At 67.5% G+C, this 115,343-nt stretch carries 92 protein-coding genes, 1 pseudogene and 1 riboswitch (1 of these 94 running past the window's edge); of the genes and pseudogenes, 47 read left to right on the top strand and 46 right to left on the bottom strand.

The window, feature by feature from the left end:
• From ATO4_RS13170 to ATO4_RS13145, 6 genes are all read left to right on the top strand, one after another.
• Positions 1-3,192 carry the 3' portion of a helicase-related protein gene (locus ATO4_RS13170; protein WP_083592006.1) on the top strand. The gene continues 429 nt to the left of window position 1, outside the view, so only the last 3,192 of its 3,621 coding nucleotides appear in the window; its start codon lies off the left edge, out of view; the stop codon is at positions 3,190-3,192.
• Positions 3,193-3,268: 76 nt separating this feature from the next.
• Positions 3,269-3,643, top strand: coding sequence for an RNA-binding S4 domain-containing protein (locus ATO4_RS13165; protein ID WP_245308736.1), 375 nt, complete (start codon positions 3,269-3,271; stop codon positions 3,641-3,643).
• Between the two features lie 220 nt (positions 3,644-3,863).
• Positions 3,864-4,202 carry a ferredoxin FdxA gene (gene fdxA, locus ATO4_RS13160; RefSeq protein WP_083591980.1) on the top strand — a complete coding sequence of 113 codons (339 nt, stop codon included), beginning with the start codon at positions 3,864-3,866 and terminating at the stop codon, positions 4,200-4,202.
• Positions 4,203-4,696: 494 nt separating this feature from the next.
• Positions 4,697-5,314 carry a CarD family transcriptional regulator gene (locus tag ATO4_RS13155; RefSeq protein WP_083591979.1) on the top strand — a complete coding sequence of 206 codons (618 nt, stop codon included), beginning with the start codon at positions 4,697-4,699 and terminating at the stop codon, positions 5,312-5,314.
• A gap of 300 nt (positions 5,315-5,614) precedes the next feature.
• Positions 5,615-6,481, top strand: a complete 867-nt coding sequence (locus ATO4_RS13150; RefSeq protein WP_083591978.1) for an RNA polymerase factor sigma-32 — start codon at positions 5,615-5,617, stop codon at positions 6,479-6,481.
• Between the two features lie 436 nt (positions 6,482-6,917).
• Entirely contained in the window at positions 6,918-7,184 is a 267-nt protein-coding gene (locus tag ATO4_RS13145; RefSeq protein ID WP_083592005.1) for an SH3 domain-containing protein, read from the top strand.
• A gap of 145 nt (positions 7,185-7,329) precedes the next feature.
• On the opposite strand, the gene ATO4_RS13140 is transcribed toward ATO4_RS13145, so the two are convergent.
• From ATO4_RS13140 to ATO4_RS13075, 15 genes are all read right to left on the bottom strand, one after another.
• Positions 7,330-8,823 (bottom strand): hypothetical protein, encoded by a 1,494-nt coding sequence (locus tag ATO4_RS13140; RefSeq protein ID WP_083591977.1) that lies wholly within the window; start codon positions 8,821-8,823, stop codon positions 7,330-7,332.
• Positions 8,820-10,124, bottom strand: a complete 1,305-nt coding sequence (locus tag ATO4_RS13135) for an AAA family ATPase (RefSeq protein ID WP_176222974.1) — start codon at positions 10,122-10,124, stop codon at positions 8,820-8,822. The genes ATO4_RS13140 and ATO4_RS13135 overlap by 4 nt, the downstream gene beginning before the upstream one ends.
• A complete protein-coding gene (locus ATO4_RS27115; RefSeq protein WP_139802421.1) occupies positions 10,121-10,513 on the bottom strand; it encodes a hypothetical protein in 393 nt (130 codons plus the stop codon). The genes ATO4_RS13135 and ATO4_RS27115 overlap by 4 nt, the downstream gene beginning before the upstream one ends.
• Positions 10,514-11,571: 1,058 nt before the next feature.
• Positions 11,572-13,068, bottom strand: coding sequence for a M48 family metalloprotease (locus ATO4_RS13130; protein WP_245308732.1), 1,497 nt, complete (start codon positions 13,066-13,068; stop codon positions 11,572-11,574).
• A gap of 223 nt (positions 13,069-13,291) precedes the next feature.
• Positions 13,292-14,071: a thiamine ABC transporter ATP-binding protein gene (thiQ, locus tag ATO4_RS13125; RefSeq protein ID WP_245308731.1), complete on the bottom strand. Its 780-nt coding sequence runs from the start codon at positions 14,069-14,071 to the stop codon at positions 13,292-13,294.
• Positions 14,068-15,690 (bottom strand): thiamine/thiamine pyrophosphate ABC transporter permease ThiP, encoded by a 1,623-nt coding sequence (locus ATO4_RS13120; RefSeq protein ID WP_083591973.1) that lies wholly within the window; start codon positions 15,688-15,690, stop codon positions 14,068-14,070. The genes thiQ and ATO4_RS13120 overlap by 4 nt, the downstream gene beginning before the upstream one ends.
• A 256-nt stretch (positions 15,691-15,946) precedes the next feature.
• Positions 15,947-17,008, bottom strand: coding sequence for a thiamine ABC transporter substrate binding subunit (gene thiB, locus ATO4_RS13115; protein WP_083591972.1), 1,062 nt, complete (start codon positions 17,006-17,008; stop codon positions 15,947-15,949).
• 52 nt (positions 17,009-17,060) lie between these two features.
• Positions 17,061-17,159: riboswitch (TPP riboswitch) on the bottom strand.
• Between the two features lie 625 nt (positions 17,160-17,784).
• Positions 17,785-19,602, bottom strand: coding sequence for a phosphogluconate dehydratase (gene edd / locus ATO4_RS13110; RefSeq protein WP_083591971.1), 1,818 nt, complete (start codon positions 19,600-19,602; stop codon positions 17,785-17,787).
• A gap of 118 nt (positions 19,603-19,720) precedes the next feature.
• A complete protein-coding gene (pgl, locus tag ATO4_RS13105; protein WP_083591970.1) occupies positions 19,721-20,425 on the bottom strand; it encodes a 6-phosphogluconolactonase in 705 nt (234 codons plus the stop codon).
• Between the two features lie 87 nt (positions 20,426-20,512).
• Positions 20,513-21,991: a glucose-6-phosphate dehydrogenase gene (gene zwf, locus ATO4_RS13100; RefSeq protein WP_083591969.1), complete on the bottom strand. Its 1,479-nt coding sequence runs from the start codon at positions 21,989-21,991 to the stop codon at positions 20,513-20,515.
• 251 nt (positions 21,992-22,242) lie between these two features.
• Complete coding sequence (locus tag ATO4_RS13095) at positions 22,243-24,852, bottom strand: HWE histidine kinase domain-containing protein (RefSeq protein WP_083591968.1); 2,610 nt, start codon at positions 24,850-24,852, stop codon at positions 22,243-22,245.
• Positions 24,849-25,499, bottom strand: a complete 651-nt coding sequence (locus ATO4_RS13090; RefSeq protein WP_083591967.1) for a biliverdin-producing heme oxygenase — start codon at positions 25,497-25,499, stop codon at positions 24,849-24,851. The genes ATO4_RS13095 and ATO4_RS13090 overlap by 4 nt, the downstream gene beginning before the upstream one ends.
• A gap of 358 nt (positions 25,500-25,857) precedes the next feature.
• Complete coding sequence (locus tag ATO4_RS13085; RefSeq protein WP_083591966.1) at positions 25,858-27,141, bottom strand: FAD-binding oxidoreductase; 1,284 nt, start codon at positions 27,139-27,141, stop codon at positions 25,858-25,860.
• A gap of 5 nt (positions 27,142-27,146) precedes the next feature.
• Positions 27,147-28,577: a glutamine synthetase family protein gene (locus tag ATO4_RS13080; protein WP_083591965.1), complete on the bottom strand. Its 1,431-nt coding sequence runs from the start codon at positions 28,575-28,577 to the stop codon at positions 27,147-27,149.
• A 261-nt stretch (positions 28,578-28,838) separates the two neighbouring features.
• Positions 28,839-29,060 carry an Rmf/CrpP family protein gene (locus tag ATO4_RS13075; RefSeq protein ID WP_083591964.1) on the bottom strand — a complete coding sequence of 74 codons (222 nt, stop codon included), beginning with the start codon at positions 29,058-29,060 and terminating at the stop codon, positions 28,839-28,841.
• A gap of 292 nt (positions 29,061-29,352) precedes the next feature.
• On the opposite strand from ATO4_RS13075, the gene ATO4_RS13070 reads away from it, so the two are divergent.
• Positions 29,353-29,619, top strand: a complete 267-nt coding sequence (locus ATO4_RS13070) for a BrnT family toxin (RefSeq protein WP_083591963.1) — start codon at positions 29,353-29,355, stop codon at positions 29,617-29,619.
• Positions 29,594-29,872, top strand: a complete 279-nt coding sequence (locus ATO4_RS13065) for a helix-turn-helix domain-containing protein (RefSeq protein WP_083591962.1) — start codon at positions 29,594-29,596, stop codon at positions 29,870-29,872. The genes ATO4_RS13070 and ATO4_RS13065 overlap by 26 nt, the downstream gene beginning before the upstream one ends.
• A gap of 21 nt (positions 29,873-29,893) precedes the next feature.
• Here ATO4_RS13065 and ATO4_RS13060 read toward each other — a convergent pair whose 3' ends face one another.
• Positions 29,894-30,943, bottom strand: a complete 1,050-nt coding sequence (locus ATO4_RS13060; protein ID WP_083591961.1) for a low specificity L-threonine aldolase — start codon at positions 30,941-30,943, stop codon at positions 29,894-29,896.
• Positions 30,944-31,119: 176 nt separating this feature from the next.
• On the bottom strand, positions 31,120-33,090 hold the full coding sequence (locus tag ATO4_RS13055) for a PhoX family phosphatase (protein WP_083591960.1): 1,971 nt from the start codon (positions 33,088-33,090) through the stop codon (positions 31,120-31,122).
• Between the two features lie 587 nt (positions 33,091-33,677).
• Here ATO4_RS13055 and gltB point away from each other — a divergent pair.
• On the top strand, positions 33,678-38,390 hold the full coding sequence (gene gltB, locus ATO4_RS13050) for a glutamate synthase large subunit (RefSeq protein WP_083591959.1): 4,713 nt from the start codon (positions 33,678-33,680) through the stop codon (positions 38,388-38,390).
• A 107-nt stretch (positions 38,391-38,497) separates the two neighbouring features.
• Here the strand turns inward: gltB and ATO4_RS13045 are convergent, their stop codons facing one another.
• Entirely contained in the window at positions 38,498-39,127 is a 630-nt protein-coding gene (locus ATO4_RS13045) for a TetR family transcriptional regulator C-terminal domain-containing protein (RefSeq protein ID WP_245308730.1), read from the bottom strand.
• Positions 39,128-39,313: 186 nt separating this feature from the next.
• Here ATO4_RS13045 and ATO4_RS13040 point away from each other — a divergent pair, with 186 nt between their 5' ends.
• The 7 genes from ATO4_RS13040 to ATO4_RS28795 all read left to right on the top strand — a co-directional run bounded on the left by ATO4_RS13040 (position 39,314) and on the right by ATO4_RS28795 (position 45,984).
• On the top strand, positions 39,314-40,642 hold the full coding sequence (locus tag ATO4_RS13040) for an aspartate aminotransferase family protein (protein WP_083591957.1): 1,329 nt from the start codon (positions 39,314-39,316) through the stop codon (positions 40,640-40,642).
• A gap of 326 nt (positions 40,643-40,968) precedes the next feature.
• The gene (locus ATO4_RS13035) at positions 40,969-42,216 is read left to right on the top strand and encodes a Zn-dependent hydrolase (RefSeq protein WP_083591956.1); all 1,248 of its coding nucleotides are present in this window, start codon (positions 40,969-40,971) and stop codon (positions 42,214-42,216) included.
• A gap of 4 nt (positions 42,217-42,220) precedes the next feature.
• Positions 42,221-42,871 (top strand): hypothetical protein, encoded by a 651-nt coding sequence (locus tag ATO4_RS13030; protein WP_139802420.1) that lies wholly within the window; start codon positions 42,221-42,223, stop codon positions 42,869-42,871.
• Positions 42,872-43,006: 135 nt separating this feature from the next.
• On the top strand, positions 43,007-43,243 hold the full coding sequence (locus tag ATO4_RS13025; protein WP_083591954.1) for an antitoxin MazE-like protein: 237 nt from the start codon (positions 43,007-43,009) through the stop codon (positions 43,241-43,243).
• Positions 43,240-43,614, top strand: coding sequence for a type II toxin-antitoxin system PemK/MazF family toxin (locus ATO4_RS13020; RefSeq protein ID WP_083591953.1), 375 nt, complete (start codon positions 43,240-43,242; stop codon positions 43,612-43,614). The genes ATO4_RS13025 and ATO4_RS13020 overlap by 4 nt, the downstream gene beginning before the upstream one ends.
• Positions 43,611-45,062 (top strand): dihydropyrimidinase, encoded by a 1,452-nt coding sequence (hydA, locus tag ATO4_RS13015; RefSeq protein ID WP_083591952.1) that lies wholly within the window; start codon positions 43,611-43,613, stop codon positions 45,060-45,062. The genes ATO4_RS13020 and hydA overlap by 4 nt, the downstream gene beginning before the upstream one ends.
• A 70-nt stretch (positions 45,063-45,132) precedes the next feature.
• On the top strand, positions 45,133-45,984 hold the full coding sequence (locus ATO4_RS28795) for a DUF559 domain-containing protein (protein WP_348626465.1): 852 nt from the start codon (positions 45,133-45,135) through the stop codon (positions 45,982-45,984).
• Positions 45,985-46,499: 515 nt separating this feature from the next.
• Here ATO4_RS28795 and ATO4_RS13000 read toward each other — a convergent pair.
• The 3 genes and pseudogenes from ATO4_RS13000 to ATO4_RS12990 form a co-directional block, all read right to left on the bottom strand.
• Positions 46,500-47,759: pseudogene (locus tag ATO4_RS13000) on the bottom strand (HlyC/CorC family transporter); the annotation flags it as partial.
• Positions 47,756-48,934: a 3-dehydroquinate synthase gene (gene aroB / locus ATO4_RS12995; RefSeq protein ID WP_083591950.1), complete on the bottom strand. Its 1,179-nt coding sequence runs from the start codon at positions 48,932-48,934 to the stop codon at positions 47,756-47,758. The gene aroB and the pseudogene ATO4_RS13000, both read right to left, overlap by 4 nt.
• The gene (locus ATO4_RS12990) at positions 48,931-49,512 is read right to left on the bottom strand and encodes a shikimate kinase (protein ID WP_083591949.1); all 582 of its coding nucleotides are present in this window, start codon (positions 49,510-49,512) and stop codon (positions 48,931-48,933) included. Before ATO4_RS12990 ends, aroB begins: the two co-directional genes overlap by 4 nt.
• A 247-nt stretch (positions 49,513-49,759) precedes the next feature.
• On the opposite strand from ATO4_RS12990, the gene ATO4_RS12985 reads away from it, so the two are divergent.
• The 4 genes from ATO4_RS12985 to ATO4_RS12970 all read left to right on the top strand — a co-directional run bounded on the left by ATO4_RS12985 (position 49,760) and on the right by ATO4_RS12970 (position 53,670).
• Positions 49,760-49,951 carry a hypothetical protein gene (locus ATO4_RS12985; RefSeq protein WP_083591948.1) on the top strand — a complete coding sequence of 64 codons (192 nt, stop codon included), beginning with the start codon at positions 49,760-49,762 and terminating at the stop codon, positions 49,949-49,951.
• A 74-nt stretch (positions 49,952-50,025) separates the two neighbouring features.
• A complete protein-coding gene (locus ATO4_RS12980; protein ID WP_280940494.1) occupies positions 50,026-50,934 on the top strand; it encodes a site-specific tyrosine recombinase XerD in 909 nt (302 codons plus the stop codon).
• A gap of 246 nt (positions 50,935-51,180) precedes the next feature.
• On the top strand, positions 51,181-52,134 hold the full coding sequence (locus tag ATO4_RS12975; protein WP_083591947.1) for an acetyl-CoA carboxylase carboxyltransferase subunit alpha: 954 nt from the start codon (positions 51,181-51,183) through the stop codon (positions 52,132-52,134).
• 543 nt (positions 52,135-52,677) lie between these two features.
• On the top strand, positions 52,678-53,670 hold the full coding sequence (locus ATO4_RS12970; protein WP_083591946.1) for a murein L,D-transpeptidase family protein: 993 nt from the start codon (positions 52,678-52,680) through the stop codon (positions 53,668-53,670).
• 102 nt (positions 53,671-53,772) lie between these two features.
• On the opposite strand, the gene ATO4_RS12965 is transcribed toward ATO4_RS12970, so the two are convergent.
• The 4 genes from ATO4_RS12965 to tkt all read right to left on the bottom strand — a co-directional run bounded on the left by ATO4_RS12965 (position 53,773) and on the right by tkt (position 59,023).
• A complete protein-coding gene (locus ATO4_RS12965; RefSeq protein ID WP_083591945.1) occupies positions 53,773-54,654 on the bottom strand; it encodes an NAD(P)/FAD-dependent oxidoreductase in 882 nt (293 codons plus the stop codon).
• Positions 54,647-55,102: an Rrf2 family transcriptional regulator gene (locus ATO4_RS12960; protein ID WP_083591944.1), complete on the bottom strand. Its 456-nt coding sequence runs from the start codon at positions 55,100-55,102 to the stop codon at positions 54,647-54,649. The genes ATO4_RS12965 and ATO4_RS12960 overlap by 8 nt, the downstream gene beginning before the upstream one ends.
• 609 nt (positions 55,103-55,711) lie before the next feature.
• Entirely contained in the window at positions 55,712-56,728 is a 1,017-nt protein-coding gene (gene gap, locus ATO4_RS12955) for a type I glyceraldehyde-3-phosphate dehydrogenase (RefSeq protein ID WP_083591943.1), read from the bottom strand.
• A 288-nt stretch (positions 56,729-57,016) separates the two neighbouring features.
• The gene (gene tkt, locus ATO4_RS12950) at positions 57,017-59,023 is read right to left on the bottom strand and encodes a transketolase (RefSeq protein ID WP_083591942.1); all 2,007 of its coding nucleotides are present in this window, start codon (positions 59,021-59,023) and stop codon (positions 57,017-57,019) included.
• A 250-nt stretch (positions 59,024-59,273) separates the two neighbouring features.
• Between tkt and ATO4_RS12945 the strand changes: the two genes are divergently transcribed.
• The 3 genes from ATO4_RS12945 to ATO4_RS12935 all read left to right on the top strand — a co-directional run bounded on the left by ATO4_RS12945 (position 59,274) and on the right by ATO4_RS12935 (position 61,035).
• Positions 59,274-59,552: a DUF4164 domain-containing protein gene (locus ATO4_RS12945; protein ID WP_083591941.1), complete on the top strand. Its 279-nt coding sequence runs from the start codon at positions 59,274-59,276 to the stop codon at positions 59,550-59,552.
• A 134-nt stretch (positions 59,553-59,686) separates the two neighbouring features.
• Positions 59,687-60,049 (top strand): cell division protein ZapA, encoded by a 363-nt coding sequence (gene zapA / locus ATO4_RS12940; RefSeq protein ID WP_083591940.1) that lies wholly within the window; start codon positions 59,687-59,689, stop codon positions 60,047-60,049.
• Positions 60,050-60,147: 98 nt separating this feature from the next.
• Entirely contained in the window at positions 60,148-61,035 is an 888-nt protein-coding gene (locus ATO4_RS12935) for an alpha/beta hydrolase (protein ID WP_245308729.1), read from the top strand.
• A gap of 162 nt (positions 61,036-61,197) precedes the next feature.
• Here the strand turns inward: ATO4_RS12935 and ATO4_RS12930 are convergent, their stop codons facing one another.
• On the bottom strand, positions 61,198-62,244 hold the full coding sequence (locus ATO4_RS12930; protein WP_083591938.1) for an alcohol dehydrogenase catalytic domain-containing protein: 1,047 nt from the start codon (positions 62,242-62,244) through the stop codon (positions 61,198-61,200).
• A gap of 582 nt (positions 62,245-62,826) precedes the next feature.
• On the bottom strand, positions 62,827-63,795 hold the full coding sequence (locus ATO4_RS12925) for an NADPH:quinone oxidoreductase family protein (protein ID WP_083591937.1): 969 nt from the start codon (positions 63,793-63,795) through the stop codon (positions 62,827-62,829).
• 120 nt (positions 63,796-63,915) lie between these two features.
• On the opposite strand from ATO4_RS12925, the gene ATO4_RS12920 reads away from it, so the two are divergent.
• On the top strand, positions 63,916-64,266 hold the full coding sequence (locus ATO4_RS12920) for a hypothetical protein (RefSeq protein WP_083591936.1): 351 nt from the start codon (positions 63,916-63,918) through the stop codon (positions 64,264-64,266).
• Positions 64,267-64,519: 253 nt separating this feature from the next.
• On the opposite strand, the gene ATO4_RS12915 is transcribed toward ATO4_RS12920, so the two are convergent.
• Together ATO4_RS12915 and ATO4_RS12910 are read right to left on the bottom strand one after the other, a co-directional pair.
• Complete coding sequence (locus tag ATO4_RS12915) at positions 64,520-65,740, bottom strand: acyl-CoA dehydrogenase family protein (RefSeq protein ID WP_083592002.1); 1,221 nt, start codon at positions 65,738-65,740, stop codon at positions 64,520-64,522.
• A gap of 8 nt (positions 65,741-65,748) precedes the next feature.
• Positions 65,749-66,474 carry a TetR/AcrR family transcriptional regulator gene (locus tag ATO4_RS12910; RefSeq protein ID WP_083591935.1) on the bottom strand — a complete coding sequence of 242 codons (726 nt, stop codon included), beginning with the start codon at positions 66,472-66,474 and terminating at the stop codon, positions 65,749-65,751.
• Between the two features lie 135 nt (positions 66,475-66,609).
• Between ATO4_RS12910 and ATO4_RS12905 the strand changes: the two genes are divergently transcribed.
• The 8 genes from ATO4_RS12905 to urtE all read left to right on the top strand — a co-directional run bounded on the left by ATO4_RS12905 (position 66,610) and on the right by urtE (position 76,130).
• Positions 66,610-67,434: an SDR family oxidoreductase gene (locus ATO4_RS12905; protein WP_083591934.1), complete on the top strand. Its 825-nt coding sequence runs from the start codon at positions 66,610-66,612 to the stop codon at positions 67,432-67,434.
• A gap of 47 nt (positions 67,435-67,481) precedes the next feature.
• Positions 67,482-67,946, top strand: a complete 465-nt coding sequence (locus ATO4_RS12900; protein ID WP_245308734.1) for a MaoC family dehydratase — start codon at positions 67,482-67,484, stop codon at positions 67,944-67,946.
• A gap of 54 nt (positions 67,947-68,000) precedes the next feature.
• The gene (locus ATO4_RS12895) at positions 68,001-69,041 is read left to right on the top strand and encodes a phosphotransferase family protein (protein ID WP_083591933.1); all 1,041 of its coding nucleotides are present in this window, start codon (positions 68,001-68,003) and stop codon (positions 69,039-69,041) included.
• A 384-nt stretch (positions 69,042-69,425) separates the two neighbouring features.
• A complete protein-coding gene (gene urtA, locus ATO4_RS12890) occupies positions 69,426-70,646 on the top strand; it encodes an urea ABC transporter substrate-binding protein (protein ID WP_245308733.1) in 1,221 nt (406 codons plus the stop codon).
• 359 nt (positions 70,647-71,005) lie between these two features.
• A complete protein-coding gene (urtB, locus tag ATO4_RS12885) occupies positions 71,006-72,670 on the top strand; it encodes an urea ABC transporter permease subunit UrtB (RefSeq protein WP_083591931.1) in 1,665 nt (554 codons plus the stop codon).
• A 247-nt stretch (positions 72,671-72,917) separates the two neighbouring features.
• Positions 72,918-74,093, top strand: coding sequence for an urea ABC transporter permease subunit UrtC (urtC, locus tag ATO4_RS12880; protein WP_083591930.1), 1,176 nt, complete (start codon positions 72,918-72,920; stop codon positions 74,091-74,093).
• 278 nt (positions 74,094-74,371) lie between these two features.
• A complete protein-coding gene (gene urtD / locus ATO4_RS12875) occupies positions 74,372-75,154 on the top strand; it encodes an urea ABC transporter ATP-binding protein UrtD (protein ID WP_139802424.1) in 783 nt (260 codons plus the stop codon).
• A gap of 280 nt (positions 75,155-75,434) precedes the next feature.
• Positions 75,435-76,130 (top strand): urea ABC transporter ATP-binding subunit UrtE, encoded by a 696-nt coding sequence (urtE, locus tag ATO4_RS12870; protein ID WP_083591928.1) that lies wholly within the window; start codon positions 75,435-75,437, stop codon positions 76,128-76,130.
• Positions 76,131-76,190: 60 nt separating this feature from the next.
• Here the strand turns inward: urtE and ATO4_RS12865 are convergent, their stop codons facing one another.
• The 11 genes from ATO4_RS12865 to ATO4_RS12815 all read right to left on the bottom strand — a co-directional run bounded on the left by ATO4_RS12865 (position 76,191) and on the right by ATO4_RS12815 (position 89,747).
• Positions 76,191-77,471, bottom strand: coding sequence for an FGGY-family carbohydrate kinase (locus tag ATO4_RS12865; protein WP_083591927.1), 1,281 nt, complete (start codon positions 77,469-77,471; stop codon positions 76,191-76,193).
• Positions 77,468-78,625 (bottom strand): class II aldolase/adducin family protein, encoded by a 1,158-nt coding sequence (locus tag ATO4_RS12860; RefSeq protein ID WP_083592000.1) that lies wholly within the window; start codon positions 78,623-78,625, stop codon positions 77,468-77,470. The genes ATO4_RS12865 and ATO4_RS12860 overlap by 4 nt, the downstream gene beginning before the upstream one ends.
• A 59-nt stretch (positions 78,626-78,684) precedes the next feature.
• Entirely contained in the window at positions 78,685-80,199 is a 1,515-nt protein-coding gene (locus ATO4_RS12855; protein WP_083591999.1) for a glycerol-3-phosphate dehydrogenase, read from the bottom strand.
• 67 nt (positions 80,200-80,266) lie between these two features.
• Entirely contained in the window at positions 80,267-81,304 is a 1,038-nt protein-coding gene (locus ATO4_RS12850; RefSeq protein ID WP_083591926.1) for a 2-hydroxyacid dehydrogenase, read from the bottom strand.
• Complete coding sequence (locus tag ATO4_RS12845) at positions 81,301-82,869, bottom strand: FGGY-family carbohydrate kinase (RefSeq protein WP_083591925.1); 1,569 nt, start codon at positions 82,867-82,869, stop codon at positions 81,301-81,303. The genes ATO4_RS12850 and ATO4_RS12845 overlap by 4 nt, the downstream gene beginning before the upstream one ends.
• Positions 82,869-84,011 (bottom strand): ABC transporter ATP-binding protein, encoded by a 1,143-nt coding sequence (locus ATO4_RS12840; RefSeq protein WP_083591924.1) that lies wholly within the window; start codon positions 84,009-84,011, stop codon positions 82,869-82,871. Before ATO4_RS12840 ends, ATO4_RS12845 begins: the two co-directional genes overlap by 1 nt.
• A 94-nt stretch (positions 84,012-84,105) precedes the next feature.
• Positions 84,106-85,260: an ABC transporter ATP-binding protein gene (locus tag ATO4_RS12835; RefSeq protein ID WP_083591923.1), complete on the bottom strand. Its 1,155-nt coding sequence runs from the start codon at positions 85,258-85,260 to the stop codon at positions 84,106-84,108.
• Between the two features lie 4 nt (positions 85,261-85,264).
• Positions 85,265-86,122 carry a carbohydrate ABC transporter permease gene (locus ATO4_RS12830; RefSeq protein ID WP_083591922.1) on the bottom strand — a complete coding sequence of 286 codons (858 nt, stop codon included), beginning with the start codon at positions 86,120-86,122 and terminating at the stop codon, positions 85,265-85,267.
• A gap of 14 nt (positions 86,123-86,136) precedes the next feature.
• Positions 86,137-87,090 carry a sugar ABC transporter permease gene (locus tag ATO4_RS12825; RefSeq protein WP_083591921.1) on the bottom strand — a complete coding sequence of 318 codons (954 nt, stop codon included), beginning with the start codon at positions 87,088-87,090 and terminating at the stop codon, positions 86,137-86,139.
• Positions 87,091-87,357: 267 nt separating this feature from the next.
• Positions 87,358-88,800, bottom strand: a complete 1,443-nt coding sequence (locus tag ATO4_RS12820) for an extracellular solute-binding protein (RefSeq protein ID WP_083591920.1) — start codon at positions 88,798-88,800, stop codon at positions 87,358-87,360.
• Positions 88,801-88,856: 56 nt separating this feature from the next.
• Positions 88,857-89,747, bottom strand: coding sequence for a sugar-binding domain-containing protein (locus tag ATO4_RS12815; protein WP_083591998.1), 891 nt, complete (start codon positions 89,745-89,747; stop codon positions 88,857-88,859).
• Between the two features lie 99 nt (positions 89,748-89,846).
• On the opposite strand from ATO4_RS12815, the gene ATO4_RS27730 reads away from it, so the two are divergent.
• From ATO4_RS27730 to ATO4_RS12765, 11 genes are all read left to right on the top strand, one after another.
• Positions 89,847-90,077: a hypothetical protein gene (locus ATO4_RS27730; RefSeq protein ID WP_176222973.1), complete on the top strand. Its 231-nt coding sequence runs from the start codon at positions 89,847-89,849 to the stop codon at positions 90,075-90,077.
• A 151-nt stretch (positions 90,078-90,228) separates the two neighbouring features.
• Positions 90,229-91,494: an ABC transporter substrate-binding protein gene (locus ATO4_RS12810; protein WP_083591919.1), complete on the top strand. Its 1,266-nt coding sequence runs from the start codon at positions 90,229-90,231 to the stop codon at positions 91,492-91,494.
• A gap of 186 nt (positions 91,495-91,680) precedes the next feature.
• The gene (locus ATO4_RS12805; protein WP_083591918.1) at positions 91,681-92,682 is read left to right on the top strand and encodes a sugar ABC transporter permease; all 1,002 of its coding nucleotides are present in this window, start codon (positions 91,681-91,683) and stop codon (positions 92,680-92,682) included.
• A 1-nt stretch (position 92,683) separates the two neighbouring features.
• Positions 92,684-93,511 carry a carbohydrate ABC transporter permease gene (locus ATO4_RS12800; RefSeq protein WP_083591917.1) on the top strand — a complete coding sequence of 276 codons (828 nt, stop codon included), beginning with the start codon at positions 92,684-92,686 and terminating at the stop codon, positions 93,509-93,511.
• Between the two features lie 14 nt (positions 93,512-93,525).
• Complete coding sequence (locus ATO4_RS12795) at positions 93,526-94,029, top strand: N-acetyltransferase (protein WP_083591997.1); 504 nt, start codon at positions 93,526-93,528, stop codon at positions 94,027-94,029.
• A 53-nt stretch (positions 94,030-94,082) separates the two neighbouring features.
• Positions 94,083-95,708, top strand: a complete 1,626-nt coding sequence (locus ATO4_RS12790; RefSeq protein ID WP_139802423.1) for an alpha-glucosidase family protein — start codon at positions 94,083-94,085, stop codon at positions 95,706-95,708.
• A 29-nt stretch (positions 95,709-95,737) separates the two neighbouring features.
• Positions 95,738-96,844, top strand: a complete 1,107-nt coding sequence (ugpC, locus tag ATO4_RS12785; RefSeq protein WP_083591915.1) for a sn-glycerol-3-phosphate ABC transporter ATP-binding protein UgpC — start codon at positions 95,738-95,740, stop codon at positions 96,842-96,844.
• A gap of 215 nt (positions 96,845-97,059) precedes the next feature.
• A complete protein-coding gene (locus ATO4_RS12780) occupies positions 97,060-97,890 on the top strand; it encodes a TVP38/TMEM64 family protein (protein ID WP_245308728.1) in 831 nt (276 codons plus the stop codon).
• Between the two features lie 44 nt (positions 97,891-97,934).
• Positions 97,935-99,359, top strand: coding sequence for an FAD-dependent oxidoreductase (locus ATO4_RS12775; protein ID WP_083591913.1), 1,425 nt, complete (start codon positions 97,935-97,937; stop codon positions 99,357-99,359).
• Positions 99,360-99,545: 186 nt separating this feature from the next.
• Complete coding sequence (locus tag ATO4_RS12770; protein WP_245308727.1) at positions 99,546-101,003, top strand: HAMP domain-containing sensor histidine kinase; 1,458 nt, start codon at positions 99,546-99,548, stop codon at positions 101,001-101,003.
• A 315-nt stretch (positions 101,004-101,318) separates the two neighbouring features.
• Entirely contained in the window at positions 101,319-102,143 is an 825-nt protein-coding gene (locus ATO4_RS12765) for a sulfite exporter TauE/SafE family protein (protein ID WP_083591995.1), read from the top strand.
• Between the two features lie 22 nt (positions 102,144-102,165).
• On the opposite strand, the gene ATO4_RS12760 is transcribed toward ATO4_RS12765, so the two are convergent.
• From ATO4_RS12760 to ATO4_RS12750, 3 genes are all read right to left on the bottom strand, one after another.
• A complete protein-coding gene (locus ATO4_RS12760; RefSeq protein ID WP_083591912.1) occupies positions 102,166-102,876 on the bottom strand; it encodes a TIGR02281 family clan AA aspartic protease in 711 nt (236 codons plus the stop codon).
• On the bottom strand, positions 102,866-103,114 hold the full coding sequence (locus tag ATO4_RS12755; RefSeq protein WP_083591911.1) for a DUF1289 domain-containing protein: 249 nt from the start codon (positions 103,112-103,114) through the stop codon (positions 102,866-102,868). Before ATO4_RS12755 ends, ATO4_RS12760 begins: the two co-directional genes overlap by 11 nt.
• A gap of 92 nt (positions 103,115-103,206) precedes the next feature.
• Positions 103,207-104,715, bottom strand: coding sequence for an ATP-binding protein (locus tag ATO4_RS12750; RefSeq protein WP_083591910.1), 1,509 nt, complete (start codon positions 104,713-104,715; stop codon positions 103,207-103,209).
• A gap of 182 nt (positions 104,716-104,897) precedes the next feature.
• On the opposite strand from ATO4_RS12750, the gene ATO4_RS12745 reads away from it, so the two are divergent.
• The 3 genes from ATO4_RS12745 (at position 104,898) to ATO4_RS12735 (ending at position 106,516) form a co-directional block, all read left to right on the top strand.
• Positions 104,898-105,509: a glutathione S-transferase gene (locus ATO4_RS12745; RefSeq protein ID WP_083591909.1), complete on the top strand. Its 612-nt coding sequence runs from the start codon at positions 104,898-104,900 to the stop codon at positions 105,507-105,509.
• Between the two features lie 8 nt (positions 105,510-105,517).
• Entirely contained in the window at positions 105,518-106,159 is a 642-nt protein-coding gene (locus tag ATO4_RS12740; RefSeq protein ID WP_245308726.1) for a uracil-DNA glycosylase family protein, read from the top strand.
• 114 nt (positions 106,160-106,273) lie between these two features.
• Complete coding sequence (locus ATO4_RS12735) at positions 106,274-106,516, top strand: Lrp/AsnC ligand binding domain-containing protein (protein WP_083591908.1); 243 nt, start codon at positions 106,274-106,276, stop codon at positions 106,514-106,516.
• Positions 106,517-106,672: 156 nt separating this feature from the next.
• Here the strand turns inward: ATO4_RS12735 and ATO4_RS12730 are convergent, their stop codons facing one another.
• The 3 genes from ATO4_RS12730 to ATO4_RS12720 form a co-directional block, all read right to left on the bottom strand.
• Positions 106,673-107,860, bottom strand: a complete 1,188-nt coding sequence (locus ATO4_RS12730; protein ID WP_176222972.1) for a GGDEF domain-containing protein — start codon at positions 107,858-107,860, stop codon at positions 106,673-106,675.
• Between the two features lie 382 nt (positions 107,861-108,242).
• Positions 108,243-109,040 (bottom strand): outer membrane protein, encoded by a 798-nt coding sequence (locus ATO4_RS12725; RefSeq protein WP_083591906.1) that lies wholly within the window; start codon positions 109,038-109,040, stop codon positions 108,243-108,245.
• A 133-nt stretch (positions 109,041-109,173) separates the two neighbouring features.
• Positions 109,174-110,826: an AMP-binding protein gene (locus ATO4_RS12720; protein WP_083591905.1), complete on the bottom strand. Its 1,653-nt coding sequence runs from the start codon at positions 110,824-110,826 to the stop codon at positions 109,174-109,176.
• Positions 110,827-111,932: 1,106 nt separating this feature from the next.
• On the opposite strand from ATO4_RS12720, the gene ATO4_RS12715 reads away from it, so the two are divergent.
• Positions 111,933-115,343: VCBS domain-containing protein (locus ATO4_RS12715; protein ID WP_176222971.1), on the top strand; the 3,411-nt coding region annotated here is incomplete at its 3' end.

The following is a 115,343-nucleotide window of genomic DNA, read 5'->3' as shown; positions in this document are numbered from 1 at the left end:
ATGACCGGCGTCCTGAAGCAGCTGATTCCCGGCCTCGGGACGCAGACGCGGCCGCGGCTCTCCAACCTCGTCTATGCCGGCTCCAAGAAGATCACCCGGCTGCCGCGGCGCTCCGCCATCGTCGCCTTCTCCGCCGAGGAGGTCTATGCCATCGCCGAGCTGATCCGCCGCCAGCGCGGCGGCGCGGCGGTGGTCCTCGGGGCGCTCTCGCCGCGCACCCGCAACGCCCAGGTCGAGCTCTACCAGAACGGCGAGGTCGACTATCTCGTCGCCACCGACGCCATCGGCATGGGCCTCAATCTCGACGTCGATCACGTGGCCTTTGCCCAGGACTGGAAATATGATGGCTTCCAGTATCGCCAGCTGACCGCCGCCGAATACGGCCAGATCGCCGGGCGCGCGGGCCGGCACGTGCGCGACGGCACCTTCGGCGTCACCGGCCAGGTCGATCCCCTGCCGGAGGAGCTCGTCGAGGCGCTGGAGGGCCATTCCTTCGCGCCGGTGAAGGTGCTGCAATGGCGCAGCGGCGAACACGACTTCACCTCCCTCGATTCGCTCAAGCACAGCCTCGAGCGCCCGCCGCAAGTGGAAGCCCTGACCAAGGCGCTGCCCTCGGTCGACCAGCGGGCGCTGGAATTTCTCTCCCGCGTCCCCGACGTCGCCGAGCGGGCGAGGGGGGCGAGGCGCGTCGAATTGCTGTGGGAGACCTGCAAGCTGCCGGACTACCGGCGCATCGCTCCCGCCCAGCATGCCGAGATCATCGCCTCGATCTATGCCGACGTCGCCGACAACGGCCACGTGTCGGAAGACTACATGGCGGCCCAGGTCCGCCGGGCCGACCGCACCGAGGGCGATCTCGACACGCTGTCCCAAAGAATCGCCGAAATCCGCACCTGGACCTATATTTCCCACCGGCCCGACTGGCTGGCCGATCCGACACACTGGCAGGAAAAGACGCGCGACATCGAGGATCGTCTGTCCGACGCTCTTCACGACAGGTTGACGAAACGGTTCGTAGACCGCAGGACAAGCGTCTTGATGAAGCGGCTGAGAGAGAACGCATTCATGGAAGCAGAGATCGCCAACGACGGAACGGTGACGGTCGAGGGCCACGCCGTAGGCGAACTGCAGGCGTTTCGTTTCTCCGCCGATACCAAGGCGGAGGGCGCGGACGGTCGCGCCGTGCGCACTGCGGCCCAGAAGGCGCTCGCCGGCGAGTTCGAAAAGCGTGCGGAACGTTTCGCCAATTCTCCCAACGGCGATCTCGCCCTCGGCTCCGACGGGCTGGTGCGCTGGCTCGGCGCACCCGTGGCGATGCTGACCGGCGGCGAGGATCCCTTGAAGCCGCGCGTCGTGCTGCTCGCCGACGAACAGCTGACCGGCCCGATGCGCGACATGGTGGCGAACCGGGTCGAGCGTTACGTGACCTATCAGGTCTCGACCGTCCTGAAGCCGCTCGCCGACCTCAAGCAGGCCGAGGGGCTGGACGGCGTCGCCCGCGGCCTCGCCTACAGGCTGGTCGAGGAATACGGCATTCTCCAGCGCCGCGACGTCGCCGAGGAAGTGCGCGCCCTCGATCAGGGTGCCCGCGCCGCCCTCAGGCGCTTCGGCGTGCGCTTCGGCGCCTACCACATCTTCGTGCCGACGCTGATCAAGCCGGCGCCGGCCGGCCTCCTGACGCTGCTCTGGGCGATCCGCAACGACGGCCGCGAGCGCGCCGGCTTCGGCGACGTGACCCATCTTCTGGCCACCGGCCGCACCTCGGCCGTCGCCGACACCGACTTCGACCCGATCTTCTACAAGCTCGCCGGATACCGGCTGCTCGGCCGTCGCGCCGTGCGCGTCGACATCCTCGAGCGGCTCGCCGATCTCATTCGCCCGGCGCTGTCCTGGAAGCCCGGCTCCGGCAAGCGGCCGGAAGGCGGCTTCAACGGCTCGCAGTTCCTGGTCACGCCGGCGATGATGTCGATCCTCGGCGCCACCGCCGACGACATGGACGAGATCCTGAAGGGACTCGGCTATCGGCCGCAGCCGATGCAGGCCGACGCCGTCGAGGGTGAGCTGCCCCGCCTCGACGAGGAAGCCATCGCCCGCGAGGCGGCCGAAAAGGCTGCCGCAAGAGCCGAGGCCGAACGCCGGGCGGCCGAAGCTGCCGCCACCGCCGAGGCGCCGCAGGTGCCGGACGTTGCCGCAACCGAAGGCACTGAAGCAGCCGCAGAGCCCGCCGCGACGACGCCGTCCGCCGAGGCGACCGCCGGGACCGGCGAGATCGAGGCGGCCGAAACCGAGACTGGCGAAACCGAAGCTGGCGAAGCCCAGTCGTCCGACGACGGTGCCGCGACCGATGCCGTGCTTGCCGGCGACGAAGCCGTCGGCGCGTCCGAAGAAGAGGGCGACATGGCCGAAGCAGCCGACGCGCCGGCTGCCGCGGTCTCCGAATCGGACGAGGCCGAGAGCGCTCCGCTCGAAGCTGCGAGCGAGGCGACGGCAGACGAGCCGGCAACGGCCACCGACCGGGCGCCCGCCACGAGCGAGGCACCTGTTGCGGCGCCTGATACGGCTGAAGAGGCTTCCGCCGAGGCCGCCGATGGTGACGAAACCGCGACGCCTTCGAAGACGGACGCGGCGAGCGAAGCCTCGGCTGACGAGGACGCGGGCGAGCCGGTGGCCGCAGCGTCTTCGGCCGACGGCGCCGCCGACACCCCTGCCGAGACCGCCGAGCCACGCATCATCCAGGTCTGGCGCCCCCATCGCGGCGACCGCAATGCCGGCCAGAACCGCCAGGGCCGTCGCAACCGCCGTCCCGGCCAGGGTCAGGCGCCCCAGGGCCAGGGCCAGGGCCAGGGCCAGGGACAAGGTCACGATCAGGGGCAGGGCCGGGCCCAGCCGGATCGTCCGGCCGGCGAGCCCGGCGGCGAGCGCCAGCAGCGGTTCTCCCGCGGCCCGAATCGCCAGGATCGTCCGGACCGGCCGGAGGGCGAGGAGCGCCAGCAGCGTCACGGCAAAAGCGGGCCGAAGGGCAAGAACCGTCCGGGCAAGGAGTTTGGCGACCGCCCGGAGCGCGGCAATCGCGGGCCGCAGCGCGACGAGGCGGCCGGCGGCAATAATCGCCGGGACAAGGCGCCCCAGCGCATCGACCCGGATTCGCCCTTCGCCAAGCTCGCCGCGCTGAAGGAAAAGCTTGGTCGCTGAGGCGCACGAGACGGAGGACGGCGCCGCGCCGGGGGCCACGGGTGCCTCGACGGGCGGGACCGCGGCTGTCCAGCGCATCGACAAGTGGCTGTTCTTCGCCCGGGTGGTGAAGTCGCGGACGCTGGCGCAGAAGCTGGTCGCTTCCGGCGGCGTCAGGGTCAATCGCGACAAGATCGCCAATCCCGCCCAGAAGGTGCGGGTCGGCGACACGCTGACGGTCTCCTATGCCGATGCGGTGAGGGTCCTGAAGATCCGCGCTCCCGGCGAGCGGCGGGGCCCGGCCAGCGAGGCGGCTCTCCTCTACGAGGACCTGTCGGAACCCACCGTCAGGCGCCCGTCAGCCGAGCCGGCGATCAGCCTGCGCCCGGATGCGCCGGAAAAGGGCACCGGCCGGCCCTCCAAGAAAGACCGCCGCTCCCTGTCGCGGCTGAAGGGCGGCGATCCCGGCTGAGCGCCGTCGTCGCCCGCCGCTTGGGGCCGCGCCGCCGAAAGCCTTTCCGGACCGGGTGGAATGGCTTTGCCCAAACCGCCCGTTCGACGACAAGCTTTGCGCTTGCAAGCCAAATGCCGAGTGTCTAGGTCCAGACGGACGGCTGCTGCCCGCCGAACGGGCGCAGCCAGGCGAGACCGTGGCCCCGCCTCGCCGGCCGGGCCGCCGAAGAGGATGACACATGACCTATGTCGTGACCGACAATTGCATCAAGTGCAAATACATGGACTGCGTCGAGGTGTGTCCGGTCGACTGTTTCTACGAGGGCGAGAACATGCTCGTCATCCATCCCGACGAGTGCATCGACTGCGGCGTCTGCGAGCCCGAGTGCCCCGCCGAGGCGATCAAGCCGGACACCGAGCCGGGCCTCGACAAATGGCTGACGCTCAACGCCGAATATGCCGACAAGTGGCCGAACATCACGATCAAGCGCGAGGCCCCGTCCGACGCCGAGAAGTTCGACGGCGAGGACGGCAAGCTGGAGAAGTACTTCTCCCCCGAGCCCGGCCAGGGCGACTGACACCGCCCGGGAGCGCCTGCCGGGTCCCCTCGCGGGGGCTCCGGCACGTCTCATCCCGGCGCGGATCGGCCGCCGGCTTTTCCTCCCCTTGCGACGATTGCCTCGAGCGCCGGCAGTCGATTCGTCCGCAAACCGGGCGAATCGGCCGCTGCGCCGCACAAATGCGGCATACCCCCGTATTCCTTGAATTTTCCGCTGGAATATAGTAGGCTCTGATCCACAGTCGGGTGCCTAGGCACTGCAACATCCCATGCCGAACGCATGACATGGGATGGTTTTCCGAAAGGACGTTCCCCTCATTGCCGCCATGTCGCCGGTTCTTCAGCGAACCGGAACCGATCATGCGGCCAATCGCAAGGGCGACGTTTCGGCCGAACCGCGACTGCGATCTGTCGATCCTGCTGGAGGGATCGTCGCAAATCGGTGGCTTCCGAGCCACCGCCCGTGTCTAGCGGCTGTTTCGGCCGGGCACAACAGGGAGTTAGAAAAAGCGTATGAGCAGTCAGAAGAAGGCAACGGTCAGCCAGGGTTTCAGGACCGGTGAGAGCATCGTCTACCCTGCGCACGGTGTCGGCCAGATCGTCGCGATCGAGGAACAGGTTGTCGCGGGCATGACGCTCGAACTGTTCGTCATCGACTTCGAGAAGGACAAGATGCGGCTCAAGGTTCCGGTTGCCAAGGCGAAATCCGTCGGCATGCGCAAGCTGTCCGAGACCGACTTCGTCGAGCGTGCGCTGAAGGTGGTCCAGGGCCGCGCGCGCGTGAAGAAGACGATGTGGAGCCGCCGGGCCCAGGAATACGACGCCAAGATCAACTCCGGTGACCTGATCCAGATCGCCGAGGTGGTGCGCGACCTCTACCGCGCCGACAGCCAGCCCGAGCAGTCCTATTCCGAGCGCCAGCTCTACGAGGCCGCCCTCGGCCGCATGGCGCGCGAGCTCGCCGCCGTCAACGAGGTCTCCGAGACCGAGGCCGTGCGGCTGATCGAGATCAACCTCAACAAGGGCCCCAAGCGCGGCGCCAAGGGCGCTGCCGAGGCCGAGGAGGGCGACGAGGAAGCCGAGGCGGACGACGCCGAGGAGACCACCGCCACCCAGGAGGAGGCCGCCTGAGGCGAGCCACCCGCGCCGCCCGGCAGCGCCGGGCCGAGTGCCGCGACCCGATATTGACGAACAGGACCGGCCGTTCATCAGACGGCCGGTCTTTTTTTTGTCGTCCCGGAGTGTTACAAAATCTGAAGCAACCGTTATCGCAATGAAACGCTTGCCTTTTTCCCCTCCCTTTCTACATCGCTCCAAAAAGTTTGCCGTTGTGGGAACGTTTGCCGTTTGGCTGCGTTCTTGAAGGACCCGGAGCGTGTGTCTCCCGCACGCCAGAGGCATCACAGCCGTTCTGACCGACCGGAGGGTCCTATGAAGTCACAGTCCGCTCGTCGCACCATGATCCGCGCCGCCATGGCAGCCCCCTATCTGCAAAGGGAAGAGGAATACGAACTGGCGGTTCGCTGGAAGGAGCAGGGCGATCAGGAGGCCCTCCACAAGATCACCTCGGCGCATATGCGCCTGGTCATTTCCATGGCCTCGAAGTTCCGGCATTTCGGCCTGGCGATGAGCGATCTGATCCAGGAGGGCCATGTCGGCCTGCTCGAGGCCGCGGCCCGCTTCGAGCCCGAGCGGGAGGTCCGCTTCTCCACCTATGCCACCTGGTGGATCCGCGCCTCGATCCAGGACTACATCCTGCGCAACTGGTCGATCGTGCGCGGCGGCACCTCCTCGGCCCAGAAGGCGCTGTTCTTCAATCTCCGCCGCCTGCGCGCCCGCCTCAGCCAGGGCTCCGAGAGCCTCTCCGGCACCGCGATGTACCGCGAGATCGCCACCGCCCTGAAGGTCTCCGAGGGCGACGTGGCGCTGATGGATTCCCGCCTGTCGGGCCCCGATTCCTCCCTCAACGCCCCGCTGATCGAGGATGAATCCGGCTCCGCCGACCGGCAGGATTTTCTCGTCTCCGACGCGCCGCTGCCCGACGAGATGGTTTCCACCTCCATCGACGACGAGCGCCGGGTCACCTGGCTCAACTCGGCGCTGGACGTCCTCTCCGAGCGCGAGCTGAAGATCATCCGCGAGCGCCGCCTGCAGGACGACGGCGCGACGCTCGAGGCGCTGGGCACCAAGCTCGGCATCTCCAAGGAGCGCGTCCGCCAGATCGAGACCCGGGCGCTGGAAAAGCTGCGCACCGCCCTCCTCGAGACCAACGCCGACCGCGCCGCCTATGTGAGCTGACCGGTCCCGCCCGCCGAACCCGGCAGCCACGAAATCCAAGCGGGATGGCCGAAAGGCCCTCCCGCTTTTTTCATGCCGGCGTCCCAAGCGAAGAGGGCCGGCGACCGGGGCCGGGAGCCGGTTGCCGTCCCCACCACCGCCGTCTGTCCTCTCCCGCCACCGCCACCGCCACCGCCACCCGCCACCGCCACCGAGGCCGCCACCGCTCCCGCCACCGGTCCCAGGCCCGGCCCCCCGGTCGCCGGCAGCCATCCGCCGGCCCCCGGCCTCCGCGCCGGACGCCGGCCTCCGGCCGCCGCGCCGGACGCTGGTGCCAGTCGCCGCGCCGGACGCTGGTGCCGGCATCCGGGACGCCCGGGCATTGCGCGACGGCGCAGATTTCGCAATCGATCGAGGATCGGGCTTCCTCCGGGTCCGCCCTCACGAGGATGCCCCCATGATCCGCTCCCTGATCCTCTGCGCCGCGACGCTGGCGGCTCTCGCCACCCCCGCCACCGCCGCCGAAGTCTGCGGCCTCGATCCCAATGGCGACAATTATCTCGCCGTCCGCGAAGGCCCCGGCTCCCGCTTTCCCGAACTCACCCGCCTCGGCCCCTCGACTTACGTCGACATCATCGACGTCAACGCCAGCAGCACCTGGTTCCGCGTCGTTGCCGAGGGCGAGCCCACCGGCTGGGTCTCGGCGCGGTATACTTGTCGGTAGGGGGAGGAATGGGGCGGCGCGTTCGGGCCGGAAACTGATCGGCAGGTTCCGGCTGCCGCGACCACAAAAGCAGACATTTTTCTAGACTGGTGTACTGTTGTGGAATGACAGCCGCCGCGGAACATGGCTCCATCACGCTGGGACACTAGGTTTTCGGTGTCACCCCGCCCTTTTTCAGAAGCGCCGCACCGATGCGGAAAAGGTCAGGCATGTCGTAGCGCTGGTCAGGGCGACTTGTGAGGACGCCCATTTTAGTCAGGCGATCCGCGAGGTCGGGCTCCCTATTCAATAGCTTCCGAGACGAATCAATCGGCACCGGAGGGAGCGCATTTTCTTTGCGCGCAATTTTTACAGCGGCTTCCACCGTGGAGTTTACTGTCCAAGCGTCAAAGAACACCTGTGGCTCTGCTGGCACTCTAAGACCCGCGAGCGGTTGGAGAACACGCTTGATCCAGGGATATTCCGTGTTGAGCTGCTCGATGCGGACTTTCGACGCTTCTCGAAGTCCGTCGCGGATTGCTTGTGGCAGAAGGATAAATGCTCCCGCATCTCGTGATTGGGACCGTTCCGCGGCGTTTTGCATGAGAATGAGAAAGCTGCGTGGGGTTACATCTCCGAGGCCATCTGCAAGGTGGTTATACGGCCAGTCGAAGGTTTTTCCCTTTCGCGGACCTGCGCCCATGAAATTACCTGCCATGGCCTCAAAAAGTTCTTGTTGCTGGGCCTCATTGTTGGACAGCTTCCAGGTTCGAAGCCCCTCTTGATTTTCCGGCAGTTTATCCAGGCCGCGCGACCTAAGAAATCGACCGAAGGCCTCCCCTGCCTCTTCGTCAAACGCCAATCTCGCAAACATAAGCCCGTAGAGATCCGCCTGATTCCACGAGAGCTTGGCCGCACCGCTGCGCAGCTTCGGCAGTTCCACGAACCGTAGCGTGAGCTCGCTCAACTGGTCCGGGCGCATGAAAAGTTTAGCTCGGATCGCATTGAAGCCGCGCAGCTCCCAAACCGAGCGCATCAGCGCGTCAATTAACCCACTAAGCCGACCCCAATCCTCGGAGATCGCATCGAGCGCGTCAAAGACTACGAGGAGAGTCTGATCCCGTTGGGTAAGGTAGTCATCAACCTCCGCCATTGCATCGGACCAATCCTCAGGATCCGCGAAACGGTTAAGCATGTCTGTGGGTGCGTGCTTCTTATCAGGCTCGGTCACTTTCAGGGCTGCGCCTGCGATGACAGCTCGCCAGAAGGGGTCTGCGGCGATCTTCTCCCGTCCGTTGGGAACCAGTCGGTCGATCTCGGATTTCGACACGCCAGCGCGAGCCACGCCGCCAAACCCGATCTCAACCCGCAGCTTGTCAAGGCCCAAGCGCGGGTATAGATCAGCGGCGAGCGGCTTTGTGTCCTTGTTATACAGTACGCTCGCCCAGAAGCTCTTTCCGGCCCCGCGCGCGCCTAGAACGAGCGTGGTCGCGGGGTCGAGCGCTTTGCTATGGGCCATGGGCGCGAAGATGTCCCGCACCTTGGCCTTGTCCGCTCCGACAATTGTCGTTGACGCGCTGGGGTCAAACCGAGCGATTGCCTCTCGGATTGCGGAAATGTCTTCCGGCTTGGGGGGGCGGTATCTTCGGCGAACGCTCATCGGGGCAATTCCATCTGCTCGTCGAGCCAATCCAAAAGCTCTCCAAAGGTCGAACGCACGAGCCGTTCATCGAGCTGGACGCGGTTCTCAACCGGATTAAAGCTTCGGTAACGCTCGTCATTAAGGATGCGTAGCACAGGCACCGGGTCCTTAGGCAGAGGGGCTGGCGCGTCATTGTCAGCCCAGACCAGCTCCAAATCGTCCGGCCCGAGCCGTTCGGGCTGTGTAAGCGGACCCTCGTCCATGTTCCAAAGAGCGTTGAACCGCTCCTGAGCAATTCGCATGTCCGCGGGATCCGCCTTGGCTTGCACGAACCAGGCTTTCTCCTCCCATTCCAAGCCCCCGGGGATGCGCTCCCGAATGTGAGCCAAAAGGAAGGCATAGCCTTGGAAGGTCTGCGGTTCATTGATGCCAAAAAGGAGCACTTTCGCCCCAAGCCCAAGTACTGGTGCCGCCGTCGTTTCGTGAAGACCCGCACGCCCATCGATCAACACAACATCATAGTCACCGGTGGCCTCAAAACTCTCAATCATTTCTTGAAGTTGAATGCGAAAGGACAAAGGAGTGCCGTCGCGCACGTCTTCGAGGCTTGCCCGGGCGATCTTGGCAAGCGCATCGGCGGGATGTGCCAAGGTTTGGCTACCAAAGGCGGGCACGACAGATATCCCGTCCAAAAGGGAAGACTTGCCGATGCAATCGGCGCGGAACGTGCTGTCAGTACCGGAGAGCCCGTTCTCGACGAGCCAATCCACGACCCCGTAAGTGGGTAGTTCTTCTGGCTTCAAGAGCGTCGCACCTAGCCCCGGAGCTTCGAGGTCGAGATCCACAGTGAGTACCCGCAAACCGGCGTGAGCCAGATGCGTCGCTGCAATAGAAAGAGCCGTGGAACGGCCGACGCCGCCCTTGATACTGACAAACGCAATCCTGGGTATCGCGCCAGGCTGCAGCACCGGACGCAGCATCCAATCCGCACCGACAATCCGGCGGTCGAGAAGTCGGATATTTACGCCTTTGACCTTTAGAACGGGTGCGGCCTGCGCCTCCTCGACGATCCGGGATACGCCAGCCGCGTTGCGCCCGCGCACGGGGTCTTCGGGGCGGGAATATGGGCCAAGGGCCTCGGCAATCGCAGTATTCAACTGGTCGACATCTGCAGCAGGGATGTCCAGGATGACCCCAAGGCGACCTTCAAAGTCCCGGATCACGATTGGCTGTGCAGTGGCGAGATCTCCAGAATACGCGGCTATTAGACTGGCGACGAACTGCGGGAGACTATCATCGAAACGAAGAGGACGCTTCATTGCAAGGCCGATCGGGCTGCATCCGCATCGTCGCGCCATTTTTCCAAGGTTGCCGCGTCAGGACGTGTGCCGTCGCTGTATCGGATTTTGATAGCCCAACCTTCCATATAGCGCTGATCGGTAAACCGAACGAGTTGTGCTGCCCCGCGCCCCACGATCGAGTCACGAAGCTTTGCCTTGATTTCAGGGAAGTGGGCGTAGACGGGCCCATCTTTGCTGTCGGTGGTCCAGGACATGTCACGGTACAAAGCTTTGATCGCGCACTCTGCGGCAATTCCATAGAGATAGCCTGCAGTCGTTCGATCTGGTGCTTCTGCGCTCCTGAGGCGCTCGGCAGCGGCCCAGTTGCGATGGGAGGCCTTGGTCATGTTGGAGGTGAATTGGCTCATGAATCTTTGTCAATCTCCATTGCGCCGCTCGCCAAGCTGCCTGCTCGTTGGCTGAAAGCAGGAATTGGATGTCAGCCGCAGCGAACGGCCGCGTCCCGCCGCCCATCGAAGGCTTTAGACCCACACGTGCGAAAGGCAGCTTTGGCACACTTCGTTGAAGAATGGGAACGGCCGATCTGACGGCGAAAAGCTGCCATTCATTGGAACGAACTCTAATGTCCTCTTCCGAGTGAAGGCAAAGCGTACATGAATGTCTGCGATGGGCACAGAGTTGTCGCTCAGCTCCTACCCAAAATTGCACAACGACCTCGCCGCTGCCCCCTCAGCTTCGTCATCCTCGGCCCGCAAGGGTCGGGGATCCATGCCTCGCCCGGTCAGTAGCAGCCCGCCCCCGGAGCAGCGACGGAACCGCCGAGGCCCTGTGCTGACGCACGAGGATGACGAAGCGGGGAGTGCGCCGCTGCATTCTATGGTGTGACCGGCACCGCGACCCCATCGCGCCAACGCTCGGCCCCGCCAAAAAAAGATATCCCCACCCCCATCCACGCCCCCCACAATCCCCTCGCCGTCTTCCCGAGGGACACGAATGATCGCCGGGATCGTTCGGGAAGGCGGGCGGTGTCCGCGGCGTGGGTCTCTTCCGGAGGGATCTCGCGACTCGGACGGTTTCGAGGCTCCGTCGGCCCCTCGCGTACTACGGCGCGGGTGCGGATCGGACCGCTAAAGGGGGAGGCCAAAAGTCTCCCGCGATGCGCCGACAGCCGGTCTTCCGGCCCGAAGCCCGGGGCGTGGCGAAAGCTGCGCTTCAGGTGGGGACGGACGGCCACAAGGGCCCAACAAGACACCGTGCGGGACGCCGGAGGCGAGCCGTAAGACTACAGAATATCGGAGGGCTTGCCTCCGGCGTTCCGCTGTCCGTTCCCGCCGGGACGGGAGACTGCAAACGGCCCCAGACTTGCGGGGCGGAACCGGGGCGCGCCGCGCCGCCGGGCGCATTTGCGCGACCTTTAGCGTGGCGGGGAGAGCGCCGGGGCGCGCGAGACTGCGGGGCCGGCGACCTATTCGGCGACGATCTTGTAGCGCTCGCCGCTCTTCACCGCGTCGTCGACGGTCAACTCGTTGAGGAGGCGGAACATGTTTTCCTTGGCCTCGACGCCGACCATGCGGGCGGCGAGCGTTCCGGCCGTGTCGCCCTGCCGCGCCTCGACGATGCGGATGCGCAGCGGCTTCAGCGCCGCCCGTTCCTCGGCCGACAGCTGGTGGAAGCTGCCGGCGACGCCGGCGGCGATGGCGCCGGCATCGACGCTGGCCTTGGCCGGCACCGCGGTCAGGAAGCGGTAGACCTGGCTGCCGAGGCGGATCACCGTCACGTCGAAATTGTATTCGCCGCCTCTCGCCCGCGCCGACACCGCCTCGAGCCCGTGGATGCGCTGCTGGCGCACGCTGCCGGGCTCGAGCCCGCCGATCCAGCCGGAATTGACGTAGTCGACGAGGCCGCGATTGGGCGCCAGCGCGACGCCGTCGAAGCGGATCGCGGTGTCGTCCGGCCCCGTCGCCATCACCGCCTCGGCGGTGTTGTCGAGGGAGAAGCCCTTCGGCACCGTGAAGCTGATGCCGAGGCCGGGATGCAGGAAGGTGCGCTCGCGCACATAGCCCTCGACCGCCGAATCGCCGAACAGCATGCCGTCGATGCCGGCGAGATAGCGGTCGCGGTCCCGCGTGCCGGTGCCGGGCGGGCCTTCGCTGCGGGCGAGCTGGCCGGCCAGCGTGATGCGCTGCGGGGCGGACGGGTGCGAGGCGAGGAAGTCGAGATTGGGATCGGTCGCCTGGAAGGCGTTGCGCATGCGCGAATAGGAATCCATCGCTTCGAGGAAGCGCGCCGCGGCGAAGGGGTCGTAGCCCGCCCGCGCGATGTGCTTGATGCCCAGCGCGTCGGCCTGCAGCTCCTGCTGGCGCGAGAACTGCGCCAGACTCAGCTTGCCCTTGGCGAGCGCGATCTGGCCGGCCGATTCGTTGTCGAGGACTTCCGAGACCACCCGGCTGGCAAGTTCGGCCGCCTGCTCGCGCTGCTGGCGCTGGATGCCGTGATTGGCGGTGATGTGGCCCATCTCGTGGCCGATCACCGCCGCGACTTCGGATGAGTCGTTGGCGAGCGCGAGGAGGCCCCGGGTGATGTAGACATAGCCGCCCGGCAGCGCGAAGGCGTTGATGTTGGGCGAGTTGAGGATGGTGATCCGGTAGACCCGGTTGGGGTCCTCGCTCGCCGCCGCCAGCTTGCCGACGATGCCGGCCAGCGCCTGTTCGAGCTTGGGGTCGGAATAGGCGCCGCCATAGGCCGCGAGGATCTTCGGATGCTGGCTCTTGCCGATGACCGATTGCGGATCGCTCTGCTGCGCCGTCTCGAAGGTGATCGGCTGGCGCGTCGAGGTGTAGCCGGCGCGGATGCTGCCGGTCTCGGCCTCGGTGGCCATCGTGTCGAGACCGGCACCGAAGGTCGTGCAGCCGGAGGCCGCGAGGAGCGCGCACAGCGTCGCCAGGCGCCCCAGCGCCCGCATCCTCGGCCCGATCCTGAACTCATGCCATGGTGATGTCATCGACGCGATTGACGCCCCGTCCGTCCCGACCGCGATTACGCTTTCGCCGCCTTACCAAATGCAGTTAACCGAATCGGCTGCCGCCGCGAAAGCGCGCGAGGGCAACATCGTCGATCAATTTCCGGAAAGACATCCCCTCCCGTCCCCGATCATCGCAGTAGACCGGAAATTCGCCGGAAATGCGTCACACGTTTTTTCTCGCAATGCCGAGATAGCGTGAGACCCGCGGATCGGCGGCGCCCGACAGCATCGTTTGCGCCGGGCCGAGGGCGGCGATTTCGCCGTCCTCCAGATAGGCCACCCGGTCGGCCATCTCCGCCGCATCCTCCGGATGATGGGTCACCATCACCACGCTCGCCGGCCTCCCGTCGCCGCGCTGGCGCAGTCTGGCCAGGAGTTCCAGCATGTCGCGCCGCAGCGCCGGGCCGAGCGCGGCGAAGGGCTCGTCGAGGAGGATCAGCGGCCGCTCGCGCAGAAAGGCCCGCGCCAGCGCCACCCGCTGCCGCTCGCCCCCCGACATCTCGGCCGGCAGCCGCTTGCCGTAGCCTTCGAGACCCACGGCGGCGAGCGCCCCCTCCACCGCCGCCCGCTCGTCCTTCGACACCCGCAGCCGCGGCGCGATGCCGAGCGCGACGTTGCGGAAGGCGTCGAGATGGGGGAACAGGTTGTTCTCCTGGAACAGCATCGACAGCGGCCGCTCCGCCGGCGCGAGGCGCGTCACGTCGCGGCCGGCGATCAGGATGCGCCCGCTCGCCGGCGTCAGGAAGCCGGCGGCGAGATCGAGGAGGGTCGACTTGCCGGCGCCGCTGGGGCCGATCAGCGCCAGCCATTCGCCCGCCGCCACCGAAAGGTCGAACCGCATCTCCGCCGCTCCATGGGCGAAGCGGACGCCCTCGAGGCGAAGCGCCGGCGCCGGCTGTCCGCCCGCCATGGCACTCTTCCGGGTCGCTGCCGTTTCGCTCACGTCGGTCTCCTTCGCCCGGCCAGCCCGCCCTCGACGACAGCCATCAGCGCGATGGCGACGAGGCCGAGGAGGAGGGCGAGGCCGGCCGCATCGGCGGTGCGATAGCTGCCCATGCGCTGCAGCAGCAGATAGGGCAGGGTGACGAAGTCGTTCGACCCATAGAGCGCGATGGCGCCGAGATCGCCGAAGGACAGCGCCGCGGCGAAGGCGAAGGCCAGCGCCAGCGGCCGGCGCATCGCCGGCAGGTCGAGGAAGGCGAGGCGGGCAAGGCCGGTGAGGCCGAGGCTTTCGGCCAGCCTGCCGGTCTCGGCATTGGCCTGGCGCAGGGCCGGCGCGACGATCCGCACGATGAAGGGCATCGCCATCACCGCATTGGTGGCGACGACGACATAGGGACCGGCGGCGAGGACGTCGGTGACCTGCCGCAGCGCCAGGAACCAGCCGGCCCCGACGATGACCGGCGAAACCACGAGGACGAGGCTGGTCGCGGTCTCGAGCGAGCGCCGGGTGACGCGGCGCAGGCGGCCGGGCCGCCGGCCTTGCGCGAGGGCCTCGATCGCCAGGAGGACGAGGGTGGAGACGAGGAGCGACAGGCTGGCGGCGGCGAGCGCGACGGCAAGGCTGGTCAGCGCTGCATCGAGGACGGCGGCTTCCGTCACAAGGCGCGGCAGGTCCGCTGCGAGCCCGGAGACGAGCACCGCGGCGAAGGGGCTGGCGACGAACAGTGTTCCGAGGGTGACGACCAGCGCGTCGGACAGGTCCCTGACGCGGCTTGCGGCGTCGAAGCGGCGGGCCTTCGCGCCAAGGCCGAAGCCGCCGGCCGTGTCGCGCCCGAGGATGAGCGTGGCGATGAGGACGAGCGCCGTCAGGACGATCTGGATCAGCGACAGGCCGATCGCCCGGGACGGGTCGAAGTCGTAGCGCAGCGCTTGGTAGACGGCGACTTCCAGCGTTGTTGCCGCCGGCCCGCCGCCGAGGACGAGGACGATGGTGAAGCTCGTCACGCAGAGCATGAAGATCAGCGCGGCGGCGCCGGGAAGGGCGGGGCGCAGCGCCGGCCATTCGACCAGACGGAAGACGCCGAGCGGCGGCAGCGCCAGCTGGCCCGCAAGCTTCCAGCTCTCGGTCGGCACCCGGTCGAGGGCGGCGACGAACAGCCGGGCGGCCAGCGGCATGTTGAAGAAGACATGGGCGATGAGGATGCCCGACAGGCCGTAGACGTCGAGGCGCGGCAGGCCGAGCGCGGTGAGCCCTTGGGAGATGACGCCGCTCTGGCCCCAGATGGTGATCACCGCCAGGGCGCCGACCAGGACGGGCAGCGCCTGAGGCAAGAGGAACAGGCGCAGGATCAGCCGCTTGCCGGGGAAGCGGGCACGATGCAGCGCGACCGCGAAGGGGATCGCCAGGAGGACGGACAGGAGGGTGGACAGCCCGGCCTGCAGCAGGGTGAAGCCGAGGATCGCCCGGATATAGGCGTCGGAGAGAAGGGCGGCGAGGTCCGGCGCCTGCGGGCTGACGGCGAGGAGCACGAGAAAGCCGCCGAGCAGGAAGCCGAGGGCGAGAAGGGCTGCGGCGATGCCGACGGCGACGCGGATGCGGCGGTCTGTGCGAGTGTTCATGCGACGTTGCTGTCCGCCTGGAACTGCCGGGTCTTGCGGCCTACCCCCCTCTGCCTGCCGGCATCTCCCCCACAAGGGGGGAGATCGATCATAGCCACTGTCCCCGCCTGCCTTGATGCGTCGCCGTTCGACGAACGACCGGTTTGGCAGAACGAGGTCCGCTCCTCGCCGTCGGGAGGGAAATGCCCGGCAGGGCAGAGGGAGGCGCGGCAGGCCCGGAGGCCGGAGACTTGCCGCGAAACCCCCAGGTCACCAATCACCGCGCGCCGACCGCCTGCAGCCATTCGTCGGTCCAGGCCCGGCGGTTCTGCGCGACCGTTTCCGGGTCGATGAGGAGCGGCTTTTCCACTGTGACGAGATGGGAGAACGCCTCGGGCAGGTCGATGTCGCCGCGCACCGGCAGCGCCCAGTTGGTTGTCGGCAGGGTCTGCTGGGCTTCCTTCGAGACCAAGAACGCGAGGAAGCGCTGCGCCAGCTCCCGATGCTCGGAGCTCTTCAGGATGCCGGCGATCTCGATCTGCAGGTAATGGCCTTCATCGAACGCCGCCGCCTGGTAGCGATCGGTCTTCTCTTCGATCTCGTGATAGGCGGGCGAGGTCGTGTAGGAGAGGACGATGGGCACCTCGCCCTTGGTGAACAGGCCATAGGCCTCGCTCCAGCCCGGCGTGACGGTGAGGATGCGCGGCTGCAACTCGCGCCACTTCGCGGCGGCGTCGTCGCCATAGACCGCCTTCATCCAGAGCAGGAAGCCGAGGCCCGGCGTCGAGGTGCGCGGATCCTCGATGACGATCTTCTGGTCCGGGTCGCCGGAGATGAGGTCGGCGAGGCTCGTCGGCGGGGTCTTCACCGTCTCGGTGTCGTAGACGAAGGCGAGGTAGGAATAGTCGTAGGGAACGAAGACGGGATCGGAGAAGCCGGCGGGAACGGTCAGCTCCGCCGTGTCGACGCCGCTGTCCGTGAACAGGCCCGTCGCCTTCGCCTCGGGAATGAGGTCGCTGGTGAGGCCGAGGGCGACGTCCGCCCGGGTCGACGGGCCCTCGAGCTTCAGCCGGTTGAGGATGGCGACGCCGTCGTCGAGGCCGACGAAGTCGAGGGTGCACGCGCACGACGTCTCGAACTGCGCCTTCAGCTGCGGGCCGGGGCCCCATTCGGCGGAGAAGCTGTCATAGGTGTAGACGGTGAGGGTCGGCTTGTCGGCGCCCTCTGCGCTGGCCGGGCTCGGCAACGCTGCGAGGCCTGCCAGCCAGGCGCCGGCGCCCAGGACAGCGAGGATGGGGGTGAGGATGGTGCGGGCAAGCGGGCGGCGGGGGCGGGACATCGGCGGGCTTTCGTCTCGCCGGCGTCGAAAGATCGGTCGCGCCTTCTTCAAGATCCGGCCGCGCCCGCAATCCCTCCGCCGGCATGATCCGGATCAGGTTCGACGGGTTGGCTTCTCGCCTCTCAGCCTTTCGGCACCCCGTGTGAGCTGGCCGGGAAGGTAACGGTTGGCGCCACGATTGCAAGGGGTTGGGGTCAGGCGTGGTGGCAGCCCGAAGAGCAGGAGGTCGCGCTTCCCGGACCACGTTGGCGCCGGTTTCGCAATGGCGAAGAAAGCACTCTTTCTTCCCGTGCGGACGCGATGCATATCGAACTCATGACCGAGCTCCTCGAATGCGCCATCGACCGCATCCGTTCTCTTCTGAGACGGTTGCCTCGACGAGGAAGGGTGGGTGAATGCATCACCGCCTCGTCATCCCGGACTTGATCCGGGATCCATTCCAAATCATCTCTGTTTGCGCACGATCCGCGATTTCCATCGCATTGTTGGTGATGGGTGAACATCACCTCCCATGCAGAGGAATGGATCCCGGCTCGGGGGCCGGGATGACGAAGCTTCAGCCTCTGTGACGGTTCTGCGAAGCGACCGGGCGTGCATTTCTGTGAGGCCGTCAGCAAATCGCTCGACCGGAGAGTGACACTTGCGACCCCACGAGGAACCAAGCAGGCATTGGCTGGTAAGCCAATGGATGCCTGCTAGAACCTTTTGTTTCAGCAGAGTTTTTGTCCCAGAACCGGTAACCACTTCTGGGAAACTCTGCTTAGCGCCCAGCCCGCTCAGAACACGCTGGCGCCGGTTTCCGCGTCGCCGACGGCCGAGCGGAAGGCGGCGAAGAGTTCGCGGCCCATGCCGAACTCGTTGCCGGAAAGGTCCGGCATCTCCGGCGTGCGGGCATCGAGGGTCGCGTCGTCGACCAGCACTTCCAGCGTTCCCGTCTCGCCGTCGAGGCGGATGATGTCGCCATCCTGGATTCGGGCGATCGGGCCACCGGTCTTGGCCTCGGGCGTCACGTGGATCGCCGCCGGCACCTTGCCCGACGCCCCCGACATGCGCCCGTCGGTGACGAGGGCGACCTTGTGGCCGCGATCCTGCAGGACGCCGAGGAGCGGCGTCAGCTTGTGGAGCTCCGGCATGCCGTTCGACTTCGGCCCCTGGAACCTGACGACGGCGACGAAGTCGCAGTCGAGTTCGCCGGCGTCGAAGGCCACCTTCAACTCGTTCTGGTCGTGGAAGATCTTCGCCGGCGCCTCGACGATGCGGCGCTCCGGCTTGACGGCGGAGACCTTGATCACCGCCTTGCCGAGATTGCCCTTCAGCATCCTGAGGCCGCCATTCGAGGAGAACGGCTTGTCGGACGTAGTCAGGACCTTCGGATCGCCGCTTTCCTTGGGCGCGTCGTGGCGCACCACCTGTTCGCCGTCGGACGACAGCTTCGCCTCGATGGCGTAGGCGCGCAGGCCTCGGCCCCAGGCGGTGCGCACGTCCTCGTGCAGGAGGCCGCGATCCAGAAGCTCGCGGATCAGGAAGCCCATGCCGCCGGCGGCGTTGAAGTGGTTCACGTCGGCAAGCCCGTTCGGATAGACCCTCGCCAGCAGCGGCGTGATGTCGGAAAGGTCGGAAATGTCCTGCCAGGTCAGCTTGATGCCGGCGGCGGCGGCCATGGCGACGAGATGCATCGTATGGTTGGTCGAGCCGCCGGTGGCGTGCAGGCCGACGACGCCGTTGACCACGGCGCGCTCGTCGACGACGAGGCCGGCGGGGGTGTATTCGTTGCCGAGCGCGGTGATCGCCAGCGCCCGCCTGGTCGCTTCCTTCGTGAGGGCGTCGCGCAGCGGCGTGTTAGGGTTGACGAAGGACGAGCCCGGCGTGTGCAGGCCCATGATCTCCATCAGCATCTGGTTGGAATTGGCGGTGCCGTAGAAGGTGCAGGTGCCGGGGCCGTGATAGGAGGCCGATTCCGCCTTGAGGAGTTCGTCGCGCCCGACCTTGCCTTCCGCATAGAGCTGGCGGATGCGGCTCTTCTCGTCGTTGGGCAGGCCCGAGGTCATCGGCCCGGCGGGAATGAAGATCGCCGGCAGATGGCCGAAGGTGAGCGCGGCGATCGTCAGCCCCGGCACGATCTTGTCGCAGACGCCGAGATAGACGGCCGCATCGAACATGTCGTGGGAGAGGCCGACCGCCGTCGCCATGGCGATGATGTCGCGCGAGAACAGCGACAGCTCCATGCCGGTCTGCCCTTGCGTGACGCCGTCGCACATGGCCGGAACGCCGGAGGCGACCTGCGCCGTGCCGCCGACCTCGCGCGCCGCCTCGCGGATCAGCTCGGGATAGCGCTCGAAGGGCTGGTGCGCCGACAGCATGTCGTTATAGGCGGTGATGATGCCGAGATTGGGGGTCTGACCGTCGGAAAGCCGCTGCTTGTCGAGGGGACCGCAGGCGGCAAAGCCATGGGCGAGGTTGCCGCAGGTGAGCGTGGAACGCTTCGGCCCTTCGGCGCCCTTGGCGCGGATCCGGGCGAGATAGGGCTCGCGCGTCGGCGCCGAGCGCTCGCGGATCCGGTCGGTGATCTCTTCGATGCGGCGGTCTGCAGTCATCCTACGGCCCCTTGTCGAATCATGGAAAGTCGAAAGTCGAATGATGGAACGGCCGGATTGTCCGGCCGAGGTCTCGGATTCTTGCGGCGGAGCGCCGCCATGTCGCCGGCGTGTCCCGTCAGGGCGCCCAGAAGATGGCGAGCGGTTCGTCGCGCTCGGCCCGCAGGACGGCGCGGACCGGCATGTCCGCGACCGCGCCTTCGGCTCTTGCCGCTTCCAGCGCCACACGCTTCTCCTCGCCCTCGATATGGAGAGCCAGAAACCGCGCTTCCACGATCGGCGGCAGGGTCAGCGTCACCCGTGGCTCGTCGGTGTCGCGCGGATGGACGATGGCGACGGCGTCGTCCGTCTCCGGGTCGAGGCAGGCGGAAAGCCCGGGGGCGTTCGGGAACCACGACGCGGTGTGGCCGTCGGCTCCCATGCCGAGGATCACCGCGTCGAACCGGCGGCCCATCGGCTGGAACCGGTCGTTGAGCGTCTCGAACATCTCTTCCGGCATGTCGCTCGGCTCGTAGAAGGGCACGAAATGCGCGGCCGCGGCAGGACCCGTGAGAAGATGCGCGCGCAACATGGCGGCGTTGGAGCGCGCGCTGTCTTCCGGCACCCAGCGTTCATCGACGAGCATGACCGTCACGTTCGCCCAGTCGATCCCGGTCTGCGCGAGCCTGTCGAAGAAACGCTTCGGGGTCGAGCCGCCGGAGACCGCGAGGCGGGCCTCTCCCACCGTGGCGATGGCGCCGGCGAGCACGGCCGCGACGCTCGAGGCGAGCGCCTCGGCGAGCGCTTCGCGGCTGTCATAGCGATGGAACACCGGCTCGCTCATGGGTCGGCCTGATCCTTTGTTGTCTGCCTGTCCCGGCGACGTTGCCGCCACCGGGGCGCCGCGTTGCCGACAGGCGTGCCGCCGATCTCAGTCCGGCTCGTGCCAGGTCCGCCCGTCCCGCTCGATCAGCGCGACGGAGGCGGACGGCCCCCAGGTTCCGGCCGTATAGCCCTGGGGCTTCACGGATTTGGCGTCCCAGGCCTTGAGGATCGGATCGATCCACTCCCAGGCCGCCTCGACCTCGTCGCGGCGCATGAACAGGGTCTGGTTGCCGCGGATGACGTCCATCAGCAGGCGCTCGTAGGCATCCGGGTTGCGGGTCCGGAAGGACTGGGCGAAGGTCATGTCGAGCGGCACGTGGCGCAGGCGCATGCCGCCGGGGCCGGGGTCCTTGATCATCAGCCACTGCTTGACGCCCTCGTCGGGCTGCAGCCGCATCACCAATTGGTTCTGTGCGATGTTGCCGGCGGCGTTCTCGAAGATGTTGTGGGGGATCGGCCGGAAGGTGACGACGATCTCCGACATGCGCTGGGACAGGCGCTTGCCGGTTCGCAGGTAGAAGGGCACGCCGGCCCAGCGCCAGTTGCCGATCTCGGCCTTGATGGCGACGAAGGTCTCGGTGTCGCTGTCGCCACTGCCGAGATCGTCGAGATAGCTCTTCACGGCGGCGCCGCCCGAGGCGCCGGCCTTGTACTGGCCGCGCACGGTGCGGCTCTCGACATTGGTGTCGTCGATCTTCTTGAGCGCCCGGAGCACCTTGAGCTTCTCGTCGCGCAGCGCGTCGGCATCGAGCGCCGAGGGCGGCTCGAGGGCGACGAGGCACATCAGCTGGACGATGTGGTTCTGCACCATGTCGCGCAGCGCACCGGCCTTATCGTAATAGCCGGCGCGGCCTTCGAGGCCGACCTCCTCGGCCACGGTGATCTGTACGTGGTCGACATGGGTCGAGTTCCAGACCGGCTCGTAGAGGGCGTTGGCGAAGCGCAGCGCCATCAGGTTCTGCACCGTCTCCTTGCCGAGATAGTGGTCGATGCGGAAGATCTGGTCCTCGCGGAAGTGCCGGCCGATGGTCTCGTTCAGCGCCCTCGCCGAATCGAGGTCGCGGCCGACGGGCTTCTCGACGACGAGGCGCGAATGCTCGTTGGCAAGGCCCTTGCCGCTGATCCGCTCGGCGATCGGCGCGAAGAGCGACGGGCCGACGGCGAGGTAGAAGGCGCGGATGCGCTCGTGGTCCGCCTCGTCGAGCAGGGCGCGCAGCTCGTCCCAGCCGCCATCGGCCTGGGCGTCGATGGTGCGATAGTGCAGCCGCGAGATGAAGCGGCCGAGCGACACCTCGTGGATGTCCTCCGGCTTGACGTGCTTGGTCAGCGCCTCGCGGGCGAATTCGCGATAGTCCTCGTCGGACAGATCCGAGCGGGAGGCGCCGATGATGCGCGACTCGCCGGGAATCTGGCCGTCATGGTCGCGGTGGTAGAGCGCCGGGAGCAGCTTGCGCTCGGCAAGGTCGCCATTGCCGCCGAAGACGACGTAGTCGAACGGTTCCACCGGAATGATCTGGCTGGACATCGCTCACTCCTGATCGGTTTTCAGCGCCTTGCGGCCTCGTCGGCGGGGCCGCACACGCTCCGAGGCGACGCTCTAGTCTAATCGATTGAATTATTCCAGTGGGAATAAGAAATCTCCGGCAGCGCCCGCGCCCGGTTTCCGGCGCAGGTCCGCAGACCGGCCGAAGCCCTCGTCCTGCCAGAACCTACCGCGCCGGGCGCCGGGTGCAAGCGTCTTCCGGAACGCCGCCCCGCGGACCGGCTCGCGGAGCGTCACCCGGGCTTGCGCGCCAGCGCCCGTTCGAGCGCGGCGATCAGCTGGTCGGTGGCGAACGGCTTCTTGATCGCCTCGACCGCGGCGTCGACGGTTTCCGGCATTTCCAGCTTCTCGCCATAGCCCGTGACGAAGACGAAGGGCACGCCCCGCGCCTGCAGCGTCGGCACCAGCGCGAAGCTCGTCTCGCTGCCGAGATTGACGTCGAGCAGCGCCACGTCCACCGGCTCGCTCTCGACGATCCGCTTTGCCTCGCTGACGCTCATCGCCGTCAGGACTCTCTCGGCGCCGTTGTCGAGCAGCATCTGCTCGGCATCGAGCGAGATGATCATGTTGTCCTCGACGACGAGGCAGGACCTGCCGTTCAGACGGGGCAGGATGGCCGTCTCGGCCGTTTCTGAACTCACGGGTGCGCCTTCTCTGGAGTGATGGTAGGTCTTGGCCTCGACCTCCTGATCCAGCCAGAAGACTTGCGGCGGCAGAAGGAAGCGGGCGCGAACGCCGGTCAGATGATAGTCGACCGCGACCTCGCCGCCCAGATCGTGCGGGATCGACCGCTCGATGATGGTGGTGCCGAAGCCGCGCCGGGTCGGCGGCTGCACGGGCGGCCCATCGCTTTCGCGCCAGGCGATCTCGCAGCTCTCGTGCTGGTCGACGCGCCAGGTGACGGTGACCGTTCCGCGGGAATCGGACAGGGCGCCGTATTTGGCGGAATTGGTCACCATTTCGTGGAAGACCAGCGCCAGCGTCGAAAAGGCCTTGGCATCGACGAGCACCGGCGGACCGTCGAGGCGCACGCGGCTCACCTTGTGCCCGATATAGGCCTCGATCTCCGTCTGGATGATCGCGCGCAGGCTCTGGGGCTGGTAGTTGTCGTTGGTGATCTGGTCGTGGGCCCGCGCCAGCGCCTGGATCCGCCCGCCGATGACCGCCGAGAACTCGTCGATCGTCTTGGCGCCGGCCCGGCTCTGGACGACTAGCGCCCGCATCAGGCTGAGAATGTTGCGGACCCGGTGGTTCAGCTCGGCGATCAGCAGTTCCTGATTCTGGGTGGCCCGCTGCTGCTGGCGCTCGGTCTCCTCGTTGAAGCGCAGGAGCACTTCGAGGATCGAGACCCGCAGGGCCTCGGCCGCCTTCATGTCCGAGACCGACCAGGCTGCGGACTTGCCGCGCACCGTCTCCTGCCAGGCCTCGAAGCTCTTGCGCGGCGTGAGGCGCGGACCGTTCGGCCCGTGCTCCATCGGCTTGTCGTCGGGACGCCCGGCCCAGGTGACGGTCGCGACGATCTCCTTGCGGAAGAACATCAGATAGTCGCGGGGCGAGCGCGAGATCGGGATGGCGAGAAGGCCGGCAGCGCGATCGGTGAACTCGTGCGCCTTCGGATAGACGAGCGACAACTCGTCGGTCGCATAGATCCGGCTGGCGGCGGTCCGGTTGAGAAAGCGCGCCAGCCCCGGCATCTCGTCCGGAAACGGGCAGTGGCCGACGGTCCGCACGACATCCTTCGCCCAGACGGCGAAGCCGTCGCAGGGAATCAGCTCGCGGAATTCCTCGGCGAAGTCGATGAGCTCTTCCATCGTCGGAGAGGTCGAGACGAGGCGACCGACGACGCGGTCGTGCAGGTCGCGGGCCTCTTCCTCGAGCCGCCGCATGTCCTTGGCCAGGCGGCCCTCGATGACCAGCGAGATCATCTGGCCGAACAGCTCCATCATGCTGCGCATCTCCATGGCGAGATGGCGGGGCGCGTAATGGTGGAGGGCGAACAGGCCCCAGAGCTTGTCGTCGATGACGATCGAGATCGAGAAGGAGGCGCTCACCCCCATGTTCTTCAGATATTCGACGTGGATCGGCGAGACGGCCCGGGCGACCGACAGCGACAGGTCCAGCGGGTCGCCGTGCGGGTTGGTCGGTGGCACGATGTCGACGTCTTCCGCATCGACATCGGCGATGATCCGGATCCGGTTCTTGAGGTAGAGCCGCCGGGCCTGGCGCGGGATGTCCGTCGCCGGATAGTTCAGCCCGAGAAACGATTCGAGCCCGCGGTTCAAGGATTCCGCGATGACGTTGCCCGAGCCGCTCTCGGCGAAGCGGTAGAGCATGACCCGGTCGAAGCCGGTCACCGTCCGGATCTGGCGCACGCACTCCTTGTAGAGCAGCTCGTTCGTGTCGCAGCGCTGGATGCGCGCGATCATCGCCTTGATCATCGCGCCGGGACTGCCATTGCCGACCGAATGACTGTCCGCCGTCTCGAACTCGATGACGATCGAATTGTCCGAAATGTGGACCGCCACGTCGAAGCGGCGGCCGTCCTCGAAGAGGTCGGTCGCGAAGATGCGTTCCGACCCGTCGTTCGGCGACAAGAGCTGGAGCTTGCCGCGAATGGCATGCAGGGCCGAGGGCGGAAGAATGTCGGCGAGCGGTGCGCCGAGCAGGTCGTCCGGATCGCGGCCGAAGACGTCGCCGGTATTCGCCGAGACGTGCTGGATGATCCAGTCCATCGAGATGGCGACGAGACAGCCGAACTTCTGGATCCGGCCGAGTATGTGGATCGGCTCGCGGTCGCAGTTCGACAGGTCGAGTTTGTCGGAAGAGAGGCCGGGATAGTTCATCGCGCTGGCATGGTCCGTTCTTGCGCCCTGTCGGCGATATCGAGAGAGCGCTCGAACAGGCCGAACGTCACGAGGGCGCCCTGCATCGCCCGCTGCTTCTTCGTCTCGCCGGCAGGCATCGGCCCGGTGGCGACGGCCGCAAGCGGCCCATCGTCGACGAAGGCCGATGCGAGGAATCGCTGTGCGGCACCCTGACCGTGAGCAAGGAGCCCGGCCTTTTCGAGGCGGCGATGGATGAACCGCGCCCCGAGCTTCGAGCCATCGAGAACATAGGCGAGACCGATCGTCTCCGCCGCTCCGAACGGCTCGAGCGTGAACAGGGTCTTCGCCGGGGAGCCGAGATCCATCGCCGCGGCGTCCCCTTCCAGCCGCTCGCGATTGCTCTCGACTGCCTCCGCCAGGGCGGCACGGTCGTCCGAGGGATCCTGAAGAAAGGTCGAAAGGGCCCGATAGGCGACGAGGTTCATCAGGATGAAGCGCTGATAGTCGGCGAGTGTCGGATTCGCACCGAGCGCCTCGAAGCGGGAATCGAGCCGAGCGTGGGACGCTGCGGTATGGGCGCGCAGATAGGTTCGCAGCTCGTCAGGAATCCGGCCCTGCCGCGCTGTCGCAATGGTGCTGGTTGTGAAAACCGGAGTCTCGCTCATCGAATTCCGAATTGTATGTCATTTTATGCACTTACAAATGCCCGCAGGGATCCGGAAAACGCGGCCGCCTGGTAGCCGAACGACATTTACCATTGAAAACTCTGGCCGATCACGACTCGTTCCGAGGCGAGTTTTTCTCGCTCGCCGTGCCCGGCGCCCCTCGTCAGGGAGCTCATGCCCCATCCCTTCTTAGGAAGGGATGCAGATGGCTTCGAAGCGCATCGCGATAAGCCGTGTGGGCCGATAAAGATGCCGAAACGCAGCAAATGTCCTTAGCTGGCAAATTCACGGCTTCAAGACACGACGCTCCTGATTACCACGATGCGTCCTGCCGGGCGACACAGACCAAGGGCGCGTGCTACAATCTGTCGCGCAGGGAAAACCACGTCATCGCCAGGAAGAGGAGCGGCGCCCTGAGGCGCTGTCCCCCCGGAAAGGCGGGGATGTCGAGGGCCTCGAACTCGGCCAGCCGATCGCGGTTGCCGGCCACCCGCTCGGCATAGAGACGGCCGGCGAAATTGGCCAGCATGACGCCATGGCCGGAGAAGCCGCCGATGGTGGTGACGCCGGGCGCCAGGGTCTTCACGAAGGGCAGGCGCTGCATGGTGATGCCGACCGAGCCGCCCCAGGCATGGGTGAGGCGCACATCCTTGAGATGCGGATAAACCTCGGCGATCTGCCTGCGGATGTGGCGGGTGATGTCGCCGGCCTCCGAGGTGTAGGCCTCGCGGCCGCCGAACAGCAGGCGGTTGTCGACGCTCTTGCGGAAATAGCGCACCACGAAGCGGGAATCGTCGCAGGCTTCGCCGCCGGGCAGCACACCGGCGCTTTCCGGCAGCGGCTCGGTGGCGCCGATGAAGGAGCCGATCGGCATGACATGGGCGTCGATCGCCTTGTCGAGGCCGGCGCCATAGCCATTGACCGCGTAGAGGACGCGCTCGGCGGCGATCTCGCCGGTCTCGCTCACGGCGACGGTTCGTCCGCCCTCGCGGCGCGTCGACAGGATCTTCGTCTCCTCGAACAGGGTGGCGCCGCTCTTCGCCGCCACCTGCGCCAGGCCGACGAGGAGCTTCAGCGGATTGACGTGGCCGGTGCCGGTGTCGCGGATGCCGCCGAAATAGCGCCTCGAGCCGACCCTTTCGCCTGCCTCCTCGCCATCCATGAAGCTGACGCTGTCATAGCCGTAGCGGGTCTTCAGGATCTCCACCTGGTCGCGATATTCCGGCAGGTACTTGCGCTTGTGGGCGACCGACAGCTGGCCCATGCGCAGGTCGGCGTCGATGTCGTTGGCGGCGATGAACTCGAAGAGATGGGCCTTGGCCTCCTCGGCGAGATCGAACAGCGCCTTGGAGCGCGCAAAGCCGTAGAGCGCCTCGACCTCGCCCGGCCAGATCCGCTGGCCGGTGCCCATCTGGCCGCCGTTCCGGCCCGAGGCGCCATCGCCGAAGCGGTGCGCCTCGACGAGAGTGACGTCGACGCCGGCCCTGGCCAGATGGATCGCGGCTGACAGGCCGGTGAAGCCGCCGCCGACGACGAGGACGTCGGTCTTGCGGCTGCCCGCAAGGCGAGGGTGGCGGGGGCGCTCGACCGTGTCCTGATAGTAGGTGCGGCCGGGAGCGATCGGCGAAAGATGCTGGTCCATGGAAATCAAACCTGCAGCAGCAGGAATTCGCGCTCCCAGGGACTGATCACCTGCATGAAGGTCTCGTGCTCGCCGCGCTTGACGCCGGCATAGGTGGCGACGAATTCCCGGCTGAAGACCTCCTTGAAGTGCTCTTCCGCCTCGAACACCGCGACCGCTTCCAGAAGGCCGCGCGGCAGTTCGATCTCGCCGTCCTCGTTGACGGTCTGGTCGGTCGGATCGCCGGGGGCGATGGCGCCTACCATGCCGAGATAACCGCAGGCGAGCGAGGCCGCGATGGCGAGATAGGGATTGGCGTCGGAGGAGGGGAGACGATTCTCGACCCGACGCCCGGCCGGATCGGAATTCGGCACCCGGAAGGCCGTGGTGCGGTTGTCGTAGCCCCAGGCGGTGTTGGTCGGCGCGCCCATGCCATAGGTCAGGCGGCGGTAGGAATTGACGTAGGGCGCCATCATCAGGAGCGCCTTGGGCACGTAACGCTGCATGCCGCCGAGGAAGTAGTGAAACAGCTCGGAGGCCGTGCCGTCCTCGTTGGAGAAGATGTTCCTGCCCGTGGCGCTGTCGACCACCGACTGATGGATGTGCATCGCCGAGCCGGGCTGACCCTGGATGGGCTTGGCCATGAAGGTGGCGTAGATGTCCTGGCCGAGGGCGGCCTCGCGGATCGTGCGCTTGAACATGAAGACCTGGTCGGCAAGCTCCAGCGGGTTGCCGTGGCGCAGGTTGATCTCGAGCTGGGCGGCGCCCTCCTCGTGGATCAGCGTGTCGATCTCGAGCCCCTGCGCATCCGAGAAGTCGTAGATGTCGTCGATCAGCTCGTCGAACTCGTTGACCCCGCCGATCGAATAGGACTGGCCGGACTGGATCTGCCGGCCCGAGCGGCCGATCGGCGGCACCAGGGGATAGTCCGGATCGACGTTCTTGGAGACGAGGTAGAACTCGATCTCCGGCGCGACGACCGGTTTCCAGCCCCGGTTCTCGTAGAGCGCCAGGACGCGCCTCAGGACATTGCGCGGCGTGTAACCGACGGCGCTGCCGGAATGGTCGACGAGATCGCAGATCACCTGGGCCGTCGGGTCGTTCTCCCACGGCACGAGGCAGAGCGTCGACAGGTCCGGGACGAGCTTCAGGTCGCCATCATTCGGCGAATAGCGGAAGTCGCCGCTTTCCTCGGGATATTCCCCCGAGATCGTATGCATGAACAGGGCCGAGGGCAGCGCCAGCGAGGTGTTGCCGGTGAATTTCTTGGCCGGCATCATCTTGCCGCGCGCAACGCCGGCGAGATCGGGCGTGATGCATTCGAGATCGTCGATGCCGCGCAGCTGCAGCCATTCGCGCGCCTCTTCCATCGAGCGCACGCCGCGCTTGGATTCCAGGAAGGCGCGGGTTTCCTCGGGCGACAGCTTCAGTTGGGCGAGGTCGCGCTTGACCGGCATCGGCGTGCCCTTGATCGGGCTCGCCTCGTTGCCGCCGGTGCGGCGCCGCGAATCGATTCGCTCTGGCGTCTGCGGACGCGAGGAACCAGGTTTTTTGGGTGTGGACATGAACGCCTGTCTGGAGGGCCGGGTGGGCTCCGAGGCAGGATAGCCGCTCGATACGCCCGATGGAAGGGTGCTGCGATCAGCCAGCGGCCGGTGCGAGCGGCACTCCGTCCGCCCGCACCGATCGGTCGCCGTTTGAGTCGGAGGCTCTTCCGCTCAGGATTCGTGCGCTGCCGGGCGGTCGACACCGGCTGCCCGGCGGGCATCCGCCATCAGGCCCGGATGCGAGGCGCCGCCTCTCGGGGCGGCATTCTGGGCGGCCTGCCAGCCGGCCATCCAGTTCGCCCGCAGGTCCGAGCCCACGGGATAGCGGCAGGACGACATCGGGTGATTGTTCGCGAAGGCAAGGCGGCCCTGCTCATGAGCATCGGTGATCATGTCTCTTCTCCCTTGGTGTCTCGCCGGCTGTTCTTGCAAGGTGTTGCCGGACGGCGCGCCGCGAAGACGAAATGGTAGCGCAACCGGCTCGGCGGCCGGCTTTTCGGCGAAGAACGGACGCCGTGGCGGGCGTCTATCCCGCAAGCGACGGCGGCGATGATCGCCAGTCGCGAATGTGGGGCCGCTCCATGGGTCAGATCAACCGGTTCGGGCAAAACGTGATCTACCGCAGGCCGAGGCAGGCAGAAGACACGGCATTTCCTGGTACTGAAATTCAGTATATGCTCAGCCGATGACCGAACGCTTCGACCCTTTGAAGGACGCAGCGAACCGCGCCCGGCACGGTGTGCCCCTGATGTTCGGGGAGCGGGTCTTCGAGGACGGCTATCACCTCGTGATCCCCTCGATCCGTCCGATCGACGGGGAGGAGCGCTTCAAGGCCGTCGGTCTGGTCGACGGCAAATTCTATACGGTCGTCTTTACCTGGCGGGGCGAGGTGAGACGGTTCATTTCCGTGCGAAGGAGCAACAGGAATGAAGAACGAGCCTATCGCTCTTGAGCGTGACCCGGAGGACCCCGACGACTTCGACGTGTCGGTGGAGGGGCTCGACCGCGCCCGTCGCTCCAGGCTGGTCCGGACGGCGCGCACGACGCTCGGTCTCTCGCAGGCCGAGTTCGCCAGCCGTTTCCACGTGCCGCTCGGCACCCTGCGGGATTGGGAGCAGGCGAGGGTGACCGTTCCGGACTACGCCGTTGCCTATGTCCGCGTGATCATCCGCGATCCGGATTTCGTCGCATCGATCGTCGCCTGAGCCGGGCCGGCATGCCCGGCCCTAGCGCAGGAACCCGGCAAACCGCTCCACGTCTTCTTCCTGGGTCGACCAGCTGGTGACGAGGCGCACCAGCGTCTCGCCCTCGGCGACGAGGTCGGGCATCGAATGCGGCGGGTTCCATTCGTAGAAGACGGCGCCGTCGGCGCGAAGGCGGGTGTCGAGATCCCTCGGCAGGATGGCGAAGACCTCGTTGCCCTTCGTCGGCCAGGCCTGGCGCGCCGCGTTGCTGGCGTCGAGCGCCGCGCGCAGCCGGTCGGCCATGCGATTCGAGTGGCCGGCCATGTCCAGCCACAGCCCGGCCTCGAAATAGGCCATGAACTGCGCCGCCACGAAGCGGGTCTTGGAGAAGAGCTGCGCGCCCCGCTTGCGGATGTAAGGGAACTGCGAGGCCTTCTGCGGATCGAAGACGACGATCGCCTCGGCGCACCAGCAGCCGTTCTTGGTGGCGCCGAAGGAGAGGATGTCGACGCCGCGCTTCCAGGTCATCTCGGCCGGCGTCAGCCCGGTGGCGACGAGGCCGTTGGCAAAGCGCGCGCCGTCCATGTGCAGCGTCAGGCCGCGCTCGTGGGCGATCTGCGCGATGGTCTCGATCTCGTCCGCCGAATAGAGCGTCCCGGCCTCGCCGGGCTGGCTGATCGAAACGGCCATCGGCTGGCCGGCATGGACGTGGCCCGGCTTGAAACGGGCGATCTCGCGCCTGAGATTGACCGGGTCGATCAGGCCGTTCGGCCCGTCGACGGGCGCCATGCGGGCGCCATGGGTGAAGAATTCCGGCGCGCCGCACTCGTCCTCGACGATGTGCGCCTCGCGGTGGCAGAGGACGACGCCGCCCGGCCGGTTGACCGAGGCCAGCGCCAGCGAGTTCGCCGCCGTGCCGGTGCCGACGAAGAACACCGCCACCTCGCGCTCGAAGATCTCGTTGAAACGCTTCTCGACGGCCTTGTCGAGGTCGCTGGAGCCATAGGCGCTCGCCATGCCCTCGCTGTGGCGGGCGAGGGCGGCGTTGACGGCGGGATGAGCGCCGGACCAGTTGTCGGATGCGAAGATCATGGCCGAAGCGATAGGATCATCGCCGCGAAACGTCAATGAGGCCGCGTGCGGCGCAGCAAACCGTGCGGACCGACTCCGGCGCAGCCGAGGCTGCACGCCCATTCCGATGTCGCCTCGCAGCGCCGGGCCTGCGCTGCCCGCGCTGCGAGGTGGTGTGTCTTGGCGCCTGCCTCGGCTCAGGCCCCGACCGTTCCGGCGTCGCTCCGGCTGAGCACGATCAGCGAGGGGCGCGGCGGTGCGCCGTCGACGAAGTCCGGCCAGTTGGTTCCTGCATCGGCGATCGAAGTGGCGTCCTCGTTGTCCTCAAGGCGCAATTCGCCAGGATGTTGCACCGAGACGAAGACGGTCCGGCCGTCCGGGGTGAAGGTGGGCGAGCAGCATTCCGAGCCGACCGGTGCGATATAGAAGAGGCGCGGCAGCGCCCGGCCCGGACCCTCGGTGTCCATCACATAGAGCGAGTCGGCGATGCCCTCCGGCGGCGGCCCGTCGGTCGACACCCACAGCCGGCCCGCCGGATCGACGGCCAGATTGTCCGGATCGGTGAACCAGCCGCGATCCGAGGTCTGCGGGTGGAACATGGCCTCGTCCTCCGGCTTGGCGGGGTCGCCGCACAGCACGAATACGTCCCAACGAAAGCTGCCCGCGGCGAAATCCGGCCGGTCGGGAGCGCCGGGGGGCACCAGTTCCAGCAGGTGACCGTGCGGATTGGGCGAGCGGGGATTGGCGTCGTTGACCTGTTCGCGCGCCTCGCCCCCGCCCTTGGGCAGGCGGTCCTCGTTCTCGGTCATCGCCACGTAGAGCTTGCCGGTCTTCGGATGGACGATGAAGCCCTCCGGCGCGTCCATCGGCGTTGCCCCGACGAGGTCGGCCGCTGCCCGCGTGGCGAGGACCACGTCGGCCTGGCTGGCGAAGCCGGCGTCGGCGGTCAGCGGCCCCTCGCCGGCGACGAGCGGCAGCCAGTCGACCGTCCCGTTGCTCTGGAAGCGCGCGACGGACAAAGTGCCGTGATCGAGGAGATCGCGATTGGCCGCCCGGTCATCGGGATTCCAGGGATCGCGGGTGACGAAGCGGTAGAGATACTCGAAATCGTCGTCGTCGCCCATGAAGACGACCACCCGACCGTCCGGCGCGACGGCGCACTGGGCGCCCTCATGGGTCATGCGGCCGAGGGCGGTGCGCTTGACCGGCTTGGCGGCGGGATCGAACGGGTCGATCTCGACCACCCAGTCGAAGCGCATCCACTCGTTCGGTTCCTGCTCGAAGTTCAGCCGCGGCTCCAGCCGGCCCGCCGCATAGATGTCGTTGTCCTCCTCGTCCCAGCCCTGGCGCTCCACCAGTTCCTGATCGGGCAGGGCCGTATAATCTCCGGCAAAGACGTCCATGGCACCTTCCTCGCCCGAGAGCATGGTACCCCACGGCGTGATGCCGCCATTGCAGTTGGAGATCGTCCCGAAGACCGTCCGGCCCGTCGGATCGGCTGCGGTCTTCAGCCGGTCGTCGCCTGCCGCAGGTCCGGAAAGCGCGATTTCGGTGCCGAGGTGGATTCGGCGATTGTAGCGCCCGTCGCGGACGATGGCCCATTGGCCGCCTTCCCGTCTCACTTCGACGATGCTGACGCCGATCGTCGCCATGACGGCGCGGATCTGATCGTCCGTCAGCTTGTCCCGATAGTCCTCGTCCGTCATCCCGGGAAACATCAGGAAGGGCGTCGCATATTCGTGGCTGACGACCAGGATGCCGTGATCGGAGCTGTCACTGCCCCAGGGCAGCGGCAGATACTGCGTGAAGTCGTTGTTGTAGCCGAACTGGCGCGCCGCAGCATCGCCGTCGAGGCTCTCGACGGCAAAGGCCGGGCTGTCGGGAAATAGCGCATCGCCCCAGCGTGCCAGGATCTGGCGGTCGTAGCCCGCAGGCCAGTGATCCGCCTCGTCGCGCACGCGCTCGAGTTCCTCGAAGGTCAGGCTCGAAGGACCGGCCGCTCGTGCCTCGTCCACGGTCCACCGCCCCGCGAAGGCCGTTGCCGCGCCGGCAAGGAGGCCCTTCAGAACGGTTCGACGCCGAACACCCTCATCGAGGATCTCCCCGTAGGTCGGGCCGAAGGCGCGCCGCGGATTGGGGCGGGCCCGGGTCTTCTGGCGGTCGGTCATGGTTTCTCCTCGGGCGGACGGCGAAGGTACCCGGCCCGGATCGCGGAACCCGGGCAGGGGACACGGGTATCGGATGGTGCCGGAATGAGATGTCGGGGTGTCTGCTGGCCGGAAACTAAAACCGGAACGCGACCGGCCGATGACGATCACCGGGCCTGACGCAGGCGGATCAGGAACTCTGCCCGGCTCGCCACTGCGCGTCTCCTGAAGCATCTTCGCGCATGCGGGGCCGGCAGGGTGTCAAGCGGTCCGCGCGGGCGACAGGTCCCGGCTTCTTCCGGTTCCGGGCCGGCCGTGGATCGACGTGAGGAGCCCATCTTGCCGCCGGACACGACATCTGCCATATTGCCCCGGATAGGACAGGAATGCTGCCATAAAAATCGGCAGCCGGAGCGCAAAAGCCGCGCTTGGCGCCCACGAGGCGCGCGGGTGGTTCTATCCTGACAGAGCCGGGCGTGGCAAAAGGCCAGCTCGAGACGAAGAGATCCGGCAGTTCTGGTTCGCGGCGACGGCGCCGGGAAGTGGAATTGCGGCGGGTCCAGTTCGCGCGGCCGCAATCTGGCCCGCACCGATGGGGAGACGACGCGATGACGCATGCGAAGCTTCAGCTGACGCCATCTGACGCCAAAGCCGCGGGCACCGACGCCGCGCCTCACCGGATCGGCCTGCCGAAGAAGATCGGCCTCTACGATCCGCGCAACGAGCACGACGCCTGCGGCGTCGGCTTCATCGCACACATGAAGAACGAGAAGTCCCACGCGATCGTCGAGAAGGGCATCGAGATCGTCGAGAACCTCACCCATCGCGGCGCCGTCGGCGCCGACCCGCTGATGGGCGACGGCGCGGGCATGCTGGTCCAGATCCCGCATCGCTTCTTTTCCGAGGAAATGGCGGCGGAGGGCGTGAGCCTGCCGGAGCCGGGCCACTACGGCGTCGGCCACATCTTCATGCCCCGCGACGCCGACCGGCGGGCCCATGTCGAGGCCATCTTCGAGGAGGTCGTGCGCGAGGAAGGCCAGACCGTCCTCGGCTGGCGCGACGTGCCGGTCTCGAACGAGAGCCTCTCGAAGGCCCCGGAGATCGTCGCGACGGAGCCGGTCCACCGGCAGATCTTCATCGGCCGTTCGGCCTCCGCCGCCGGCGAGGACGAGTTCGAGCGCCGCCTCTACATCCTGCGCAAGGTCGTCTCGAACCGCATCCAGGCGGAGACGGGCGGCGAGGACATCGGCTTCTACGTCGTCTCCTTGTCGGCGCGCACCATCGTCTACAAGGGGATGTTCCTCTCCTACCAGCTCGGCGCCTATTACAAGGATCTGGCCGATCCGCGCTTCGAATCCGCGCTCGCCCTCGTCCATCAGCGCTTCTCGACCAACACCTTCCCGTCGTGGAAGCTCGCCCACCCGTATCGCATGGTCGCCCATAACGGCGAGATCAACACGCTGCGCGGCAACGTCAACTGGATGGCCGCCCGCCAGGCCTCGGTGGATTCGGAGGCCTTCGGCAACGACATCTCGAAGCTCTGGCCGATTTCCTACGAGGGCCAGTCCGACACTGCCTGCTTCGACAACGCGCTCGAATTCCTCGTCCAGGGCGGCTATTCGCTGACCCATGCGATGATGATGCTGATCCCCGAGGCCTGGTCGGGCAACAAGCAGATGGCTGCCGAGACCAAGGCCTTCTACGAATATCACGCCGCCCTGATGGAGCCCTGGGACGGCCCGGCCGCCGTCGCCTTCACCGACGGCCGGCAGATCGGCGCGACGCTCGACCGCAACGGCCTTCGCCCGGCGCGCTACGTCGTCACCGACGATGATCTGGTCATCATGGCGTCCGAGGCCGGCACGCTGGCCATCGACGAGACCAAGATCGTCAAGAAGTGGCGGCTGCAGCCGGGCCGCATGCTCCTGATCGACCTCGAAAAGGGCCGCATCGTCGACGACGAGGAGATCAAGCACGAGATCGCCGGGGCGAACCCCTATCGCGACTGGCTGAAGAACACCCAGATCATCCTGGAAGACCTCAAGCCCGTGGCGCCGCGCGCCTCGCGCTCGGACGTCTCGCTGCTCGATCGCCAGCAGGCCTTCGGCTACACCATCGAGGACACCCGCACGCTGATGGCGCCGATGGCGACCACCGGCCAGGAGGCGATCGGCTCGATGGGCACCGACACGCCGATCTCGGCGATGTCGAAGCAGTCGAAGCTGCTCTACACCTATTTCAAGCAGAACTTCGCCCAGGTCACCAACCCGCCGATCGACCCGATCCGCGAGGAGCTGGTGATGAGCCTCGTCTCCTTCATCGGGCCGCGGCCGAACATCTTCGATCTCGAGGGCTCGTCGCGCAAGAAGCGGCTCGAGGTGCGCCAGCCGATCCTGACGAATGGCGATCTCGAAAAGATCCGCAACATCGGCCACACCGAGGACCGGTTCGACACCAAGACCATCGACATGACCTATCCGGCCGAGCAGGGCGCGGCGGGCATGTCCGGCGCGCTCGACCGGCTCTGCGAGCGGGCGGAGGCGGCCGTCGTCGGCGGCTACAACATCATCATCCTGTCGGATCGCCAGGTCGGGGCGGACCGGCTGCCGATCCCGGCGCTGCTCGCCTGCGCGGCCGTCCACCATCACCTGATTCGCAAGGGCCTTCGGACCGCCGCCGGCCTCGTCATCGAGAGCGGCGAGCCGCGCGAGGTGCATCACTTCGCCTGTCTCGCCGGCTACGGCGCCGAGGCGATCAACCCCTATCTCGCCTTCGACACGCTGCTCGAAATGCACCGCAAGGGCGAGTTCCCGCCGGAGGTCGATCCGAACGAGGTGGTGACCCGCTACATCAAGTCGATCGGCAAGGGCATCCTCAAGGTCATGTCCAAGATGGGCATTTCGACCTACCAGTCCTATTGCGGCGCCCAGATCTTCGACATCGTCGGGCTGAAGACCGAGTTCGTGAACCGCTTCTTCACCGGCACGGCGACCACCATCGAGGGCGTCGGGCTGGACGAGGTCGCCCGCGAGAGCGCCGAGCGCCATCTCCTCGCCTTTTCCGAGGATCCGGTGCTGAAGCGCTCGCTGGCCGTCGGCGGCGAATATGTCTACCGCATGCGCGGCGAGAGCCACATGTGGTCGCCGGACGCCGTCGCGACGCTCCAACATGCGGTGCGCACGGGCTCGTTCGAGAAGTACGAGGAATATGCGAGGCAGGTGAACGACGCATCGGTCGAGACTTCGACCATCCGCGGTCTCTTCCGCATCAAGTCGGCCGAGGAGGTCGGCCGGGCGCCGGTTCCCCTCGACGAGGTCGAGCCGGCCAAGGAAATCGTCAAGCGCTTCTGCACCGGCGCGATGAGCTTCGGCTCGATCTCCCGCGAGGCGCACACGACGCTCGCCCGGGCGATGAACCAGATCGGCGGCAAGTCGAACACCGGCGAGGGCGGCGAGGAGAGCGATCGCTTCCTGCCCCTGCGGGACGGCTCGCCGAACCCGGAGCGCTCGGCGATCAAGCAGATCGCGTCTGGCCGGTTCGGCGTGACGACGGAATATCTCGTCAATGCCGACATGCTGCAGATCAAGGTGGCGCAGGGCGCCAAGCCCGGCGAGGGCGGCCAGTTGCCCGGCCACAAGGTCGACGCGACCATCGCCAAGACGCGCCATTCGACGCCGGGTGTCGGCCTGATCTCGCCGCCGCCGCACCACGACATCTATTCGATCGAAGATCTGGCGCAGCTGATCTACGATCTGAAGAACGTCAATCCGGCCGCCGACATCTCGGTCAAGCTGGTCTCCGAGGTCGGCGTCGGCACGGTGGCGGCGGGCGTCGCCAAGGCGCGGGCCGACCACATCATCGTCGCCGGCTATGACGGCGGCACCGGCGCCTCGCCGCTGACCTCGATCAAGCACGCCGGCAGCCCGTGGGAGATGGGCCTCGCCGAGACCCAGCAGACGCTGGTGCTCAACGGGCTGCGCTCGCGGGTCTGCCTGCAGGTCGACGGCGGCCTCAGGACCGGCCGCGACGTCGTCATCGGCGCCCTGCTCGGGGCCGACGAGTTCGGCTTCGCCACCGCGCCCTTGATCGCGGCGGGCTGCATCATGATGCGCAAGTGCCACCTGAACACCTGCCCGGTCGGCGTCGCCACCCAGGATCCGGTGCTGCGCAAGCGCTTCAAGGGCACGCCCGAGCACGTCGTCAACTACTTCTTCTACGTCGCCGAGGAGGTTCGCCAGATCATGGCCTCGCTCGGCGTCAGGCATCTGGCCGAGCTGATCGGCGAGACGCAGCTGCTCGACCGCAAGCATCTGATCGACCATTGGAAGGCGCAGGGGCTGGACTTCACCGGCGTGTTCTTCAAGCCGGAAGGCACGCCCGAAAAGCTGCGCTGGACGGAACGCCAGAAGCATCCGATCGACGACGTCCTCGACCGCAAGCTGATCGCCGAGGCCGAGCCGGCCCTGACCGCCCGCCAGCCGGTGACGATCGAGACCAGGATCACCAATGTCGATCGCTCGGCCGGCGCCATGCTGTCCGGCGAGGTCGCCAAGCGCTTCGGACTGAAGGGCCTGCGTGACGACACCATCACGGTGAAGCTGACCGGCACCGCCGGCCAGAGCTTCGGGGCGTTTCTCGCCAGGGGCGTCACCTTCGAGCTGACGGGCGAGGCCAACGACTATGTCGGCAAGGGCCTGTCCGGCGGCCGGCTGATCGTCAAGCCGATGCCGGAAAGTCGCATCGTGCCGGAGGAATCGATCATCGTCGGCAACACGGTGCTCTACGGCGCGATCTCCGGCGAGTGCTATTTCCGGGGCGTTGCCGGCGAGCGCTTCGCGGTGCGCAATTCGGGCGCCGTCGCGGTCGTCGAGGGCGCCGGGGACCATGGCTGCGAATACATGACGGGCGGTGTCGTCGTCATTCTCGGCAAGACCGGGCGCAACTTCGCCGCCGGCATGTCGGGCGGCGTCGCCTATGTCTATGACGAGCTGGGCGACTTCGCCGAGCGCTGCAACATGGCGATGGTCGATCTGGAGCCGGTGCCCGAGGAGGACGATCTTCTCGAAAAGCTCCACCACCATGGCGGCGACCTGCAGCACAAGGGCCGGGTGGACGTCTCCTCCGACATGACCCGCCACGACGACGAGCGGCTGTTCCAGCTGATCTCCAACCATTTCCACTACACCGGCTCCGGCCGGGCGAAGGAGATGCTGGACCACTGGGAGAGCTATCGCCCGCGCTTCGTCAAGGTGATGCCGGTCGAATATCGCCGGGCGCTCCGGGAGATGGAGCGCATGCGCATGGGCGTCGCGGCGGAGTAACGTCCGCAGCGGAGCCAGCCAGCAGACTGCCCGATACGGTTCGATCATCCGAACGCCGTGTCGGGCGGCCGCTTGGCGGACCGCTATTCCAGGCCAGGCGCCCGACGCTAGTCGCGCGGGCGAACACCGTTGAGGACGATAGTCAGCACGGCCTGGGCGGTCTGTTGGTGAAAGCCCGGCATGTCGACCTGGCCGCCGAGCACGGCACGGACCTGCAGGTCGAAATCGGCATAATGCTGCGTCACCGCCCAGATCGTGAAGATCAGATGCACCGGATCGACGGGCGCGAGACGCCCCTCGGAAACCCAGCGCCGGATGACGCCGGCCTTGTCGTGGACGAGCTCGCGCAGGCGGGTCTTCAGGAAATCGCCGATCACCGGCGCCCCGGCGAGGATCTCGTTGGCGAAGAGCCGCGAGGCGGCCGGGCTTTCGGCCGACATTTCGAGCTTGAGAGTGATGTAGCGCCGCAGTTCCTCGATCGGATCGCCTGCGGGATCGATGGCGGCGAGCGGCGCCAGCCAGTCGCCGAGGGTGTGTTCGAGGACGGCCCGGTAGATGTCCTGCTTGCGGCGGAAATAATAGAGGAGGTTCGGTTTCGACATGTCGGCTTTCGCGGCGATCTGATCGACCGTCGAGCCGCGGAAGCCGTGGATGGCGAAGACTTCCAGCGCCGCCCTCAGGATGATCTCGCGATTCGCCGCCTGGATCCGCGTCGGGTGCCGGTCTATCGCCTCCAAAGCTGCGTCATCCCCGACCCTGGCGTCCAAACCTGCCCCCTTTTCCATCGCCCGGCGACCTTGCACTCCCATTCGGCAAATGCGCTTGACCGGCTTCAGGGGAGCTTCTAGCCTCCCATTTGACCAAATAGTCAAGAATTCGGCCAGTGAGCACAAGCCCGGCCGGCGTGGTGAAAAGGCAAGGCGATGAACGAGCAGACCCGGATCGTGCCCAACAATCTCGACGCCTTCTGGATGCCGTTCTCGGCCAATCGCCAGTTCAAGCAGGCGCCGCGCATGTTCGTCGCGGCGAAGGACATGCACTACACGACGAGCGACGGCCGGCAGGTGCTGGACGGCACGGCGGGACTGTGGTGCGTCAATGCCGGCCACTGCCGCCCGAAGATCACCGAGGCGATCCAGCGCCAGGCCGCCGAACTCGACTATGCGCCGGCCTTCCAGATGGGCCATCCGAAAGCCTTCGAGCTGGCCTCGCGGCTGGCGGCGATCGCGCCCGAAGGCCTCGACCACGTGTTCTTCACCAATTCCGGCTCGGAATCGGTGGAGACCGCGCTGAAGATCGCGCTCGCCTATCACCGGGCGAAGGGCGACGGGGCGCGGTTCCGGCTGATCGGCCGCGAGCGCGGCTATCACGGCGTCAATTTCGGCGGCATCTCGGTCGGCGGCATCGTCGGCAACCGCAAGATGTTCGGTACGCTGCTCACCGGCGTCGACCACATGCGCCACACCCACGACCCGGAGCGCAATCCCTATTCGAAGGGCGAGACCGAGCACGGCGTCGATCTTGCCGAGGACCTCGTGCGCATCGCCACGCTGCACGATCCCTCGACCATCGCCGCCGTCATCGTCGAGCCGGTCGCCGGCTCCACCGGCGTCTTGCCGCCGCCGAAGGGCTATCTGAAGCGCCTGCGCGAGATCTGCGACCAGCACGGCATTCTCCTGATCTTCGACGAGGTCATCACCGGCTATGGCCGCATGGGCACGGCCTTTGCCGCCGACTATTTCGGCGTGACGCCGGACATTATGATCACCGCCAAGGGCCTGACCAACGGCGTGATCCCGATGGGCGCGGTGTTCGCCTCGGGCAAGATCCACGACGCCTTCATGCACGGGCCGGAGCACCTGATCGAGTTCGCCCACGGCTACACCTATTCCGGCAACCCGATCGCCGCCGCCGCCGGTCTCGCGACGATGGAGACCTATCTGGAGGAAGGGCTGTTCGAGCGGGCGAAGGCGCTGGAGCCGGTCTGGGCCGACGCCATCCATTCGCTGAAGGGCACCCGCCACGTCATCGACATCCGCACCATCGGCCTCATCGGCGCGATCGAGCTGGAGCCGATGAAGGGCGAACCGACGAAGCGCGCCTTCTCGGCCTTCGTGAAGGCCTTCGAGGAGGGGCTGCTCATCCGCACGACGGGGGACATCATCGCTTTGTCGCCGCCGCTGATGGTGTCGGAGGACCAGATCGGGGAGATCGTCGAGACGCTGAGGGGCATTCTCCAAGGGCTGGAGTAGGCGTCTACAGGGCCGGTGATCCAGCGAGCGACAACGTCGGAGCGGAACACGGCGAACATCGACGAAGAAGGCGCCGCCCTCGCCACTTCGTCATTCTCGGGCCCCGTCCCGAGAATCCAGGGGCCGCCGCCGCCGCACCCGCGGCTTCGGCCTTATGCAGGTGAAGCGAACGGTGCCCTGCGATCTCTGGATTCTCGGGACGGGGCCTGAGAATGACGACGCGGAGGTGTTCGGCGCCCACTCTGAGCCGGAGCGGCAAGCGTTGACCGTGACGCCATGAGAAACCGCTCGGCCTCCTTACCCAGCCTTCGAAAAGGACACCCCCCATGAGCCAGCTCTCCAACCTCCAGATCAACGGCGACCGGCTCTGGGACGCGCTGATGGAGATGGCGAAGATCGGCCCGGGCGTTGCCGGCGGCAACAACCGTCAGACCCTCACCGACGAGGACGGCGAGGGGCGTAGGCTGTTCCAGTCCTGGGCGGAGGCCGCCGGCATGGTGATGGGCGTCGACAGCATGGGCAACATGTTCTTCACCCGCGAGGGCAGCGATCCCGACGCCCTGCCGGTCTATGTCGGCTCGCATCTCGACACCCAGCCGACCGGCGGCAAGTATGACGGCGTCCTCGGCGTCCTCGGCGCGCTGGAGATCGTGCGGACGCTGAACGATCTGAACATCAAGACGAAGCACCCGATCGTCGTCGCCAACTGGACCAACGAGGAGGGGGCGCGCTTCGCGCCCGCCATGCTCGCCTCGGGCGTCTTTGCCGGCATCCACGAGGAAGAGTGGGCGAAGAGCCGCAAGGATGCCAAGGGCAAGGCCTTCGGCGACGAGTTGAAGCGCATCGGCTGGGAGGGCGACGAGACGGTCGGGGCCCGCAAGATGCACGCCTTCTTCGAACTGCACATCGAGCAGGGGCCGATCCTGGAAGACGAGGGCATCGACATCGGCGTCGTCACCCATGGCCAGGGGCTCTACTGGCTCGAGGTGACGCTCACCGGCAAGGAGAGCCACACCGGCTCGACCCCCATGTACAAGCGCCGCAACGCGGGCCTCGGCATGGCGCGGGCGATCGAGCTCGTCCACGAGACGGCGATGGACTACCAGCCCAACGCCGTCGGCACGGTCGGCCACATGGAGGTCCATCCGAACTCGCGCAACATCATCGCCGGCAAGGTCGTCTTCACCGTCGACATCCGCTCGCCATCCCTCGAAACGCTGGAGGAGATGCGCGAGCGGATCGAGGACGGCATCGACACGATCTGCGAGGCGCTGGACATCGACCATGAGATCGAAATCACCGGCCATTTCGACCCGGTCACCTTCGACGCCGGCTGCGTGAAAGCCGTGCGCGACGCCGCCGAGCGGCTCGGCCTATCCCACACCGACATCGTCTCCGGCGCCGGCCACGACGCCTGCTGGATCAACCGCGTCGCCCCGACGGCGATGGTCATGTGCCCCTGCGTCGACGGACTCAGCCACAACGAGGCGGAGGAGATCAGCAAGGAGTGGGCGCGGAACGGCGCCAACGTGCTGATGCATGCGGTGGTGGAGACGGCGGGGGTGGTGGAGTAGGTAGATGAGGCTCCGCGGCTATCGTCGGCAGGAATTGCCTGCGTCTGGAACGAAGGCCGTGGCCATGCGGGCCTGTGTCACCGTTGCCGCGTCGCTCGCAATCTTGGCGCTGGCGACCATCGAAACCAGGGCTGAAGCAGATTCGGTTCTGCTTCGTCTCTGGCCGCGCGCGGTCATCAAGCCGGAACAGCCGCCCGCGCTATCCTTCGGCTACGACGGATGCGAGGCCCAGCCGGCGTTGTGCGACGTCTTCTCGTTCTCTTGCCCCGCAAAGGCGGCCCCCGCGATCGTCCTCGAATATCGGGGTGTAGGGATCGGGTCGGTAGCGTTCGCGGCGATGATCCAAGGATCGGCGGTTGGTGGACAGGTCATCCGGTCCGGAAGGACGAGTTTGAAGCTCGGGCTGGTTCTGGGCAAGCGGATCGAGGATGAGATGCCTGCCAGCTGGGCGATCGTCTGGCAGGCGGATCATCCCGATGAGATCCAGACCCTCTTGCGGCTTTTTCGTAATGCAGACGACATTCGAACGTCCTTTCAATCGACGGTGTCGAAGAAGGCTGTTTCAATGAGGTTCGAAAGGACGTCGCAGTCAGACGGCAAAGACTTGCTGACGACATTCGCCGATTCCTGCGCTGTGGAATTTGCCGAAGAGTGAACGAGACTTAAGCAGGTCGACGCAATCCACGACACGCGCTTTGTATTGCAACAAGGCGTCCTCACAGTCGCTGTGTATGGTCATGGTCATGCCATCGATGACCACTCGAATGCAGGTGCTGTTCAGGAGGCTCGAATGGGAAGGCCGAAGGAATTGACGCAAGCACAGCGAAGCGACCTGCTGGCCAAGGGCTACCGCCCGGTCGAGGTCTGGTTGCCGGATATCTGGTCGGATGAAATCTGGTCGCAGGTGGAGGAAGACTGCCGCCTCATCTCCGCGTCTGAGGAGCGGGCCGACGTCGATCTGTGGACCGAGGAAGCCTTGCGGGAGACGCTGCGCCTCATCGAAGAGATGGAAGACAAGGCCGAATGAAGCGCGGTGATGTCGTCATCGTCGCGCTGCCGGGCGACTACGGAAAGGCGAGACCCGCGGTCGTCCTTCAGAACGATCGGCTGGCGGGCAAACTCGACAGTTCGGTCATCGCTCTCCTGACGACGTTCGACGAGGGCGCGAGGGTTTTGCGGGTGGCCGTGGAGCCGACGAAAGAGAACGGTCTGGCGAAAACGTCCCGCGTCATGGTCGACAAGCTCTATTCTCTTCCGCGACATCGCATGCGTGAGGCCATCGGCCACCTCGATACCGAAACCATGCTGAACGTCGATCGCGCTCTGATGATGTTGCTGGCCCTCGATCCTCTGCGAGTTAACGACAGATCCTCCCCGTCAGAAGGAGACACCCCATGACCACAGTCATCAAGGGCGGCACCATCGTCACCGCCGATCTCACCTACAAGGCCGACATCCTGATCGACGGCGAGACGATCGCCGCCATCGGCCCGGACCTTTCCGGTGACGAAATGATCGACGCCTCCGGCGCCTATGTCATGCCGGGCGGCATCGATCCGCACACCCATATGGAGATGCCCTTCATGGGCACCCATTCGGCCGACGATTTCGACACCGGCACGGCGGCGGCGCTGTCCGGCGGCACGACGATGACGGTGGATTTCTGCCTGCCGGCGCCGGATCAGGGGCCGATGGAGGCGCTGCAGGTGTGGTTCCAGAAGGCCGGGCCGGCGCGCACCGACTATTCCTTCCACATGGGCGTGACCTGGTGGGGCCAGAAGTTCTTCGACGAGATGCCGCAGGTGGTGGATGCCGGCATCAACACCTTCAAGCATTTCATGGCCTATAAGGGCGCCTTGATGGTGAATGACGACGAGATGTTCGCCTCCTTCACCCGCTGCGCCGAGATCGGCGCGATGCCGCTGGTCCATGCCGAGAATGGCGATGTCGTCGCGTTTCTCCAGCAGAAACTGATGGCCGAGGGCAACAACGGCCCGGAGGCGCATGCTTTTTCGCGGCCGCCCGAAGTCGAGGGCGAGGCGGTGAACCGGGCGATCATGATCGCCGACCAGGCCGGCGTGCCGCTCTATGTCGTCCACACGTCGTGTGAACAGGCGCACGAGGCGATCCGCCGGGCGCGGCAAAAGGGCATGCGGGTCTATGGCGAGCCGCTGATCCAGCATCTCGTCCTCGACGACGGCGAGTATCGCCACCCCGACTGGGACCATGCGGCGCGCAGGGTCATGTCGCCGCCGTTCCGCGACAAGAGTCACCAGGATTCGCTCTGGGCCGGCCTCGCCTCGGGTTCGCTGCAGGTTGTTGCGACGGACCATTGCGCCTTCACCACCGAGCAGAAACGCATGGGGCTCGGCGATTTCACGAAGATCCCCAACGGCACCGGCGGGCTGGAGGACCGGCTGTCGGTGCTCTGGACCAAGGGCGTCGTCACCGGCCGGCTTACGATGAACGAATTCGTCGCCGTCACCTCGACCAACATCGCGAAAATCCTCAACGTCTATCCGAAGAAGGGCGCGATCCTCGTCGGCGCCGATGCCGATCTCGTCGTCTTCGACCCGAAGGCGACCAAGACGATCTCGGCCAAAACCCAGAAATCGGCGATCGACTACAACGTCTTCGAGGGCGTCGAGGTGACCGGCCTGCCGGTGATGACGTTTTCGCGCGGCAAGCTGGCTTACAAAGAGGGCGACGTGCGCGCTGAGAAAGGCGACGGCCGCTTCGTCGAGCGCCCGGCCAGCGCGCCGGCGGCGAAGGCGCTGTCGACGTGGAAGGAACTGACGGCGCCGCGCAAGGTGGAGCGCACGGGGATTCCGATGAGCGGGGTGTGATCGGAATTGGGCATCGATCGATGACGGAAGCGCGGTCGTGTCCCCCTCCCCTTGAGGGGAGGGGGCAGGGGTGGGGGTGCAGAGCGTGCCGACGCGCGTCGATCGCAGATCAGTCGAGAGGGCGCGACGGCTGCGGAAGTCGATGACGGAAGGCGAAAAGCGTCTCTGGCACGAGTTGAAGACCTTCCATCGGCACTGCGGGATCCACTTTCGCAAACAGGTGCCGATCGGGCCCTATTTCGCCGCCCATTCCGCGCGTCTGGCGATCGAAGTCGACGGCGAGTTTCACCAATATCCCGGCCGTCTGGCGCGCGACGAGGGACGTGATGCCTGGCTGCATCGACAGGGCTACCGGGTTCTGCGCTTCAGCACCGGCGACATCGACGACGCCTTCGACGGATGCATCGAAGAGATACTGTGTTTTGGGATTGAAGGGCTGACGTTCGGCGTGGTCACCCCCACCCCTGACCCCTCCCCTCAAGGGGGAGGGGGACGCCTCGGCCGCCGCCGCCATGGCGGCAAAAAGATGCCTATGAGGATCGACCGGCATGTGCGACAGGCAGGGTGTCCTCAAGAAAGGGTGCGGAGCATGAATTCGGCGGCGATCCTGTGGCTGGCCGGCGCGGTGCCGGTGTTTTTGGCCGCGGCGGCGGCGACGCGCTCCTACCTCAACAACGGTCTGCCCTGGGTGCTGGCCGGGTCGCTGCTGCTGTACTGCATCGGCAATCTGATGATGGTCCGGCTGATGCGCGAGAGCGGCCTGGGCGTCGCGATCTCGGCCTCCTCGGTCGCCCAGCTGATCCTCATCAACGTCATCGCCTTCGCCGTCTTCCAGGAGCGGCCGCCGGTCACCCAGCTGATCGGCATGGGGCTCGGCCTGATCGGCTTCGTGCTGATGGTCTGGCCGCAGGGCAGGGGCTGAGAGAGCGTCCGATCGTGCAGATCGGGTGATCGGGAAAGCCTGCACGGCACTCGAGCGAATGGGAGCCCGACATCGCGCAGGGACGCGCCGGATCTTCCGAGGAGTTCGGCCCGGCCGATCCCGGAGGTCGCCCCCGGCGTTTCTCAGCGCTCCTCGTCGGCGTCCTTCGGCCGCTCCGGCCATGCGTCGTCGTGGTCGCCGGGCCGCTCGTCCCGGGCGTCGTCCGCCGCCTCGCCGTCGCGCCGGCCCCAGCGCGAGTGACGGTAGTCGTCGCCGCTGTCGGCGGGCCAGCCGTCGTCGTTGATGCCGTCCTCGATGGCGTCGCCGGTCCGCGGGGCAGGGCGGTTCTCGTCGTCGGCACGGATCTCCTGGGTGTCGTGGGTGTCTGCCTCGACCTCGTCCATCTCCTCCAGGGCGGCGCCGAGAACCTCGGGATCGGTCTCCTGCACCTCGGCAAGCGGTTCCAGGAGCCCCGCCGCGGCGTGGGCCGGCTTCTTCGGCGGCACCAGCACGGTCGCGGGACGGATCCGCAGTTTGGCGATGCGGTTCTTCTCGCGCTTCAGGACCGTGAAGCGCTTGTTGAAGAAGGTGAAGGCCTGGCGCTCCTCGGGGATCGTCTGGGTCTCGTGGATGACGAGGCCGGCGATCGTTACCGCCTCGTCGTCGGGCAGGTTCCAGTCGAGGGCCCGGTTGAGGTCGCGGATCGGAACCTGGCCGTCCACCACCACCGAGCCGTCCGCCTCGGTCTTGACGCCCTGCATGTCGATGTCGTGCTCGTCGGCGATGCTGCCGACGATCTCCTCCAGGATGTCCTCCAGCGTGATCAGCCCCTCGACCTCGCCATACTCGTCGACGACGATGGCGAAATGCGCCTTGCGCCGGAGGAAGGCGTTGAGCTGGTCCTGCAGGGTGGTGGTCTCGGGGACGAACCACGGCTTGGTGCAGACCTTCTGGATGGAGATCCTCGAGGGGTCGTTGTCGACCTCGTGCAGCGCGCGCAAAATGTCCTTGGCGTGGATGACGCCGACGATGTTGTCGTAATGCGAGCGCCAGACCGGCATGCGGGTATAGGGGCTTTCGAGCACCTGGCGAACGATGTCCGCCGGCGCGTCGTCGGCGTTGATCTGCCGCATCGAGGTGCGGTGGACCATGACGTCGGAGACTTCGAGCTCGTGGAGATCGAGGAGGCCGCCCAGCCGGTTGCGGTCGGCATTGACGAGGGATCCCTCGCGATGCAGCACCTCGACGGCGCCGCGCAGCTCCTCATGGGCGGTGAGCAGCGAGGCGCCGGAGTCCAGCCCGAAGCCGAACAGCGAGAGGATGCGGCGGACGATGAAGTTGATCGTCGCCGTGACCGGAGAGAACGCCGCCACGACGAAGGCGACCGGTCGGGCGACGGCCAGCGCAAAGCCGTCCGGCCCGGCGATCGCGGCCGATTTGGGCAGCACTTCGGCGAAGATGACGACGATGATGGTCATGGCGATCGTCGCGTAGACGACGCCGGTGGGTCCGAAGATCTCGAGGAAGGCGGTGGTTGCCAGCGACGAGGCGAGGATGTTGACGAGGTTGTTGCCGATGAGCAGCGCGCCGATCAGCCGGTCCTTCTTCTCGATCAGCCGCTGGACGATGCCGGCCCGCGCGTCGCCGTTCTTCTCGTAGCTCATCAGCCGGGCGCGCGAGACGGCGGTGAGCGCCGTCTCCGAGCCCGAGAAGAAGGCGGAGACGCAGACGAGGAGGATGACGATGCCGAGATAGATCCAGAGCGTCGTGGTCATCGGGTCAATTCTTCATCGAGGAAGCGTTCGACATCGGCCGGCTCGACATCCCTCGAGACGAAAGCCTGGCCGATGCCGCGAGTGAGAATGAAGACGAGGCGGCCGCGCGCCACCTTCTTGTCCTGGGCGATCGCCTCCATCAAGGTGTCCCGGTCGAGGGCCGGGCCGGGAATGGCGGAGATCTCGGTCGGCAGGCCGGCGGCCGCAAGATGGGCGGCGACACGGCCGGCATCCTGCCCCGTGGCAAGGCCGAGCCTCGCCGAGAAGCGGTGGGCGAGCGCCATGCCGATCGCGACGCCCTCGCCATGGACGAGGCGGCCAGGATCGTAGGCGACCGCCCGCTCCAGCGCATGGCCGAAGGTGTGGCCGAGATTGAGGAGGGCGCGGGCGCCGGTCTCGCGCTCGTCGGCGGCGACGACGGCGGCCTTCGCCTCGCAGGAGATCGCGATCGCCTCGGAGCGCTGCCTCCCGCCCGCGAAGATCGCCGCCCGGTTCGCCTCCAGGAACTCGAAGAACTCCGGCCGGTCGATCAGCCCGTATTTCACGACTTCCGCATAGCCGGCAGCAAATTCCCGCGGCGACAGCGTGTCGAGAAGGGCGGTGTCGGCGAGGACGAGCACCGGCTGATGGAAGGCGCCGACGAGATTCTTGCCGCGGGGGGTGTTGATCCCGGTCTTGCCGCCGACGGAGGAGTCCACCTGGGCGAGCAGCGTCGTCGGGATCTGCACGAAATTCATGCCGCGCTTGACGATGGCGCTGGCAAAGCCGGCGAGATCGCCGATGACGCCGCCGCCGAGCGCGATCACCACGTCGCCGCGTTCGAGCCGCGCCGCGAGAATGGCGTCGACGACGCGTTCGAGTTGGGCGAAGGACTTGGTCGTCTCGCCTGCCGGCAGCGTCAGGCTGGACGCGGCGATGCCGGCCCCGGCCAGCGCGATCTCGAGCCTTTGCAGATGCAGCCGCGCCACCGTCGCGTCGGTGACGACGACAGCCCTGGCGCCGGCGAGCCTTGCAGCGATCTCCTCCCCGGCCCGGTCGATCAGCCCGTCGCCGATCAGGATGTCGTAGGAGCGTTCCCCCAGAGAGACCGTGACGCGGCGCTCCTTGTCGACGCGGGCCGGGGCATGGGGCGCTGAGGCGGAGCCGGTGGACGGCGGTGTGGCGGGCGACGTCATGATCCCTGACCCTCGCGAAGGTGCCGTTCGAGCGTCTCGACCAGTTCGGCGGCGATCACCTCGCGCTTGACCGCGCGGGAGGTCACCGTCAGATCGGCCTTCGCGTAGACGGGGTAGCGCCTGTCCATCAGGTCTCGCATCACTTTCCTCGGGTCCGCAGCTTTCAGGAGAGGCCGATCGGCCCGCCGCGCCACCCGTTCCATCAGCGTGTCGAGGTCGGCCTTCAGCCAGACGGTGATGGCCTTGTCGGCGAGGAGGCACCTCGTCTCGGCATTCATATAGGCGCCGCCGCCGGTGGCGATCACCCGCGGCCCCTCGAGGACGAGCCGGGCGATGACCCGCGCCTCGAGCGCACGGAACTCCGGCTCGCCATAGGTCTCGAAGAGCTCGGCGACGCTCATCGTCGAGACGCTCTCGATCTCGGCGTCGCTGTCGACGAAGGGCAGCGACAGGAGCGTCGCGACCCTGCGGCCGACCGTGGTCTTGCCGGCGCCCATCAGCCCGACGAGCACGATCGGTCGGCCGTCGAGCCGGTCGCGGATCGACATGTCCTTGTCTGCCGCAGTTTCGCCGTCCATTCGTCCGATCGTTCCTCCGTTCGGCAAGCCCGCCCGCCCAGACCCTCGTGCCGCGAGACCGTCGCGACGAACTCGGCAGAGGCTGGACGCTCCCATCGCGACTTGCGTCTTTTCCCGTACCCACTAGAAGCGGGGCGAGGGATGCGAGCCCGGTGGTCCGCTTCCGACATCGGGGCCCGGCTGCTCGAAGGCTCCGCCCGATGTCGAATGTGGTCCACTTGCTCGAAATCGAGTTCGCCAGACGCCGATGCCGACACTCTACCGCCTGTTGACGATCCTCGCCCTCATTGCGGGCACCATCTACGGCATCATGGCCGCGCTCGTCTACTTCGTCGAACCGAGGCGGACCGAGGTGAGCATTCCCGTGACCCTGCCGGAGGCGGATGCGCCGCGTCAGCCGGCTGCGCCGGACGCGGGTCTCTCGGAGCTGCGGCGGTGAGCGGCCGTGGCCGGAAGCGGGGCTCCGGCGCTTCCAAGGGCCAGCCGTCGGCGGGCTTCGAGGCGGAAGCCTTCCTGGAGATGATGGCGGTCGAGCGGGGCGCGGCGGAGAACACCCTCGACGCCTATCGCCGCGACCTCGAGGACGCGAGCAGCCATCTCGCCGCCCGGGGCACATCGCTGAAGCAGGCCGATACCGAGGCGATCCGCGGCTATGTCGCGGCGCTGGCGGGCGAGGGGCTCGCCGAATCAAGCCGGGCGCGGCGGCTCTCGGCGCTGCGCCAGTTCTACCGGTTCCTCTATGTCGAAGGACATCGCGGCGACGATCCGACCGGGCCGATCGAGGGCGCCCGGAAGAAGCGGCCGCTGCCCAAGGTGATGAGCGAAGAGGACGTCGACCGGCTGCTCGATCTGGCAGCGGCCGAGGCGACGAACGCGGCGCTGTCGCCCGCCGCGCGGCTGCGGGCGGCGCGGCTGGCGGCGCTGGTCGAGCTTCTCTACGCGACCGGCCTGCGGGTGTCCGAGCTGGTCGCCCTACCGCGCTCGGTGCTGCGGGCGACGGGCCAGGCGATCATCGTCAAGGGCAAGGGCGGCAAGGAACGGATGGTGCCGATCGGCGAGGCGGCGGGGGATGCCATGCGCCGCTTCGCCGAGGTTGCGCGGGGGCTGAAGCGCGAAGGCGACGAACGCTTCCTGTTTCCGGCGGCGTCGGAGACGGGCCATCTGACCCGCCAGGCCTTCGCCCGGGATCTGAAGGCGCTGGCGGCGCGGGCCGGCATCCCGGCGGCGAAGATCTCGCCGCATGTCCTGCGCCATGCCTTCGCCAGCCATCTCCTGAAGCATGGGGCCGATCTAAGGGCCGTGCAGGAACTTCTCGGCCACAGCGACATCTCGACCACGCAGATCTACACCCATGTCCTCGACGAGCGCCTGATTCGCCTCGTCACCGATCATCATCCGCTGTCCCCGGCGAGCCGGGACTGATCGGCGCCGCGCCCCGGCCCTCCACCGGGCCCTCCGCCTGACGCCGCGTCCGCCGCGACGGGTCGTGCCGCAATCTCGTCCGATCGCGCAGGTTCCTTGACATTCCCCCGCCTCGTAGCCAGTTTCCGCCGCGATGAATCCCCGCCGCAGGCGGGGCGGCGCGGGAGAGCGTGTCGCCACGCGCTCGCCCTGCCTGTCGGCGTTCGCCCGCTTCGATCCCTCAGGACGGCCGCAGCCGCAGGACGTATGCACAACTATCTGGATTTCGAAAAACCGGTCGCCGATCTGGAAGGCCAGATCATCGAATTGAAGAAGATCGAGACCGGCGAGGACGCGGTCGACGTGCGGGAAGAGGTCGAGCGGCTGGAGAAGCGCTCCCGCGACGCGCTCGAGGATCTCTACAAGAAGCTGACGCCCTGGCAGAAGACTCAGGTGGCGCGCCATCCGGACCGTCCCCACTGCCTCGACTATATCGCCCAGCTGATCACCGACTTCGTGCCGCTGGCGGGCGACCGCTACTATGCCGAGGATCACGCGGTGATCGCCGGCTTTGGCCGGTTCGACGGCCAGTCCGTGGCGGTGATCGGCCAGGAGAAGGGCTCCGACACCCAGACCCGGCTGAAGCACAATTTCGGCATGGCGCGGCCGGAAGGCTATCGCAAGGCCGTGCGAATCATGGACCTGGCCGAGCGCTTCGCCATCCCGGTGCTCACGCTGGTCGACACCGCCGGTGCCTATCCGGGCATCGGCGCGGAGGAGCGCGGCCAGGCGGAAGCGATCGCCCGTTCGATCGAGGCCTGCCTCAATCTGGAAGTGCCGCTCGTCTCGCTGGTCATCGGCGAGGGCGGCTCGGGCGGCGCCATGGCGCTGGCGGCGGCGAACCGCGTGTTGATGATGGAACACGCGATCTACAACGTCATCGCGCCCGAGGCCGGCGCCTCGATCCTCTACCGTGACGCGACGCGGGCCCGCGACGTCGCCCAGGCGATGAAGATGACGGCCCAGGATCTGATGGGCTTCGGCATCATCGACGCGATCGTCCAGGAGCCGCTGGGAGGGGCCCATCGCGGCCGGCAGGTGGCGGTGGATGCCGCCGCCGAGCACATCCGCGCGGCGCTGTCGGAACTCGGCCGCCTCTCCGGCGACGAATTGAAGCGCCAGCGCCGGGAAAAGTTCCTGGCGATCGGCCGGAATCTCTAGCTGCCCCGATGCCGGACGCGCGCGGCATCGTTCGCGCCGCGCGGCTGGAAGCCTCTGATTCTGCAAGCGCATCAGACCTATTGGCGCAATCTGGCTGCGGCGATGGATGGGCGGTCCATCGAATCCCGTCCGTGAGTTGCGCGGATGCCACAGGACTCAACTTCCGTTCCCCACCGTCATTTGCCAGAATGCTGCCATCGTCGCCGTGTTAAGTGCGGCGATGCGGCGCAGAAGGGGTGCGCCGTCGCGCCATCGGGAACGGTCTGCACCGGCCTTACGGCGTAACAGGCATGAGCGATGGGGCGAGGCGCGGGGTTCAACTCCGATCTTCGGAGAGAAGGCGAGGCGCCTCTTCGCAAGCACGGATGATCCACGGTTTACGCCTGCTTAAGAAAATCGTGAGAAACTTCCGTCAAGCATGCGTCGCGACCGGTCCATGAGGGGCCGGCGCAGGGCGCGATGAGGGATGGCCGGATCCGGCTGTCGTTCGCGAGGGGCGGTGGGCCATACGGGGGTCGCCGCAGCGATTGGGGACTTGAGGGGATGTACGTCCGACGTATCGTGACGGCCGCGGCCTTGGCTGCGACGCTGCTGACTGTTTCCGCCTGCAAGGTCGACGATCTGGTTCCGGAGAACGCGCCGCTGCCGCCGGATCTGGTTCGCGCCATCAGCGCCAACCACATGGGGGTCAACTCGCCGATCCTCGTCCGTCTCTACAAGGAAGAGTCGGATCTCGAGATCTGGAAGCAGCGGACCGACGGCACCTATGCGCTGCTGAAGACCTACGAGATCTGCGCCTGGTCCGGAAAGCTCGGCCCGAAGAAGAAGGAAGGCGACCGCCAGGCGCCCGAGGGTTTCTATTCGGTCTCACCGGCCCAGCTCAATCCGAAGTCGAACTATCATCTCGCCATCAACATGGGCTATCCGAACGCCTATGACCGGGCGAACGGACGGACCGGCCAGCACCTGATGATCCACGGCTCCTGCAATTCGTCCGGCTGCTACGCCATGGACGACGAGCAGGTGCAGGAGATCTATACGCTCGCCCGCTACTCCTTCGACGGCGGCCAGCGCGACTTCCAGATCCAGGCCTATCCTTTCCGGATGACGCCGAAGAACATGGCGCGCCACAAGAATTCCGAGCATTACGCCTTCTGGCAGATGCTGAAGAAGGGCTCGGACCATTTCGAGATCACCCGCAAGCCGCCGAATGTCGGCGTCTGCGAGCGCAGCTACATCTTCGACCAGACGGCCGAGACCGTGGCCGGGCTGTCGCCCGCCGGCCCCTGCCCGGCGATCGAGATGGCGCCCCAGGTGGCCGCCAAGCATCACTCCGACGCGGCCGAAGCCGAGAAGATCGCAGCATCGCTGGCGCCGAGCGAGTTCGCGACCTCGACGACCTTCAGCTATCGCAGCGGACAGCCGATCACCGCCGAGGCCTACGCCCAGGAGCAGCATCGCCGCGAAGGCTACGACCGCGACGGCAAGCGCGTCGGCGGGCCGAAGGGTGGATCGATCTTCAGCCTGTTCGAGTAGGGATGAGGGGCCAGGCCGCGACGCCTGGCTGATCGCCTCGGATGTCTTTCCCAATGGCCGGTCGATCGACCGGCCATTGGCTTTTGTGAAGACAGAACCGGCTCAGCCGAACATCAGCGAGCGATGGGTGCCGACGCCGGCCATCGCCCCGTCGCCGACGGCGAGCGAGACGGAGCCGGCTGCGCGGGCGAGATCGCCGCAGGCGAAGACGCCGGGAACGCTGGTTTCCTTCATCGCGTCGGTGCGAAGGAAAAGCCCCATCGGTCCTTCTTCCAACTCGCAGCCGAGATCGCCGGCAAGGTCGCAGGAGGGGTGGATCCGGCTTGCGGTGAAGAGGCCGGCGAGGGAGACGGTCCGTCCGTCCTGAAGGACGACGTCGGCTTCGCCGGCTATCTCGGCGAGCGGCGCCTCCTCGATGACGACGCCGCGTGCCGCCAGCTGGGCGCGTTCGTCGCCATCCGGTGCGAAGGCGCCGTTGAGGAAGAACGTCACGGTGCCCCAGTCGGGCAGCATCAGCGCCTGATGCATCGAGATGGGGCCGGTGGCGATGACGCCGATCGCGCCGCCGTTCAGCTCGTAGCCGTGGCAGTAGGGGCAATGGAAGACGCTGCGGCCCCAGCGCTCCGCAAGGCCCGGAACGCCCGGCAGCTCATCGGCGACGCCGAGGGCGAGGACGAGGCGCCGCGCGCTGAGCGAGCGCTCCTTCTGCAGGCAGACGGCGAAACCCTCGCCGTGCCGAGCGAGCTGGGTGGCCTTGCCGTCGATCCAGGTGAGGTTCGGATAGGCCTCGAGCTGGCGGCGGGCGTCGGCGACGATAGCTTCCGGTGCGCGACCGTCCTGGCCGAGGAAGCCGTGGGAATGGGCGGCGAAGCGGTTGCGCCTCACGCCGGCGTCGATGACGACGACGTCGCGGCGGGCGCGGGCAAGCTGGAGAGCGGCGGCCATGCCGGCAAAGCTGCCGCCAATCACGATCGCATCATGCATGGGGTGTTCCCTTCTGTGGCTGGTGCCGCGCGAAGCGCTGGCGGAAGTCGGCCGCGAGGGCGGCGAGGGTGACGGTGGCGAAGCGCTGAAGGAGCAGGGCCTCGGCCGCGTCGAAGGCATCGTCGAGAGCGGCATTGACCGCCTGCTCGACCAGGCACGCCGGGTTCTCGCTGCGATTTCCGACGGCGAACAGCGCCGGCTCGCCGAGCGCGGCGTGAATGTCGAAAAGCGTCACCGCCGCAAGATCGCAGGCGATCGTCCAGCCGCCGTTGGGACCGCGCTCCGAGCGCACGAAGCCGGCGTCGCGAAGCCCGGCCATCGTCCGGCGGATGACCACGGGATGGGTGGACAGGCAGGCGGCGAGCTCGTCGGAGGTCATCGGCCTGCCAAAGGCGTCCATGTGGAGGAGCGCGTGGAGAACGGAGGAGAGGCGGCTGTCGCGTTTCATGTAACATCAGTTATTACGATTCGCGGCGAGAGGCAAGTCGATGGTCCCACCGGATGGGACGCACCGGATGTAAAGCCGCTCTGGTCCGGAATGCCGGGCGGAAGGGCCGTCAGCGAATCCGTCCGGGCGCCGCCGAAGGGATGGTTCTGGTTGGCGGTCGGATCGATCTGTATGCCGCCGAGGGTTGCCGTGCCCGCCGCCTGCATGGCGCCGTCAGATAGTCGGTGAAGCCCTGGCCGTTCGAGCAATGCCCCTGAAAACAGGGCGGCGAAAGCGGCGTCGTTCCGGCGGTGGCGGGGGAGAGATTGCCGTTGTCCGACAGGCTGTCGCCGAACGGCACGACGGCGCCGACATCGCGAGCCGCTGGCGCATCAAGGCCGAGCGTCAGCAGCGGTGCCGTCAGCAGCGATCGTGCAAAGCCGCTCCGTGCGGCATCCCCTCTTCCGGCAGGAGAGCAGCGCCGGCGACCGAGGAGCCTCGCCGGCAACCGGCCCGCGCAGCCCCGGTTCCGCTCACGACACCCCATGCCAGACGAAAAAGGCCGCCCCCGGGGGGACGGCCTTCGACAGCTCTCGCGTCGGTGGCTTCCAGACGCGCCGACCGGGTCGGTCAGGCCTGATGCATGGCAACCGCGGTGTCGTTCATGCGGTTGGAGAAGCCCCACTCGTTGTCGTACCAGGACATGACGCGCACCAGCGAGCCTTCCATGACCTTGGTCTGGTCCATGTGGAAGATCGAGGAATGCGGGTCGTGGTTGAAGTCCGAGGAGACGTTCTTCTCGTCGGTGAAGCCGAGGATCCCCTTCAGCGGCGCGCTGCCGGCGGCCGCACGGATCGCCTCCTTGATCTCGTCGACGCTGGTCTGGCGCTTGGCGACGAACTTGAAGTCCACAACTGAGACATTCGGGGTCGGCACGCGGATCGCGACGCCGTCGAGGCGGCCGTTCAGCTCGGGCAGGACGAGGCCGACGGCCTTGGCGGCGCCTGTCGAGGTCGGGATCATCGACAGAGCGGCGGCACGGCCCCGGTAGAGGTCCTTGTGCATCGTGTCCAGCGTCGGCTGGTCGCCGGTATAGGAGTGGATCGTCGTCATGAAGCCCTTGTCGATGCCGATGGCGTCGTTGAGGACCTTGGCGACCGGGGCGAGGCAGTTGGTGGTGCAGGAGGCGTTGGAGACGATGCGGTCGTCGGCCGTCAGCGTCTGGTGGTTGACGCCGAAGACGATGGTCTTCTCGCCCTGGGTCGGATTGGAGAGCGGCCCGGAGATCAGCACCTTCTTCGCGCCGGCCTCCAGATGGGCCGAAGCCTTGGCCGGATCGGTGAAGATGCCGGTGCACTCCATCGCGATGTCGATGCCCATCTCGCTCCAGGGCAGCGACTTCGGATCGCGCTCGGCGGTCACCTTGATCTTGCCGCGGCCGACGTCGATCGTGTCGCCCTCGACCGTCACGGTGCCGGGAAAGCGGCCATGGACGCTGTCGTAGCGGATCAGGTGGGCGTTGGTCTCGACCGGGCCGAGATCGTTGATCGCGACGACCTCGATGTCGGTGCGGCCCGATTCGACGATGGCGCGCAGGACATTTCGGCCGATGCGGCCGAAACCGTTGATTGCAACGCGAACTGCCATGGTTGTCACTCTCCCTGAAGGATGCCCGGTACCGGCTGAAGGATGCCCGATAGCGGCTGTCTGGCCGGCTGTAGACCCGGCGAGCGGTCGAATCAAGTTGGCCGACCCGTCAGCTTTTCTCAAGGGCGGGATGAATTTTTCGAAGGCTTCGCCGTTCAAGCCCCGTCGCACTGGATCAGGACGCCGACATGTCCGGCGGCCGGACGGGGTCGCGGGTCTCGGGGCCGGGCGGCAGGCTCGGCGAACGATCGCCCGAGGGCGACCGTGCGGTCTTCGAGGCCCTTGATCCTACGCCTCTTCCGACGCTTCCCGTGCGGCGAGGCGAGAGGTGACGCTTGCCACGACCGCCTCGGCCGTGATGCCGAAATGCGCGTAGAGCTGCGGCGCGGGGCCGGAGGCGCCGAAGCCGGGCATGCCGACGAACAGCCCGTCGCGGCCGATCAATTCGTCCCAGCCCTGGCGCACGCCCGCCTCGACGGCGACCTTGAGGCTGGCGTCGTCGATGAGCGCCCGCCGGTACTCGGCGGTCTGGCGGCGGAACAGTTCGAAGGAGGGCACGGAGACGACGCGGGTGGGGATGCCGGCACCCTCGAGCCGCCGGCGCGCCTCGACGGCGATCTCCACCTCGGAGCCGGTGGCGTAGATCGACACCTTCGCCTCGCCGGAGGCCGGGTCGATCTCGTAGACGCCGCGGGCGCTGCGGTTCTCGTCGTGCTCGTCGAGGCGGAGCGTCGGCAGGTCCTGACGCGACAGGGCGAGGATCGACGGGGCGGCGCGATGCTGCAGCGCCAGCTGCCAGCACTCGGCGGTCTCGACCGCGTCGGCCGGGCGGAACACCAGCATGTTGGGAATGGCCCGCAGCGCCGCCAGATGTTCGACCGGCTGGTGGGTGGGCCCGTCCTCGCCGAGGCCGATCGAATCATGGGTCATCACATGGACGACCCGGATGCCCATCAGGGCGGCGAGGCGCAGCGCGCCGCGGCAGTAGTCGGAGAAGACCAGGAACGTCCCGGAATAGGGGATCATCCCGCCATGCAGCGCCATGCCGTTCATCGCCGCCGCCATGCCGTGCTCGCGGATGCCGTAGTGGATGTAGCGGCCGGAATAGTCGCCGGCGGTGATCGGCGTCATCTGGCTGGTGCGGGTGTTGTTGGAGCCGGAGAGGTCGGCCGAGCCGCCGACCGTCTCGAGGACGACGGCGTTGATCTCCTCGAGGGCCATCTCGGACGCCTTGCGCGTCGCGATCTTCGGCCGCTCCTCGTTCATCCGGCGCTTGAAGCGGTGCATCGCCTGGGTGAAGCCGCTCGGCAGGTCGCCGCGCATGCGCCGGTCGAATTCGCCGCGGGTTTCGGCATCGACGGCGGCGAAGCGGGTTTCCCACTCCTTGCGCCGGCTGCCGGAGCGAAGCCCGGCGATGCGCCACTGGTCGAGGACGTCGGAGGGGATCTCGAAGGGCGGATGCGGCCATTCGAGCGCCTCCCGGGCGGCGGCGATCTCGTCAGGGCCGAGCGGCGAGCCGTGGGCCTTCGCGGTGCCGGCCTTGTTCGGGGCGCCGAAGCCGATGGTGGTCTTCGCCGCGATCAGGGTCGGCCGGTCGCTCTGCTTGGCCGCGGCGATGGCGGCGGCGATGGCGTCGTGGTCGTGGCCGTCGCAGGCCAGCGCCTGCCAGCCGGACGCCTCGAAGCGGGCGAGCTGGTCGGTGGAATCGGCGAGCGACACCTTGCCGTCGATGGTGATGCCGTTGTCGTCCCAGAGAAAGATCAGCTTGGAGAGCTTGAGATGGCCGGCGAGCGAGATCGCCTCCTGGCTGATCCCCTCCATCAGGCAGCCGTCGCCGACGAGGGCGTAGGTGGTGTGGTCGACGACGTCGTTGCCGAACCTGGCGTTGAGAATGCGCTCGGCGAGCGCCATGCCGACGGCATTGCCGGTGCCCTGGCCGAGCGGGCCGGTGGTCGCCTCGATGCCCGCCGCATGGCCGTATTCGGGATGGCCCGCGGTTTTCGACCCGAGCTGCCGGAAGCGCTTGATCTCCTCGATGCCGATGTCGGGATAGCCGAGCAGATAGAGCAGGCTGTAGAGCAGCATGGAGCCGTGCCCGGCCGAGAACACGAAGCGGTCGCGGTCCGGCCAGTCGGGTTTCTTCGGGTCGAAGGTCAGGAACTTCGTGAACAGCACCGTCGCGATGTCGGCGGCGCCCATGGGCAGGCCCGGATGGCCGGAGCCCGCGGCCTCCACTGCATCGGCAGAGAGGAAACGGATGGCGTTCGCCATCCTGCGGCGCATTTCGATCGTCATCGCAAGGTTTCCCCGAATGGCTCCTGGTCAGGATGCGGCCGCCGCGAGGCGGGCCGTCGAGACGCGCGGCATCCATCATAGGCCCCCGCCGCTGTCAACAAAACCCTGGGACCGGCGCAACCCCGCGGCCCGCCTCGCGCTTTTCTTGAAGCCCGCGAGCCGCTAAGACCGTCATGGGCACATGCCCCATGAAAATCTGCCGGACCGGTCGCCGCCGACGATCCGGCAACCGCCGTTGGAGACACCGCCGATGCCGCATGACGATCCGTTCGACGCTGCCAGGACGCGACTTCGAACGGCGCTCGAGCGGCTGGACAGTGCCGTCGATGCCCGGCTCGAACGGGAGGGCGCGCTGCGCAGCGTCGACGCCGAAGTGCAGCGCCAGACCGCCGACCGCGGCCGGCTCGCCCGCGAGCTGGATGCCGCGCTGGCCCGGGGCGAGCGGCTGGAACAGGCCAACCGCGAGGTCTCCAAGCGCCTGGTCGACGCCATGGAGAGGGTGCGTAAGGTGCTCGACCAGCACAAATAGGCGGCTCGCGGGCGGTTGCCGCCTTGCCCTTCTCGGCCGGTTGTTTTCCAGTCGCGGGCATGGATGGCTTGCGCCTCGGGTATCGGGCGCTTCATAGCCGTCGACGAAACGTGTGATCGCAACGGGACGTATTCATGCCGCAGATCGTCGTCACCATCGACCAGAAGACCTACCGGATGGCCTGCGCCGAGGGCGAGGAGGCCCATCTCGAGACCTTGGCCGCCGATGTCGACGGCAAGATCGCCGAGCTGCGCGAATCCTTCGGCCAGATCGGCGACCTGCGGCTGACGGTGATGGCGGCCATCATGGCCACCGATCAGCTGTACGAGGCGCGGCGGCGGCTGCAGGAGATGGAGGCGCGGCTCGGCGCCGACGCGGCCGGACGCGAGGCGAGCGAGGCGGGCAGCGCGACGAGCCGCAGGTTGTTCGCGGAAAGCCTCGACGAGACCGCCGTCGTGCTCGAACGGATCACCGCCAAACTGTCCGGCGTCCAGTGAACCTTCGCATGGGTTCGTTCGAGCCGCAGGAGGCCGCAGCTGGTCGCTCGCAGCCGACCGAGGGGAAGCGGCGGAGGGATCTGCCCGCCGATGCGTCCGTGGAGACGAAGAGGCCGGCCTGGTTGAAGCGCCTCGCGCTGTTCCTCGTCTGCGGCTTCATCGGCCTCGCTGTGTCCGGCTGCGCCACAGCGCTCAACGCCATCACGCCGTCCGGCGACTACCGTCTCGTCGCCGATCTCGCCTACGGGCCGGGGGAGCGCCGCGTCCTCGATCTCTATCTGCCGAAGACGATGACGCCGACGACGCCGGTGGTGGTGTTCATCCATGGCGGCAGCTGGGATACCGGCTCCAAGGACATCTATCCCTTCGTCGGCCAGTCGCTGGCGAGCGCCGGCTTCATCGTCGCCATCCCGAACTACCGGCTCTATCCGCAGACGCGCTTTCCCGGCTTCGTCGAGGACGGCGCGGCGGCGGTCGCCGCCGTCGACCGGCTGGCGAGAGCGGGGCGCGAGGGCATCCCCGCGGGGCGCCACCCGCTGTTCCTGATGGGCCATTCGGCCGGCGCCGAGATCGCCGGGCTGATCGCCACCGACCGGCGTTATCTGGCCGGCGCCGGCTCCTCGGTCGAGCGGCTGGCGGGCTTTATCGGGCTGTCCGGCCCCTATGACTTCCTGCCTCTGACCGACGCGCGCTACAAGCGCATCTTTCCGGAGGCGACCCGTGCGGCGAGCCAGCCGGTGAACTTCGTCTCCGGCGACGAGCCGCCGGCGCTGCTGATCACCGGTGCCGACGACACGACGGTCGATCCGAAGAACACGCAGTCGCTGGCCGCAAGGCTGAAGGCCGCCGGCGTTCCGGTCGAGACGACGGTCTATCCGGGCCTTGGCCACATCGACACGATCTCGTCCTTCTCGACGGTGCTGCCGCTGGGCGACCGCCGCATCCGCGCAGAGGTGATCCGGTTCATCCGCGAACGGGCGGGGTAGGGGATCGATCCCGGCGCTGGGGCCGGGATGACGCAGCTTCGGACTTCGCGCCCGATCTCCGACGCGGATGGGCGTATCGGGCACTGCTTCGACAGGAGCGCATCCCGCCATGCCGCTGTGACAGGGCGGTGAGCTGCGTCGCGCGGGCGCAGCCCCCGGACCTCAGGGCCGGATCAGCACCTTGCCCTGGTTGAGGCCCGACAGCGCCTCGGCCAGCCCTTCCTCGGCCTCCTCCAGCGACAGCGTCGCGGCCACGTCGGTCTTCCAGGCCCCGGAAATGAAGCGGTCCTGGACGGCCGCAAACGCCTCCTGACGCGCCGTGGGCGAGGCCCTGGCCATCCACTCGGTCAGCCAGAAGCCTTCGATCTGCTTCTTCATGAAAACCATCTGGCCGAGGCTTGGCAGCTTCGGCGCCTCGGCCGAGAGCTTGCCGTAGATCACCCAGCGGGCCCCGGCCGGCATGGCGGCGAAGATCTCGGCCGAATAGCGGTCGGCGACGGCGTCGAGCAGCACGGTCGGCTGCACCTGGCGCATCGCCATCACCAGCATGTCCTCGAAGTCCTCGCGGCCGGTATTGACCACGGTGCCGACGCCGAGGCCCTCGAGCAGCGAGCGATGCTCCTCGCGGCGCACCGTCGCGACTGAGGCGAGGCCCATCTGCGGGGCGAGCGTCGCCATCAGCTTGCCGAGCTGGCTGGCGCCGGCGGTCATCACGAAGGCCTTCGCGCCGGCGTCCTTCACCAGAAGCAGCATCGCATGGGCCGTCATCGGATTGACGATCAGCGCGGCGGCGTCCGCGTCGGAGAGCCTCGGATCGAGCGGCACGACGGCCCTTGCGTCGGTCAAAGCGTATTGCGCCCACACGCCGCTGCCGCCCCGCGCCACCGAGACGGCGACGCGCTGGCCGATCAGCGCCCGAGCGGCCTCGTCGTCGCCGGCGGCGACCACCTCGCCCATGCCCTCGAAGCCGGCTGCGACGCCCTTGCGGCGGGGCTGGCCATATTCGCCCTTGATGTAGTGGAGGTCCGACGGGTTGACGTTGGCAAGCCCCACCCTGACCAGCACCTCGCGGCCCTTCGGCTGCGGCACCGGAACCTCCAGCAGCGCGCACCAGTCGGACAGGCTGGCGATCGACGGACCCTCGGCGGTGCCGGAATAGCCGTCATGGCGCAGGACGAGGGCTTTCATGTTGGCGGGAATAGGGGACATCGTCGGGCCTTCCTTCATGGACTTGCGCGGACCGCGTGGCGGGGCTGGCGCGCCGCCCTCTGCGGGCAAACCACCGACACGCCGATCCGGTTGCCTGCGGCGCGGCGCGGGTGCCGGCAGGCCGCATCGGGGTCGGTTCTTCGCAGCATTTCCGGGTTTATGCCGCGGGTCTGCGACCGGCAAGCGAGCTGATATCCCGGTTTCGTTGTGTCCCTACACTGTGCAGGGCATGATTGAAATCGAGGGAGCAGAAGCAGCCCGCACGCGCCCAACTCGTGCCATCGCGGAGGATGAGCCACCGCGGCCGAGGCAACGGCTTTGCTCTCCTGGAGGAGAACGGTGATGTGGATGATTCCGCTAACCGTCGTGCTGAAACTGAAACGGACCCGGACCAGTTGGGTGATTGAGGTCCGGATCCTGATAATCACCTAATGCACGAAACAGGGTCGGAGTTAGCAGCTTCGGCCCCACTCCTGCAATGTAGTCGAGTTTTACTCTGGGGCCAAGGTTCCCCGACTTTGCCGGATCTGCCCGGGGCTCTTCCAGCGGCGCCCGCCTTGAAGGCGAACCATCATCCCGGTCCTACGGCACCAGGACGATCTTGCCGAGGGTCTGGCGCGCATGCATGCGGGTGAGGACGTCGGCGGCATCCTGAAGCCTTGCCCGCTCGCTGATCTCGGGGGCAACGTCGCCGGTTACTGCCCAGCCCATCAGCTCGGCCATGTTCCTTGCAAAGACGTCCGGCTCCTTCTGGGTGAAGGCGCCCCAGAACACGCCGACGCAGGCAAAGCCCTTCACCAGCGCCAGATTGACGGCGAGCTTCGGGATCGTGCCGGAGGCAAAGCCGACGACCAGCAACCGGCCGTTCCACGCCATCGCGCGCGCCACCGTCTCGAAGGCGTCGCCGCCGACGGGATCGAAGGCGACGTCGACGCCCTGGCCGTCGGTGAGCCGCTTGATGTCGCCCCGCAGATCCTCGTAGCCGATCGCCGCGTCGGCGCCCTTGGCCAGGGTCAGCGCCCGCTTCTCTTCGCTCGATGCGACGGCGATGACGCGCGCGCCCATGATCCTGCCGATCTCGATGGCGGCGATGCCCGTCGCGCCCGCGGCGCCGAGGACGAGGAGCGTCTCGCCGGGCTGGAGCGCTGCCCGCTGCTTCAGCGCATGGTGGCTGGTGCCGTAGCCGCAGACGAGGGCGCAGGCCGTCTCGAAGGAGACCGCATCGGGAAGCGCCATCGCGGCGGCTTCCGGAGCGAGAACCTTTTCGGCATAGGCGCCATGGGACAGCTGGACGACGACGCGGTCGCCCGGCCGGAAGCGGCTGACCTTGGAGCCGACGGACTCGACGCGGCCCGCCGCCTCCATGCCCGGCACGAAGGGTAGCTCCGGCCGCGCCTGGTAGAGGCCCTGGACGAGGAGTCCGTCCGGGTAGTTAACGCCGATCGCCTGCGCCGCGAGGACGATTTCGTGCTCCGCCGGGCGTGGTTCGGGCACGTCGCGCCAGTCGAGCCCGGCGATCGGGCCGTAAGTGTCGCACAAGATGGCCTTCAAGGATCAACTCCAGTTATATTTAAAATTGTCTTCGCGTGTCGGTCGGTTGTTCCTCCAAATGAACCATTTCTAATTTGCGACGTTTAGGCGCAGGTGGAAGTTTCCATGGAAGATGATCCAATGAGCAATCTTTCTATTTCCGCGTCGCCGAAACAGGAACCGCTTTCCGACCGGACCTGGTTGACGAAGGGAGACGTGTGGCTCCGCGCGTTAGGCGTTCGAGAGGAGCTTGCGTCGGCCGAATGGTCTCTTGCCAAGACGGTCTCTCAGGTCTTTGCGCCCACCGCCGGGCTGGTCTGCCTCTACGGCCTGGGCGGCGTTCTGGTGCAGGGCAGGGCCGACGTCTTCCTGGACTGGGGTGGCTCCCGATACGTCACGCCCGATGAACCGATTCTCTATCTCCTGGCGATCGTCGTCATGGGGGTCACACTCCTCGTCGCGCTGTTCCTGTTTCTGCGGGACGAGGGCTAAAGCGGGATGAGATCAGCTTTGATCGGCATCCCCCTCTATCGTCTTCTTGCCACATGATCTTTTCCGAAAACCGGTTCCCACTCTTCGGGATCATGCTCTAGCACCGCGTCACCGCCGCCTCGCTCCGGCCTCGCCGAGCCGGGCCTGACCTTGTTGGCCTTGCCCGAACGGCTCGCTCAGGCAGCCGGCACCGGCTCGACGGCGCGGCCACTCCCCAATCGTCACCCCCTGCCTCCCTGCCTCCCTGGCGCCCTCAGGGCCGATGCTTCCTCAACTCCCACCGCGCCACCTGGCGGCGATGCACCGCATCGGGTCCATCGGCGAGGCGGAGCGTGCGCACATGGGTCCACATGCGGGCCAGCGGCGTATCCTGGGAGATGCCCTGTCCGCCATGCATCTGGACCGCCTGGTCGATGACGTCGAGCGCGACGTTCGGGGCGACCACCTTGATCGCCGAGATCCACGGCGCCGCGGCCTTCAGATCCCCCCGATCCATCATCCAGGCGGCCTTCAGGCAGAGGAGCCGGGCCATCTCGATGTCCATGCGGGCCTTGGCGATGATGTCGTAGTTCTCGCCGAGTTCGGCGAGCGGCTTGCCGAAGGCCTCGCGGGCGAGGGAGCGCTCGCACAGGAGCTCCAGGGCGCGTTCGGCATGGCCGATGGCGCGCATGCAGTGGTGGATGCGCCCGGGCCCGAGCCGGCCCTGCGCGATCTCGAAGCCGCGGCCCTCGCCGAGGATCATCGCCGATTTCGGCACGCGCACGCCGGAGAAGCGGATGTGCATGTGGCCATGCGGCGCGTCGTCGTCGCCATAGACCTGCATCGCCCGCAGAACCTCGATGCCGGGCGTGTCCGCCGGCACCAGCAGCATCGAGTGGCGCTTGTGCTTCGGCAGATCGTCGCCGCCGGTGCGCACCATGACGATGTAGATGGCGCAGCGCGGATCGCCGGCGCCGGACGCCCACCACTTCTCGCCGTCGAGGACGTAGTCGCCGCCATCGGCGACGCAGCGCATCGCGATGTTGGTGGCGTCGGAGGAGGCGATCTCCGGCTCGGTCATCAGATAGGCCGAGCGGATCTCGCCGTTCAGGAGCCGCGGCAGCCACGGCGACTTCTGCGCCTCGGTGCAGAAGCGCTCCAGAACCTCCATGTTGCCGGTGTCGGGAGCCGAGCAGTTGAAGGTCTCGGCGCCGAGATGGGCCTTGCCCATTTCCTCGGCGAGATAGGCGTACTCGACCGTCGTCAGGCCGTAGCCGCGCTCGGATCCGGTCAGCCAGAAGTTCCACAGATTGCGGCTCCGGGCTTTCGCCTTCAGCCCCTCCAGGATCTCGCTCTGGCGCGCCGTATAGACGAAGCGGCCGTCCTTCGGCACCTCGGCGAGGAATTCCTCGCTCGCCGGCTCGATCTCGGTGCGGACCATGTCGCGGACCGCCGCGTGGATGGGTTCGAGACGCTCGGACAGGCCGAGATCCATGGTCGCCGTCATCGTGAAAACTCCTCCATCAGCGTCGTGTCCGACGCTCCTGCTCCCCGGATGGCAAAATAGGCCAGCTGGCGCGCGATCAAATCGCTTTTGCCCGAAAGCTCGGCGATGGTCGCCGGCGGCCATGTCAGCGGCGCGTCGAGGGCGGCGACGAAGATGCGGCCGAGCATCGCGGTGTCGCGGCCCGACGGCAGGTCGCGCTCGGCGGCGGCGGCCTCGATCAGACGGGTGAAGATCGCGTCATAGGCCTGGCGTTTCTCCGCGATGGCCGCAAGCGCTGCGACTTCGTCTCCGGCGAGGCTTGCGGCCGCCGTGCCGCAGGTCGCCCCGGCGAGGGTGCGGTGCAGGTCGAGCCGCTCGACGACGTCGCCGGCATGCAGCGTCGCGGCCCCGGTCAGGCGGGTGATCGCCCGCTCCCGGCGTTCGGCGATGGCGGCGAGCCGCGCCGTGATGGCTGCGAGCCCGTCTTCGCAGACGTCGATGAGCAGCTCGCCCTTGGAGCGGTAGCGGTGATAGACGAGGCCCTTGGTGGCGCCGAGGCGTTTTGCCACCTCGTCGATCGAGGCGGCGGCAAAGCCGCGGGTCGAGAAGATCTCGGCCGCCGCCGCCAGGATCCGCCGGCGAAACTCGCCGTCCTCGACCTCGCGGATGGCGGCGAAGTTCCGCTCGCGGCGCGGCGGCCGGCCTTTCGGCTTGTCTGCGTCTCGCCGCGTCGCACGTGCCATCGGGAAGGGTCCTCCGCGCCGCCGGAGCCGTCGCGATCCGGCCGGCGCCGTCGATGGGACATACAATCTCGTATGGTGTCAATTCGAGATTGCGGCTTAGATGTCCCCCGATCCTCGGGAGGAAGGGACGACGACATGACGAAGGCGATTTTCGAACGGCTGTTTTCGCTGGACGGCAAGACCGCGCTGGTCACCGGCGGGGCGACCGGCATCGGCCGGATGATCGCGGCGGCGCTGGCCGGGGCGGGGGCGCAGGTCTTCATCGCCTCGCGCAAGCTGGAGGCCTGCGAGGCGACCGCGGCCGAAATCAACGGCGAAGGACTTCCCGGGACCGTCACCGCGCTTGCCGGCGACGTCTCCAGCGAGGAGGGGGTCCTGGCGCTGGCGAGGGCGATCGGCGAGCGGACGGAACGGCTCGACATTCTCGTCAACAATGCCGGCGTCTCCTGGGGCGCGCCGCTGGGCGAGTTTCCCCATGGCGCCTGGAACAGGGTCTTCTCGGTCAATGTCGCCGGCCTGTTCTCGCTCACCCAGGCGCTCCTGCCGCTGCTCGAAGCCTCGGCGAGCGACGACGAGCCTGCCCGCATCCTCAATCTCGGCTCGGTGATGGGCGCCCAGCCGCTCGCCGAGAACGTCTATTCCTACGCCGCCTCCAAGGCAGCCGTGCATCACCTGACACGGTCGCTGGCGAAGGAACTGGCGGTCCGCCGGATCACCGTCAACGCCTTCGCGCCCGGACCCTTCCAGTCGAAGATGACGGCCTTTGCGACCGGCACGGACGACCAGGCGGCGCGGATCGGCAAGGGCGTTCCGCTCGGCCGGATCGGCCGGCCCGACGACATCGCCGGCGCCACCCTGTTCCTTTGCGGGCGTGCCGGCGCATATATCACCGGCGCGATCCTGCCCATCGATGGCGGCATCGCCACGATGACGGGACCAGAACTTTTCGGGGAGGCATGATGGCGCTGAATTCGGTGGCCGAGACGGAGGCGCTGATCGCCGGGCGGATGGTGCCGCTCGCCGACTATCGGGCGCTGCTCGACGGCGAGCCCCTGTTCTCGGACTGGCTGAGCGTCGACCAGACGATGATCGACCGCTTCGCCGTCGCCACCCACGACCATCAGTTCATCCATGTCGATCCGGAGCGGGCGAAGGCCGAGACCCCCTTCGGAGGCACGATCGCCCACGGTTTCCTGACGCTGTCGCTGCTCTCGACCCTCGCCTATGAGGCGATCCCCGGCGTCGTCGGCACCCGGATGGGAATGAACTACGGCTTCGACAGGATCCGCTTCCTCAATCCGGTCAAGGCCGGTACGCGGGTGCGTGGCCGGTTCAGGATGATCGCCCTGACCGAGCGGGCGGTGAGCGTCCAGACGGGCTGGGACGCGGCGGTGGAGATCGAGGGCGCGCTGAAGCCGGCGCTCTCGGCCCGCTGGATCACCCTGACGGTGATGGCCGCGCGGGAGGAATGAGGCGCGGTCGTGGCGCAGGTCGGGGCGCGGGCAATGGCGGGGGAGGCAAGATCGATGGCCGATGGTGACGACGCAACGCTCGATCAGGAGGCGCTGTCCGCCTATCTGGAAGCAGAGGTGGAGGGATTTTCCGGACTCGAACGGATCGTCAAGTTCCAGTCCGGCCAGTCGAACCCGACCTATCGCCTCGATGCAAACAGCGGCACATACGTCCTGCGCGCCAAGCCGCCGGGCAAGCTGCTCAAGTCGGCCCATCAGGTCGATCGCGAATACCGGGTGATGAAGGCGCTGGGGGGTACCGGCGTGCCCGTCCCGGCGATGCTGCATCTCGCCGCCGACGACGCCTCGCCGATCGGCCGGGCGTTCTTCGTCATGGAGCATGTCGCCGGTCGGACCTTTTGGGATCCGGCCCTGCCGGAGCTCGAAGCGCCGCAGGAGCGCGGGGCGATCTTCAATGCGATGAACGAGACGCTCGCCGCGATCCACTCGGTCGACGTCGAGGCGGTGGGGCTTGCCGACTTCGGCCGCCCGGGCAACTACTTCGCCCGCCAGCTGTCGCGTTGGTCCGACCAATGGCGCCAGTCGAAGATCGACGAGATTCCCGACATGGACCGGCTGATTGGCTGGCTGGAGGCCAACCTTCCCGCCGACGACGGCGTGGCGACGCTGGTCCATGGCGACTTCCGGCTCGACAACCTGATCTTCGCGCCGGACCGGCCGGCGATTGCGGCGGTGATCGACTGGGAGCTGTCGACCCTCGGCCATCCGCTCGCCGACCTCGCCTATCAGTGCATGCAGTGGCGCCTGCCCAATCTCGGCAGCTTCAAGGGGCTCGGCGGCATCGACCGGGCCGAGCGCGGCATCCCGACCGAGGCGCAATATGTCGCGCGCTACTGCGAGCGGCGGGGGCTCGACGGCATCGACGCCTGGACCTTCCATCTCGCCTTCTCGTTCTTCCGTCTCGCGGCGATCCTGCAGGGAGTGTTCAAGCGCTATGCCGACGGCAACGCCTCGAACCCCGAGAAGGCGCAGGTCTATGGCCGCAACGTTCCGGTCCTGGCGAAGCTGGCGCTCGAGGCGATCGACGAGGGGTGATGCGCGGCGAGGGCGCCGATCTGAGGATGATGTCGCGCGCCCAGGACTTGCACAACATATGCGCAGCTGAGCGGAAACTGATCACAATTTGATCGCTCTGCCTGCACGCGAGGCGGCGGGGACGGTTCTCCCGGAGCTGTCCGACCGGGGAGGTTCCGCAGCGGGCGACCGTGGAACCGGGCCTCTCCGCGATCTTGAGGCGTCTGACCTTCCGTCAAGTCAGGTCTGGCACGGGCTTTGCACTCCCTCCTGTTCGAGGCCGGCCACGGGGCCGGGCAAGACTGGAGGTCACAGATGAAATCAGCCATCACCTGGATGCAGAAGACGGCCGCGGCGGCCGCCATCGCCGCCTTCGGCATCTCCGGGGCCAATGCCCAGGACAAGATGCCCAGCGGCGAGCCGATCAAGGTCGGGATTCTCCATTCGCTGTCCGGCACGATGGCGATCTCCGAGACGACCCTCAAGGACGCCATGCTGATGCTCATCGACGAGCAGAACAAGAAGGGCGGCGTCCTCGGCCGGCCGCTGGAGGCCGTGGTCGTCGATCCGGCGTCCGACTGGCCGCTGTTCGCCGAGAAGGCCCGCGAGCTGATCAGCCAGGAGAAGGTCTCGGTGGTCTTCGGCTGCTGGACCTCGGTGTCGCGCAAGTCCGTGCTGCCGGTGTTCAAGGAACTCGACTCGATCCTGTTCTATCCGGTCCAGTACGAGGGCGAAGAGTCCGAGCGCAACGTCTTCTACACCGGCGCCGCGCCGAACCAGCAGGCGATCCCGGCCGTCGACTATCTGATGAACGAGGGCGTCGAGCGCTGGGTGCTGGAAGGCACCGACTACGTCTATCCGCGCACCACCAACAAGATCCTCGAGGCCTATCTGAAGGCCAAGGGCGTCGCCGCCGAGGACATCAAGGTCAACTACACGCCGTTCGGCTTCTCCGACTGGCAGACCGAGGTCTCGGCGATCAAGGAATTCGGCTCGACCGGCAAGAAGACCGCCGTGGTCTCCACCGTCAATGGCGATGCCAACGTGCCGTTCTACAAGGAACTGGGCAACCAGGGCATCAAGGCCACCGACATCCCGGTCGTCGCCTTCTCGGTCGGCGAGGAAGAACTGGCCGGCATCGACACTGCGCCGCTGGTCGGCCATCTCGCCGCCTGGAACTACTTCCAGTCCGTCGATACGCCGGAAAACGAGGAATTCATCGCCGCCTGGCACAAGTTCATCGGCAATGAGGACCGCGTCACCAACGACCCCATGGAAGCCCACTATATCGGCTTCAACATGTGGGTGAAGGCGGTCGAGAAGGCCGGCACCGTCGAGCCCGACAAGGTGATCGACGCGCTGCCCGGCACCGAGCAGGCCAACCTCACCGGCGGCGTCTCGAAGATGCTCCCGAACCACCACATCACCAAGCCGGTGCTCATCGGCGAGATCAACGCCGAGGGCCAGTTCGACGTCGTCTCCGAGACCGAAGAGCTGGTTCCGGGCGACGCCTGGTCGGACTTCCTGCCGGAATCGAAGAAGCTCGAGGCCGACTGGGTCGAGATGAAGTGCGGCAACTACGACACCGAGGCGAAGAAGTGCCTCGGCGACACGATGGCCAACTGATCCCGCGCCGGGGAGACCCGTCCTCGAGGCCCGGGCACCGGCCTTGCGGACATCCTGCCTCCCCGGGGCGAACGGGTCCGGGCTGCGCCGCCTCCCAGGCGCAGCCCGCTCCCGGCCAAAACGCCCCCGGCCAAAACGCCCCCGGCCAAGACGCCCCGGCCAAGACGCCCCGGCCAAGACGAACGCGAAAGCGCTCGTCGGACCTGTCTGGCGGACCTGCCCGGCGGACTTGCCCGGTGAACATGATCGATGCCTGCCTCCCAAGCAGCGTCGGCGGGGCGGCTCCCTGGTGAGCCGCTCCGCCTCCTCTCTTCAAGGCGGCCCGCACGATGCGCGCCGCGCTGGACCATTCAGACGCCATGACCCGATCGATCCGCTGGCTCCTCATCGGCCTCGCAGTCCTCCTGTTCGGCGCGGCTTCCGCGTCGGCGCAGGAGACCCCGGCCGCGCCGCAAGCCGCGAGCGCTGCGCCAGGTGTGGCGGGCCCGGCCGCGATCGTCCAGAAATTCGGCGGCAAGCAGAGCTACGACGAGACCGAGGCGGTGATCATCGAACTCGCGGCGAGCGGCGAGGAAGCCGCCGCCCGGGCGCTGCGGGCGCTCCGCGACGGCGACCTCTACTGGCGCAAGGGCGACGGTGCCGTCTTCATCGGCACCCGCCAGGGCGACGACTATGCCCTCTCCGATCCGATGACCGGCGAGCCGGCCGGCACCGTGCCGCGGGGCGAGATGGAGAAGGTCAGGATCAAGAATTCGATCCGCAACGCCGTCACCACGGCGCTGGGGTCGCTGACGCTGCGGGCCGACAATCCGGCCCAGCGCATGCGCGCGGCCGACACGCTGTTTTCCGAAGCCGACCCGGAAATGATCGCGTCGCTCGGCGAGGCGATCGCGGCGGAGGAAGACACGGCGGTCAGGGCGCGGATGCAGGAGGCGCTGGCTTCCGCGACCCTCGTCTCCGATCTTCCGGCGAGCGAGAAGGCCGAGGCCGCGAAAATCCTCGCCGCCCGCGGCGACCGGGAATCCCTGGCGATGCTGACGCGGTTTGCCGGATCGACGGATGATCCGGTGGCGAAGAAGGCGGCCGAGGCGGCGATCGTCGCCATCCAGAGCAACATCGCCTTCTGGAACCAGATGCAGAACGTCTGGTACGGGCTGTCGCTGGGATCGGTGCTGCTGCTCGCGGCGATCGGCCTCGCTATCACCTTCGGCGTCATGGGGGTGATCAACATGGCCCATGGCGAGATGGTGATGATCGGCGCCTACACGACCTATGTCGTGCAGGAGTTCATCCGCTCGAACGTCCCCGGCCTGTTCGAATTCTCGCTGCTGATCGCCCTGCCGCTGGCCTTCCTGGCCTCAGGCGCCGTCGGCCTCGTCATGGAGCGCGGGCTGATCCGCTTCCTCTATGGCCGGCCGCTGGAGACGCTGCTCGCCACCTTCGGCGTGTCGCTGATCCTGCAGCAGGCGGTGCGCACCATCTTCGGGCCCTCGAACCGCGAGGTCGGCAATCCGGACTTCATGTCCGGTGCCTTCGACCTCGGCCTGATGTCGGTCAACTGGAACCGGCTGTGGATCATCGTCTTCGCGCTGGTGGTGTTCCTGGCGCTGCTCGCCGTCCTCAACAAGACCCCGCTCGGCCTGCAGATGCGGGCGGTCACCCAGAACCGCAAGATGGCGGCGGCGATGGGCATCCGCACGCCCTGGGTCGACGCCATGACCTTCGCGCTCGGATCGGGCATCGCCGGCATCGCCGGGGTGGCGCTGTCGCAGATCGACAACGTCTCGCCCAATCTCGGCCAGGGCTACATCATCGACTCATTCATGGTCGTCGTCTTCGGCGGGGTCGGCAATCTCTGGGGCACGCTGGTCGGTGCGATGAGTCTGGGCATCGTCAACAAGTTCCTCGAACCCTATGCCGGGGCGGTGCTGGGCAAGATCGTCGTCCTCGTCCTGATCATCCTGTTCATCCAGAAGCGCCCGCGCGGCCTGTTCGCGCAAAAGGGAAGGTTCGTCGACGCATGAGGTGGCAGGATTTGGAACCTCCTTCGATGTCCCGATACGCCCGAGACTGGCTGATCTCCCCCCTTGAGGGGGAGATGGGCGGCAGCCGAGAGGCAGGGATGCCACGCGCAGGCGTTTCCCCCTGCGAGGACGAGGGCGCGCGCCGCCCCGCCCTCTGCCTTGCCAGGCATCTCCCCCTCGAGGGGGGAGATCACACCGATCGCCAAGGCAAACCGCGCGCTTCGAACCTGCAGGCGGAGGCCCCGCGATGATCCTCGCCCGTTTCCTCGGTCCCCGCGTCTGGATCCTCGTCGCGGTCATCCTCGCCGCCGCGGTCCTCGTTCCGCTCGCCAATCTCTGGCTGCCGGCGGACCATCCGCTGCATGTGCCGTCCTACCTGGTGCCGCTGTTCGGCAAGTATGTGTGCTATGCCCTGCTCGCCCTCGCCCTCGATCTCGTCTGGGGCTATTGCGGCATCCTGTCCCTCGGTCACGGCGCCTTCTTCGCCCTCGGCGGCTATGCCATGGGCATGTATCTGATGCGCCAGATCGGCTCGCGCGGGGTCTATGGCAATCCCGACCTGCCGGACTTCATGGTGTTCCTCAACTGGCAGGAACTGCCCTGGTACTGGACCGGCTTCGACCAGTTCTGGTTCGCCGCGCTCATGGTGATGCTGGTGCCGGGGCTGCTCGCCTTCGTCTTCGGCTACTTCGCCTTCCGCTCGCGGGTGACCGGCGTCTATCTGTCGATCATCACCCAGGCCATGACCTATGCGCTGCTCCTCGCCTTCTTCCGAAACGACATGGGCTTTGGCGGCAACAACGGCCTGACCGACTTCAAGGACATCCTCGGCTTCTCGATCCAGGCGGATGCGACGCGGGCGAGCCTGTTTGCGGCGAGCTGCATCGCGCTGGCGCTGTCGGTGCTCCTCGTCGGCTGGATCACCCGCTCCAAGCTCGGCAAGCTGATGGTCGCCGTCCGGGACGCCGAGAGCCGCACGCGCTTCATCGGCTGGCGGCCGGAACATGTGAAGCTCTTCGCCTTCACCGTCTCGGCGGTGATGGCGGGGATCGCCGGCGCCCTCTACGTGCCGCAGGTCGGGATCATCAATCCGGGCGAGTTCGCCCCGGTCAATTCGATCGAGGTGGTGGTCTGGGCGGCGGTCGGCGGCCGCGGCACGCTGATCGGGCCGGTGATCGGCGCGCTGCTGGTCAATTACGGCAAGACCGTCTTCACCGGCGTCTGGCCGGAGGGCTGGCTGTTCATCCTCGGCGGTCTCTTCGTCTTCGTCACGCTTATCCTGCCGCGCGGCATCGTCGGCACGATCGACCATGGATGGGATGCCCTTCGCGCCACCCGCAAGGCGCGGAACGCCGAAAAGGGCGAAGCGTCCGAAAGCGAGGCGGCGGGCGATCCCCGCGCCGTCGCCAATCCGGCGGAGTGACGGACATGGCCGAAACCTCGGTGGTGCAGAAGGTGGCCGACGAGATCCGGGCCCTGAGCGAGCCGCAGGGCGCCGCGCCGCCGCCTGCTTTCCCCTCTGCGACAGGCCCGGCCCGGACGGCCGCGCGCTCACACGGCGGCACGCCGGCTTCGGCCGGAGCTGCGAACGGCGCATCGCGGCCCGCCGGCGCCGCGACGAATCCAGGAACGAGTACCGTGACCAGCATCGTGACGAAAGCCGCCGACCCCGCCGTCTCCCCGCACCCCTACGCCTCGCTGCTGCGCGAGAAGCGCCTTGCCAGCGAGGCGAACGGCCGCGCGCGGCGCGAAACGCTGCTCTATCTCGACGGCGTCACCAAGAGCTTCGACGGCTTCAAGGCGATCAACAATCTCTCGCTGGTGATCGAGAAGGGCGAGATGCGGGCGATCATCGGCCCGAACGGCGCCGGCAAGACGACGATGATGGACATCATCACCGGCAAGACCCGGCCGGACAAGGGCGAGGTGTTCTTCAACGGCGACGTCGACCTCACCCATCACGACGAGGCGGCGATCGCCAGTATGGGGATCGGGCGCAAGTTCCAGAAGCCGACCGTCTTCGAAAGCCACACGGTGGAGGACAATATCCGCCTGTCGCTGTCCGGCCCGCGCTCGGTGCTGGAAGCGCTCGTGCACCGCAAGAATGCGCCGGAACGCGACCGGATCGATGCGATCCTCGAGACGACGCGGCTGACGGCCAGGCGCGCGACTTTTGCCGCCAATCTCAGCCACGGCCAGAAGCAGTGGCTGGAGATCGGCATGCTGCTCGCCCAGGATCCCGAACTCCTCCTCGTCGACGAGCCGGTGGCCGGCATGACCGACGCCGAGACCGAGGAGACGGCCCGGCTGCTCCGCGAGATCGCCAGGACCCGCTCGGTCGTCGTCGTCGAGCACGACATGCATTTCGTCCGCGAACTCGGCGTCAAGGTCACCTGCCTGCACGAGGGCTCGGTCCTGTCGGAGGGAACCCTCGACAAGGTCTCGGCCGATCCGAAGGTGATCGAGGTGTATCTCGGACGATGATGATGGCAATGTCTCCTGCGGTCCCAGCGACGGGGCGATCTCACCTCCGCGTCGTCCTTCTCGGGCCCCGTCCCGAGAATCCAGAGATCGTCGAGCGCGATTGGCTTCAGCTGCAGAAGGCGGAAGCGGCCGGTGCTGCGGCGGGTGCCCCTGGATTCTCGGGACGGCGCCCGGGAATGACGAAGCCTCACGTTTCGCGACCTTCCGTCCTCGTCGACGCGCCACGGACGTCACGCCTCCTGACAGAAACATCCGGCTGCCGCGCGGAGACATCGCCCCCATGCTGACCGTTTCCAACGTCGATCTCTACTATGGCGCCGCCCAGGCGCTCCGAAACGTCTCGATCGGCGCCAACAAGGGCGAGATCACCTGCGTCCTCGGTCGCAACGGGGTCGGCAAGACCTCGCTTCTACGGGCGGTCGTCGGCCAGCAGCCGATCCGGCGCGGCGAGATCGCCTTCGACGGCGAGGTGATGGGCCGCGAGGCGCCCTATCACAGGGCGCGGCGGGGCATCGGCTTCGTCCCCCAGGGGCGCGAGATCTTCCCGCTCCTGACGGTCAAGGAAAACCTCCAGACCGGCTATGCGCCGCTGAAGTCGGCGGACCGGTCGATCCCGGACCACGTCTTCGAGCTGTTCCCGGTGCTGAAGGACATGCTGGGGAGGCGCGGCGGCGACCTCTCCGGCGGCCAGCAGCAGCAGCTGGCGATCGGCCGGGCGCTGGTGACGCGGCCGCAGCTCCTGGTGCTGGACGAGCCGACGGAGGGGATCCAGCCGTCGATCATCAAGGATATCGGCCGGGCGATCCGCTTCCTGAAGGAGAATTCCGGCATGGCGATCCTGCTGGTCGAGCAGTATCTCGATTTCTGCCGGGAGCTCGCCGACAAGGTCTATGTCATGGACCGCGGCGTCATCGTCTTCGAGGGCCCGGCCGAGGGGCTGGACGATCCGGCGGTCAGAAAGCACCTGACGGTCTGATCCGCCGCCCGATCGATCGGACCGGGTGTCGAATCTGCGCGGCGATCGAGTGTCGTGCGATCAGCCTGTCGACAGCGCGCGCAGCGCCAGCCGGGCCGTGCCGACGGCGGCCTCGGTGGACAGCGCCGGCAGGAACGGCACACCGAGCGTCCGTTGCCGGATGCGGGTGAAGGCCGGGTTCTGCGCCCCGCCGCCGACGGATCTGACGCTCGAAAGGGCCGGCGCGCCGATCTCCGCCAGCCGGCGATAGCCGAGCGCCTCGACGCTGGCGATGCCTTCGAGCAGCCCCTGCAGGAACCGCGCGTCGTCATCGGGGCGCGGCGACAGGCGCGGGGCCAGCGCCGGATCGTTGACCGGAAACCGCTCGCCGGGCCGGGTCAGCGGGTAATAGTCGAGCCCGGTCGGCGTTTCGGGATCGAGGGACGGCGTCAGTGCCTCGATCCGCGCCGCGTCGAAATGCGCCGCAAGCACCGCGCCGCCGGTGTTGGAGGCGCCGCCGGCGAGCCACATGTCGCCGATGCGGTGGCTGTAGATGCCGTAACGGGGGGCGTTGACCGGCCGGTCGGAGAGCAGTTTCAGCACCAGCGTCGAGCCGAGCGCCGTCACCGCGTCGCCGGGCCGGTCGGCGCCGGTGGCAAGGAACGAGGCGCAGCCGTCCGTTGTGCCGCCGGCAAGGAGGGCCTCGGCGGGAAGACCGAAGCGGGCGGCCGCCAGGCTTCCGAGCGGGCCGACCGGGCGCCCGGGCAGGACCGCCCCGGGCAGTTTCGCCGGGTCCATGCCGGCATCGGCGATCCAGCCGGGCCAGGCTTCGGCGACCGGGTCGTAGCCGGTCTTCAGGGCGTTGTTGGCATCGGAGACGGGTGTCCGACCAGTGATCTGCGCGGCGATCCAGTCGGCCTGATGGACGACGCGGGCAACGCCTGGCTGGCGCGACAGGTGGATCGCCCTTGCGAGCGCCGAATTCGCCCCGCGCGCCGGGCTGTCGCCGGGCGCCGCCGCATCGACGGCCGCGACGATCGCGTCATCCGGGCAGGGCTCGTCATACATCAGCGGCCGGGCCGCAGGAGCGCCGTTCGCGCCGAGGCCGAGCATCGTCCCCGAGGTGCCGTCGACGGCCAGCGCCGCGACGGCGGCAAGGGAGGTCGCGGCGGCGAGCTGGTCGAGGCAGGCGCAGACGGCGTTCCACCAGACGGCCGGATCCGCCCTGTCGCTGCCTTCGCCGTAGCGCTGCGCGGCGGTGGCAATCAGCGTGCCATCGGCGGCGATGGCCGCCACCCGGGCGCCGGAGGTGCCGACGTCGATGCCGATGGCGACGGCGGGTGAGGTCGCGGCCGTGCTCATGGCGCAGATCCGGGCGCGCCGGAACCGCCTGCACCGCCCGCCGGTGGCCGGTCGAGGGACTGGCGGTAGCTTTCCGCCTCCCAGTGGGTGAGGGCGTAGAGCTCCGCCGCGGTGAAGGGCTTCAGCGGCGCGTCCTCGGGAATGCGGGCCGAAACGTCGGCAAGGCAGCCGACCAGCGCCTCGCCGCTGGCGGTAACCGTCTGGCGGACGAGGACGCCGAGACCATCCACCAGCAGCAAAGGCGGCGCGCTGGCGCGGCCGGCACCGGCGCCGGCGACGAAGGCGCGGACCGCCTCGCGGCTGGCCTCGACATGGCCGACCGCCTCGCCGAGGAAGATGACGTGGTCCGGATAGAGGGGGCCGGCGAGGGCGACGCGCCTTGCGGCCGGATCGCGGGCGATGCGGTGGGCGGTGGCGTCCGCCGGCAGGCGGTAGGGCGTTCCCTCGGCCAGCGCCGACAGCTCTGCCAGGTCGGGCTCTGCCCCGGAACCTCCCTGTGCATCTGCTGGGGCATCTCCGGGGGTATCTCGCGGCGGCGTCGCCAGCGCCGCGACCACGGACTCCAGCCGCTCCGCCGCCTCTGCGACGCTCTGCCCGGCGACGACCAGGCCGTGATTCTCCAGGACGATGACGTCGATCGTCGGACCGGCCACCCTGGCGATCTCCCGCGACAGGGGCACGCCCGGCCGGCAATAGGGCACATGGGCGAAGCGCTCCGCCAGTCCGGCCGCCTGCAGCCTCTCACGGATGCGGGCCTCGCCGTCCGTCCGCACGGCGAGCGCGATGGTCTCGACGCAGTGGATGTGGAGCACGACGGCCTGGGGGATCGCCGCGTGGACGCTGGTCTCGATGGATGGGCGCAGCGGGCTATCGGAGAGTTCGGCGGCGACGAAGTCCGTGGCCTTTTCGGCCCGCGGATCGCCGGTGCGCAGCGCCTCCATCAGCGGGGCGATCCTGACGGGCACGAAGATGTCCTTGTCCTCGGCCTCCGACAGCCAGGTGCCGGAGGCCTTCACCCACAGGATGCCGTCATGCTTCAGCGAGGTGTTGCCGCCGGCGGCCTGGGTGCGCCGCCGGTCGCGTCCAAGGGCGGCGGAAAGAGCCTTCAGCGCGCTGAGTTCACCGGAAAAGGCGGAAACGTCGGACGGTGGCATGGTCGTCTCTCCGAACATTGCGGCAGGCTTGCGGGACGCGAAGGGCACGGCCGTGGCGGTCATTGCGCGGCGAGCGACTGGCGCTGGTCGAGATGGTCGCCGACGGCGCGTCGCTCCGCGTCGGTGAGGGCGAGGCCGTGCTTGGTGCGGCGCTCGAGGATGTCCTCGGCGGTCTCGGCCCATTCGGTCGCAACGAGGTAGTCGATCTCGCGGGCATAGAGGAGGCCGCCGAAATGCCGGCCGAGATCGGCAAGGCTCGACGCGCCGCCGATCAGCATCTCGGCCCGGGTGCCGTAGAGCCGGGCGTAGTGGCGGGCGAGCGACCGGGGCAGGAACGGATGGCGGGCGCGAAGATCGGCCTCGAAGCTCTCGAAATCGGCGTTCGCCATGTCGCCGCCGGGCAGCGGGGCATCGGCCGTCCAGTCGCCCGACATCCGCGGGAAGAAGGGGGTGAGCTGGGCGATGCCGCGCTCGGCGAGCTCGCGATAGGTGGTGATCTTGCCGCCGAAAACCGACAAAAGCGGCAGCCTGCCGTCCTCGGCGTCGACGTCGAAGACGTAGTCCCGCGTCACGGCCGAGGGATTTTCGGCGTCGTCCTCGAGCAGCGGCCGGACGCCGGAGAAGGAATGCAGGACGTCGGCCCGCGTCAGCTCCGCCTTGACGTAGCGGTTCACCGCGGCGAGCAGGTAGTCGATCTCGCTCGCGTCGACGGCGACGTCTTTCGCGTCGCCCTCATAGGGAATGTCGGTGGTGCCGATCAGCGTCTTGTCCCCCTGATAGGGATTCATGAAGATCACCCGCTTGTCGGTGTTCTGGAAGAGATAGGCCTGGTTGCCCTCCCAGAATTTCGGCGTGACGATGTGGCTGCCCTTGACCAGCCGCACCTTGCGGGCGGAATTCGCCCGGGTGACGTTGGCGATCACCTGGTCGACCCAGGGACCGGCGGCGTTGACGATTCCCCTTGCCGAGACCGTGAGCGTCTCGCCGCCGTCGCTTCTCAGCTCCGCCCGCCACAGGCCGGCCTCGCGCCGCGCGGAGACGGCTCTCGTGCGGGTGAGGACGGTCGCGCCGCGCTCCTTCGCGTCGAGGGCGTTGAGGACGACGAGCCGGGCGTCGTCGACCCAGCAGTCGGAATATTCGAAGCCCTTGGTGAAGCGGTCCTTGATCGGCGCGCCCTCCGGCGCGGTGCGCAGGTCGAGGGAGCGCGTGCCGGGCAGCCGCTTTCGCCCGCCGAGATGATCGTAGAGGAAGAGGCCGAGCCGGACGAGCCAGGCCGGGCGCTGCTCGGGCGAATGGGGCAGCACGAAGCGCATCGGCCAGATGATGTGGGGCGCGGCCCTGAGCAGCACCTCGCGCTCCGACAGCGCCTCGCGCACCAGCCGGAACTCGTAATATTCCAGATAGCGCAGGCCGCCATGGACGAGCTTGCCGGAGCGCGACGAGGTGCCCTCCGCGAGGTCGTCCTTCTCCGTCAGGACGACCGACAGCCCACGCCCGGCCGCGTCCCGCGCGATGCCGGCGCCGTTGACGCCGCCGCCGATCACCAGGAGGTCGACCGTTCCCAGATCTGCCATGGTTTCGCTTCCATCATGCTCGGCCGGCATTGGACGGCCAGTCCGACATTTCGGTTCAACAGGGGGCTCAACAGGGGTTCACGGGCGGCTCGCCGGCGAGATAGCGGCGCACTTCCTCTGCCGCCTGCTCGGCGGCGAAGGACACCGTCTTCACCGAGGCGCCGGCGATGTGCGGCGTCAGCGTGACGTTGGGCAGCTGCAGCAGCGGCCAGTCCGGCGGCACCGGCTCGACGGCGAAGGTCTCCAGCATCGCGCCGCGCAGGTGGCCCGCCCGCATCGCCTCGGTCAATGCGTCATAGTCGACCAGCGGGCCGCGGGCGGTGTTGACGAAGGTGGCGTCCGGCTTCATCCGGGCGAGGGTCTCGGCGTTGATGATCTTCGTCGTCTCGTCCGTCACCCGGCAATGCAGCGTCACGACGTCGGAGCGCGTCAGAAGATCGTCGAGGCCGACATGCTCGACGCCGGCCTCGCTGTCGCTGCGCGCGAGCTGCACATAGGGATCGGCGACCAGCACCTTGCAGCCGAAGGCCCGCAGGAGCCGCACGACCTTCGTGCCGATGGCGCCGTAGCCGACGACGCCGACAGTCATCTCGGAGAGTTCGCGCCCGGTCCGGTCGGCCCGGTAGAGATCGCCGCGCCAGGTCTGGGCGCGGAGGGAATCGTGGCCGCGGGTGATGTTGCGGGTTTCGGTGATGATCGCGCCGAGGGTGAATTCGGCGACGGCCGAGGCATTGCGCCCCGGTGTGTTGACGACGCGCACCCCCGCCTCGCGCGCCGCCGCCATGTCGATATTGACCGGCCCGCCGCGCGAGACCGCGACGAAGCGCAGCCGCGGCAGGCTCTCGAACATCGCCCGCGACAGGGGGGCGAGATGCGTCACCAGCATCTCGGCCTCGCCGATCCTTTCGATCGTCGCCTCGGCGGAGCCCTGATATTCCTTCAGCCCGTCCATGCCGGCGACCTCGTAGCCGTGCTCCATCGGCTCGTCGGGCCAGGGCAGGGTGTGGAGCGCCATCTCGGGCGGGCTGTCGCAGGCCGCCTCGATCGCGGCACGGAACATCTCCGGCAGCATGAAGTGGTCGCCGATGATCGAGAGTGTGCTCATGTCCGCATTCCGCGCTTGATGGCCGCGAGCCGTTGCCAGGCGGGCCGAAGCATGCCCGACAGATCGCGGTAGAGGTCGAAGGCCGCGTCGTAGGGGGGAACGAGCGCGGCGTCGGGGAGGGTCGGTTCGGAGAGGCGCGGCGTCACCCAGGCCTCGGCCGCCGCCTCGATGTCGGCGAAGTGGCCCTGCTGGACGAGGGCGATCATCACCGCCCCGGCGGCGCCCGCCTCGGCGATCCCGCCGGTGCGTACCGGTACGCCGAGGACGTCGGCGAGGATCTGGCGCATCGCCTTCGAGCGCGCCGCCCCGCCGGTGAGCCGCACCTCGGCGGGAACCTTGCCGGTCGCCTCAAAGCAGTGCCGCGCGGCAAAGCCGAGCCCTTCGAGGACGCTGCGCATCATGTCGGGGAAGCCGGCGCCGGCGGAAAGCCCGGTGAAGCCGGCGCGGGCGAACGGGTCCATGAACGGGCCGCGCTCGCCGGCCTCGGAAATGTGGGGGTGATAGATCGCCGAGAGAGGCTTTGCCGCCAGCACCCGCTCGTCGAGGCCGGCGACGAGATCCCGGCGCTCGCGCGCAACGCCCCCGTCGCGCAGGATGCCGCAGGCGAGATCGAGCATCCAGTCGATGTTCAGCGTCGCCGCCATGTTGGACTGGATCTGGGCATAGGCGTTCTCTCCCGGCAGGAGCATGACGTAGCCGCTGCCGTCGGCGTTGAGATGGACGTCGTCGGCGCCGCCCACATGGCGCATGTGCATGCCGGTCGAGCCGAGGATCGAGCAGCCGGCCTCGCCCTCCCGCGAGATCAGGCCGCCGCCGACGGCGGTGCAGACGACGTCGACATAGCCGAGGACGACGGGGGTGCCGGCGAGAAGGCCGGTGGCGGCGGCGGCGTCCGCTCTCAGGCGATGGCTCTGCCGGCGGCCGTCGACGATCGGCGGCAGCAGCCGGCGGCAGTGCTCGAGACCGAGCCCCGCGATCACCTCGTCGCTGTAGGCGCGGCCGCGAAAATCGCCGAAGGTGAAGGTCGCTTCGCTGGGGTCGACGGCCCGCTCCCCCGTCAGCTTGAAATAGAGCCAGTCCTTGCAGTGAAAGGCGGTTGTTGCCCGCTCCAGCCATTCGGGCGTGTGCCGGCTCATGTGCAGGAGATGGACGCTCTGCTGGCAGGCATTGATGCCGGTGCCGGTGGTCTCGTACTGTCGGCGGTAGGACGCGTGCCGGGTCAGTTCGGTGGCGATGTCGCCGGCGCGAGCGTCGAGCCAGAGCCAGGCGGGCGTCACCGGCTCGCCGTCCCGGTCCGCCAGCCAGGTGCCGTCCCCCTGGCCGGTGACCGCGACGCCAAGCACGCTCGCCGCCCCGCCGGGGAGCTTGTCCACCAGGGCGCGGAGCGTTGCGGCGGTGTCGGCGAAGGTGCGTGCCATGTCCTGCACCACGCCGCCATTCGGCAGCGCTTCGTAGAGGTTCGGCCGCGACGCCTCGGCGAGCTGCCGGCCATCGAGGTCGAAGGCGACCGACTTGATCACCGAGGTGCCGGCATCGATGCCGATCAGGACGCTGCCGCCGGCCATCAGGCCTCTCCCGCCAGATGGCGGCCATGGGCGAGGGCCGGCCCGTCCTCGGCGAAGACATGCAGCTTCTCGGGCGGCACGCTCACCGACAGGGTCTCGCCGCTGGATCCCGCGAAGCGCCCGTCCAGCGTCGCGACGATGACACCGTCGCCGAAGGCCGATTCCAGGTGGCTCTGATCGCCGATCCACTGGTTGGAGACGATCTTCGCCGTTGCGCCGCCGCGACCGTTCGCCGGAGAGACCGCGACGTCGGCCGGACGCACGCCGACGACGACTGAGGACTGCCGGGCGAGGAGGCCGACGACGGCGTCCTGCATCCTGGCCGCATCGTAGCCGAAGAGTTCCCTCCCGCCGGCCCGCAGCGACACCCGGCCGTCGGCAATCTGCGGCTGGACGCGGTAGACGTTCATCGGCGGCTCGCCGATGAACGTGCCGACGAAGAGGTTGGCGGGCCGTTCCTTCAGCTCGGCGGGCGAGGCGAACTGCTGCAGCACGCCGCCTTCCATCACCGCGATCCGGTCCGCCAGCGCGTTCGCCTCGGTCTGGTCGTGGGTGACGAGGATGGCGGTGAGCCCGTGCTCGCGCAGGTAGCGTTTCAGCCGCCCGCGCAGGACGGCGCGCAGCTGCGGCTCGAGCTGGCCCATCGGCTCGTCGAGGAGATAGAGCTCGGCCTTCCTCACCAGCGCCCGGCCGAGGCTGGCGCGCTGCTGCTGGCCGGCCGAGACGGTGGCGGGATAGCGGTCGAGATGCTTCGTCAGCTCGAGGAGCTTGGCGATCTCCTCGACGCGCCGGTTCGTCTCCGCGGTCGCCAGCCGTTCCGACTTCAGCGCGAAGGCGATGTTCTGGCGCAGCGTCAGCGGCGGGTAGAGCGAATAGCCCTCGAAGGCCATGGCGACGCCGCGCTTCGCCGGCGGGAGCGTGTGGATCTCGCGGCCGCCGATGGCGATGGAGCCCTTCGTGACCTCCTCGAAGCCGGCGATCATCCGCAGCGTCGAGGTCTTGCCGCAGCCGGACGAGCCGAGCAGCGCGACGATTTCCCCCGGCGCGATCTCGATCGAGAAGTCGCGCACCGCATAGATCGGGTTCTTGGCCTTGGCGGCGTAGATCTTGTTGACGTTCTTGAGGACGACGGAGGCGGTCATCGGCTGGGCCTCCTGGGTGTGGATGGCGGTCGATCGTGTGTGGTCTGCGCGGGGCGCGACGGGCGCGACGGATGAAGGATGAGCGATGCCGCCATCATGCTGATACCCGTCCTGCCCGGCGATCCCGCCCGACCGGCGCTGCGGCGATGACAGCAACCTCACCCTCCGGCGCGATGCGCCGCCGGCTGGCCTTGTCGAAGAGGATGATGTCCTGCGGCGCCGCGGTGACGTTGACGCGGGCGCCTTCGCCGGCGGTCTCGCCGCCGAAGTCGCGGGAGGTGTAGAATTCGTCGCCCTCGTCGGTCACCAGCAGCCGCACCAGCCGGTCGTTGAGCGGCAGCAGGGCGGCGACGCGGGCGGGGATCGCGCCGGCCGTGCCGGCCTCCGCGGGGGCGACGTTCTCCGGGCGGATGCCGAGGGTGACAGTCGTCCCGGCGACGCCGTCATGGCCGGGCGGCAGCGCCAGCCGGGCCGAGCCGACGGCGGCGACGCTGCCGCCGCCCGCCATCTCGACCCGGGCGTCGAAGAGATTGATCACCGGATCACCGAACAGCTCGGCGACGGCGATGGTTTCGGGAGTCAGGTAGATTTCCTCGGGCGTTCCGACCTGGATGAAGCGCCCGTCCATCAGGACGGCGATCCTGTCGCCCAGCGCCATCGCCTCGCGGTAGTCCTGCGTCACGTAGAGAACGGTCGAGCCGAAGCCGGCGAGCAGCCGGGGCAGCTCCAGCCGCATCTCGAAGCGCAGCTTGGCGTCGACGTTCCGGAGCGGATCGTCGAGGAGGAGGATCTTCGGCGCGCCGACGAGGGCGCGGGCGAGCGCGGTGCGCTGCTTCTGGCCGTTGGAGAGCGCCCGGGGCGCCTGGCCGAGGACGTGGTCGATCTTCAGCAGCCTGGCGATCTTGTGAACCCCGTCGGACAGGACCTGGCCCTTGTCCCGCCGGGCATGCAGCGGCGCCGCGATGTTCTCGAAGGCCGACATGTGGGGGAACAGCGCGAAATTCTGGAACGCCATGCCGACCGAGCGGTCTTCCGGCGCGACGTCGATCAGATCCTCGCCGTCCATCAGGATGTCGCCCTCCTCCGGCTCGGCCATGCCGGCGATGAGCCTGAGGAGCACCGTCTTGCCGGCACCGGAGGGGCCGAAGATCGCCACCGTCTCGCCGTCGGCGACCGCGAGATCGATCCCGTCGAGAACGGTCTCCTTGCCGTAGCGCTTGGTGACGTTGCGAAGGTCCAGCGTCGTCATCGGCTCACCCTTTCACGGCGCCGAGGGAGAGGCCCTCGACGAGATAGCGCTGGGCGAACAGGGCGAGGGCGAGCGTCGGCGCGATCGAGATGACGACGGCGGCGGCGATCTGGCCGTACTGGATGCCCGACGCCGTGACGAAGGCGAGGGCGCCGACGGTCACCGGCTGCTTGTCGGCGGAGGCCAGCACCAGCGCGAAGACGAAGTTGTTCCAGGCGAAGATGAAGGACAGAAGCGCCGCCGCCGCGATGCCGGGACGGGCCAGCGGGATCGAGATCCTGAAGAACATTTTCGCCCAGGAGTGACCGGCGATCCGGTAGGCGTGCTCGATGTCCGGGCTGATGTCCTCGAAATAGCCGCGCACGATCCACAGGATCAGCGGCAGGGTGATCAGCTGATACACCCAGATCAGCCCGAGATAGGTGTTGGCGAGGCCGATCTGCTGGAAATAGATTGTCAGCGGCAACAGGACGAGCAGCGGCGGGGCGAACTTGAAGGACAGAAGCGTGAAGGCGATGTCCTCGGAAAAGCGGAACTTGTAGCGCGCAAACGCATAGGCCGCCGGCACCGCGAGGACGAGGGACAAAGCGACGGAGGCCGTCGACAGGATGAAGGAGTTGAAGAGGTTCTGCATGAAGGCGAGCTTCAACACGCCGCTGGCGGTCTTCAGTTCGCCGGTGATTAGCGCGACATAGTTGTCGAGCGTCGGGGTGAAGAACAGGCTCGGCGGGATCCTGAGGATGTCCGCATTGGTCTGGAAGCTCATCAGGAGAATCCAGAAGATCGGGAAGAGGAAGAAGACCAGCGCCAGCGTGATCAGGACGCCGCGCAGAAGCCGCTCGCCGGTGGAGATGTGCTGCATCGTCTCGTCCTCCCCTATTCGGCCGCGACGCCCTGCGCACGCTCGCGCAGCCGCAGCCAGTTCTTCACGAAGACGTTGGACAGGAAGTAGGTGATCGCCCAGAGCACCATGAGGAGGGCGGCCGAGCGCCCGACATTGGTGAACTGGAAGAATTGCAGGTAGCTCTCGACCTGGAAGACGGTCAGCGTGTTGCCGGGCCCGCCCTGCGTCATCGCATAGACGATGTCGAACTGCTGGATCGACTCCAGCATGCGGAACAGCGACGCCGTCAGGATGTAGGGCATCAGCATCGGCAGGGTGATGCGGAAGAACACGAAGGTCTTCGGCACCCCGTCGAGCGCCGCCGCCTCGAAGGGCTGCTTGGGCAGCGAGCGCAGCCCGGCGAGCAGCAGCACCATGATGAAGGGCGTGTAGACCCAGACGTCGACGAGCACGACGGTGAACAGCGCCGTCGAGGGATCGGAGGCCCAGCGGAAATCGGTGAAGCCGACGAGCCCGACGAGATAGCTGAGGACGCCGAAATTCGGGTTGGTCATCAGCTTCCACATCAGGGCGGCGAGGGCCGGCGCGACCATCAGCGGCAGCAGCAGCAGCATGGCGGCGAGATTATTGAAGCGGGTGGAGCGCTGCAGCAGGATGGCGATGCCGAGGCCGAGCACCAGCTCGATGACGACGGTGAGCACGGTGTAGAGCAGCGACACCTGCACCGTGTACCAGAACCGCCCGTCGGTCAGGAAATTCAGGTAGTTGTCGAGCCCGACGAAGCCCTTGAGCTGCGGCAGCGACAGCCGGTAGCGCAGCATCGAATAGTAGATCGCCGTGAAGAACGGGATGACGATCCACACCGTCACCAGGAGCGCCGGCAGGCTCAGGAGATAGGGCAGCCAGCGCTGGCGCCGGCGGCGGCGCCTCGCGGGCGTTGCGGCCTTCGTCGCGGTCGCGGCTGCTGGGTGGTCGAGGGCGGACATTGCGGGCCTGTCATTCGCCTTGATCGGATGTCGTGGAGCGCGGGATCGACGTGTCGGGGAGCGGTCACCGGTTGCCAGCCATCGGGCACCGGTGGCGGCGTTGCCGCGCCGGTCTCCGCGGGCGCTCGGTGAAGCGTCCGCGGAGGTCTCGGGAGGTCGCCTCGCAGCGTCGGACGGGGTGGTGCCCGCCGCGGCGCTGCAAGCCTTTTGCCGGGCGCACCGCGATGGCGAGGACAGGAGCCGGTCCCCGCGGCGATGCGTCGGCGATTACTGCAGGCCGGCCTGGCTCATCTGGTCGTCGATCGAGGCGACGAGCTGGTCGAGTCCCTCGTCGACCGGCACCTCGCCGGCGACCATGCGCTGGAGCATCGCCGCCCAGGCGGTGGTCACGTCGAAGAACAGGGGCTGCGGCGTGAAGTAGATCTTGGCGCCGGGAGCCGAGGCCTCGAACTGCTTCAGGTAGCCCTCGTTCTGCTCCATCCGCTTCTTGAAGTCCTCGTCGTCCCAGATCGACTGGCGGACCGGGTTGACCATGTCCATCTCCACCGCGCCGAAGCGATCGTGCTCCTTGGAGGTCGCCCACTGGAGGAAGTACCAGGTGGCGTCCTTCTTGCCCGAGAAGTTCGACATTGCGAGGGACCAGATCCAGACGTTGGGCGTCGGCTGCTCGGCGTCGGGATTGGCGGCAAAGGCGTGGAAGCCGATGTTGCCCTTCTCCTTGGTGTCGCCGTTGTTCTGGAAGTAGCCGAGGATGTCGGCGTCGAAGATCATGCCCGAGGCGCCGGCGCCGAGATCGTTGCCGACCTGGTACCATGTGTAGGTCGACCAGTTCTTCGGACCGGAGTCCTGGATCATCTTCACCCAGTCGGTGGTGAAGGTCTTGGCCTCGGCGGAATTCATCGCCGCCTTCAGCATGCCGCCGTCGACGTTGAAGTCCTTGGCGCCGAAGTTGGCGTAGCCCGACAGGAAGCCCGGATGGATCGTCGCCCAGGAGCGCGAGCCACGCACGCCGACGCCGTAGAGGCCGTCGCCGTCCTTGGAGATCTTCGCGGCCGTCTCCATCAGCTCGGCGAGGTCCTTGGGCGGGGTCAGCTTCATCTCATCGAAGATGCGGCGGTTGTAGCTGATCGAGTTCAGCTCGAAGGCCCAGGGCAGGGCCCACTGCTTGGCACCCTCGCCGCCGAGTGCCTCGCCGGGAACGCCCGACCAGGACGTCGAGGCGCGCAGGTTCGGCAGCACGTCGTCCCAGTCCCAGGTGCCGGCGGTCTTGGCCTCGTCCTGGATGTACTCGTTGAGATCGACCAGCCAGCCGGCGGGCCCGTAGGTCCAGGTCTGGTAGGCGCCGGTCATCAGCGCGTCGTATTCGCTCGAGCCGGAGGACAGCGCCGCCGTCACCTTGTCGAAATACACGTCCTCCGGGAAGACGTCGTAGGTGACGTCCATGCCGGTCAGCTCCTTGAACGCCTCGATGTCGGCGATCATCGCGTCGGCATAGGGATGCTTGTTGAGGAGGAGCTTCAGGGTCGTGCCCTGGTGCGCCTTCCAGTCGAAGCCGGAATCCTGGGCGAGGGAGCGGTTCATGGCCTGGCCCATCAGCCCGGTCATTGCCGCCGCGCCGAGGCCCAGCTGCCCGGCCCGGCGCATGAATTCGCGCCGGCCGATCTGTCGACGCGCAAGCGCGTCGATCAGGTCTCGTTCCTTGTCGTACATGCCTGTTTCCTCCCAGTTTTGGCCGGATAGTCTCCTCCACACCGGCCGGTTGACACCTATCCCTCGGGCGCCTCCCCAAGCACCTTGCGGGCCGTCGCCTCGTCGATGACGAGGCCGTTCAGGACGCCGCTGCGCAGCAGCGACAGCGTCGGACGGATCTTCTCCGTGCCGCCGGCGAGCGCCACCACGCTGGCCCGGCGAAGATGTTCGAGGCCGGGCGACAGCGCCCTGGCGCTGAAGCTCTCGGCCGTCGGCTCGCCGGAGAGCCGGAAATAGTGGCCGAGAAGCTCGCCCTCGGCGCCGCTTTCGCGCAGGAGGCTCATCTCCTCCTCGCCGATCATGTGGTTGGCGAGGAGCGAGGCATCGGCCGAGACGCTGCCGATGCCGGCAAAGACCAGGGTGGCGGAACAGGCGAGGTCGAAGACCTCGCCGATGCCCGACTGGGCGATCAGCACCGCCTTGTCCTCGACCGAGTTGGCAAACAGCGGCAGCGGGATCTGGTAGGCCTCGGCGCGGGTCTTCTCGGCGAGCCGGTGGATCACGTCGAAGGGGTTGGTGGCAAAGCGTCGGTTGAAGCCGCCCAGCACCGAAACGAACTGGGTTGCGCCGGCCTCGACCTGGGGCATCCGGCCGACGGCGGCGGCGAGCGTTCGGCCATGGCCGATGCCGATCAGCCGGTGTTCGCCGCGCTCGATCTCGTTCTTCAGGAAGGTCGCGCCGGCAAGGCCGAGGGCAATCAGCGGCATGCCCGGTTCGTCGAGATCCGGTGCGACGCGGCAGAAGGACAGGTCGAAACGCTTGGCCAGATCGTCCTCGAGCCGGACGCATTCGGCGACCTCGCCCTCGACGAAGACGCGGATCAGCCCGTCACGCGTCGCCCGGGCGATCAGCCGGTGGGCCTTGGTGTTGGCGACGCCCAGCCGCTTGGCGATCTGCCCCTGGGTCATGCCGCCGGAGAAGTACAGCCACGCCGCCCGGGCCGAGAGGCTGGCCTCGTCGGTGTCGTTGCGGACCTCGGCAGCCTCTGCCTTCACCCCGGCCTCCCCATGGCGCGCATTGCTGCGCTGCGAATTATTTTTCTGTTGGTGCAAAAAATTCCACTCCTCGGACTGGCTGTCAAGTCTCTTCGTCGTTCGGGGCGCGGTTTCATCACGGCGGCCGATCACCCGGCCGCGCACGGAACATGCCGCAGGTCGGCCAGCGACGGCGCGCTGCAACCCTGGCGAGCCGCCGGGAAGCAGCCCGGCGGGTCGTTCGCCGTCATGACTTTCTCGTGACAACTTGCCTTTCCGCATCGCGCAGCTAGCCTTCCTTCATGACGGGATGGGCTGGGCGGCAACGCCCGGGGCAGGTGAGGAGGCCCCGATGCCCGGACGGTTACGGCGGGCCGATCGTGCCGCGTCGACGACGAACAAGGGAGGAAGGTGGATGACACTCCGCAAGATGACCGTCGCCCTGGCGGCAGGTGTGCTGCTCTGTGCCGGTGGCGCAAGGGCCGAGGAACTGGCGCTGGTGGCGGGCTCGATCGGCAAGGACATCTCCGAACTGCGCATGCAGCTCGACGCGTTCGAGAAGGAGAGCGGCCACACCGTCAAGATCGTCGAGATGCCGGCGTCGACGACCGACCAGTTCGGCCAGTATCGCCTGTGGCTGTCGGCCGGCAACGAGGACGTCGACGTCTATCGCACCGACGTGATCTGGGCGCCGCAGCTCGCCGCCAGCTTCGTCGACCTCGCCGAGGCGATGAAGGACGAGATCCCCAAGCACAACCCGTCGATCATCCAGTCCCAGATGGTGGACGACAAGCTGGTCGCCTTCCCGATGTATACGGACGCGCCGGCGCTCTACTATCGCAGCGACCTCCTGGAGAAATACGGCAAGGAGCCGCCGAAGACCTGGAGCGAACTGACCGAGATCGCCCAGGAGATCCAGGACAAGGAGCGCGAGGCGGGCAATACGCAGATGAACGGCTTCGTCTTCCAGGGTGCGCCCTATGAGGGGCTCACCTGCGACGGCCTCGAATGGGTGGCCTCGAACGGCGGCGGCCAGATCGTCGAGCCGGACGGCGAGATCACCATCAACAACGAGAAGGCCGCCGCAGCCATCGAGATGGCCAAGGGCTGGGTCGGCACGATCGCGCCGCAGGGCGTCCTGTCCTACAAGGAAGAGGAGGCCCGCGGCGTCTGGCAGACCGGCAACGCCGTCTTCATGCGCAACTGGCCCTATGCATACGCCCTGTCGGCCGGCGAGGATTCCGCGGTGAAGGGCAAGTTCGACGTGGTGCCGCTGCCGGCCGGCGAGGGCGGCAAGTCGGCCGCCTGTCTCGGCGGCTGGAATCTCGCCGTGTCGAAATACTCCCAGCATCAGGACGCGGCCATCGCTCTCGTCAAGTTCCTCGGGTCCGAGGCGGCCCAGAAGGAGCGGGCGATCAACTCGTCCCGTCTGCCGACCATCCCCACGCTCTACGACGATCCGGAGATCGCCGAGGCGCAGCCGATCGTCGCCGAATGGGGCGAGGTGGTCGAGAACGCCGTGCCGCGGCCGTCGGCGCCGACGCAGCGGCAGTACAACGAGGTCTCCAAGGAGTTCTGGACCGCCGTCAACGAGACCCTGTCCGGGCGCGGAACGGCCGCCGACAATCTCGACCAGCTGGAAAAGCGGCTGCGTCGCCTGAAGCGCAGCGCCTGGGAGTGATCCCCGCCTGAGGCGAACCGGACGCCGCAGGGCGTCCGCAAGCATCGCCGTCGCGGGGGCCGCGATGGCATCCGCGTCGGCGACGTCAGGGCGCCGGGCCGACGCTGGAACGACGGGACCGCGAGGAAGGAGACCGGCCGACCGGCCGGGCCTTGCGGACCCTCTGGTGCCCGGTGGGAGGAGACGATGGCAAACGTTCAGGCTGGCGTTCCGCCGACCGACAAGGCGCTCGATGTCGAGCGCAAGGGCGCGCGGGCGCGCTCGGACCTCTCGCGCCAGCGCCTCCGATCGGCGTGGCTGTTCCTGACGCCGATGCTCCTGGTGCTCGCCCTCGTCGCCGGCTGGCCGCTCCTGAAGACCATCTGGTTCTCCCTGACCAATGCCAGCCTCGCCGATCTCGAGGGGGCCGAATTCGTCGGCCTGCGCAACTATTGGGAGTATGTCGACTACGGCGACGGGGAGGGCGAGTATTTCGGCCTTTTGTTCGACCCGCAGTGGTGGAACGCGGTCTACAACACGGTCTATTATTCGGTGATCTCGGTCGCCATCGAGACCGTGCTCGGCCTCGTCTTCGCCCTCGTCCTCAACGCCGAATTCAAGGGCCGCGGCTTCGTGCGGGCCGCCGTGCTGATCCCGTGGGCGATCCCGACCATCGTCTCGGCCAAGATGTGGGCCTGGATGATGAACGACCAGTTCGGCATCCTCAACGACATGCTGATGACGGTCGGCATCCTGTCCGCGCCGATCGCCTGGACCGCCGATCCGGACACCGCCATGTGGGCGGTGATCATCGTCGACGTGTGGAAGACGACGCCGTTCATGGCGCTCTTGATCCTCGCCGGCCTGCAGATGGTGCCCGGCGACGTCTATGAGGCGGCGAAGATCGACGGCATCCATCCGGTCAAGGTGTTCTGGAAGGTGACGCTGCCGCTGATCCGGCCGGCGATCCTCGTCGCGGTGATCTTCCGGGCCCTCGACGCGCTCAGGGTCTTCGACCTGATCTACGTATTGACGCCGAACAACACCCAGACGAAATCGATGTCGGTCTTCGCCCAGGAGAACCTCTTCCAGTTCGACAAGTTCGCCTATGGCTCGGCGGCCTCGACGCTCTTGTTCCTGGTGATCGCCTTCATCACCCTGTTCTACATCAAGGTCGCCCGGCTCGATCTCGGCGGCAGGGGGAGTTGAGATGCCTTACGTCGTCAAGCGCACCGGCTTCTACGCCCTCGTCGTCCTCATCGTCCTGTTCTCGATCTTCCCGTTCTACTACGCCATCCTCACCAGCCTGAAGTCCGGCACGGCGCTGTTCCAGGTGAACTACCTGCCCGTCGACTTCTCGCTGGCGAACTACGAGGGCGTCCTCACCAACGGCGTCTTCCCGACCAACATCCTCAATTCGGTGATCGTCGCCGTGGTGGTGGTGGCAATCTCGCTGTTCCTGGCGGTGACGGCGGCCTACGCCCTGTCGCGCATCAACTTCGCCGGGCGCGGGCTGCTTCTCCTCACCATCCTCGCCGTGTCGATGTTCCCGCAGATCGCGGTGCTCGCCGGCCTGTTCGAGATGGTCCGCTGGGCCGGCGTCTACAACACGCTGTTCTCGCTGATCTTCGCCTATATGATCTTCACCCTGCCCTTCACGGTCTGGGTGCTGACCACCTTCATGCGCGACCTGCCGATCGAGATCGAGGAGGCGGCGATCGTCGACGGCGCCTCGCCCTTCACCATCGTCATGCGGGTGTTCCTGCCGCTGATGTGGCCGGCGCTGGTGACGACCGGGCTCCTCGCCTTCATCGCCGCCTGGAACGAGTTCCTCTTCGCGCTGACCTTCGTCTCCAACAACTCGACGCGCACGGTCCCCGTCGCCATCGCGCTGCTCTCCGGAGCGTCCGAGCAGGAAATCCCCTGGGGCACGATCATGGCGGCCTCGGTGATCGTCACGGTTCCCCTGATCGTCCTCGTCCTCATCTTCCAGCGCAAGATCATTTCCGGCCTCACCGCCGGCGGCGTGAAGGGGTGAGGATGGCGACGCAGTTGAGCATTCGGCCGGAACAACCGGGCGATATCGGGGCGATCCGCGCGCTGACCGACGCGGCGTTCCGCAACGTCGAACACAGCGATCAGAGCGAGGCGGCGATCGTCGACGGGCTGCGGGAGGCGGGGGCAATGACGCTCTCGCTCGTCGCCGTCGGTCCCGAGGATGCGATCCTCGGCCACGTCGTCTTCTCGCCAGTGTCGATCGAAAGCGGCGAGGCCGGCTGGTACGGTCTCGGGCCCGTATCGGTTTGGCCGCATTGCCAGCGCCGGGGCGTCGGCACGGCCCTCATCGCCGAGGGCTTGCGCCGGCTGGAGGAGCGCGGTGCAAGCGGCTGCGTCCTTCTCGGCGACCCGGCCTTCTACGCCCGCTTCGGCTTTGCCAGCGATCCGGCGCTCACCTATCGCGGCCTGCCGGTACAGTATGTCCAGCGGCTGGTCATGGTGCCGCCCGCGCCAATGGGCGAGATCGCCTATCACCCGGCCTTCGAGGCTGCAGCCTGATGGAGAGAGGCTTGGACGACACAGCCGCAATCGCCGCTGACGCTCAAACTGCCATGACGCCGGAGGTCGACTGGTGGCGCGGCTGCGTCCTCTACCAGATCTATCCGCGCTCGTTCCAGGATTCGAGCGGCGACGGCATCGGCGATCTCGCCGGCATCACCCGCCGCCTCGCCCATGTCGCCTCGCTCGGCGTCGATGCGATCTGGATCTCGCCCTTCATGACCTCGCCGATGAAGGATTTCGGCTACGACATCTCCAACTACCGGGACGTCGACCCGATTTTCGGGACCCTCGGCGATTTCGACGCCCTCGTCGCCGAGGCCCACCGGCTGGGGCTGAAGGTCGTCATCGATCAGGTGCTCTCCCACACCTCCAGCCTCCACCCCTGGTTCATCGAGAGCCGCTCCAGCCGCGATTATCCCAGGGCCGACTGGTATGTCTGGGCCGACCCCAAGCCCGACGGCACGCCGCCGAACAACTGGCTGTCGGTCTTCGGCGGCACGTCCTGGGAATGGGATTCCCGGCGGCGGCAATACTACCTCCACAATTTCCTCGCCTCGCAGCCGGACCTGAACTTCCACAACGAGGCGGTGCGCAGCGCGCTGCTCGACGATGTCCGCTTCTGGCTCGATCGCGGCGTCGACGGCTTTCGGCTCGACACGGCGAATTTCTACTTCCACGACGCGACGCTGGCCGACAATCCGCCGCTCGATGCGGGGCTGCAGTCCGAGGTGATGGCCTCGCGCAACCAGCCCTACAATTTCCAGGACCATGTCCACGACAAGAACCGGCCGGAGGTGCTGGTCTTCTTCGCCGAGCTGCGCGCGCTCCTCGACGAATACGGCGCGATGGCCGTCGGCGAGGTCGGCGAGCGGATCCGCGGCGTGGAACTGATGGCCGAATACACCACCGGCCGGGACCGGCTGCAGATGTGCTACGCCTTCGACTTCCTCTCCGGCAACATGCCGGAGCCGCAGGCGATCCGGGCGGTCGTCGAGCGCTTCGAGGCGGCCGGGCCCGAGGGCTGGGCCTGCTGGGCGTTTTCGAACCACGACGTCGAGCGCCACGCCACGCGATGGACCGCCGGCGGCCGCGACGCCGAGCGCGCCCTGCGGCTGGCCGCCGGCATTCTCCTCACCTTGCGCGGCTCGGTCTGCCTCTATCAGGGCGAGGAACTCGGCCTGACGGAGGCGGACGTCGCCTATGAGGATCTGGTCGATCCCTACGGCATCAACTTCTGGCCGGAGGTGAAGGGCCGCGACGGCTGCCGCACGCCGATGGCCTGGGAGGCGGCGAGCCCCCATGCCGGCTTCACGTCGGGCCGACCCTGGCTGCCGGTGCCGCCGGAACATGCGGCGCGCGCCGTCGATGCGATGGAGGCCGATCAAGGGTCGCTGCTGCACTTCTATCGCCGGCTGATCGGTTTCCGGCGCGAGCATCCGGTGCTCGCCACGGGAGCGATCGCCTTTCTCGATGCGCCGGACGGCGTCCTCGTCTTCACGCGCAAGGGCGGAGGCGAGACGCTTCTCTGCGTCTTCAATCTCACGGACCGTCCGGCGGCCTACCGCCTGCCGGACGGCTTGGAGCCGCGCGGCCTCGATGGCCATGGCTTTGCCGGCCACGTCGCGGCGGGGACGGTGCATCTCGGCGACCACGACGGTTTCATCGGCGCGCTCTGAGCGGGCGCTCACGAATTTGGGAGGATCGGATGGCCAATCTCAAGCTTGCCAAAGTGAAGAAGGCCTATGGTTCGGTCGAAGTGCTGCATGGCATCGACCTCGACATCAGGGCCGGGGAGTTCGTCGTTTTCGTCGGCCCCTCCGGCTGCGGCAAGTCCACGCTGCTCCGGGTCATCGCCGGGCTCGAGGACATCACCGGCGGCACGCTGGAGATCGGCGGCCGGGTGGTGAATTCCCTCACCCCCAAGCAGCGCGGCATCGCCATGGTGTTCCAGTCCTATGCGCTCTATCCGCACATGACGGTCTACGACAACATGGCCTTCGGCCTAACCCTGGAGAAGGGCAGGCCGAAGTCCGAGATCGACGCAAAGGTCCGGGAGGCGGCCCGGATCCTGCAGATCGAGCCCTATCTCGACCGGCTGCCCAAGGCGCTCTCCGGCGGCCAGCGCCAGCGCGTCGCCATCGGCCGGGCGATCACCCGCGACCCGCAGGTGTTCCTGTTCGACGAGCCCCTGTCCAATCTCGACGCGGCGCTCCGCGTCCAGACCCGCATCGAGATCGCCCGCCTGCACGAGAGAATGGAGGGCACGACGATGATCTACGTCACCCACGACCAGGTGGAGGCGATGACACTGGCCGACCGGATCGTCGTCCTCAACAAGGGCCATGTCGAGCAGGTCGGCGCGCCGATGGAGCTCTACAATTCGCCGGACAATCTCTTCGTCGCGAAATTCCTCGGCTCGCCTTCGATGAACATCCTGCCGGCGAGGATCGAGAGCGCCGGTGCGACGACCCGCGTCGTTCCGGAGGGCGGCTCGACCGTCGACCTGCCCATCGCGACCGTTGGAACGGCGGGCGGCGCCGCCCATCTTGGCATCCGGCCCGAGGACCTGTCGCTCACCGACGAGGCGAACCCGCCCTTCGGGGGGACGGTGGTGCTGACGGAGTCCCTCGGCGAGGTGACCCTCGTCTATGTCGACATCGGCCGGACGGACGAGCCTTTCGTCGCCAAGCTTCCCGGCGAGGTGTCGATCGCGCGCGGCACGAAGATCGGCCTCACGGCGAGGCCGCAATCCATGCGCCTCTTCGACGAGGCCGGCCAGGCAGTGCGCCCGCGCTCACGCCGCGCGGCGTGAGCGCGGGCTTCGGGCTCGCCGGTCACGGCATGGGGCCGGCGGTGTTGACGCAAGCGTGTTCGCCGGTCGAGGCCGCCCCCCGGTAACATCGCCATGAAATCCTGCGAAAGTGGCTCGGTACACGTCGCCTTGCCTCCGGGCCGCTTACGGGCGATGTCCTGCCATATTGCCGGGCTGCGCCGTCGCCCGTTCGCCAGCCGGAGACGAGACCGACCATGCCGAGCGCAAGGCCGAAGCCGGACGATCCGGCAGCAGCAACCATGGCCGACGGCGGCGGAACGGCCGCGGCGTCGAAGCGGGCAGGGGAGACCGCAAGGGACGGTCCGTCCGTCTCGGGGACGCGCTTCGTCCGCTATCTGCCGATCCTGGTTCTGGTCGCGGCGCTGGCGCTCGCCTATGCCTTCGGCCTGCACCGCTCCATTTCGCTGGACGCCTTTCTGGAGAGTCGCGACGTCCTGAAGGACTGGGTGAACGCCAATCTCGTCCTCGCCGGTCTCGGCTTCGTCCTCGTCTATGCCGCTCTCGTCGCGGTGTCGTTTCCCGCCGCCTCCATCGTCACGGTGGCGTCGGGCTTCCTGTTCGGCTGGCTGCTCGGCGGAACGCTGACGGTGATCGGCGCGACGACCGGGGCGACGATCCTGTTCCTCGCCGCGCGCACCGCCTTCGGCGACGTCCTCAGGCGCAAGTCGGGCAGCGCGATCGCCAGGTTCGCGGAGGGCTTTCGCGACGATGCCTTCGCCTATCTGTTGCTGCTCCGGCTGACGCCGATCCTGCCCTTCTTCGTCGTCAACGTCGCCCCGGCCTTCTTCGAGGTCTCCCTGCGCACCTATGTCGTCACCACCTTTCTCGGCATCATCCCGGGCTCGATGGTCTACGCCTTTCTCGGCTCCGGGCTCGACCAGGCGCTGGTCAATGTCGGCGAGGGGGAGGTCTCGCTCAGTGATCTCGTCACCCCGCAGATGACGATCGCCCTTGTCGGCCTCGCCGCGCTCGCCATTCTCGGGGTCGTCCTGAAGAAGACGGTGCTGCGCAAGCGCCCGGCCTGACGCGGCGTCGTCGCGATGGCGACAATCATGAAGGAGGAGCGGCGATGGCGCCCATTCTGAAGCCGGATCTCTGCGTGATCGGTGGCGGGTCCGGCGGCCTGACGACGGCCGCCGCCGCCGCGGCCTTCGGCGTCGAGGTCGTGCTGATCGAACGCGGCAAGATGGGCGGCGATTGCCTGAACTATGGCTGCGTGCCGTCCAAGGCCCTGATCGCGGCCGCCAAGCACGCTTATGCCATCGAGGAGGCGAAGCGCTTCGGCGTCTTCGCGGAGGCGCCGCGGATCGATTTTTCCGCGGTGAAGGATCATGTCGCCGGCGTCGTCGCGGCGATCGCGCCGAACGATTCCGTCGAGCGCTTCGAGGGCCTCGGCGTGACGGTGATCGAGGCCGATGCCGTCTTCGTCGACGAGAAGACCGTCTCGGCCGGCGGCCGGATCATCCAGGCCCGGCGCTACGTGGTGGCGACGGGCTCCTCGCCCTTCGTGCCGCCGATCGAGGGTCTGGCGCAGACGCCCTACTTCACCAACGAGACGATCTTCGACCTGCGCGAGCGCCCCGACCATCTCGTCATCATCGGCGGCGGCCCGATCGGCATGGAGATGGCGCAGGCCCACCAGAGGCTGGGCTCGAAGGTCACGGTGCTCGAAGCAGGGTCGCTGCTCGGCAGGGACGATCCCGAACTCGCCGCCGTCGTCATCGAGCGGCTGCGGGCGGAGGGCGTCGTCCTGCGCGATCATGCGAAGGTCGTCGGCGTGGCGAAGGGCGAGGCCGGCCCCTCGATCACCATCGAGACCGACAAGGGCCGCGAGACGATCGCCGCCAGCCATCTTCTCGTCGCCGTCGGCCGGGCGCCGAACGTTCAGGGCCTCGGCCTCGAGGCGGCAGGGGTCGAGTACGGCCCCAAGGGCATCAAGGTCGGCGCCGATCTCCGGTCCACCAATCGGCGGATCTATGCCGTCGGCGACATCGCCGGCGGGCCGCAATTCACCCATGTCGCCAACTACCAGGCCGGGCTGGTGCTGCGGCCGATCCTGTTCCGGCTGCCGGTTCGCGAGCGGCGCGACCATTTGCCGCATGTCACCTTCACCGATCCCGAACTCGGCCAGGTCGGCCCCACCGAGGCCGAGGCGAAGGCCGCCGGTCTTCTCACGCAGGTGCTGCGCTGGCCCTATGGCGAGAACGACCGGGCCCAGGCGGAGCGGCGCACCAGCGGCCTCATCAAGCTGGTCCTCGGCCGCAACGGCCGCATCGTCGGCGCCGGGGTGGCCGGCATGTCGGCGGGCGAGATCACCAACATGCTGTCGCTCGCCGTCGGCAAGAAGCTGACGGTCGCCGACCTGCGCGATTTCGTCTCTCCCTATCCGACGCTTTCCGAAATTGGAAAACGCGCCGCAACGGTCTACTATCGCCCCTATACGCAGAAGCCTTGGGTGCGCCGCGTCGTCGGCATGCTGGCCAGGTTCGGCTGAGGGCTGATCGCGGCGACAAGGGAAGACGGGTTTCGGCGGGGGGCCGGAGCCCGGAGTGCTCGTCCACCGCAACAGGATGCGGTGCGGCCTGCATCTCGAGTACCGCCCGAGGGCGGCTGATGGAGAGCGGGGACATTCTTGGGCGATCCCGGGAGATCGGTTGAAGGCGGGCCGGAGGAGCATCCGGTGCCGAAGCGGCGGCGGCGGCTGTCGACGCGGATCCTGGTGATCACGGCGGTCGCGGTCATGCTCGCCGAAGTGCTGATCTTCGTGCCGTCGGTGTCGAAGTTCCGCTACGACTGGCTGACCGCCAAGATCGAAACCGTGGCGGTCGCCGGTCTCGCCTCGGAGGAGATCGACGCCGGGCCGGAATCGGTGCTCGGGCCGAACCAGGAGTCGGCCCTGCTGCAGTCCCTCGACGCACAGCTCATCGCCATCAACGACAACGACGCCTCGCGGCTTCTCGCCCGGGCCGAGACGGTCGGCGTCCCGGATGTGCAGATCAACCTGTCCGAGCAGACGATGGTGGCGATGATCCTCGGCGCCTTCGACACGCTGGTCTTCGGCGGCGACAGGGTCATGCGGGTGCAGGGCGAGGTCGGCGCCGGGCCGGTGCGGGCCGAGGTGGTGATGGCGGAACGGCCGCTGCACCGGGCGATGCTGGTCTATTCGCGCAACGTCTTCCTGTTGTCGCTGTCGATCGCGCTGTTCGCGGCGGTTCTCGTCTACACCGCGATCAGCCGCTATCTGGTGCGCCCGATCCTCGGCATGACCCATGCGATGATCCGCTTCGGCGCCAACCCGACCGATCCGGAACGGATCATCGTGCCGAGCCGGCGCGACGACGAGATCGGCGTCGCCGAGGTCGAGCTCGCCGCCATGCAGCGGCGGCTGACCGAGACCCTGCGCGAGCAGCGCCATCTCGCCGATCTCGGCCTCGCCGTCTCGAAGATCAACCACGACCTGCGCAACATCCTGGCCTCCAGCCAGATGATCTCCGACCGCCTCGCCGCGGTCGAGGATCCGACGGTGCAGCGCTTCGCGCCGCTGCTTTTGCGCAGCCTCGACCGGGCGCTGCACTACACCCAGTCGGTGCTGGCCTATGGCCGGGCCGTCGAGCGGGAGCCGGTGCGCCGCGAGGTGCGGCTGCGGCTGCTGGTCGACGACGTCTATGAGAGCCTGATCGTCGATCCGGACTGGCGGATCGAACTGGTCAATGCCGTGCCGAGCGATCTCCTCGCCATGGTCGATCCGGACCAGTTCCACCGGGTGATCCTCAATCTCTGCCGCAATGCGGTCGAGGCGCTGGCGGGCATTGCCGACGATCCGTCCGTGGTGGTGCGCCAGCTGCGCGTCGGCGGCGACCTCGTGGAGCCGGGGCCGGGCGGCTGGGGCGGCCTCCTGATCTTCGTCGAGGACACCGGGCCGGGCATGCCCGAGGTCGCGCGGGAAAACCTCTTCAAGGCCTTTCGCGGCTCGGCCCGGTCCGGCGGCACCGGCCTCGGCCTGCCGATCGCCGCGGAAATCGTCGAGGCCCATGGCGGCGCCATCAGGCTGTCCACCCAGGACCAGCCCGGAACGCGCTTCGAGATCAGCCTGCCGGGACGGGCGGCGCGGCGCGAACCCGTCGCGGCGCGGGCATGACACGCAGTCCGGCGCATCCATCAGGACGTCGAAAGGCGCGTTCGCTCGCGCCGCGCCGGCGTCAGACACCATCCGACCGGATCGATACAGCGACGCATGCACTGCCGGGCGCCGCCCGGATCGTCCTGATCGTCCGGCCGTTGCCATGGCAGACTGCCGAAACTCCGTGCATGTCGCCGATGCCATGCGCTAGACCGTGATCCCGAAGAGTGCGAAACGGTTTCGGGAAGCGACGATGAACAGACGAAACGAGCCGGCGAAAGGCCGGGCCGCCCCGGTGGCGAGCCGTTGCAGACGCCGGTCCAGAAGCCGGCAATGACCATCCTCGACGGCGTCAGCCTCGTTCCCCTCGTCCTGACCCTGCTCGCCGCCGCGGCCGCGGCCGGCTTCCTTGCCGGGCTGTTCGGCATCGGCGGCGGCGCGATCTTCGTGCCCGTCCTCTACCAGACCTTCGAGACCCTGGGCGTCAGCCACGCCGTCTCGATGCATCTGGCGGTGGGCTCGTCGATCGCCATCATCGTGCCGACCTCACTCCGCTCCCTGCGCTCGCATCTGAAACGCGGCGCCGTCGACACGACGCTGCTGCGGCAGTGGCTCCTCGCCATCCCACTCGGTGCGGTCGCAGGGGCGTTCCTGGCATCGATCGCGAGCTCGGAGGAGCTGCGGGCGATCTTCGCCGTCCTCGCCTTCCTCTTCGGCGCCAAGATGCTGGCCGGACGATTCGAGTTCCGACTCGGGCAGGATCTGCCGGGCCGCGTCGGGCGCTCCGTCGCCGGCTTCGTCATCGGCCTGTTGTCGGCGCTGATGGGCATCGGCGGCGGGGTCCTCAACAACACCTTCATGACGCTCTACGGCCGGCCGATCCATCAGGCGGTGGCGACGAGCGCGGGGGTCGGCGCCCTCATCGCGGTTCCCGGCCTTCTCGCCTATGTCGTCGGCGGATGGGGCGAGGCGGAGCTGCCGGCCTTCAGCCTCGGCTTCGTCAATCTCTTCGCCCTCGCCGTCGTCGCACCGGCCTCGATCCTTGCCGTGCCGCTGGGAGCCACGCTCGCCCACCGGCTGTCGCGCCGCCAGCTGGAACTTTGCTTCGGCAGCTTCCTGCTGATCGTCGCCGCCCGCTTCGCCTGGAGCCTGATCTGACGTCCCCGAGGACGGGCCCGGCTCAGTCGGTCATCACCAGGCGGTCGCCGCGAAAGTCGTAGGAGGTGAGCGTTCCGAGAAAGCTCATGCCGAGGAGGACGGCCCCCAGTCCCGAGCCTTCGGTGACGGCCGCCGCGACGTTGCGGCGGGTGATGCCGCCGATGGTGACGGTGTCGAGGCGGATCGGCGCCGCCTGGGCGATGCCGTTGGCGGTCATGACCTGGTTGGTGAATTGCAGCCTCGACATGTCGACGCCGAGCGAGCGGGCCATCGCGGCATCCATCGCCACCACCGAGGCGCCGGTGTCGACGATGAAGTTGGCGGGCTCGCCGTCGATCTCGCCGTCGAGATAGAAATGCCCGTCGGTGGCCCGGGTCGCCATGAAGCGCCGCTCGCCGTCGCTTTCGCCGAGTGGCACGACGCTGCCCGGCATCAGGACGGCGAAGACCCGGTTCTTCAGCGCGGAGAATTCCGGCTGGAACGCATAGAGGCCGAGCAGGACGCCGAAGCCGGCCGTCCAGACCAGGATGTTGCGCAGCATCTCTCCCATCCGGAAACGCCTCGACATGAGCAGCAGGGCGCCGACGCCGACGCCGAGGATGCTCAGCCGGGACAGGCGAGCGAAGGCTTCCTCGCTGAGCCCGAGAATGGGCCCGCCGTCATGGGTGACGAGCACGACGAGCAACAGCGCGATCGCGCCGAGAATGGCGGTGAGGACGACGTCACGACGCATTGGCGAAAACAGCGCTTCCCGGCCGCTGGTCCTGCCGGTCCGAGCCGGATCCGGGCTGCTGCGCAGGCGCGGCCATCGCCTGTCTGCGGGCTTCGAGCTCCGTCATGATCGTCCGCCGGCCTTCGGCGGAGAACGACGCCCAGCCGGCGATCTCCTCGATGCTGCGCGCGCAGCCGAGGCACAGGCCGCTCGATCGGTCGATGGTGCAGATCTGCGTGCAGGGGCTTTCGATCGCCATGAAGGCTCCGGTCCGGGCATGTCGGGGCCCCGGATATGGCCTCGCAGCGCCGCCGTCGCAAGCTTCGGCGGATGACCCGGCTTCCGGCCGTCTCACTTGGCGGGCCAGTCCGGATCGTCGATCGCCGGCATCACCTCGAGAACCCGCGATTGCGGAAACACGGCGATCGCCTCGGTGCCCTCGCGCAGCCGGGATATCAGCTGGAACTCGCCATTGTGCAGCTTCACCAGGGCCTGGACGATCGGCAGGCCGAGACCGGTGCCCTGCTCGGCGCTCTTCATCGCCACCGAGCCCTGGCCGAAGGAGGACAGGACGATCGGGATCTCCTCTTCCGGGATGCCGGGGCCGTTGTCCCTCACGCAGACATACTGTCCGGCGCCGGCGGTCCAGCCGACGGAGACGACGATCTCGCCGCCTCGGGGGGTGAACTTCACGGCATTCGACAGAAGGTTCAAGACGATCTGGCGGGCGGCCCGCTCGTCGGCCCACAGCGCCGGCAGATCGCGTTCGAACTCCGAGCGCACGGTCAGGCCCTTCGCCTCGGCGCGGATGCGGACGGTCCCCAGACACTCCCTGGCGATGGCGACGAGCTCGATCGCCTCCTCGTTCAGCGTGAAGCGACCGGCCTCGATCCGCGACAGGTCGAGGATCTCGTTGATCAGCCCGAGCAGATGCTGGCCGGAGGCGTGGATGTCCCGGACATAGTCCTTGTAGGTGGCGTTGCCGAGCGGGCCGAGCATCTCGCCCTCCATCACTTCCGAGAATCCGAGAATGGCGTTGAGCGGCGTCCGGAGCTCGTGGCTCATGGTGGCGAGAAAGCGCGACTTGGCCAGATTGGCCTCTTCCGCCCGCCGCCGCGCCTCGTCGGAGATCACCCGCGCGGTCTCGAGTTCGGCGATCAGCTCGTCCTTCTCGGCCTGGTGGACGAAGGCGCGAAGGGCCGAGCGGCGCAGGATCTCGCTGACCAGCGAGAAGAAGGCGATCGCGGCGATGAGCACCGCCGTCAGCGCGATATGGCCGGGATCCGGCTCGGCGATCGTGTTGATCCCCAGGAACACCACGGCGAGGGCGAAGGTGAGGGGGACGACCAGCTGCAGCGTGAAGGAGATCATCGCCGTCGAGGCGACGACGACGAACAGGACGGTGAACTGGAAGATGCCGAATTGCGAGCCGTTGACCTGGGCCGGGTCGAGGGCCGCCAGATAGGCCCAGCACAGGCCGGTCAGGGCATGGCCGGTGAGGAACAGGCCGCGCCAGCGCTCCAGCGCCTCGGCGGCGACCGGCTCGGCGCCGAACTTGCGGGCCGTGGCGACGAGGGCGAGATAGCAGCCGAGGGTGACGAGGGTCCACAGCGCCGCATGGACCGGGCCGAGATGGATCGACAGGCCGAAGCCGGTGACCATCACCGGCAGCGGCAGGATGAACGACGCCGCCCTCAGCGCCGCCGCGTGCTGGGCAAGCAGCTCGCGGCCGAATCGCGGCGCCGCGGTGCCGCGCGTCGACAGCCGCTCGCGGGCCGCCCGCAGGGTTCGGGCGAGATCGCCATTGCGCGAGCGGCTGGCAATGCGGTGATCGACGGTGGGCGGTGCGGCAAGGGACATGAAGACTGGGTCGGATCGCCTTAGCTCGAATTTCGGTCCGGCCGCATTCTGTTTCGCCAACCTTAAAAAAATCGCTTAAGGAACCGGAAATTCGCATCGATGGCTGCGAGGGGCAGCCCCTGGCGGGGAACCTCGCCAGGCGCGGCGGATTTGCATCGACGGTGAAACAGGGAGGACAGACCATGCGCCTTTTTGACGGCGGCCGAGCGCCCAATCCGCGCCGCACGCGGATCTTCATCGCCGAGAAGGGCATCACGGTTCCGCTCGAGCCGGTCGACATGAACAATCTCGAACACCGCTCCGAGACGATCGCGAGCCGCAACCCCTTGCAGCGCCTGCCGGTGCTCGAACTCGACGACGGCACGATCATCACCGAATCGATCGCCATCTGCCGCTATTTCGAGGCGCTCCGGCCCGAACCGCCGCTGTTCGGGACGACGCCGGTCGAGATCGCCACGATCGAGATGTGGAACCGGCGCATCGAGCTCGGCCTCTACGCAGCGGTCGCCGCGGCTTTCCGTCACACCCATCCCGCCATGGCCGAATGGGAGGTGCCGCAGGTCCCCGCCTGGGGGGAAGCGAACCGGAGCAAGGCCATCGAGTTCCTGCGCCTCTTCGACGCCCATCTCGCCGGGCACCGATTCGCCGCGGGCGATACCTTCTCGGTCGCCGACATCACGGGCGTCGTCGCCGTCGACTTCATGAAGCCGGCCAAGATCGCGCTTCCGACCGACCTTGCGAATGTCGCGCGCTGGTACGGCGAGGTTTCCGCCCGCCCGAGCATGACGGCCTGAGCCGAGCCGTGACGGCTGCGATCGAAGCGGCGGGCGGCGAGGACCCGCAGGCGCTCTACCGGACGATCCGGGCCTGCCGGATCTGCCGGGATGCGCCGCTCGGCCGGCCGTTGCCGATCGAGCCCAATCCGGTGCTGGCGCTGTCGTCGACGGCACGGATCGTGGTCGCCGGCCAGGCGCCGGGCAACCTCGCCGACAAGTCGACGAAGCCCTTCAACGATCCGTCCGGCATCAGGCTGCGCGACTGGATGGGGATCGATGCGCAGGTTTTCTACGATCCGTCCCGCATCGCCATCGTGCCGATGGGCTTCTGCTTTCCGGGCTATGACGGCAAGGGCGGCGACCTGCCGCCGCGCCGGGAATGCCGCGCCACCTGGCACGCCCGGGTGATGGCGGCGATGCCCCAGGCCGAGCTGGTGCTGGCGATCGGCCTTCATGCCCAGCGCTTCCACATCGCCGGCGGGGGCGCTCGCTCGCTGACCGAGACGGTCGAGGACTGGCGCGCGGTGCTGGCGGGCGGGGGACGCTTTGCGAAGGTCCTGCCGCTGCCGCATCCCTCCTGGCGCAACAATGCCTGGCTGAAGCGCCATCCGTTCTTCGAGACCGACCTCCTGCCGGAACTGAAGCGCCGGGTGGCCGCGCTGGTATGAACATGGCGGGCGAGGCGATAGAGAGGCCGGGGCGCCCTTGACGGGTGGCCGGCCAGCCTCGACCATCGCGGCGAAGTTGAAGGAACGGACCGCCACCGGCGGCAGGAGCAATCGATGAAGACGATCTTCGTGCAGTTCAAGTGCCGGCCGGGCATGGCCTACAAGGTGGCCGACGCCCTGGTGCTCGAAGTCGAGGAGATCTCGGAGGTCTATTCCACCTCGGGTCACTACGACCTGATCGCCAAGTTCTACCTGACGGAGGACCACGACATCGGCCATTTCGTCACCGAGCGGCTGCAGGTGATCGAGGGGGTGTCGGACACGTTCACCCTCGTCGCCTTCAAGGCCTTCGGCTAGAGAGTCATCGCGAAGAGCGGGAACCGTCTTCCGATACAAGACTGATGGCGGGCTCATTGCGCAGGCCGCGGATCCCTAGGGACGCCGGGGCTCGCGCCCCTTCGGCCGCAGCACGGGCCGGATGAAGGATCCGATCCGGATCGATCGGACGGCGTGTCACACCGCCAGAGGCAGAGCGGCCGAAGCTGCGGAGGCGAGCGGAGCAGCCGGAGGCCAGACGCGGTTGCGTCCGGCCTGCTTGGCGGCGTAGAGCGCTGCGTCGGCGCCGCTGATCAAGGCGTTCTGCACACCCTGGCAGATCGCTCCCGCCGTCACGCCGATGCTGACGGTCACATGGGTCGCCCCGTCGGCATGGACGATGCCGAGGGCCTCGATCTCGGTCCGGATCCGCTCGGCGAGTCGCACCGCATGCGGCTGCTCGATGCCGGTCAGCAGCACGAGGAATTCCTCGCCGCCGAAACGGACGACGAGATCGTCGCTCCCTTCGAAGATCTGCGTCAGGACCTCCGCGATGCGCTTCAGGCAGACGTCTCCGGCGAGGTGCCCGTTTTCGTCGTTGAAGCGCTTGAACTGGTCGACGTCGATCATCAGCAGGGCGACCGAGCGGCTGGTCGAGCCCCGGAGGAGCTGGTCGAAGGCGCGGGCGAGGCGGCGGCGATTGTACAGCCCGGTCAGGACGTCCCGCTCGGCCGCCGTCTGGGCCGCCTCGATCCGCAGCCGGTCCTGCATCCGGCGCAGGTAGCCATGGCGGCTGTCGCGCTGCATCTGGCGGTTACCGGAAAGCGACAGATAGCATGCCGCCCCCGACGCCATGGTGCCGATGACCAGCACCGGCAGCGGCGCATGGCAGACGAAGAGCGTTCCGACATAGAGCGTCGCGGCGAAGGCGCTGGCGGCCACCGCCTGCTCGTATTCCAGCCGGAACAGGAGGTTCATGTAGATCAGGACGAAGATGGCGAGATACTGGTAGTGCTGGGCCGCTTCGCTCGCATTGAGGGTGTAGATCGCCATGATCTGGACGATCATCGCCAGCGGGCCGAGCGCCACGCAGTAGTCTCGCTTGCGCTCGTTCCATCCCTCGCGCAGCCCCATCGAGGACATGACGATGATCGGCGAGACGAACAGGAGGTGGAGCGCCGCGCTCAGCCAGAAGGTTTGCGGCAACAGAAGATAATCGACGACCAGAAAGACGTTGTAGCAGACGAGGGTCGGAATCAGCAGCGCCTGGTTCAGACGCTTGCGGAAATGCAGGCGATAGGCGTGATAGGCCGTCTCGATTTCTTCGGGAAACGAAAATCTGTAGCCGCGATCGGAAATCAGACGGTCGATTTGATCGAGCTGCATGGTTCGCGGAGCCTCTCTTCGCAAACATAATACGCATTTATAGCTTAAAGTATGCTTGAAGAAATCGATCAAAACGTTCGGTGGAGGCAGGGCAGACCGGCATCCTGCCGACCGCGGCGACCCGCCGCATGTCCGGGTTAAAGCGTCCGGCGACCGGCCCGACATGAGCCCTTGCCGGCGGCCGGGCCCATGCCTGTTTCCGCCGCAGCACGGATCGCGCGACCGTCGGCGCCCGGAGCGCCGGCTGCCATCGCGACTTCGCCGCCCCGGGCCAAGGCCCGACGCGGCGGTGAGGGACGGAAGCAAAGCCGTCCCCGCATGCTTGCGCGGCATGTCGGCGACGACCGGAGCGCCATTGCGCCCCGGCCACTCGACGATACGACTACCAGAGCGAGTAGCGCACGCCTGCCTGGACCGTGTGACGCTGGAAGCCGTCGTCGGTGGCACTCGCGCTGAGCGTGGCGCCGGTCAGTGCGTCGATGCCGGACACCGATCCGACGCTGCCGCCATCGACATCCGTGAAGCGGTAGCCGACGTCAAACTTCAGGTTCTGGGAGACGTCGTAGGACATGCCGGCCATGAGCGCATAGGCGAAGCGCCAGCCCGAACCCTTCTGGATGTCGAGGCCCGCGAACGTGTCTTCGCAGTCGAACCCCGCATAGTGGCAGCTCATGTCGTAGGAGACGTGGACTCCGCCGGCGCCGGCGCCGAGATAGGGCGTGAAGCCGGCATAGGTGCCGAGATCGACATAGGCGTTGGCCATCAGCTCGAAGGCCTGCACATCGGTGTCGAAAGACACGCCGCCGCCGGAGAAATCAGCTCCCTCGACGTCGCTCTTCCAGTAGCCGATGGTCGTGTCGGCCCGCAGGAATTCGTTGAACTTGTAGCCCATGCCGCCGCTGACGCTGGCCGCGGCGGGCAGTTCCAGCCCGTCATAGCCGCCGCTGAGGGATCCGAGCGGCGAGGCGACGGCGAGATCCGTCTTCAGGTCGCTCTTGAACTGGTAGCCGACGTCGCCCCGCAGATACCACCCGGTGCCGATCTCGACCGGCTGCATCTCGGGCACGTCCTGGATGAACGGTTCATCGTAGAGCGGTGCCAGATCCGCCGCAAAGGCTCCACCGCATCCCGCCATGACCACGACAGACGCCGCGGCGCCGACCCAATTGATCACCTTCATCGATCTCACTTCCCCTGCCCATCGCGGCTTGACGCGGGCGCAGATTGCCGCCGCCACCTTGAGCGGGACTGTGGCAGGGAAGGGTTAACGGCTGATTAACCTTGTTTCTTAACCACGCCGGACAGCGGAATCGTCACCCATCGGCGGCGGCGGCGTCCGCCTCTGCGGCTTCTTCCGCCGCCCGCTCGCGAAAGACGCGGCGGACGATCTTGCCGCTCGTCGTCAGCGGCATGGCGTCGACGAAGGCGATCTCGCGGGGATATTCGTGGGCGGAGAGCTTGGTTCGCACGAAGCCCTGGATCTCGGCGGCGAGTGCCGCCGACGCCATGCTCCCGTCCATCGGCACGACATAGGCCTTGACGATCTCGGTGCGCAGCCGGTCCGGCTTGCCGACGACGGCGGCGAGCTTCACCGCCGGATGGGACAGCAGGCAGCTCTCGACCTCGCCGGGGCCGATGCGGTAGCCGGCCGACGTGATGATGTCGTCGTCCCGGCCGAGAAAGGCGACGTAGCCGTCCGCGTCCATCACCGCCTGATCGCCGGTCAGAAGCCACTCCCCGCGGAACTTGCCGGCGGTCGCGGCGGGATCCTGCCAATAGCCGAGGAACATCACCGGGTCCGGCGCCCGGATGGCGATCGTCCCGGGCGTTCCCGCCGGCACCGGTTCGCCGTCTTCGCCGAGGAGGGCCACCTCGTGGCCCGGCACCGCCTTGCCGATCGCGCCCGCCCGCGAGACGCCGTGAGCCGCCGAAGAACCGAGCACCATGTTGCACTCGGTCTGGCCGTAGAATTCGTTGACCGTCAGGCCGAGCACCTGCCGCGCCCAGTGAAAGGTCGCCGCCGGCAGGCTTTCGCCGGCCGAGGCGATGGTGCGGAGTGCCAGGTCGCCCAGCGCCTCCGGGCTGGCCGTCGCTGCCAGCATCCGCAGCGCCGTCGCGGGCAGGAAGGCATTGCGCACCCGCTGGCGCGCCATCAGTTCACAAGCCTCCTGCGGCCGGAAGCGCCCGGCGCAGAACACCACCGGGACGCCGAGCTGCAGCGAGGGCAACAGCACGTTGAGGAGCCCGCCGGCCCAGGCCCAGTCGGAGGGTGTCCAGATCCGGTCGCCGGGTCGGGGGAAATCCTCGTGGTGAAAGCGGATGCCGGGGAGGTGGCCGAGGACCACCCGGTGGCCGTGCAGCGCGCCCTTGGGAGGACCGGTCGTCCCCGAGGTGAAGATGATCAGCGCCGGGTCGTGCGGCCCGGTGGGGGCGTCATCGATCAAGGCGGGGGCGTCGGCGAGCAGTTGGTCGAAGTCGAGGCGGCCATCGCTTCGCTCGAGCTCGGCGCCGACGACGACGATCGTCTCGAGATCGGGCAGGCTTGACCGGACGGCGTCGAAGGTGGCGAGGCCGTCGCGATGCAGCACCGCCATCTTCACCCCGGCGGCCGCGAGCCGGAAGGCCAGCGCCTCCGGGCCGAAGCGCATCGCCAGCGGCACCGCGATCGCGCCGAGCCGGTAGGCGGCGAGATGGGCGATGACGGTGGCGAAGCTCTGCGGCAGCACGATCGCCACCCGGTCGCCGCGCGCGACGCCGCAGGCTGCCATGGCGGATGCGAGGCGGCGCGAGAGGGTGGTCAGTTCCCCATAGCTCATGGTTTTGGCGGCGAGCGGCCCGCGATCTTCGATCAGGCAGATCCGGTCCGGTTCCCTCGTCGCCCAAAGGTCGGCGCAGGCCGCCGCGATGTTGTACCGGTCGGGCAGGTTCCAGGCGAAGCGGGACCGCAGGCTGTCGTAACTTTCCATGGGGGAACCGACCGTCACTCCTGCACCGGGGCGTCCACGGTCCTCGCCCTGCGTGTCGTCATCGAGACATCCTGTCGCATCGAGCACAGCGTTGCCGCATATCGACGCGACCGTGCCCGGTGTTCCGGCAGGTGCGCGGGAGGTCCGCCGTCGTCCCCCGTTCGTTTCGCGATCCTATAGCAGCGCGGCAGAGGCCGGGTCGAGATCGGGGAGGCGTCGCCGTGCTTGTCGCGCGGCCGCCATCGGCCGAGCCGCGCCATCCTGCGAAACCGTCGCCGTCACGCCGGGGTTCCGCGATGCGCCGGCCGCGCGGGGGTGCCCCGCCTGGTCGAGCCAGAGATTGCATTCCCGGCTATCCGATCCGTCGGCGGATATGCAACCTGAAGATTGCATCAGGCCGAACTCAGCGGGCAACCGAAGCGCGGCCTCGGCGAGCCAAGGCGTCTGCGGTGCCGAGACTCGGCCAGATCCGATTTCGCGATGGCAAGGCCCGTTTCGCGTCGCATCGACTGCATGCGTTCGCAGAAGACACGCAAGGCGGGCATTCCGCGTTTACCATCAGGAATCGCCTGACGCGTATCCGTTTCGCTAAAGGGTTGACATTACGTTAAGTCGGTCTGTACAAATTCATCGCAAGGGAGTGAACTGACGGTCCATCTGGAGGATATGCGAAGAGCAAGTCGCATGGTTTCATTTGAAACCTGTCAAAAGGGGAGTCATCGGCAGGGTCGACGGTCGTGACGCGCGATTGGATAACAATCTGAAGAAAAGCGCATGTCGACACATCTCAGCTAGACTGAAGTTATTCGTGTAAAGAGGGGAATGCCGTGAAACAACGCGCTTCCGGCTGTGTTTCCGCGCGCCTATCTAGCGTCGAAGATGTCATGAATCGGCGCAGAAGACGATCCTTCTCCGTCGAGAGAGTCCCTTCCCGAAGTATTGTTCGGATGTGGTGCCACGATCTTGCATCGTGCTGCGCCGCAAAAACTATGTCTGCATGAGAATTCGCCGAGGCGAAAGAAGTCAATCGATCCTGTGAAATTGGGGTGCGGCTGAAGTCCTGCTGTCAGCAACCAGTCGCCCCAAGCAAAGACGGAACCGAAGCGATGGCCTACAACGTCGATCTGGACACCAACGGCGCCAACAACGGCAACGCAACCGGAAGCTATCAGGAGGGGTCGTTCCTGCCCCTCGCCGATGCCACCGTCGCGACGCCGAACGACAGCTTCTACAACCAGCTGATCGAGATCCTGATCGACGACCCGCGCGATGGCGACGACCTCGGCTTCAGCGCCTCGCGCACGGTCCAGCTGTCGAACGGCACGAGCGCCCTCGTCACCTTCAACAGCGACAGCAGCCTCATTTCGGTGCAGCTCTCCACCGACACCCAGCCGGGCGCCGCCGCGGTTCTCTCGGACGTGGGCTCGCAGCTCCTGATCGGCTTCAACTATCCGGCGGCGAGTTCCGACCTTCGGGTCGAGGCGATCATGCGGGCGATCACCTTCACCACCGGTGACGATCCGACCGGCAATCTTGCCGGCGACGGCGATACGGGCCGCACGATCAGCTACTACGGGCCTGGCAGCAGCAGCGAGGATGACGCGCCGACCGCGACTCTCCCGCTGACCGTCGCTCCGCTGAACGACGCGATCGAATTCGGCGCCGTGACCTTCACCACCGGCGGCGGCACGACGGATGCCGACGCGACCTCGCCGAATGTCGATACCGTGACCTTCGACTGCGACACCGGCTCGGGCACCGCCACCGATGCCTTCGCGGAAGACGGCTCCAGCGATTCCAGCACGCTGATCGTCGACCAGTCCGGCACCCTCAGCTTCTCCGACCCCGACTTCTACCGGGCGAACGGCGCGGCCGGCGACATCGATCCCGCCGGCGACTTCGCCATTGCGGTCAGCGCGATGGACGGTTCGTCGCAGGCTTTCGCGCTTCCCGACCAGCAGGCCTTTCTCGACGCCCTCGTCCTGTCGAACGCGACGATCGGCGAAGACGGCAACGGCGAGGTCACCTATGCGGTGACCCTGCCGCAGTCGGCGGTCGACTTCGTGCCGACGGGCGAGACCTATACCTTCACCTATACGATCACCCTGACCGACCGGGTCGATCCCGCCAGCGGCAATGCCACCAGCTCCGACACGGTGACGCTGACCTTCACGGTGACGGGCGCCAACGACGCCCCCGTGGCGGCCGACGACGCCGTCGGCTCGGCGCTCGAGCCGGCGACCGACGAGGACACCACTTTCAGCTTTGACGCCAGCACGCTTCTTGCCAACGACACCGATGTCGACGTCGGCGACACGGCGGACCTGGCAGTCGTCGGGCTCGCGGCCAGTGCCGGCGCCGATCCGCAGACCGAAACGGTTCTCACCGTCACCTCGGCCGAGGGCGCGACGGTGACGTTCGACACGGGAACTGGCCAGATCACCTATCAGCCGGGCTCCGGCTTCCAGGATCTGGCGGTGGGCGAAAGCCGCGCCGACAGCTTTTCCTATGTCATCGAGGACGCGAGCGGCGCCCGCTCGATCGCCACCGTCACCCTCACCGTCGGCGGCGCCAACGACGCCCCGACGATCACCTCCACGCTGCTCAGCGACGGCATCGTCACCACCGATCTCGGCGGCACGAGCGACGTCGGTTTCGACCTGGCAATGCGGCCCGCCGGCTTCGTCGTCGCGGGCGTAACGGGCGATACCGCTGGCGCCTATGAGGTCGCGCTGGTCGGCTACCTCGCCGACGGGCAGGTCGACACGAGCTTCGGCGAGAACGGCGTCGCGACGGTGGATCTCGACGCGTCGCTGGGCGCGACGCGGCCGGCTGGTGCACCCGTACGCGTCTCCGTCGTCGCCGATGGCGCTGGCGGCTTCGTCGTCTCGGCGGACTATTACAACGGGGCGGACCACGACTTCGCCCTCGTGCGCTTCGACGCCAACGGGGAGCTCGACACCGATTTCGGCCCCGACGGCACCGGCGGCATCGTCACGACGCCGATTCTGGCGGCGGACAACTACGCCCAGAACGTCACGATCGACGGTAGCGGCAACATCCTCGTCGTCGGCAGCACGTTCAACGGCTCGAACTATGACCTCGCCATCGTCCGCTACACGTCCGACGGCGAGCTCGATACAAGCTTCAGCGGTGACGGCATTGCTACGCTCAACGTCGTCAGTAGCGGCATCGATTTCGCCCACGACATCGTTGCAACTCCCGCTGGCATTCTCGTTTCCGGCACAGCCAGCGGCAATTTCTTCGTCGCCCGCTACACCTCCGCGGGTGTCCTCGACCTGACCTTTGGTGGCGGCGACGGCATCGTCACGACCAGTTTCAATGGCGCAGGCTCGGCCTATGGCATGACGGTGACGTCGACCGGCGAGATCCTGGTCTCCGGCTTCGCCGCCTTGGGTGGCGGCGGTACGGACTTCGTCCTCGTCCAGTACACGGCCGGTGGCGTGATCGACACGACGTTCGGCACCAACGGCATCGTCACGACGCCGCTCGCAGGGACCAGCGAATTCAGCTTCAGCGTTACGACGCTCGGCGACGGCGACATCATCGTCGCCGGGGCGCAGGGCAGCAACTTCGCGCTCGTCCGCTACAATTCGGACGGCACGCTCGACACGAGCTTCGGCAATGGCGGCATCGTCGTCACCGATCTCGGCGCTGCGGACGCGGCCTACAGCGTCACGGTCACCACCGACGGCAAGCTGCTCGTCGCGGGCGGCAGCGGCGGCGACTTCGCCGTGGTGCGCTACAATGCCGACGGCAGCCTCGACACCAGCTTCGACAGCGACAATCTCCGCCTTTCCGACGAGGCCGACCTCGCCGAAACCGACGCGCCGCTGACGGCGAGCGGCTCGTTTGCGGTGGCCGACGTCGATACGTCGGACGAAGTGACGGGGGCGGTGACGAGCGTTTCGGCCGCCAGCGAGACGGTTGCGATCGTGACCGACGGCAATGATCTCGTGAGCGTCAACGGGGTCAGCGCGGCCGACCTCCAGGCGATGCTGACGGTCTCGCAAGGCATCGTCGTCGACGCCTCAAGCAATTCCGGCACGCTCGCCTGGGCCTTCGACAGCGCCAACGCCACAGGTGCGTCCGCCAGCGAGCGGGCCTTCGACTTCCTCTCGGCCGGCGACGAGCTGACGCTCACCTATGACGTCACGGTCGCCGACGGCAACGGCGGCACCGCCACCGAGACGGTGACCATCACCATCACCGGCACCAATGACGGGCCGGTCGCGACGGCTGACAGCAATTCGGGCGACGCGGTCGTAGAGGCTGGCGTCGATGCGGGCAACGCGGCTGTTGCGGGCGATGCGTCGGCGACCGGCAACGTGCTCGACAACGACGACGATGTCGACGCTAACGACACGCTGGTGGTGACAGAGGTCACGACCGCGGCCAATGGTGGGGCGAGCGGCGTCGTGACGGCCGGGACGGGTTCGACCGACGGCACGACCATCACCGGCCTCTACGGCACGCTGACCATCGGCGCCGACGGC

The organism is Aurantimonas sp. 22II-16-19i (assembly GCF_002088275.1).
Taxonomy (GTDB): Bacteria; Pseudomonadota; Alphaproteobacteria; order Rhizobiales; family Rhizobiaceae; genus Jiella.
Note: the sequence above shows the minus strand (reverse complement) of the source record. Positions and strands in the feature narration are given on the sequence as shown.

What these genes read in the sequence shown, in the direction of transcription:
- ATO4_RS12755 (WP_083591911.1), bottom strand. Translation starts at nt 103,114, where the DNA reads ATGGCGATCGAAAGCCCCTGCACGCAGATCTGCACCATCGACCGATCG.
- ATO4_RS12990 (WP_083591949.1), bottom strand. Translation starts at nt 49,512, where the DNA reads ATGGACGGCGAAACTGCGGCAGACAAGGACATGTCGATCCGCGACCGG.
- edd (WP_083591971.1), bottom strand. Translation starts at nt 19,602, where the DNA reads ATGACTGCAGACCGCCGCATCGAAGAGATCACCGACCGGATCCGCGAG.
- ATO4_RS12760 (WP_083591912.1), bottom strand. Translation starts at nt 102,876, where the DNA reads ATGCGTCGTGACGTCGTCCTCACCGCCATTCTCGGCGCGATCGCGCTG.
- ATO4_RS12835 (WP_083591923.1), bottom strand. Translation starts at nt 85,260, where the DNA reads ATGACGACGCTGGACCTTCGCAACGTCACCAAGCGCTACGGCAAGGAG.
- ATO4_RS12820 (WP_083591920.1), bottom strand. Translation starts at nt 88,800, where the DNA reads ATGTACGACAAGGAACGAGACCTGATCGACGCGCTTGCGCGTCGACAG.
- pgl (WP_083591970.1), bottom strand. Translation starts at nt 20,425, where the DNA reads ATGAGCGAGCCGGTGTTCCATCGCTATGACAGCCGCGAAGCGCTCGCC.
- ATO4_RS12985 (WP_083591948.1), top strand. Translation starts at nt 49,760, where the DNA reads ATGCCGACACTCTACCGCCTGTTGACGATCCTCGCCCTCATTGCGGGC.
- ATO4_RS12905 (WP_083591934.1), top strand. Translation starts at nt 66,610, where the DNA reads ATGACGAAGGCGATTTTCGAACGGCTGTTTTCGCTGGACGGCAAGACC.
- ATO4_RS13020 (WP_083591953.1), top strand. Translation starts at nt 43,240, where the DNA reads ATGAAGCGCGGTGATGTCGTCATCGTCGCGCTGCCGGGCGACTACGGA.
- aroB (WP_083591950.1), bottom strand. Translation starts at nt 48,934, where the DNA reads ATGACGTCGCCCGCCACACCGCCGTCCACCGGCTCCGCCTCAGCGCCC.
- tkt (WP_083591942.1), bottom strand. Translation starts at nt 59,023, where the DNA reads ATGACGATCGAAATGCGCCGCAGGATGGCGAACGCCATCCGTTTCCTC.
- ATO4_RS13055 (WP_083591960.1), bottom strand. Translation starts at nt 33,090, where the DNA reads ATGACCGACCGCCAGAAGACCCGGGCCCGCCCCAATCCGCGGCGCGCC.
- ATO4_RS12720 (WP_083591905.1), bottom strand. Translation starts at nt 110,826, where the DNA reads ATGGAAAGTTACGACAGCCTGCGGTCCCGCTTCGCCTGGAACCTGCCC.
- urtC (WP_083591930.1), top strand. Translation starts at nt 72,918, where the DNA reads ATGATCCTCGCCCGTTTCCTCGGTCCCCGCGTCTGGATCCTCGTCGCG.
- ATO4_RS13095 (WP_083591968.1), bottom strand. Translation starts at nt 24,852, where the DNA reads ATGAACTATCCCGGCCTCTCTTCCGACAAACTCGACCTGTCGAACTGC.
- ATO4_RS13080 (WP_083591965.1), bottom strand. Translation starts at nt 28,577, where the DNA reads ATGCCGGTCAAGCGCGACCTCGCCCAACTGAAGCTGTCGCCCGAGGAA.
- ATO4_RS12860 (WP_083592000.1), bottom strand. Translation starts at nt 78,625, where the DNA reads ATGCCACCGTCCGACGTTTCCGCCTTTTCCGGTGAACTCAGCGCGCTG.
- ATO4_RS12845 (WP_083591925.1), bottom strand. Translation starts at nt 82,869, where the DNA reads ATGGCCGGCGGCAGCGTCCTGATCGGCATCGATGCCGGCACCTCGGTG.
- zwf (WP_083591969.1), bottom strand. Translation starts at nt 21,991, where the DNA reads ATGTCCAGCCAGATCATTCCGGTGGAACCGTTCGACTACGTCGTCTTC.
- ATO4_RS13140 (WP_083591977.1), bottom strand. Translation starts at nt 8,823, where the DNA reads ATGAGCGTTCGCCGAAGATACCGCCCCCCCAAGCCGGAAGACATTTCC.
- urtA (WP_245308733.1), top strand. Translation starts at nt 69,426, where the DNA reads ATGCCCAGCGGCGAGCCGATCAAGGTCGGGATTCTCCATTCGCTGTCC.
- ATO4_RS13130 (WP_245308732.1), bottom strand. Translation starts at nt 13,068, where the DNA reads ATGCGGGCGCTGGGGCGCCTGGCGACGCTGTGCGCGCTCCTCGCGGCC.
- ATO4_RS12945 (WP_083591941.1), top strand. Translation starts at nt 59,274, where the DNA reads ATGCCGCATGACGATCCGTTCGACGCTGCCAGGACGCGACTTCGAACG.
- ATO4_RS12965 (WP_083591945.1), bottom strand. Translation starts at nt 54,654, where the DNA reads ATGCATGATGCGATCGTGATTGGCGGCAGCTTTGCCGGCATGGCCGCC.
- ATO4_RS13075 (WP_083591964.1), bottom strand. Translation starts at nt 29,060, where the DNA reads ATGATCACCGATGCTCATGAGCAGGGCCGCCTTGCCTTCGCGAACAAT.
- ATO4_RS13040 (WP_083591957.1), top strand. Translation starts at nt 39,314, where the DNA reads ATGAACGAGCAGACCCGGATCGTGCCCAACAATCTCGACGCCTTCTGG.
- ATO4_RS27730 (WP_176222973.1), top strand. Translation starts at nt 89,847, where the DNA reads ATGGCGCGCATTGCTGCGCTGCGAATTATTTTTCTGTTGGTGCAAAAA.
- ugpC (WP_083591915.1), top strand. Translation starts at nt 95,738, where the DNA reads ATGGCCAATCTCAAGCTTGCCAAAGTGAAGAAGGCCTATGGTTCGGTC.
- ATO4_RS13065 (WP_083591962.1), top strand. Translation starts at nt 29,594, where the DNA reads ATGAAGAACGAGCCTATCGCTCTTGAGCGTGACCCGGAGGACCCCGAC.
- ATO4_RS13070 (WP_083591963.1), top strand. Translation starts at nt 29,353, where the DNA reads ATGACCGAACGCTTCGACCCTTTGAAGGACGCAGCGAACCGCGCCCGG.
- ATO4_RS12815 (WP_083591998.1), bottom strand. Translation starts at nt 89,747, where the DNA reads ATGACCCAGGGGCAGATCGCCAAGCGGCTGGGCGTCGCCAACACCAAG.
- ATO4_RS13135 (WP_176222974.1), bottom strand. Translation starts at nt 10,124, where the DNA reads ATGAAGCGTCCTCTTCGTTTCGATGATAGTCTCCCGCAGTTCGTCGCC.
- ATO4_RS12790 (WP_139802423.1), top strand. Translation starts at nt 94,083, where the DNA reads ATGACGCCGGAGGTCGACTGGTGGCGCGGCTGCGTCCTCTACCAGATC.
- ATO4_RS12725 (WP_083591906.1), bottom strand. Translation starts at nt 109,040, where the DNA reads ATGAAGGTGATCAATTGGGTCGGCGCCGCGGCGTCTGTCGTGGTCATG.
- ATO4_RS12780 (WP_245308728.1), top strand. Translation starts at nt 97,060, where the DNA reads ATGCCGAGCGCAAGGCCGAAGCCGGACGATCCGGCAGCAGCAACCATG.
- ATO4_RS13145 (WP_083592005.1), top strand. Translation starts at nt 6,918, where the DNA reads ATGATCCGCTCCCTGATCCTCTGCGCCGCGACGCTGGCGGCTCTCGCC.
- ATO4_RS12840 (WP_083591924.1), bottom strand. Translation starts at nt 84,011, where the DNA reads ATGACCGCCTCCGTCGTCCTCAAGAACGTCAACAAGATCTACGCCGCC.
- fdxA (WP_083591980.1), top strand. Translation starts at nt 3,864, where the DNA reads ATGACCTATGTCGTGACCGACAATTGCATCAAGTGCAAATACATGGAC.
- gap (WP_083591943.1), bottom strand. Translation starts at nt 56,728, where the DNA reads ATGGCAGTTCGCGTTGCAATCAACGGTTTCGGCCGCATCGGCCGAAAT.
- ATO4_RS13155 (WP_083591979.1), top strand. Translation starts at nt 4,697, where the DNA reads ATGAGCAGTCAGAAGAAGGCAACGGTCAGCCAGGGTTTCAGGACCGGT.
- ATO4_RS13035 (WP_083591956.1), top strand. Translation starts at nt 40,969, where the DNA reads ATGAGCCAGCTCTCCAACCTCCAGATCAACGGCGACCGGCTCTGGGAC.
- ATO4_RS12930 (WP_083591938.1), bottom strand. Translation starts at nt 62,244, where the DNA reads ATGTCCCCTATTCCCGCCAACATGAAAGCCCTCGTCCTGCGCCATGAC.
- ATO4_RS13060 (WP_083591961.1), bottom strand. Translation starts at nt 30,943, where the DNA reads ATGATCTTCGCATCCGACAACTGGTCCGGCGCTCATCCCGCCGTCAAC.
- ATO4_RS12775 (WP_083591913.1), top strand. Translation starts at nt 97,935, where the DNA reads ATGGCGCCCATTCTGAAGCCGGATCTCTGCGTGATCGGTGGCGGGTCC.
- urtB (WP_083591931.1), top strand. Translation starts at nt 71,006, where the DNA reads ATGACCCGATCGATCCGCTGGCTCCTCATCGGCCTCGCAGTCCTCCTG.
- ATO4_RS27115 (WP_139802421.1), bottom strand. Translation starts at nt 10,513, where the DNA reads ATGAGCCAATTCACCTCCAACATGACCAAGGCCTCCCATCGCAACTGG.
- ATO4_RS12805 (WP_083591918.1), top strand. Translation starts at nt 91,681, where the DNA reads ATGGCAAACGTTCAGGCTGGCGTTCCGCCGACCGACAAGGCGCTCGAT.
- ATO4_RS12900 (WP_245308734.1), top strand. Translation starts at nt 67,482, where the DNA reads ATGGTGCCGCTCGCCGACTATCGGGCGCTGCTCGACGGCGAGCCCCTG.
- ATO4_RS12830 (WP_083591922.1), bottom strand. Translation starts at nt 86,122, where the DNA reads ATGCAGCACATCTCCACCGGCGAGCGGCTTCTGCGCGGCGTCCTGATC.
- ATO4_RS12975 (WP_083591947.1), top strand. Translation starts at nt 51,181, where the DNA reads ATGCACAACTATCTGGATTTCGAAAAACCGGTCGCCGATCTGGAAGGC.
- gltB (WP_083591959.1), top strand. Translation starts at nt 33,678, where the DNA reads ATGACGCATGCGAAGCTTCAGCTGACGCCATCTGACGCCAAAGCCGCG.
- ATO4_RS12960 (WP_083591944.1), bottom strand. Translation starts at nt 55,102, where the DNA reads ATGAAACGCGACAGCCGCCTCTCCTCCGTTCTCCACGCGCTCCTCCAC.
- ATO4_RS12850 (WP_083591926.1), bottom strand. Translation starts at nt 81,304, where the DNA reads ATGAGCACACTCTCGATCATCGGCGACCACTTCATGCTGCCGGAGATG.
- ATO4_RS12920 (WP_083591936.1), top strand. Translation starts at nt 63,916, where the DNA reads ATGAGCAATCTTTCTATTTCCGCGTCGCCGAAACAGGAACCGCTTTCC.
- ATO4_RS12735 (WP_083591908.1), top strand. Translation starts at nt 106,274, where the DNA reads ATGAAGACGATCTTCGTGCAGTTCAAGTGCCGGCCGGGCATGGCCTAC.
- ATO4_RS12745 (WP_083591909.1), top strand. Translation starts at nt 104,898, where the DNA reads ATGCGCCTTTTTGACGGCGGCCGAGCGCCCAATCCGCGCCGCACGCGG.
- ATO4_RS13030 (WP_139802420.1), top strand. Translation starts at nt 42,221, where the DNA reads ATGAGGCTCCGCGGCTATCGTCGGCAGGAATTGCCTGCGTCTGGAACG.
- hydA (WP_083591952.1), top strand. Translation starts at nt 43,611, where the DNA reads ATGACCACAGTCATCAAGGGCGGCACCATCGTCACCGCCGATCTCACC.
- ATO4_RS12915 (WP_083592002.1), bottom strand. Translation starts at nt 65,740, where the DNA reads ATGGATCTCGGCCTGTCCGAGCGTCTCGAACCCATCCACGCGGCGGTC.
- ATO4_RS12970 (WP_083591946.1), top strand. Translation starts at nt 52,678, where the DNA reads ATGTACGTCCGACGTATCGTGACGGCCGCGGCCTTGGCTGCGACGCTG.
- ATO4_RS12765 (WP_083591995.1), top strand. Translation starts at nt 101,319, where the DNA reads ATGACCATCCTCGACGGCGTCAGCCTCGTTCCCCTCGTCCTGACCCTG.
- zapA (WP_083591940.1), top strand. Translation starts at nt 59,687, where the DNA reads ATGCCGCAGATCGTCGTCACCATCGACCAGAAGACCTACCGGATGGCC.
- ATO4_RS12750 (WP_083591910.1), bottom strand. Translation starts at nt 104,715, where the DNA reads ATGTCCCTTGCCGCACCGCCCACCGTCGATCACCGCATTGCCAGCCGC.
- ATO4_RS12730 (WP_176222972.1), bottom strand. Translation starts at nt 107,860, where the DNA reads ATGCAGCTCGATCAAATCGACCGTCTGATTTCCGATCGCGGCTACAGA.
- ATO4_RS13090 (WP_083591967.1), bottom strand. Translation starts at nt 25,499, where the DNA reads ATGAGCGAGACTCCGGTTTTCACAACCAGCACCATTGCGACAGCGCGG.
- ATO4_RS13150 (WP_083591978.1), top strand. Translation starts at nt 5,615, where the DNA reads ATGAAGTCACAGTCCGCTCGTCGCACCATGATCCGCGCCGCCATGGCA.
- ATO4_RS13085 (WP_083591966.1), bottom strand. Translation starts at nt 27,141, where the DNA reads ATGGACCAGCATCTTTCGCCGATCGCTCCCGGCCGCACCTACTATCAG.
- ATO4_RS12810 (WP_083591919.1), top strand. Translation starts at nt 90,229, where the DNA reads ATGACACTCCGCAAGATGACCGTCGCCCTGGCGGCAGGTGTGCTGCTC.
- urtE (WP_083591928.1), top strand. Translation starts at nt 75,435, where the DNA reads ATGCTGACCGTTTCCAACGTCGATCTCTACTATGGCGCCGCCCAGGCG.
- ATO4_RS12910 (WP_083591935.1), bottom strand. Translation starts at nt 66,474, where the DNA reads ATGGCACGTGCGACGCGGCGAGACGCAGACAAGCCGAAAGGCCGGCCG.
- ATO4_RS12895 (WP_083591933.1), top strand. Translation starts at nt 68,001, where the DNA reads ATGGCCGATGGTGACGACGCAACGCTCGATCAGGAGGCGCTGTCCGCC.
- thiB (WP_083591972.1), bottom strand. Translation starts at nt 17,008, where the DNA reads ATGTCCCGCCCCCGCCGCCCGCTTGCCCGCACCATCCTCACCCCCATC.
- ATO4_RS12865 (WP_083591927.1), bottom strand. Translation starts at nt 77,471, where the DNA reads ATGAGCACGGCCGCGACCTCACCCGCCGTCGCCATCGGCATCGACGTC.
- ATO4_RS12800 (WP_083591917.1), top strand. Translation starts at nt 92,684, where the DNA reads ATGCCTTACGTCGTCAAGCGCACCGGCTTCTACGCCCTCGTCGTCCTC.
- ATO4_RS12825 (WP_083591921.1), bottom strand. Translation starts at nt 87,090, where the DNA reads ATGTCCGCCCTCGACCACCCAGCAGCCGCGACCGCGACGAAGGCCGCA.
- ATO4_RS12855 (WP_083591999.1), bottom strand. Translation starts at nt 80,199, where the DNA reads ATGGCAGATCTGGGAACGGTCGACCTCCTGGTGATCGGCGGCGGCGTC.
- ATO4_RS13120 (WP_083591973.1), bottom strand. Translation starts at nt 15,690, where the DNA reads ATGAACACTCGCACAGACCGCCGCATCCGCGTCGCCGTCGGCATCGCC.
- ATO4_RS13025 (WP_083591954.1), top strand. Translation starts at nt 43,007, where the DNA reads ATGGGAAGGCCGAAGGAATTGACGCAAGCACAGCGAAGCGACCTGCTG.